This window comes from Rhodohalobacter sp. SW132 (assembly GCF_003390325.1).
In the GTDB taxonomy this organism is placed as follows: Bacteria; Bacteroidota; Rhodothermia; order Balneolales; family Balneolaceae; genus SW132.
Window position 1 is genome coordinate 115,343 of sequence record NZ_QUOK01000009.1, and the last position, 115,343, is coordinate 230,685.

The following is a 115,343-nucleotide window of genomic DNA, read 5'->3' on the forward strand; positions in this document are numbered from 1 at the left end:
TGGCGTTCCTTCAAAAATAATCCCGGTGGCGCCGGTAAACAGCGGTCCATACATAATATAGGAGTGGCCCGTGATCCAGCCCGCATCAGCCGTACACCAGTAGATATCCTCTTCTTCAACCTGGAACACGTTCCGGAACGTGTAGCTGGTGTAGACCATATATCCGCCGCAGGTGTGCAAAACGCCTTTTGGCTTGCCGGTGGAGCCGGATGTATAGAGAATAAAAAGCGGGTCTTCCGCATCCATTTCAACCGCCGTATGTTTTTTAGAGGCGTTTCGGATGAGCATATGCCACCATTCGTCACGCCCTTCCACCCAGTCGATATCGCGGTTGGTACGCTGACAAACAATTACACTTTTAACATTCGGGCAGCTTTCAAGGGCTTCATCAGAAATATCTTTCAGCGGAACGTGCTTATCGCCACGGCGAAGACCGTCGTTGGTGATCAGCATTTTGGCATCGCAATCTTGAATCCGCTCAGAAAGTGCCTGGGCTGAAAATCCTGCAAATACGATAGAATGCACCGCACCAATACGCGCACAGGCAAGTGCCGCAATAATCAGTTCCGGCGTCATTGCCATATAAATGCACACCCGATCGCCTTTTTCTACTCCTTTACTTTCCAGGACATTAGCGAAGCGGCAGACATCCTCATGAAGCTGACGGTAGGTTATGGTTCGCCGAAAACTGTCGGGGTGATTCGGCTCAAAAATGAACGCCGTTTTGTTACCAATGGTATTCAGATGGCGATCAAGCGCATTTTCGGTGATATTGAGCTTTCCGCCTTCAAACCATTTAATATCCCCTTTTTCAAATCCGCCGGAATGAACTTTGTCCCAGCTCTTTCTCCAGTAAAACGTCCCGGCTTCGTGCTCCCAGAACTTCAGGCGATCCTTTTCACTCTGTTTATACGTTTCTTTGTACTCATCAAAAGATTTAATATTCAGCCACATACGAATTCAGTTTATTTATAATTATTTCCATCATTCAGAAGACATCAAAAGCGCTTCTATGTTGATGTTTTTTAGGCGGTTTTTCAAGTCTTTTTTGATAAAAGTTTTAATACGGAGAATATGCGAATGTCAAAATCAAAAACCTCCCCCCTCTGACCACCACTGCAATGGATAAACTACTGTCAAGTCAATTTTGATTTGTCGGGTTAATGAAATACCCTCATCCGCTGACTCCACGTCACCGGATGAGTGGATAGGAGTAAGAAATTACTCTATAAGATTATGCACTGGATAATGTAAAGTCAGGACAATTCACCGGATGAAGCGAATTCATCCGGTGAATATTTACACAAACACGCCTATTAAACAGAATACCAAATTTAACTCTATATCATTCAAACGATTCCGCGGAATAATTCTGTTTGGCAAGCAGATATTGATTCATTAAATATGAAAAGTCCAGGCTACAATAAAATAGAATCGTGGTTCGATGAGCGCGAATGGAAACCGTTTTCGTGGCAGAAAAACGTGTGGGATGAGTGGCTCTCCGGGAAAAATGGTCTGCTGAATGCTCCTACCGGAAGTGGTAAAACGTTCGCACTTTTCATGCCCCAGCTGATAGAATGGATCGATCGCTACCCCGAAACGTATCAAACTAAAGAGAAAAACGGCCTGCAATTGATCTGGATAACCCCGCTGCGAGCCCTGGCCAAAGATCTTGAAAAGGCCATGCAGAAGGTTGTGGATGAGCTTGGAATTCCGTGGCGGGTTCAGCGCCGTACAGGTGATGTATCATCATCCCAAAAACAAAAGCAGAAACGCCGCATGCCTGAAGTGCTGATTACCACGCCGGAGAGCCTTCACATTCTGCTCGCTCAGAAAGGGTATTCAAAACGGTTTCAATCCCTCTCCTGCGTGGTTGTGGATGAGTGGCACGAACTGATCAGCTCGAAACGAGGAACACAGACCGAGCTTGGGCTGTCGCGACTTACCGGGATGCTGCCAGACCTAAAAATCTGGGGTGTTTCCGCCACAATCGGAAACCTGGAAGAGTCGCGCGATGTTTTGCTGGGCGTTCGGCCAGATCGCAGGGATTCTGTGATCATCCGCGCCAGGCAGGACAAAAAAATTAACGTTCACACTGTTCTGCCTGACGATGTAGAGCGCTTCCCATGGTCGGGCCACCTGGGGACCAATCTCCTGCACAAAGTTTTACCGATACTTGATAAAAGCGGCTCCACACTGATTTTCACCAATACCAGGGCACAATCGGAAATCTGGTTTCAGCAGCTTTTGGAAGCCAATCCCGACCTGGCCGGAACCATTGCGCTCCATCACGGATCGCTCGACCGGAAAATCCGGGACTGGGTTGAGGATTCTCTCCACAGCGGATTGATCAAAATTGTGGTCTGCACCTCAAGCCTCGATCTTGGCGTTGATTTCGCACCGGTGGATACCGTCATCCAAATCGGCAGTCCAAAAGGTGTGGCGCGATTTCTGCAGCGGGCCGGACGCAGCGGCCATCAGCCCGGAGCGGAAAGCACCATCTGGTTTCTTCCCACAAACGCACTGGAGCTGATTGAAGCTGCCGCTCTGAAAGATGCGGTGCACGATCAGAACATGGAGAGCCGTGACCCGATTCTAAAACCGTTTGATGTACTCATTCAATACCTGATTACACTCGCTGTTTCTGAAGGTTTTCGACCGGATGACATTTTTGAAGAGATCAAACATACATTCGCCTACCAAACGCTCAATCCTGATGAATGGAGCTGGATTCTCGATTTTATCCAGACCGGCGGACAGTCGCTCGCCCGGTATGATGAATACAACAAAGTAGAAATAGATGAGGATGGAATCTGGCGCGTATTTGACCGCAGGATTGCACGGAGGCACCGAATGAGTATCGGCACAATCGCAAGCGATTCGATGCTGCGGGTGAAATATATGAAAGGCGGAACGCTCGGGCGGGTTGAAGAGTGGTTCATCTCTCAGCTGAACAACGGAGATACATTCTGGTTTGCCGGGCGCAATCTTGAACTTGTGAAAATGAAAGATATGACCGCCTTCGTCCGGCGGGCAAAAGGTTCAAGCAGTAAAGTGCCAAGTTATATGGGCGGAAGAATGTCCCTCTCATCCAATATGAGTGAACGGCTGCGGAATAAATTGGAGGAAGCGCGCAGCGGCAATACAAATTCCATCGACCTGAAGACCATTCAGCCGATTTTTAAGATTCAGAAAGAGCGCTCTCTCCTGCCCGGCCCCGGACAGTTTCTCATCGAAAAATCGTGGTCAAAAGAGGGCTGTCACTGTTTTTTCTTTCCGTTTGAAGGACGATATGTTCATGAAGGGATGTCGGCCCTGGCAGCGTACAGAATCTCAAAAATCACTCCGATCACATTTTCCATAGCCATGAATGATTACGGGTTTGAACTTCTCAGCGATCAGGATATACCGGTTCGTGAGGCGATTCAACAAAACCTCTTCTCAGAAAAAGACCTTATCCGCGATATTATGGGGAGCCTGAACGAAGCGGAGCTGGCGAAACGGCGGTTCAGGGAAATCAGTCAGATTGCAGGATTGGTATTCCAGGGTTTCCCCGGAAATCAGAAAAAAGGAAAACATCTGCAGATGTCATCCGGACTATTTTTTGATGTCTTTGTGGAGTACGAGCCGGGAAATCTGCTGATCCGCCAGGCGTATGATGAAGTCCTAAGCCGCCAGCTTGATGAGGCCCGTTTGCGAAAAGCGCTGCAGAGAATTCAGACGCAGGAGATCATCGTACAGGATGTAGACCGGTTTTCCCCTTTTGCCTTTCCAATCTATGTGGACCGGCTTCGCGAACGGTTATCATCAGAAAAATTACTCGACAGAATTAAAAAAATGCAGAAACAGCTTGAAGCCGAATGAGTAAACTCGAGATCGAAATCAACGGACATGAATTTCAATTGCTCCCGGAGCGTGCCCTTTTCTGGCCGTCCCGGCAGACGCTGATCATTGCGGATCTGCATCTAGGAAAATCGGGACACTTCAGAAAGCATGGGATTGCCGCACCCCAACAGATCAATGAAAAAAACCTGGCTCGCCTTGATAAGCTGATCAGCCGAGTGAAGCCAAAACGTGTTTTTATCCTGGGTGATCTGTTTCACAGCAGCGCCAACAGAGAGTGGTTGCGGCTGGAGAATTGGCTTACTGATCACGCAAATCTGGATTTCCACCTGATTACAGGAAACCACGATATCCTGCACGCCTCATTCTATAAAAAGGCCGGACTCACAACACACGCCACTTATTTTGAAGGTGGATTTCGTTTTGTGCACGATATTGAAGATGTAGAAGCGGATGATTCTCACTTTACATTTTCCGGGCATATTCATCCCGGAGTGCGCCTGAAAGGGGCTGGGCGTCAATCTATACGTCTACCCTGTTATTATCAGAAAAAACACCATTTAATTCTTCCCGCATTCGGAGAATTTACAGGACTTTTTCTGTTGGCAATGAAAGATGCGGAACAGATCTATGCGATTGCAGAGAGCAGTGTATGTTCTATAAAAAAATATAATTATTAAATCATTCTAATATTTTGAGATTTTCTATTACGCCACTCATTGCACTCTACCTGATTTTGGTACTTCCCTGCGCAGGTTCAAGTCAGTCTTTTTCGGAAGATTTAATTGAGATAAATGAGCAGAGATTGCAGCTCAATCAAAGCGGAATGACCGTGCTTGGAAGCTGGGCTGCAGCAAACATTATTGCGGGCGGAGTTGGGATGACACAAACTTCCGGGCGGGTCCGCTATTTTCATGAAATGAACGTGGCGTGGAATAGCGTAAATTTAGCAATTGCGGGGATTGGATATTTCGGTTCCCGAAATGATCCTGCAGCCTATTCGTTGTCGGAAACGATCCGGGAATTCCAGAGCTTTCAAAAGCTGCTGCTATTTAATGCCGGACTAGATATTGGGTACATGGCATTTGGGGCGTGGTTGTGGGAGCGGGGAATCCGAACCGGAAGTGACCGGTCGATTGGATATGGCCGCTCGATGATACTTCAAGGCGGATACCTGTTTCTTTTCGATATTGTGCTATATGCACTCAGCAGAAATCAGAGCGGGCCGCTAATCGAATCGCTGGACCGTATTTCTCCGGCACAGAATGGCATCGGCCTGCGAATTCGCCTTTAGTTTGACATTTTTCGCTTGACGGAGTGATGCAACCGGTGAGTAAGGCGTGATTTCTTTGTTCGGACATTTGCACCAGAAATCCCGAACTTCTTGCTAACCTGTTGTGTGGTAGCATCCGGGTGTGCAAGTAAATAATTCATCAGGTCCCGATCATCAGGATCAAGCTCTTCCAGGCACTGCTCCAGGATCTGCATTCTCTCTTCATCTATTAAAGACTGCATCTGATCTGCCGGTTCTACATGATGATTATACTGTTCGTCATCTGATGTAAACCGATGCTGCGATTTCTTGTAATGTAAAAAAGTGTGTCTGGATGTAGTGATAAGGTAACTGAAAATGTATTTACTCTCATTAATTTTATCATCGCGTATCCTTTCAAATACATCAAGGAACGCCTGGTGGGCACACTCTTTGGCTTCAATTGGAGAGGCGTTCATCACAACACGCAGATAGTCTTCCAGCCTCGGCATCACTTCTTTTAAAAGTTGATTGGCAGTCTCCTCGTCTCCATCCCTGAGGGCTTCTACTAAATCTGAATAATCGACACGTTGCACGGAAGTTTCCAAATCAAATTATATATGCGTGAATAGAAAAAAATGGGAGTGCACCGAAGGACAAATGAATCACTATATCATATGAATCATTCATTAAAAAAGATATTCGATTTCCATTAATCAATTAAAAATATTAAAATAGCGCAGATCTTATAGACCATTACGTTTGAAAGACTTATAAATTATTTTGTAACAAAACTACGTTGAAATACTCTTGTTATTGAACAGCACATTATAAGTTTAATATCATCTTTATTGCTATACCCAATCATAGATCTGCGGTTAAAGATTTTTAGAGACTGCAATACGATATGGTTATTCACTTTGATCTGTATTGCTATTAAAAATAACTAACCGCAATCATTCCTGATTGATTCTATCTTTGACGGCAAAAATTGATTACTACGTTGATATTATCATTGGGTGTAAATTTTTACACCCTTGCGTAAAACACCTACGCCGTCTTAGATATTCAAATATATTATCGGCTCAAGCTAACAAACACTTAAACTACCTCTCGTTATGAAATCTCTCAAATCAATTACCTCGAAACTTTTTACAATTTCATTCGCTCTCATTTTCGCAGCAGGCTGCGCAACCGTTACCGATGCCAATATCGATCTGCCTGAAACCGAAGAAACCGTGACATCCACCAACGCTCCCGATGGCTCTTTCTGGGACAACCGCGCAGGCGACAGCATGGATCCAATCATTGACCGGCCACAAACCGGCGGCGGAATGCTCGACTAATCCAATGCAACTCACTGCGTCTCTCAATCCAACTTCACTTTCTTAAAAATTACTGATATGAAATCTCTGACAAACAAACTTCTCGCTTTCTCTTTCGCTCTCATCTTCGCAGCAGGCTGCGCAACCGTTACCGATGCCAACATCGACCTGCCTGAAACCGAAGAAACCGTGACATCCACCAACGCTCCCGACGGCTCTTTCTGGGACAACCGCGCAGGCGACAGCATGGATCCAATCATTGACCGACCCAAAACCGGCGGCGGAATGCTCGACTAATCCAATACCACTCACTGCGTCTCTCAATCCAACTTCACTTTCTTAAAAATTACTGATATGAAATCTCTGACAAACAAACTTCTCGCTTTCTCTTTCGCTCTCATCTTCGCAGCAGGCTGCGCAACCGTTACCGATGCCAACATCGACCTGCCTGAAACCGAAGAAACCGTGACATCCACCAACGCTCCCGACGGCTCTTTCTGGGACAACCGCGCAGGCGACAGCATGGATCCAATCATTGACCGACCCAAAACCGGCGGCGGAATGCTCGACTAATCCAATACCACTCACTGCGTCTCTCAACCCAACTTCACTTTCTTAAAAATTACTGATATGAAATCTCTGACAAACAAACTTCTCGCTTTCTCTTTCGCTCTCATCTTCGCAGCAGGCTGCGCAACCGTTACCGATGCCAATATCGATTTGCCTGAAACCGAAGAAACCGTGACATCCACCAACGCTCCCGATGGCTCTTTCTGGGACAACCGCGCAGGCGACAGCATGGATCCAATCATCGACCGACCCAAAACCGGCGGCGGAATGCTCGATTGATGATTATTCAGATATTACTTTTTAACTTGTAATGATTCTTCCGTGCTTATTAACTATTTTCAAATTACGGACGATAAAACTACTTAATTATAAAAGTTAAGTTTGACTTTAAGTGAGTGCCATGGCAAAAAAAGTATTCATACTGCTTATTACTTTTTTTGTATCGATTGCCACCTATTCTCCTGCACAATCTCAGATTACTGACATAGAGGTATTCGATTCCAGTCCATTCATAAATGGAGAACCTATTGAGTCTGATTTACTGTGGACTTTTGCGATTTTATTTCACTCCTCCGATAAAAACCTACAGGAATCTCTTCTTCAACGAGTAAATAATCAACAATTATTAGATGCATTAGATACCTCCTCCACCCGTAATTCCATATTGAATATTGCTTTCGAATATATGGACGAGAAGATGCTGCTTATTTACCTATTGAATGAACCTTCAGAATCTGAGAGAATTTCAAAATTTGATGAATTCTATTCAAAATATGAAGCTAATCCCCTTTTAAATGACATAAATCATTCAATTTCAAAAAACGTTAAGTTAAATCTGGATGAAGTCAAATTCTCTGATTTTCCTTCAGTTTTTTTCTATTTATTAGAATATAACCAGTTTACTGATGTCATCGGCCGCGAAATTTATTCACATATTATCGAATTTTATGAGAATGAATTTCATCAGCTTCAACTCTCTAAAATAGAAACGGAACTCTACTTATCTGCACTTTTTTACGCTTATTATAGTACTGATCAATTCGGTCCCATTGCTGATATCTTTCAAGAATTAATTGCCTTCGAAAAATTTCCTATCTCTCATTCTAAACTCAATCTCTTCTGGAGCCTTGACTATGCAATGTATAGCTTGGGCTATTTAGACAGAAGTCTTGAAGTCCAAAGAGAGTTCTCACTTCCAATCTCTGATTACTTAGGAGATGAAGGCAGCATACACGCAATCTACTCAAGCCATGGCGGATACCTCTATATGCTGGGAAAATACAGGGAAGCGCGTGAAGTGTTTGAATCTACTCTTCGAAGGTCTGACAATTTGAGCGATCAGAATTTAACACGGCTCTACAATAATCTGAGTCTTGTGTATTTCAGTACAGGAGAATCCGATAAGTATATAGAAACACAGCTTAAAGCGCTCGAGCATTCGCAATCTTACAATAATTTTGATCACCAGATCGGCATACACAGAAATCTGCATATTTTTTATAGAAAAAACCAAAATTTTGAGCTCGCAAGTACCTACATCGATCGCGCGGCTGATTTAGCCGAACAGTTAGAAAACCTTGAAGACTTGATTTCTATTCTGATATCAAAATCAGTTTTTGAATCAACATATTTGAATAATATATATGAGGCAGATCAATACCTATTAAAAGCTGAAGCCCTGCTTAATGATGATATAAATAGTAGGTTTGTTATTAGAATATTTAGTGAACGTGCTGAATTACTTCAGTCGCAAGATAGAATTGATGAAAGTATTAATTATTGGAAGGAAGTCGCTAATATTGCGTTATCTCAAAATAACACCCCCATTTATCTTGAAAGTCTTGTTTCAAGGGCAAATCTAAACTTTAAACTTGGTAATTATACAGAAACTTATGATTTACTTAAAAAATTCAGAGCTCATGATATAACTGTCGTGGACTTTTCAGTTTTGACACTCTCCCGTATTGTTCAAGCAATGCTTTATCATCAGAATGGTGAATTAACTAGGGCCAAGGATTTATTTGCTGAAACAACAGAATTGGTACTTGAACGCGCCCGCTACTCTGCAGATCTAGAAACGGGATATTGGACGGTTGAAGGGGAGTATATGCAGCTTTTTGAAACCTATGCGGATTTTCTGATTGAGCGAAATATGACCACCGAAGCTGTTCAGATGCTGGATCGAATTAAAACGATAAATGATGCTTCCATGCTTCAAAACCCGCTCATCACCTCATCCCAGCTTTCTGAGGAACAGCTCAGCAGAGATCAGCAGATTACCCGTGAAATGGAAACGCTCAGGCGAAAACTTTTTGTCGCATCAAATAACGAAAGACTTCAATTAAACAATCAGATTGAAAGGCTCCAGGCTCAAAAAAGAGAGCTGTTTCGGGACCAGCGTTCCATGCCAGTCAATCAACGGGAAATTCCAATCTGGAGCATTCAGCGGTCACTTGGCAGCGACCAGGTTATGATGCACATCACAAGCATAAACGACAGTTATTACATCAGTCAGGTCACCCGCGATGACATTGATATACGAAAAGTCAACATTGATGAGGATCTGAAATCTGTTTTTGAAACTGCGATTCAAGGGATGATATCCGGCCGAACGGATCTTAATGCCCTCTATGAAATTGGTCAGATGCTAAATATCAATGATTTATCAAAGTCCTACTCATCGCTGATTTTGATTCCGGATGGATACCTTCATCAACTCCCACCCGATGTAATCCCACTGAATAAACCTGTTTCATCACACAGCTACGGTGCAACAACATTTTTAATTGAACACATGGATGTGAGAACTCTGAATCGACTGGACGACATGCGACAGCGACGTCAGAGTATAGATTTTGAATACGATTTCACCGGGTTTGGTGTAGCTGATTTTCAAAACAGTACAACCAACCGTTCGCTGATGCCGCTTCCACAGGCGCCGGGTGAGGTTAGTAAAATTCAACACAATCTGCAGAGGTTTCCAAAACGAACAGCCTTCATAGAACATGATGCTACCCCTCAAAGATTTAAAGAGATTGCTGGAAACAGCCGAATTCTGCACATGGCCACACACAGTGAAATCTCTGAGAGTGATCCGCTTTTCTCAAGACTGCACCTGCTTCCGGATCAATTTTCGGATGATCCCGATCCCGCAAATCAAATTTTTGCATATGAATTATTCGAACTGAATCTTCAGAACGAATTGATTATGCTTAATTCATGCGAATCAGGCGGTGACCGTGCAATACAGGGCAGCGGAATTATGGGATTAAGCCGGGCACTTCATTATGCAGGTGCTCAAAGTTTGATCTTAAATGCATGGTCGGTAAACGACCAGTTTGCAGCAGATTTTGCAGAAATGTTCTATCACCACATAAATGAAGGTGAAACCAAATCAAGAGCACTCCAGCTTACTAAAATTGACTTTATTAAGAACAAAAATGCCAACCCGCACTTTTGGGGGCCATATATTCTGAACGGTAACAATGAGCCATTGATTCAAAAACGCGGAGCAAACCTTGGTAACTGGCTCATCGCACTAATTTTCATCGCAGGATTTTTCGTAGTCACAAGAACCCGAAACAGTTCACTTGCTGCCTGAATTGATTAATAAGTTCCAGAAGGCCATCAGTATATTCTTACCTTAACGGGCAATCGTTTCCCCAAATCACGGCTCTTCAATTCCGATTTATCTTCGCAGACACTTATCCATTTTAGTAGTCGAACCCAGGTTATATCGCATACCGAATAATCATTGTGACACTGCATGCCACTCTTTTCGCAATTCGATAGTCAGCTTTGAGTGTTGAGCCTCTGGAGCTATTGGAAGGAATGGGTTGAAATGGATGAGATACTAAATTGCGTAATGACTTTAAACAGAAACTTCAGGAAATGCGAACTCTTTGTCTGCGGATTTCGAGTAGTGCTTTGTAAACAGGTATTAAGTTATCTCATGAGCCATCATTTCTAAAATTCACTCAACCCGCTGCCTTCTTAATGTTCCAGGCCCAATTGAAGATTGCATAATTGATAAGAGGCGCTTAACAACAGAAGCATGTGAAGGCGAATTATCTGTTTAAAGCGGATTGATGAAACAATCATCCATAAAAAAAGGCAGCGCGGTGCTATCCGGGCTGCCTGAAGTTTAACACAGAAATTAAATCAAATTTTACCTGCTTGAAAGTGCTCTGAGATAACTTTGAGCTACACGGCTGTAGGCTCCATTCATTTCAAACGCTTTTTCAAGCATGTCTTTTGCTTCCGCAATTTGATTTACTTGGAAATATGCATTTCCGAGATACCAGTAGTTGCGCTCACGTAGCATCACGTCATCATAGTTTAAGTTTTTTGCATTTTCAAATCTTTCAATTGCTTCCGAGAATTGCCCTGAATTATAGAGTATTGAACCGGATGTGATCAACAGTTCAGCCTGTTCAATTTCAGAATTCGCTCGTTCAAGCTCATGATTGAGCAGTGAAAGTGCGGCACCAACCTCTCCGGTGTTTGCTGTTGATATCGCTCTTCTCACAACATCAGATTCAACACTTTCTGTTGCCATCCCATCCGCTGACCTGTAGTAATCCAGCTCAATGGTTGAAACCGGTTTAATCATTTCGGATGTTTCAGTACTCAGGCTAAACAGGATTGCAGATCCAATCATCAGCACAACTGCTGCTGCAGCTGAAAGCCATACACGCTGAACCGGCTCTTTTCTGACCTCTTCGGATTTCTTTTGCCGTTCTTCACCAATCTGCTTTAAACTCGCAACACTTTTCATGTAATCGAGATAATATTCATTATCAATAAGCTCCGCCCAAAGTTCATCTACTTCCTGGGGTGATAGTTTACCGTCTAAATACTCCTCAATACGGTTTTCTAATTCTATATTTCTGTTGCTCTCAATCATAGGGTTACATCGTTAAGTGTTATTATTCGGTAATCTGACAGGAGATCAGTGTGTGTGTTTATTAAAAACTACAGACTTTGTGATTGTTGTAAACATCTGCTTTTATTCTGATTATGTCTGCATACTTATTTGTTCAATATCCGACAAAAGCTAAATCTACATAAACTATTGTGAATAAACTTCAACTTTGTCTGGTATTCGGACTATATACAAGAGTATCTAACCTCCCTCTTGTTACATTAAAAAATCTTAATATTTCATGATTAAACTTAACAACCGTTCACATGGGCTGTGATTCTCTTTCCTGTGTTATCGCACCGAAGTTGCTTATGTTTATGCTCAATTTTCACGTGTTATTCGAACTTCTATTATCCAATATGTTCAACTCAATTCGCCATTCACATATGACACTCTGCACTGCTGCCTTTATTTGTCTCGTTACAATTCAGACCGGTTGCATAAACCAGGAATCAAATTCTGAAGAATTTTCGATCGAACAAAAAGCAGCACAATTACTTATGGTCGGTTTCAAGGGGTTTGAAATGTCGGATACTTCTCACGTTAAGCGCGATATCGAAGAGTATGGTGTGGGTGGCGTAATCCTGTTCGATTTTGATGTCCCGACCGGAACCCCTGAGCGTAATATTAAATCCGCTGACCAGGTGGAGCAATTAAACCGATCCCTGCAGGAGATCTCTTCCATACCTCTGCTAATAGCCGTAGACCAGGAAGGCGGACGCGTGGCGCGTTTAAAAGCTGCGCGTGGATTTCCCGCAACTGTTTCAGCTGAATATCTTGGCGATCTGAACAATCCGGACAGTACACGGGCATACACTATTGAGCAAACTGAACTGCTTGCTAATATTGGATTCAACGTAAATTTTGCGCCGGTGGTTGATCTCAATACCAACCCGGAAAATCCTGTGATTGGCCAGCTCGACCGCAGCTACAGCGCGGATCCAGACATTGTAACCACTCATGCATCCATTGTAATTGAAGAGCATCAAAACCAGAACCTGCTGCCGGTTATTAAACATTTTCCGGGTCACGGCAGCGCCTGGAACGACTCTCATGTGGGAATGGCAGATGTAACCGACACCTGGGAAGAGATCGAGCTTGAACCGTATAGAAATCTGTCCCAAACCGACTTTCGCTTTGCCGTGATGACTGCGCATGTAATGAACAGCAATCTTGACGAAGAGCTTCCTGCCACACTTTCCCGGAATGTACAAACAGGCCTGCTTCGGGACGATATCGGTTTTCGCGGAATGCTTTTTTCGGATGATATGCAGATGGACGCCATTCGCTCTTTCTATGGACTCGAGTTCTCCATCGAACATGCGCTGAACGCCGGCGTGGATATGCTGATCTTTGCCAATAACTCCGTCTATCAGCCTGACATTGTTCCTGATGCCGTAAAGATTATCGTGGACCTGGTTGAGACAGGCGCGGTTTCTGAGGAGAGGATCAACGAGGCGTATGAGCGGGTGATGGAGACCAAGCGTCAGCTCGGGCTGCTTGATTGAGAAGCAGTCAGTCATGGTATTTTTGGAAGCGACGTCTCAAAATTAAACTGCCGGGCAGAAACTAAATACATGACTGAATCCGGCGTCGAGCAAGAAAAATACCATGTCTATTCACAGTTGAATTCTCTGCCCGTATAAAAGATCCGCAATGTCTTTGTGAGACATTGCGGATCTGATTTCGAGCTTTCACAAATTAATTCCTTGTCCTCAAGAGACATGGTATTTTTGAGAGCAACGTCTCAAATTCAAACTGCCAGACAGAAACTAAATAAGCGACCGAAACGGGCACGGAGTAAGAAAAATACCATGTCTTTCTCCTGAAGTCATGCCGCACCACAATGCGGCATCTCCCAATCCTGTTCGATCTGAAGACCCAGCCATTGGCATATCACTTTCCCGTGGCAACAATGGGAGATCGCGGGTCGAAGCCCGCGGTGACTACCGGGTTGCTAACAATTCCTGCCTCAATCGCCTAAATACGGCACACCCTCCTCTATCCATGCGGGAGCGGGAATTCCTTTGAGATAATGATCCATGTACTCTTTCATCTTCACCGCGTAGTCGAGGCGGTTGGCAAACTTGCGAAGGTGGTGTGGTTCGTCGTAATAGTGCAGGAACACCGACTCTTTTCCGTTTCGCCGGAGCGCAAGGTAGAGCTCGATCGACTGGTACCACGGCACCGCCTCATCAGCATCACCGTGCTGAATCATGATAGGCGTGTTGATGCGATCAGCAAAAAAGACCGGTGAATTTTCGATGTAGGGCTTTGGATTCTCCCAGAGGCTTACGCCCAGACGGCTCTGCGTCTGCTCATACTGAAACTGACGCGCCAGCCCGGTTCCCCATCGAATACCGCTATAGGCGCTGGTCATGTTGCCAACCGGAGCTCCCGCCACCGCAGCCGCAAACATGTCCGTTTCCGTGACCATGTGGGCCGCCAGGTAACCACTCCAGGAGTGTCCGTGGAGTCCGATGGCGTCCGGATCGGCCACGCCCATCTCCACCAGTTTGTGCACGCCCGGCACGATGCTTTTTGTGGCCGAATAGCCCGGCTGGGGAATATCAAACCAGACATCAGGCATAAAAAAGACATAGCCGTCACTCACATACTGGGCGACATTAGGCCGGTGATTCGTCACAGGGTGGTTAAAATCGTGCAGCCGCTGCGAAAACCGCTCATAAAAATAGATAAACACCGGGTAGGTCTGCTCAGGATCGTAATCGTCGGGATACACCACAATGCCCTGGGTCTTTTTACCGTCCACATCCAGCCAGTCGATCAGCTCCGCATGACCCCAGTTCCACTGTTCTTTTAGGTCATCATAGAGAGTTGTCTGTTTCGAGGTATTCCGGAAACGCCAGCTGTCGCTTACCCAGAGATTGGGATAGACATCATACTTCTGCTTTGTAAACAGAACCCTGTCGCTGTTCTCAGCTTTTGCAACCAGATCAAACCTCATCTCGCCTCCAAGCAGTTCAGTCACACCGCTCCGGCCGATACGGGATTCATAAAACCCGTAATTCTTCTCCATCTCATCAAACATGGTCAACAGCAGCCGCTCGTTCCGGCTGAAGGTGTGGCGCTCCGGATCAAGATCGCGGATTCTGTAGATCCGCTGATCCTCTCTCCCCTTTCCGTCTGTGACCGACCGAACCCCATCCGCTGCTGCATCAAACTGCCAGATATCGTATTTGTCGTAGATGATTACAGATCGATCATTGTCGGTCCAGCCGGCAATTCCGTATCCGCCGGATGGCTGTGGGCGGTCGTTATCTTCATCTGCAAACGGCACATCCAGGCCTTCGGTCAGATTTCGAACCTGGCCGGTTTCACTGTTCATGATATTCCAGTCTTCGCCATCAAACCAGGCGGCAAAATCTCCGTTAGGCGAAAGTGACGCCCCAAACCGCTGCTGCGTTATAAACTGAGTTTGCCCCCCTGTCTCAAGGTCGATCAGGTAATAATCGCGGTATCGACCATCATGCGTAATCAATTGTCTGTAAGAAAGATCCGATGAGCCGATTATGTGACCAGTGTTGTGGCTCACCGAAACATAAGGGAGTTCTTTCACCGCCAGCTGAACCGATCGGCCCTCATCCAAATGATAAACGGCCGTGTAGAGATGATTTTTTCGATTGTTAAACGTCTGTTTCTCATGCGTTTTGATCAGCGGATCATCCCAGTGCCACACTTTGCCTTCAACTTCATTCAGGATGTGACCAAGATCATACATATTGTCGGCCGTGAGCGAATCACTCTTCTCTTCGCGCTCATCCAGGGCGACCATATCGGCATCTTTCACGCCATAAAAAAGGCGCTCACCATCGTAGGTCCAGGTCAGGTTGTTGCGCGATCGCAGCCGGTATCCAACCTCCACATCGTCCGGCGTCACCAGGAATTCCGGTTCACCGTCAAATGCCTGCCAGGTAACGATCGATGCATCGTTCAGGCGATTGTCGTGCGCGGTGTCGATCTCGGTGGCCGTCAATGCAAGCCGGCCTCGACTCTGATCCCACGAAAAATTATTGTAGTATGCATAGGAGTTTGCCAAGAGCTGAACCGGCTCCAGTCCTTCATCCAGATCGATCGCAAACAGCGCGTTGTTTTCACCCAGCGTATCCACCGTGGAGTAGACAAAATAGTTCGAGGTGCTGTCGATCGACATAGCGTTTACAAACGGAAGCTCAAGAGTGTCATCCGACTGCAGGTTGATCAGTTTGCGGGGCGATCCGACGTGCGGATTATCGGATTCAAAATCTTGTGGCTGTTCGAGAGACACCACCAGCCAGTTGCCGTCATTTGAAAACTCAAAACCGGTTACATTTTCAATCTCCTGACGTTCGCCGTCTGCCAGATTCAGAATAAAGAGGCTGTTTTTCGGTCCGTTGCGTCCCGCATTTTCCAGTTCCAGGAAAGGTGGTTTTACGATCGCTGCCGCAAACGCTCCGTTTGATGAGATCTGCGGTCGCTCGCCGCGCTCAATCAAATACTCCGTATCTCCATCCACCTGTTTGATGCGGACCTCGCCATCACCACGTTCCGGCCAGACGCCAAATGCAATCCAGTCGCCGTCAGCAGAAATAACCGGGTTATCGATCGATTTGAACTGCATCACATCCTCGAACGTGAACTGTTCCTGGGCTGTAGCTGTGGAGTGAAATGCAGTGGTAATAAAAATCAGGGCACACATTAAAAGTGCGGATTGTATTCGTAATCTCATAAACGGTTTGCTTACTTTTGGTTTGATGTAGAAGAAACAGAAAAAGCGATCAACCTGCTACCTGTAACCTCCAATTAAACAATCTTTCACAGATGTCCATCGCAAAAGAGTTCACCATCGAGCAGCTTATTGAAAAGTTTGAGGGTGCCAAAACGATAATTCATGAGTACGGTAGTCTCCCGCGTGAGACCGTTTTATACAAATTGAATCCGGAGACCTGGAGCTGCGTTGAGGTTTGTCAGCATTTGATTCAGTTCAATAAGCTGTACATCAACCAGATGAATTCAGCGATCGAAAAACTTAACGCAATTCCGGCAGCGCAAAACGGCCATACGTTCTCACCTAAATGGAGTGCGAGAAAGCTGGCGGGTTATATGGAGCCGCCTTATTCGTTCGGCATTAAAACCGTGAAACCGATGAAGCCGGATGGCAGTGAGTCAGATCCTGCTGAAACCATTGAACGGCTGATTGAAGTTCAGGATGAGCTGATTGAGCTTCTGAAAAGAGCCGATAGCGAAAACTGGGATCTGGATAAGATTAAGGGCCGTCATCCGCTGATTAAACTGCTGCGGCTATCACTTACAGATTTTCTCATTATTATGGATGCTCATCAGCGCAGACATATCTGGCAGATTGAGCAGATTTTGAAACGGATACCTCAGTAGGAATTCTCGCGAAGGGGAGTAGTCAGAATCTGGGGTTATTCTCGCAAAGGCGCAAAGGCGCGACGGTATATGTGTTTGTGCACGCAGGGGCGAGACGGCGCAGGGGTTTTATGTAGGGATTTTTATTCAATCTCGCATTACCTATAAATGATTACCTTGCGTCTTTGCGGCGTGGCGAGCCCACTGTTTCTGCATCAAATCTCCATTATTTCATCCCAGCGTGTTGTGTAGCGTTTGCTCAGGTGTTCCTGTTTCATTTGCCAGGATTGGTTGTTTCCCACACCTGTGCCGGCTACACTCATCGTTTGACTGCCATACCTTGCATTTACAGAATCCATGCACTCCATCAAATCGTGCTGTTTTTGTGTGTAGGCTTGTTCACTAAAGAGATTAGTCTGAATTTCCGCCTCCGGAACAATTCCGGTTAGCATCACCCACGCTTTTTTGTACTTCTTACAGGGATCAAACAGACGATTCACCACAGACACAGCGGCCATAGCAAGGGTTGTTGTATCTGCAGTTGGGTTCGGCAGAGACACATCGATTCCAAATTTGTATGGTTTTCCAGGATTTTCATATTTATTGGTCACAAGAGTTACACAGATGTTACTCGCAACGGATTTTTGGGCACGTAGTTTTTCCGCTGCCCGACTGGCGAAGAGCGTCACTGCCTCCCGCATATCGTCCACATTTTCTACCGGAGTGCCAAACGATCGTGAACTTAGTATTCCTTTCCTCGGCTCTGTTGTCTGTTCAACGGTTTGGCATGGTCTTCCGCGAAGTTCCCACACCGTTCGGAGTCCGGTTACTTTCATGGTGCTGCGAATCCATGCATCGGACTGACGGCTTAGCTGCCAGGCGGTATCAATCCCGTATTTGTGCAGAGTTTTCGAGTAATTTCTGCCAACGCCCCAGACATCATCAACCGATGTTCTCTTTAACACTTTTTCTGTTCGATGTTCGCTATCGAGTACCAGTACTCCGTTCAGAGCCGAGAACTCTTTTGCCGTTTCATTGGCTATTTTCGCCAGCGTCTTCGTTTTTGCGATTCCAACCGATACAGGAATACCGGTCCAGCGCAGCACCCGCTGACGGTTCCATTGACCATACTCGCTGAGTGAGCTCATGTATGCGGATGAAAGTTCAGCAAATGCCTCATCAATGCTGTACACTTCCAGGTTTGGCGTGCAGGTTTTAAGCGTCTCCATAACACGGCTGCTCATATCTCCGTAGAGTGCATAATTTGATGACCTGACCGCTATGTTGTGTTGTCGAATCATCGGGCGGACTTTGAATTCCGGAATCCCCATCGGTATGCCGGCTTCCTTTGCTTCGGCCGAACGTGCAATCACACAGCCATCATTATTTGATAAAATTACAACCGGACGGTTAATTAATGACGGATCAAATACCCGTTCGCAGGAGGCGTAAAAATTGTTACAATCGATCAGCGCAAAAAAGGATGGCGCAGCATTTTCCATGATTATACAGACCGGTACGTTATTGGAACAGGTTTGAGAAAGGTTTAAATGCAGGAGTGAATGATATGGGATACCACTCCCCACATCAGCTCTTCGGCCGGCCGGTCTCTGTCCAGATGAATAAACCGGTTGCCAGACAACTGAAGAGACCATCTTCGACCTCGGTTCCATAACCTGCAAACACGATGCTCACCCTCTACCCTCGCGATAACAAGCGAGTGATGTTTAAATGCCAGCGATCGGTCCACGACGAGAAGATCCCCATCAAACACCCCCAATTCTTCGTCATCTGAACCTTTCACCCGGCAAAAAAACGTAGCGGATGGATTCCGAACCACGTGCTCCTGAAGGTTTAATCGATCCTCAAGATGATCTGTTGCCGGAGATGGAAAACCGGTCTCCGTAGAACGTTTTATCTTAAGCCTGTTTTTCTGCAAGCTTCCCGGTTGTTGTGCCTGTGCAATCATAGTGATCCTCCTATATATTTATATGTAAAATATATGTGTGATGGCGGCACTTTGCAACTTATTTTACCAAATTCCGGCAAACCGGGTTATGAAAACTGCATGATGATTTCTGTAACACAATGGCCGGCAGTTTTCAACCGATCCACTGCTAAATACTTTAAGCATTCACTTTGTTTTGATGTATCTTCATCAAAATTGTTAATCGACTTTTTAGTTACTGAGAATATGTCAATCCTGCTTATTTCGAAAACAAGAAATATGGAACCTTTCAGAGATGCACTTCTGAATCACGACAACAATCTGGATGTTGAAATCTGGCCGGACATCAAATCGAAGGATCGGGTGAATTTCGCAGTTGCCTGGAACCAGCCAAAGGAGCAGTTTTCCAGCTATCCTAACCTTCAGGTAGTCTCCTCTCTCGGGGCCGGAGCGGATCACTTACTGAAAGATCCATCCATCCCAAAAGAAGTGAAACTCACTCGTCTGGTTGCTCCAAAACTCTCCGAACAGATGTGCGATTACGTTGTGATGTCTGCGCTGAATATGATACGGCAATTCGCAAGTTACACACGGCAGCAGATCCGGGCCGACTGGAAACCGCACTCACAGTATCAAAAAGAGAATTTGATGGTTGGAATCATGGGGCTGGGGGAACTTGGAACGAATGTAGCAAAGCGATTGACCGCCAACGGATTTAAAGTTTCTGGCTGGGCCAAATCAAAAAAATCCATTCCGAGTGTAATTACATACCCCGAAGATCAGCTCGATCCTTTTCTTGCGGATACAAATATCCTGGTGTGCCTGCTTCCTCTCACCGCTGAAACGGAGGGGATATTAAACCTGGACCTCTTTAAAAAGCTGGCAAATCCGGGGTTTTTAATCAATGTAGCCCGTGGTGAGCATCTTGTTGAAGAGGATCTGATATATGCCCTTGATATGAACCTGATCAAACGGTCAACACTGGACGTTTTTGAAACAGAGCCGCTGCCCGAATCGCATCCTTTCTGGAGCCGTGAGAAAATCAGCATCACACCTCATATTGCATCCGTTACCCACCCGGATGAAATTGCCGGCCTGATTCTCGATAACTACAAACGAATGCTATCCAAACAGGAATTAATAAACCAGGTTGATCGTCAGAGAGGTTATTGATCCAAGAATCGATGTTTTATATTCTATTCAGATCCCGTACGAAGAATCGGGTCGTATCTATAGAGTAATTGAATTTGATTATCTTCGTTCAGACGAATAAAACCAGGTAATATCAGAAATATTCGATGTATGAAACGATTGATTCCTATACTTATCCTTACCGCAATTTTTTTCACGGGCTGCCTGAGTCCGGTGACCGAACTTTACCCGGAGGATGAAGAGCTGCGGCCGATTGAAATGTATCTTGTGAGCCACGGCTGGCATGTGGGAATTGCCGTTGAATCTTCTGCAATTGAACACAAGTTACCTGAACATGAACGGATGCCTTCAGCACAATACCTGAAATTCGGATGGGGAGATGGGCGCTATTATACCGATAGTGATGCTGGGTTCTGGCTGTTACTCCGAGCTGCGATGCTGCCCACCCGCAGTGTGATTCACATCGTGGGAATTGATATGCCGATTGACAGATATTTTTCAGCCAGTGATGTGATTAAAATCAAAATATCGGAAGAGGGTGCCGATCATTTTGCTGAATTTGTTAGAGACCGGTTCCGGCTTGATGATGACGGAGAGGTTGTTTTTGCAGCTGACGGGCTTTATAGTAACAGCGCATTTTTTAATGCAACCGGTAGATACTATCTTCCGAAAACGTCGAATACCTGGACGGCACGCGCTCTTCGTCAAACCGGTTACCCGATCACGCCAATTTACTCCCTCACCTCCGGAAATGTAATTCAGCAGGCCAGGAAAGATGGTGAAGTTATCCAGCTGAGATGATCATCCTGTTGTCCGGCCCGGTTTTCAGCATTGTCAATCTGGAGTTATCAGCCGAGAGTTACATCTAAAACCATCATCACACAAAACCCAATAACAGTACCAAGTGTGGCCAAATCGGTATTTCCGTGGCGCTGCGATGTGGGTATCAGCTCCTCCACCACCACAAAAATCATCGCTCCGGCGGCGAAACCGAGAGCATAAGGCAAAATAGGCTGAATGAAAATAACAGCCAGTGCGCCAATGACAGCAGAAGGCGGATTCACCAATCCTGAAAGCTGTCCGTAATTAAAACTCAATCCCCTGCTAACCCCTTCGCCCCTCAACGGCATGGATACCGCCATTCCCTCGGGCAGGTTCTGAATGCTGATTCCAATAGCAAGCGCAACTGCACCGGCTACCGTGGCAGTTCCCGTTGGATCTATACCTGTAGCTGCAGCTCCGAAAAGCACACCAACAGCAAGTCCCTCGGGAATGTTATGGAGAGTAATGGCCATGACCAGCAGCGTGGCCCGGCGCCATTTTGTTTTCACGCCTTCAGCCATCTCCTTGGGCATGCCAAGGTGCAGGTGCGGAACGTATGCATCGGCTACCCGTATCGTAAACGCACCTAATAAAAAGCCCACCGTAGCAGGCAGCCATTTAACATGCCCCAAAGATTCAGACATCGACATAGATGGTTCCAGCAGTGACCAAATTGTAGCCGCTATCATTACTCCGGCAGCAAAACCCAGGGCAAAATCAAGAAATTTTACGCTGACCTCTTTTTTCATATAAACTACAGCGGCACCAATGGCAGTCGTAATCCATGCTAAGGTTCCAGCAAAAAATGCCTGCCAGACGGGACCGAGTTCATAAAACCATGTAGTTAGTAATTCCATATACTTATCGTTAAACATTTAGAATTGCAACGTTGAAAAGTACAATATTTAGGAAAGACTAAAAATTTTTTTTCTGATACCTTTACATGTATACATTATTCCCAAAGCGAATACGAACGCTTAAGTTTTGTTGTAAAATCTAATCAATCTGCCCGTGCACACTCATCGAAAAACCTTATATTTATTAGATAATTTTGTGTCCGCTCAACTACAGAAATTGAGAACTATTTAGTCATCACATTAAGCACAACAGATGCAATTGGTGCTCAACCAGGAAACCGTTTTGCAGCCATTTGTGTTGTTCCAAAAAATCAAACTTCATAAACACTTTTCTTCCTCATGCAGATTCAGTTTAATAAAGAGCCATTTGCAAACCGACACATTGGACCTTCTGATTCAGATATTAAAGAAATGCTTTCACTCTCTGAAGTAGATAGCCTGGATCAGCTGATCGGCGAAACCATTCCCAAAAAAATTCGCCTCGAAAAAGAACTGGAACTGCCGCGGGCACTTTCTGAAGATGAGTATCTCGATTCCATACGCGAAATCGCGTCTAAAAATAGTGTATTTAAATCGTTCATCGGGATGGGATATTACGAAACGGTAACGCCAAATGTGATCCTTCGAAATGTGCTTGAGAATCCAGGATGGTACACTGCCTATACACCGTACCAGGCAGAGATCGCACAGGGCCGGCTTGAAGCTTTGATCAATTTTCAAACTGCCGTTACGGATCTCACCGGCATGGAGATTGCCAACTCCTCTCTGCTTGATGAGGGAACAGCTGCAGCCGAGGCGGCATCCATGCTGCACAGCCGGCGCAAGGGCAAGAAACGAAAACAGGCGAATACATTTTTTATCAGCGATAATTGCCATCCGCAAACCATTTCGGTGCTTAAAAACCGGATGGAGCCGATCGGCATTGAACTTAAAATCGGGGATGTTAATAAACTTGATTTAACTGACCCTGAACTCTTTGGAATTCTGCTGCAGTACCCCGGCAGTGACGGAAACGTACAGGATTTCACTCCGCTTATCTCTTCTGCTCACAAAAACAGTGTATATGTTACCGTTGCGGCTGACCTGCTCAGTCTTACACTATTGAAATCACCTGGTGAAATGGGAGCTGACGTGGTGGTCGGATCAACCCAGCGATTCGGAGTACCAATGGGATATGGCGGCCCGCACGCCGCATATTTTGCAACGAAAGAGGAATTTAAACGTCAGATCCCGGGCCGGATTATCGGGGTAACGCAGGATGCTGAAGGCCATAACGCGTATCGCATGGCGCTACAGACACGCGAACAGCACATTCGCCGTGAAAAGGCAACCTCCAACATCTGCACGGCACAAGTACTGCTTGCTGTAATTTCCGGGTTTTATGCGGTCTATCACGGCCCCGACGGCCTGAAACGTATCGCGGCACGGGTTCACGGACTGGCAAAACTGGCACACGCTGGGTTATCAAAAATGGGGTTTACTTTATCACACGATTCATTTTTTGATACCATCACTGTTGAGATTGAGAATGATGAGATCGTTGAAAAAATCCGGAAAAGTGCCCTGAGCAAAAAAATGAACTTCAGGTACGAGGGTACAGAGATTGGAATATCCTTTGATGAAAATAAAACGCTTGATGACCTTCGAACCGTACATTCAATATTTGAGTCTGCTGCCGGAAAGAACAATACATTTAATGTTGATGAAGCCGCTGAACTGATCAAAGTCGATTTTCCGAAAGAGATCAGCCGGACAACAGATTTCCTGGAGCACCCTGTTTTCAACCAGTTTCACTCCGAACATGAGATGCTCCGATACCTGAAAATGCTCGAAAACCGGGATTTAGACCTCACCCACTCGATGATTTCTCTCGGGTCATGCACAATGAAACTGAACGCCACAACGGAGATGATTCCGCTTACCTGGCCGGAGTTTGGAAAAATTCATCCATTTGCGCCAAAAGAGCAGGCCATAGGTTATCAACAACTTTTTGATGAGCTGGGCAGCTGGCTCGAAGAGATTACGGGATTCCATTCCGTTTCTCTGCAGCCGAATTCCGGCGCTCAGGGAGAATATGCCGGTTTGATGGCTATCCGCGCCTATCATATTCACAACGGAGATTCACACCGGAATGTAACGATTGTCCCCTCCTCGGCTCACGGAACCAATCCTGCAAGCGCTGTGATGGCGGGCATGAATGTTGTAATCACCAAATGTGATGACCAGGGGAACATCGATCTCGATGACCTGCGTGAAAAAATCGATCAGCATAAAGAAAACCTCGCTGCACTGATGGTCACGTATCCGTCCACTCACGGTGTGTTTGAAGAAGATATCCGTGAAATTTGTGATGAGATCCATCAAAACGGCGGGCTCGTCTATATGGATGGCGCAAACATGAATGCGCAGGTCGGGCTGACCTCCCCTGCCGTAATTGGAGCTGATGTGTGCCATCTGAACCTTCACAAAACGTTTTGCATTCCGCACGGCGGCGGTGGGCCCGGTATGGGTCCGATTGGCGTGGTTGAAAAACTGGCGCCTTTTTTACCCGGTCACGATATTGTCGCAACCGGCGGAGAACATTCCATTGATGCCATTGCATCCGCTCCGTTCGGCAGTGCAAGCATCTTAACCATTTCGCACGCCTACATCCGCATGATGGGTGCAGAGGGACTGACACGGGCAACCAAAATTGCGATCCTGAATGCCAACTACCTGAAAGATCGCCTGAAAGATCACTACCCGATTTTATATACCGGAAAGGGCGGTCACTCCGCACACGAGTTCATCATCGATCTGCGGGGATTTAAGCAGTCTGCCGGCATCGAATCGGTGGATGTTGCAAAACGGCTGATGGATTACGGTTTTCATGCCCCTACGATGTCGTTCCCCGTTCCCGGCACGCTAATGATTGAGCCAACGGAGAGTGAATCAAAACCGGAGCTGGACCGATTCTGTGATGCCATGATCGGTATCCGGAATGAAATCCGTGAGATTGAAAAAGAAAATGCAGATCCCAAAAACAACGTCCTGAAAAATGCACCGCACACCATGAGAGTTGCACTTGATGAAAACTGGAACAAGCCCTACTCACGGGAAAAGGCCGTGTTCCCGATACCGGAACTCCGATTCAACAAATTCTGGCCTTCAGTAAGCCGTGTGGATGATGCTTATGGGGATCGCAACCTGATGTGTACCTGTGTACCTGTTGAAGAGTATGCCAAGGGACAGCCGATTGAATCTGTCTCTTAACCGGCCTGAATCCAGTGTGAAGGCTTTCTTCATTATGATAACCTGAGTTCAGTTATTAAATTTGAGGGATATCACAAAAACAGTTCAACAAGGGCGTTATTTAAGTTAATTCGTCAACCATTATTTTCATGCCGGACTTAGATCCGGCATCTCCAGCCTTTTGTTAATGACATTAGATCACGTTCCGAACGTTTTCGGGATGCGAGATGACGCCCTCTTTGATCTGTTTTTGCCATTTTTTAAATAGAACTCAGGTTGTTAGAATAATCTTGATTTGATATAGTGAGTCATCACGCTGCTTCAGGAATATAAAAACATTAAATACTCACTCTAAAGCCTTGGTGTCTGAAATCTTAAATAGATTTAATCATATATATACTGATTGATATCTTATAAAATTTTAACCCCTCAGACACTCAAAAAACAATACCTTGAGTCAAAGAAAATATTTGAAATTGGTATTGATATGAATAAAAAAGTAGTTATTGTAGAGGACGATCAGTTATTAGGAATTGTACTTGAGAAGATGGCAAATTCGCTGGACCTCGAGGTGCTGGATATATCGCAGACAGGCTCAGGTGCTGTTGAATCCATCCAGAAACACAATCCCGACCTCATCTTTATGGATATTCAGCTTGCGGATGATGTTAATGGAATACAGGCGATGCAGCAGATCAGAAATCACTCCAACGCGCCGGTAATCTACATTACAGGGCAATCTGACCTGAATACCCGTAAACAGGCCTCACAGGTTCAAAATTCATTTTTCATGATTAAACCTGTGAATATTCATGATTTAAAATCTGCAATCAATGGCATTGAGATGCCCACAGCATAATCAGAAAAAATTACGATAGCGATCTATTTTTTCTGATTTATTGATTTTCAGACCAGGCCGGCAGCGTCAAACTAAATTCTAACTGTGTTGCCGGCTCTTTTTCTTCACTTTTATATCGTTCTTTTCTCATCTCCTCGAGATATGTAGCTCCATCACCCCTTTCGATATCCTGGATATTAAACGAGCTTCCATGATCACCCGATGCGACGTGCACCTCGGTGGTGCATAAATTCCTGAATCGCTGAATCCAGCTTGAGGATACGGATGAATCCTGAATCCGGTCGCGTTTTATAATTGCGGTTTTCTTAGAAAGAACGCGGTTTCTGATGATCACATTTTCAGAGTCCCAGCCAATTGCGGCATCCTTATACTTTTGCCATCCCCACCAAACCGATATTACCGGAATCAGCCAAATCCAGTTTGTAAGACCAAGCGGCCAGTACAGAATTGAGGTGATCAGAGTAAGAAAAAAAGCGGACCGAATGATGTAGCGCCGAATCGCACGTTTCGGTGGCTTCAAACCCGGAGTATGCACATTATAGTGCGGAACCAGATTTTGGAGCAGGGAATGAACTTTTGAATGATGCAGCAGTGGAAATAACACAATCGAACCCGACCCTTTCTCATCCCCATATCCCGCACTGTCTATATAGATTGAGCAAAACCCGAGTGGCTGGCGAATAATACCTTCGGTTACATACAACGCCTGAATTCGTTTGTAGGGAACCGTTATTCTTTTCTTCTCAAAAATTCCCCTCGAAATCACAAGCTCATCTTCGCGAACCTCAACTTTGAAATCTCCATACATGAATAATGTACTGAAGAAGGAGATCAGCCATGCAACAACTATAAACAGCACAATAATTGCAGCAATCATAAAACCGTCGGTTTGAGAAGGCAGCATACCGAAAAGCTGTTCAAAAAGATCCGATTCACGAATAAGAGGCTCAATTTGTGAAAAAAGCGTGCCCAGTATGGAGAGTGCGATACCAAATCTTCCCGAGGTAGATGCAGCAATCAGCAGATCCTTACCAGGCAGGCCGAATGTTTGCCCTTCTTTTTCTATAGATTCCTGTGTCTCATCTTCCGTGCCATTTTCTCCGTTTTTACTCAGCAACAGCTTTATATGCTGTGCTGTTGATTGGGGAACCGCTTCAATTAAAGCAGCTCTGGATGTTGAGCCGGCGGTCTGAATATCCACTTTAACAAGGCCAAAAAGTCGTTGAATTACCCCTGAGGAGATATCAATTACCTGCACCCTGTCTCGTGTGAGATAAAGATTTTTCCGTACAAAGATACCGCGTTTAATGTGCAGCTCACCGTCCTCAACTTTAAAAAGAAACCTCCACCAGTCGAGAATCCCGATGATAACGAGAAGAGCAAAACCGCCGCCAATCCAGGTGAGAAATGGAAAACTTTCGCTTCTGGCACCCACAATCAAGAAAACGAAAATTGTGATCAGGTTTCCGCGAATCAGGCCAAATGCCCTGCTGATTGCCGCTATTGGATGCTGTCGCTGAAACTCAAACATCTTCTTCAGCCAAGCGTGCGTAGGTTGAAATTTCTTTACGGACTCTGTCGGCAATTACCTGGTCCAGGCAGGGAATCTCATGTGTGGTAGCTGCCGTGGAGATTGTAACTGATGAGAGCCCGTACCAGCGAAGAAGCGGCCCCTGCCGTGTGTCAACATGTTGTACCCGGCTCAGTGGTATCAGTGTTTCGGTACTGACAAGAACTCCTCTGAGCAGATCAATTTCATCCTGATCAATACTATAGCGCCAGTTTTTCCAGCGCAGTGGCGGAATTACAAAGACAGATAACACCCAAAATGAAAGAAAAATTACGGAGAGTGCAATCACAATCCAGAAGTGAAAGGAATTCAGCCCAAAGACGGAGTAATAAACAGCCGGAATACCAAGAAATATAGCATTTCCCGCAGCATTGCCTAATCTCCAAACTCCAATCGCCCGCGGGGATAATTTTTTAGATGATGTTTTGTCCATTTTCTATACAGTGATACGTGAGCCCTGAACTTACGAGTTGTGTTGTATAGAGAAAACAAAAAAAGCAGAGGATTTACGAATTGATGAACTCTTCGTTTGTCCGGTATTCTGTTTTGGATGATTTACGAGCCTCAAATTCATCGAGTTCTTTTTTCCATATCAGGTAATAGCCTGTACCGGAAAGAATTGTAACTACAGCTATACCCACAATAATAATTAAATTTTCCATTTCACAGAGGATTGATTTTTATTGACTTACAACTCAATAAAAAAAATACTCTGTGCGTTCCGTTTCCATAAAAAAAGCCACGACAATGCGTGGCTTTAAGAACGATAAAGATTAGAAGTCTGAATACTTCTAATTACGCATTATTCTTCTGATCCTGGATTTCAAGACGAATTTCTTGCGATAATTTCTTCAGATCCTGCAGTTGTTTTCGAGCTCTTGTTCCTGCAGCTTTGTTACCTTTGTCGTAAAACTTCTCGAGATCTACTTCCAGTTCAGATACCAGATTTTTTACATCATCAATTCTACTCATATAAACTCCACTTTAATCAGTTAGTGTTAGTTGAGGTGATCTATAACTCACCGTTAATTTTTAATAGCTGTCTTACCTGACGCTAAAACTTGCTTAAGTTAACATTCTGTGCACTAAATGCATCTTTTTTTAGTCACTTTTTAAAAAATAGGTCTTTTCAACTATTTAGGTTCTAAATTGGCTGCCAGCAGCATTTATTTCAATCCAATAAATAATAAATTACATGTTATTGTTTATAGTATACTTATGATGTTAAATATAGTTTCAAATAATTAAAACCACGATTGTAAATCCTGACGTTTATCTCTTAAAATTAAACCTCTTCATTTTCATGAGAGTCCGCAACCTGCCTTCCCCGAGCTTCATTTACGAATAAACTGACAACTATCCCCACTAAAAAGAGAGCAGCACAGAAGAGAACCGACATCTGCAGGCCGAACTGAGCCTGGAGTAATCCGAGTCCTATAATGCCGAAGACACCCGCCAATTTGTTAGAAAGCCCCCAAAACCCAAAGAACTCAGCAGACTTATGTTCGGGAGAAAAAAGTCCAACCAATGCACGGCTGGCTGACTGACTCGAGCCGAGGCTGAGCCCGGCAAGCACTCCTATATAGAGAAACATGTACTGCGCATCAATGGATGTATCGAATACGGCATTGAACCAATCGGTGATATCAGTAACACCCCAAATTCCCAGAACCGCAAAAAACCACAATAGTAAAGTGAGATTGTAGGTTAGTTTGGAACCTATTTTATCCTGGATCATGCCAAATGAAAATGCACCGGCAGCGGCCGTAATTTGCACAACAACGAACATAAGCACCCGAACCTCTTCATCCCATTGCACCACCTGGTCGCCGTAAATAAAGGCGAATGAGATGACAATATAAATACCCGCCATAGCAAAGAAAACAGAGATCAGAAAAACTGCCAGGTCCCAAAACTGTTTCACCTCATTGATTGTACGTCCGAGCCGTGCAAACCCTACAGAGATAAAAGTTTCTCCTTCGGGTAATTCTCTGCGTTTACCGGGTTCTTTTAACCATATAAAAGTGGGAATTGCCGCAAGCATAAAGAAGAGAGCTGCAAACGGTCCTACCCAGCGAATTCGGTCGAAATTCTCAGCCGTTGCATCACCGAGATATACGATCACAAATCCGGCTGATACCAGCCCGCCGATATAGCCAAGTGCCCAGCCAAAGCCGGAAATTTTACCCAGATCATTGGGTGGTCCCAGGCTCGGCAAAAATGCAGCGATGAAACTTTCGCCCGTTGCATACGCAAAATTCGACAGTATAATCAGGATCACCCCAACCACAATCATCCCGGGTTCAACAAAGTAGAGCAGCGATGTGGCAAAAATTGTTGCGATGTAGCTGAAAAAAAGAAATCTTTTTTTCATGGCAGAGTAATCCATGATTGCGCCAAAAACCGGGCCGCTCAAGACCACCATAAAATAACTTACTCCCAGCGCTATACTCCACAGCAAATTTCCCAGACGGTAATCATCTCCGGAATCCCCCACGATTACAGTGGTAAAAAGTACCGGAAATATCACTGTGATAATCAGTAGTGTATACGCCTGATTTGCAAAATCAAACATCGCCCAGCCAAAAATCTCTTTTTTGGATGCACGTGGAATATCGTCTCGGTGACGTTTCATAATCGTTTGGTTATTGGGGTTTTTTTTGATCGCTATAAATTCCGCTGTGTAGTTACGCAATTTTTTTATGTTCTAAAAAACATGTTCATATTTCTGATCTCTTCCTCCGAAACATGTGTTTATTTTAGCGTTTCTTAAATAAATGATATTAAAAGCGCTTTCAATTAAAAAGATTACGGCAAAACAGATGACATTGAGTTGCATATTGGGTATCTATTAAGCTGAATAAATATAAACCACTAATGATCTGAAAATTTTATGACCTGGAAAGAGACGATCGAACATTACGCAACAGCTTCTGATATCAGCAAACCTCTTACCGATAAAATGATAGCCCTAACAGGGTTACTTGAGAATTTCCTGGAAAACAAAGGGGTCACTCCAATGCGGGAACTATCAGCAAGCTTGCCTGAAAAAGCGGCTGAAGCGTTTGATAACAAAAATGAAGCAAACCAGGAGCTTCAGAAACGAATTTCGTCTCTTGAATTAGGTCAAATTACCGACCTTCTCAGGCTCACTACTATTTTCTTCCACCTTGTAAATTCTCTTGAGCAGCATGAAATTATCCGTATTAACAGGGAACGAGCCAAAAATATAGACCAGGAGCACCCCCGCCCGGAAAGCATCGCCGAACTGTTAAGTGGATTTAAAAAGAACGGATACAGTTACGAACAGTCTGTTGATCTCTTTCAAAAACTGGATATTCAGCCTACAATCACGGCGCATCCCACCGAAGCCCGGCGCAGAAGTATTCTGAATAAACAGGAGAATATTACATCTATGATTGGAAAAATGGATGATTCCCGTCTCACACCAAATGAAAAAGAGGGAATACTGCACCAGGTTATGAATGAAATTGCTCTTCTCATTTCAACCGATGAAGTTCGTTCAGAGCGTTTAACGGTTGAAGATGAAGTTGAAAACGGCCTCTTCTTTTTCACGAATACGATTTGGAGCACCGTCCCCCGGCTCTATGATGATATACGATTTGCATTCAACAGACAGTATGGCAAAGTGCCGGAACTGCCAATTATTTTTAAATACCGGTCGTGGATCGGAAGCGACCGTGACGGGAACCCAAATGTAACGCGCGACGTAACCTGGAAAACACTCCTGGAACACCGCAAAACGGCGCTTCGCATGTATTTGTCTGAGCTTCGTGAAACTCGACGATACCTCTCAGTTTCACAAAATTTGGTTGATGTCCCTGACTCACTTCTAAAGTCGCTTAAGAAAGATGACAAAGAAGTTCCGCTGAGCAACCGGTTCAAACGCGGGTATAAAAATGAACCTTATCGCCGGAAATTAACTCACATGATGCACCGTCTGGAAATTCTCCTGGAGGATATCAATAAAGATGAACAGGCGGTTGTAAATTCTGCATCTTTTTATACTGCAGAAGATTTTATTGCTGACCTGGATCTCATTCACACTTCCCTTAAAGAGAGCGGCCTTCGGGACGTGGCTCAATTCGGTCAGTTTAACGATCTTAGAATTAGGGCTAAAACATTTGGTTTCCACCTTGCAGCACTCGATATCAGGCAGCACAGCGAAATTCATGAACTTGCAGTTGAAGATCTGCTCACTGTTGCCCACGTCAAAAAAGGGTATACCGATCTATCGGAAGATGAAAAAATAAAGCTGCTTACAAAAGAGCTGCAGAACCCGCGTCCACTTAGCCCTGTAGATTATAAGCTGAAGAAAGATACAGAGAAGATTTTATCAGTATTCAAGCTGGTGAGAACACTCCTTGAACTGGATAAAAACTCATTTGGAAGCTACATCGTCAGTATGACCCATGATGTGAGCGACCTGCTCGAAGTTGCAATTCTTGCAAAAGAAGCCGGACTCTGGCGATGGGACGGTAAAACCGTACATAGTGATATTGATATCGTGCCTCTCTTCGAAACAATTGATGACCTCGACCGCAGCCCGGGCCTGATGGAAAAAATCCTCACCGATGAAATTTATAAGCACCAGGTTGAAGCTCGTAACGGATTCCAGGAGATAATGCTTGGGTATTCCGACAGTAATAAAGATGGCGGTTACTGGATGGCCAACTGGGCACTACAGAAAGCACAGCTCCGGTTGGGTAAGGTTCTGAAAGAACATAAAGTAGATTTCAGACTGTTTCACGGTCGCGGTGGTTCTGTTGGTCGCGGTGGTGGCCGATCAAATCGCGCCATTCTTGCCCTGCCATCCATCAGTAATAACGGTAGGATTCGGTTTACGGAACAGGGTGAAATTATCTCTTTCCGATACTCTCTGACCGATATTGCACGCCGCCATCTTGAGCAGATTGTAAATGCGGTAGCAAGAGTAACCGCCGGAGAAGGACAAAAAGCCCTGAAAGAAGGAGACGGGACGGAAAAAATAATGGATCGCATATCTGATAGTTCTATGGAGGCGTACCGAAATCTGATTGATGATCCCAAATTCTGGGATTGGTTCAAGTATATCACGCCTGTTGAGCACATCGGGAATCTTCCGATTGCCTCCCGGCCGGTTTCGCGAGGTGGTGACGGCGGACTTCAGTTTGAAAATCTTCGGGCTATTCCCTGGGTATTTGGCTGGACTCAGGTACGGTATAACGTTCCGGGATGGTTTGGCCTTGGCGCTGCACTGGAACCGATGCTCAAAGAGAATCCCGACCATATGGAAACGCTGCAGAACTGGTATGAAAACTGGAGTTTTTTCAACACAATTATCGATAATGCCCAGCGTGAAATTGCCAGAACGCACAGTCTTACAAATGGTCTCTACTCAGATAGAAGCAACGAGGGCAAACTTCATAACATCATACGAGAAGACTTTGAGAAAACACGGGAGTTGATTCTGAAGATTACCAAACAGGATGATATACTCGACAGCCGAAAAGTGATCCAGAACTCTATTAAGTTCCGGAATGTCTTCACCTATCCGCTGAATGTTATCCAGGCCGATCTTCTGAACAGATGGGAAAATGCTGAAACAGATGAGGAACTGAAGCAGCTGCGGCACGCTCTCTACCTGAGCATTAATGGAGTTGCTGCCGCGATGCAGAGTACCGGGTAATTTCATCAACACCTCGGCTCATTTGAGAAACTATTCCAGCAATCTGGAATGTAGTTTGAGGTTGTGCAAAAATGAATACCTATAAATCAGCGCTTAATTCATTTAACTCAACTTCTGAAAAATGGTGATGGTTTGGCTATAAAATACGTTTTATTTAAAACAGTAGATCGTATATAAAATGAGTGGCAGTCCCCTTTTCATGGGTATAAACCAGCCCCGTTTCGGGGCGGCGTATCTATTAGCCCATGGGAATGCGAAGCATTTCCGTGGGGTATAAGGATGCCCCATTATAAAGAGGTGCCGAAGGTGCGGCATCATTCGAATTCAGGTTGATTCGTATCCAAAGAGATCGAAAACGACTACCGAAGGCGGGGTTGGGTTGGAAGGCAGAGCAAGAAGCGTTTCTGGTAAGGATAGTTAGACTTTGTAAACCCACTTAATGCTTTTTGATTAGCCTCAGATTTTTCTAATAGACGTTAGCGAAGAATCATCAATTTTCCCGTTTCTGCAGCTCCGTGTACGACAATTCTGTACAGATACACTCCGCTTGCGAGCTGGCGCCCATCAAACTCCTGTAAATATCTCCCTTCGTTCTGCTCTCCTTCGAAAATACGGGCAACATGCTGGCCGGATATATCATAAAGATTAATTTGAACATTCGACTGTTCTGAAATTACATAGGGAATCTGTAGTGTATGTGTATAAGGATTTACCGGGTTAGGATAGCTTTGTTCAAGAGCTACAACGCGATTTTCTTCAAGTGCTTCACCCAAAACAGGCACAATAATCGGGCTGGCCTGGTTATCGGCATTGTGCGATATAATGACACTTCCTTCGTGGATATCAGCATCCTGAGGCCTGTATCGAATGGTGAAATTTGTCGTTCTTCCCGGATTGATGGAATACGTGCGTGATCCGCCAATCAGAGAAAAACCGGCTCCTTCTATTTCAATCCGGCCTCTTAACGGGTCTTCTGCATTTTCAAGATTTGTAATAGATAGAGTCATATCCCTTGCTGTCCCCACATTTGAAATACCAAAATCCAGAGTCTCTTCACTTACCGCAATCCTTGCTTCATCACCCAACAGCTGCAAACAAGCCCCGCCCAGCGGCCATCCTTTATCATCCAGCATACCGCAAAACACAGGCCCTGGAGTATGAATGGCCAGTTGACTATCAATCCGAGGCCTCATCAATGCATTATCGGTTCCGGTATAGGTTACTTGGTCGAGGTGCGAATAGGTAGAACCCTGACGAAAATCTGTGGGGGTATACAATGTTACCGGTTCTCCAAGATTAGACATATTTGAGGATTCGCCATCAAAAAATACACCGCCGCGGCTTCCTGTTAACGCATTAAAAAGAGCAGAAGATGGATTTCCGTAAACATTTTCATCAATCAGCATTACATTGTCACCATCTTCCGTAAATCGGTCGTATATCACGGGAAAGCTATCTCCGGCATTTGATGCGAATCCCCATTGAATAATCGACGAGTTTTCTGATGTCTCCCGCATACTACCTACAAACCCAATTCCGTGACCAATTTCGTGAAGAACAACCGTCGTAAAATCGATCCGGTTTGGCGGAGTATTTGCATCAGTTCCGAAGTACCAGTTCCCAAAATCTGCATTCATAGATACCTCAATATCTGAATCGAGATCGAATTGCTGGCGAAAATTATTTCCGGTCATTGCACTGGCCTGAGCTACAGCGTACCAGGTTTCATCTTCAGCACCAAATCCACCAACAAACGTTGCCGGGCTTGCCGAACCCAATACATTATCATCATCAAAAGTGCGCCAGGTAGCATTGATCACGATCGTTACATCCGACTGAAGGTGAGCTTCCCATATACTCACCGCATAATCAAAAGCAGCCATTGCATCCTGTGGCCATTCACCCGCATCAGCCGTTAAATAGTTAACAGTAATCGTAGACGCAGCCTGCAGCTGAGAATACTTTGCCACCATTTCCCCAGCACGTACAAAATGATCCGCATCAATTCCTGTATAATCTATTGTACAGATTTCATGAGAAGGCGGAGCCGGCATGGTAACAGCATTGCCGGGGTTCCAGGTTTGCGCATGAGTTTGTAGTGCAAAAAGAGAGGATAAAAACAGTAAACTTAATACGTAAATGATTCTATTCATATGAAATCTCTTCAGATGGCATGATGTGTACTTCCCTGTAAAGTACCCAATTTTTTCAATCTGCAAATCGTGTTTTGTAATTGAGTGAATGTCGGTTTTTCATCGGATGGCTTGATTCAGACTCTAAAGTCTTGTTATATAACACATTCAGTATATACCAGTTTATTTACATACAGTGCTATATACTGCATCGCCAGGGATTATTTTTTAATTCCCAATTCCTTTTGCAAGCGCAAGCAGCTGTCGCCTGAATTTCGGTGCGCCTCCATTTGCCGGATGCCTCACTGCTGCATGTTTCTCACCCAATTGTGATAAACTCTGCTCACATTTTCGTCCAACCGCAATGAGTTGGGCATTTTCAAAAATCGTGATAAATTCTTTAAGATGTCTGAGCCCGGCTTCCATTTCTGATGGCAAAGGTGTTCGATTACTGAGCAATCCTTTGTTCGGATTATACGGATGCCATGGCACAGCGTTCCAAAGTACAACTTCATACGGATCGATTCCAAGATCAGTTAAAGCGCCCCACATGATGGTTGCTGTTGGTTCTGTCATTCCTTTTTCAGCTACCGATACTTTGCTGGTTCGGGCCGGTGAAATCGTCTGAAAGACATGATTCGGATGAACACTATATTTGTTTCTCTGGTGGCCCAGAAGAATTCTTTCGGATGTCATGGCAATTCCTGTGAAATGGCCACCCTGGTATCCAAGTGCTTCAGCTATCATCAGGTATTTCGCTTTTCCAACCCGCTCCTGCAGGTAATGAGCAAGTTGTTTTCTGCGGATTGAAGGTGCATCCGGATGTTTATCGTTCTCCGGGTCCGTTTCATACCAGGGGTTAAACAGAGTGCCTGAAGGTTTTTCTTTTAAACGATCGATAAATGAAGTAATCAAAAAAAGAACTGTTTTAAATCGTGCAAGGTAATAACCCCATATCACCGGGATTTTGATTTATTTTTCACATGAGAACAGAAATAATCTGCTTACCGTTTGGAGCTTTTCTGTAATGTAATCGACAATTCTCTGCAAAACGCAAGCCTGTCTTTTCTGTTCATCAATTGTGTCTATGATCCGTTTTTGGCAATGTAATAGAGCTGCATCATCCGGAGTTCGCTGTATCCAACCGATTTATTGAGTTCTTCGTATACAGGTTTCAGCAATTCAGGCCCCACTTTATCCATAGCCTGATTTACTTCATCGACTTTACGTTGTGAGAGACCGGAAGCATCCAGGATTCCATCCTGCCTGAGATCATTTCCTTCTTCAAGAAACGTTTTAAGATGTTTTAAAATCGTGGGCATTTTCACGCCGTGTTCTTCAGCCAGGTGTTCAAGTGATTTGCCATTGTTGTAATCCTCACCGATCTGCACATGCTTCTTGGATGAAGATCTTTTTTTGGTCTTCTTTTTAATTTCCCGTTCACGCTCTTCAATATTGTTTTCCTCGCAATACTCCTTAATGACCTCTAAAAAATCACGTCCATATTTCTTCTGTTTCGCATCTCCCACACCGTAAATGCCGGTGAGGGTTTCCGATGATTGAGGAAAATAATAAGCCATCTCCATCAGTGTGGTATCAGGGAAAATCACGTACGGAGCCACATCCTGCTGTACGGCGAGATCCTTCCGCACTTTCCGAAGCTCTTCAAACAGGTTTTCATCATACCGGTTCTCCACGTCTGATGATGTTCTTGCCGCTGCGCTTCCGTCAATCGCAGTTTGCGTGCGATCCAGAACTCCGGTTACCCGTTTTTCATCCTTCAGTACTTTCCTGGCATCATCAGTCAGCAAAAGCGATCCGTATTTGGGATCTTTGGTAAGAAAATCTTTCCGAACCAGCAATCTCGACAGCTGTACCCACTGATCTTTGCTGAACTCTTCGCCAATACCATAAGTTGAGAGCTCATCATGTCCGTTCTCAAGAACTTTTTTCGCTTTTGAGCCGCGAAGAATATCGGTGATATGTGTAGCACCGAATCGCTCGTCTGTGCGTACAATACAGGATAAAAATTTCTGAGCAGCCACCGTCAGGTCTTCCATCTCATCTTTCATGGAGATGCAGTTGTCGCACATACCGCAGTCATTGCCATTATACGTTTCACCAAAATATTCCATCAGCGGAATTCGCCGGCAGTCACTCGTGGTAAGGTAGTTGATCAGGTCCTCAAGATGCTTCTTGGCAACCTCTTTCTCCTCCCCCTCTTTTTGATTGATGAAGTAGTTGATCTTCTGGCGATCGGAGTGGCTGTAGAGAAGCAGACAGTCAGAACGCAGACCGTCTCGACCCGCACGGCCAATCTGCTGGTAGTACGATTCAATATTTTGCGGCATATCGTGGTGAATCACAAATCGCACATCCGGCTTATCGATCCCCATGCCAAAGGCTACCGTGGCTACAATTATGTCGATATCGTCCCGGATAAATGCATTTTGATACGTTTCCCTCTGATGCTCGCTCAGCCCGGCGTGATACGGGCGAACCGAATGCCCCTCGTCTTTCAGATCCTGGTAGAGTTCATCGGTCTGGCGCCGGCTGAAACAGTAAATAATTCCCGACTGACCTTTTCGTGTATAGAGAAAGTCGAGAATCTGGTCTACCGGGCCGGATTTATCCACTACATTCAGGAATAGATTTTCCCTGTCGAAACTTGCCACAAATGTGGAAGCATCCCTGAACTCGAGAATTTCTTTAATATCTTCCCGCACCCGCGGCGTTGCCGTTGCCGTGAGGCCGATGCAGACCGCTTCCGGAAAGTCTTTTCGGATTTCGGCAAGCTGGCGATAATCCGGACGAAAATCGTGCCCCCATTCCGAAATACAGTGTGCTTCATCAATTGTGAAGCAGTCTACCTTCACTTGGGTGAGCAGGTGACGAATTCTGTCCGTCATCAGGGATTCCGGTGCAACATAGAGCATTTTTGCCTGGCCGCTTCTCACTTTCTGCTCGTTCAGCCGGTAGAGATCATCAGAAATTGAGCTGTTCAGAACAACGGCTGGAATGCCGTAGGATGTAAGCTGATCCACCTGATCTTTCATCAATGAAATCAGCGGAGAAACCACAATGGTGAGTCCGTCGAACAGCATGGCTGGAATCTGGTAGCAGAGTGATTTTCCTCCGCCGGTGGGCATAATAACAAGTGTGTCTTTTTTTTCCAGAACGTTTTTGATCACATTTTCCTGCAGCGGGCGGAACTGATCAAAACCAAATGTCTCTTTTAGAATACTTTTTGCCTGCGTTATCATCCGATAAAAATTACTTTAATTGAAAATTCGTGGTTTCCACTATATAAGATACCGGATATCGAACTTCCTTACAGTTTTGATTCATTTTTTTTGTGAGCAAGTGTTTTAGGCTGATTCGATTCTATTTTTGACGCGGAACCAGGTAAAACTCCTGCATCCGCCCATCGATGTACCAAACATCATCCCCATCAAAAATCGCATTCTCCTCCAGCTTCATCAGAATGGTGCGGTCCCATTCAGGCACATACACTTCTGCATTCAGCTCAATGGAGTGCGCGGTGTTGGGATAGAGCGGATAGTCTCCCCATCCCGGAACGCCATCCTGCTGATCCCACAGTCCAATCGTTGACCCGGCGCCGTGGCCGTGGTAGCCAAGGGGATGGGTGTAAATGGTTGTGTTAATTCCCTCCTCTTCAGCCTGCCGGAGCGCGGAAGACAGAATCTGATTTCCCGTTCTGCCCGTCTCGAAGTGTGAGGTCAGGATATCCTGGACGCGGTTTGCCTTTTCCAGCGCGTTGCGTAATCCTTCGGGTGCTTCAGATTCACCCTGACGCAGAATGTAGGCGTTCCGCTGCGTATCCGTGGTCAACCCAAGATACTCAATTCCAAGATCCATCCAGACAATATCGCCGGGCAGAATCACATCTGTGTCTGCAGGGCCTGAAAAATCGCCCGTGTGTTCAGGTGATTCCGAACGGTCAATCGAAACGGACGGGTGAAACCAGGTTGTCAGGTTGAGATCCCGTATCCTCTCGCGATACCACCACTGCAGATCCTCGGTTGTGGTTATACCCGGTGTGATCACCTTTTCAGAAAGCCCTTGGGCCACGATGTTGTGCGCAATTCGATTAATCTGCCGATAGACCGCCATCTCCTCCTCCGTGCGGGTCTCCAGCCAGCCGATCGCCAGGTTCTCAGCCGATACGATTCGTTCCTGCAGCTCAAAGGTGAGGCTCTCTTTCAGGTGATTGTAATCCGTATAGCTGATACCATCGGCCAGCGCGAAGTGTTCGGAAACGTTTACGCCAATCATTTCAGGATTACGCTCTGCAACAAGCTCTCCAAACCGCTTCCACTGATCGGGCTCCTCGTCCGGAAACCACTCTGTTTCAAAAAACCCGATATCATATCTTGAAACCGCAAATCGTTCGAGTTCACGGCCATCACCGGGATCGTAGAAAACAAGAATTGTTGTTCTTCTTGAAGACTGCCAGGTTGCAGGTAACATTGTCAAAAGCACCGGGTCTTCATTATATTCACGCGCCACCAGCACCCACATATCGATTCCCTCCCGGTGCATCAGTTCAGGCACAAGAGTGTCGAGACGGTTTTCGGTCCAGCGGTCCATCACTTCAGCGCGATCACGCATCGGCAGAATATCCGGTGTGATATCGGTACGGTTCTGAGCAGGTAAAATATCCACAATTGATAAAATGCCAATCGTTAGCAGAAGTATTATTTCTTTCATAACTGATGTTTCAGAAATTGATGGTTTGATTAAACAGTTTCTCAAAAACCTCTTATCTTCCGCCAATATCAGCCAATAATATTAAACTCACAATCATGACCATGGAGATTACCCGAACCAAAGAAAGCAGACTCTCTTCTATCGATTTCGAAAACCTTGAATTTGGACGGCAATTTTCCGACCACATGATTGATATGAGCTACAAAAACGGTGCATGGCAGGATCCTTCCATTGTACCGTACGCTCCCATCTCGTTTCATCCGTCGATGCACGCCCTTCACTACGGTCAGGCCGTCTTTGAAGGCATGAAAGCCTACTATGCGGATGAAGAAACCGTACACCTTTTTCGGCTTGATGATCACCACCAAAGAATCAGTGATTCTTCAGAACGGCTCTGTATTCCATCGATGGATAAAAGCTCATTTATTGAAAGCCTGGAAGAATTGATCCGGCTGGATCATCAATGGGTTCCAAAAAAACACGGCCACGCACTTTATGTGCGACCTTTTGTGTTTGCATCAGAAGAGTACATCGCGGCACGGGCGGCAAATGAATATCGATACATGGTGATTACCAGTCCGGTTGCTGCGTATTATAAAGAAGGATTCAATCCAGTCAGTCTCACAACTACGGATAATTTTGTCCGCGCTGTGAAAGGCGGAACCGGTGAGGCGAAAGCAGCCGGGAATTACGGCGGAAGTTTTCTGCCGGCTCAGCAAGCACAGAAAGATGGATATACCCAGGTGCTCTGGCTTGATGCCAAAGAGAATAAATATGTGGAGGAAGTGGGCACGATGAATATCTTCTTTTTGATAGGCAATACGCTCGTAACTCCAAAACTTGGCGGCACCGTGCTTCCCGGCATCACGCGCCGATCGGTTATCGCCCTGGCGAAAGAGTGGAATGTGGATGTAGAAGAGCGCCGGATTACCATAGATGAAGTATTCGATGCTCATAGTGATGGAAGCCTCAAGGAAGTTTTCGGCTCCGGAACCGCTGCGGTAATCTCCCCGGTCGGGCTGATCCATCACCAGGGAAAAACGCTGGAACTCGATCGCGAAAAAATCGGTCCTTTTGCCCAAAAGATGTTCGATACCATTACCGGTATCCAGTACGGCAAACTTGATGATCCGTTTGGATGGGTTCACCCAGTGAAGGTGGGGTAATTGAGAATTGGTTCTTGATAATCTATAAGGGATTATTCGGCCATAATCCTGCCTAATTTATCTCAATCACAGATACCTCTGCCGGGGCGTTGTAACGGAGCGGGGCCAGTGTAAATCCGAGGCCGCTGTTGACGTTCAGCAGCATATCATCGAGCAGCCAGTGGCCAATTACATAATCGGTTTCCATACTGGCTGCAGTAAATTTTCTAAAAAACAAGGGGATGCGGATCTGTCCCCCATGCGTGTGCCCTTTTAAAAGAACATCCGTTCCGGATTCCTGTGCGATAGTGATCAGATCATCAGGCGCCTGGTGGGAAAACAGAATGGATAGCTGCTCGCCGTTCGTTTCACTCAGAAGCTCTCTAAGCAGGCTGCGGTCAATCGATGTGCTGTAAACCTCCGTTACACCCGTAATTTTGATTGTTGTATCACCAAAATCTATCCATTGGTTCTCATCACGCAGCACATTCACGCCCTGCTCTTCGAGTGATTCTGCGATCTGATCCTGGCCGGACCAGTAATCGTGATCTCCCATCACAAAATGAACACCCAATGGCGGATTGATCGATCCGAGAGCTTCTGTCGCAATCTCCACATAATCCAATCCGGAGGAGATAAGATCACCGGTAACAAATACGATATCCGGATTCTGCTCACCTGTTCTTTGAATGTACCGATTTATCTTTTCCGGAGATGTATATCGATCGGCGTGTATTTCCGAAATGTGGGCAATTCGTAACGACCGATTTTCATCAAAATAATCCGACGGATGTTCAAACATAATCGTTTCAATTTTCACGCGGTTTGTATCGTAGATAGTTTTTGATGCTGTATAAAAAAACACGATAAATGATACTGCAAGAACGGCTAACCCGAGAATGGTTTGAAGTTGCGGGCGCCGAATTCGAAAAACCCACGTTAAAACCGCATTGATGAAGTCTGCAGCTAAAATCCAGCTCAGGAGCACTGTGTTAAAAATAAAACCAAACCAGAACAACGCGATCATCCACACCGGGTACCACTCACGGGAGAACCCTCCCGAACTTTCATTAATCAGCCAACCTGACAATGGATATGCAAATATTACCACAACTACAGTACTGAAAATCCCCCAAAATATATGGTGCTGGTAAAGCCCGGTTTGCTTTGTGTACCAATGGATTCGCAACGCATTGTAAAACATGCAGATTACGGTAATGGCAGAAATCAATAGCGTCATCCGTAACGGCCAGGGCATAAAAGGAAATTCGGTTAAAGTTGGGTTTATGATTTCAGCAAAGATAAGCTATATTCAGTGCAATTCTGCAAGTATGACAACCTTTAACTTTCTGTGAAAAAATTAATCCACCTGCGCAATCTATAGCTGATGTAATTGCGTATAATCTATCAGAATTGTGATCCTACAGTTTATCTTACAACTTTTGGGGTTTGCCCGCCAGGCTTCCGATGAAGATCGGGAGTGGATGGAAGAGGTGCAGTCCGGAAAGAAAGCTTCACTGCAAAAACTGTATGAGCGATATAAACGAATTTTATTTGGGATGATTTACAAAATCCTGAACAATCGTGAGGAGACCGAAGATCTGCTTCAGGAAATATTTGTACAGGCATGGAGGAAATCAGACCAGTATGAGCCTCAGCGTGGCAGCGTCTACAGTTTTCTGGCAACCATGGCCCGCAACAAAGCAATCGACAGAACACGTTCAAAAGCTTTCAAAAATCGAAAAAAAGATGATTATGTACTGAATGATGATGAATATTCGTTTCATTTAAGTACAGATAATCCAAACCCTGAAGAGAATTTACAGCTTACTGAACGTGCTGTTGCTGTGCGAAAAGCTTTGGCTTCATTACATAAAAAGGAGCGTGAAGTTCTCTACATCTCCTATTTTCACGGACTTTCCCAATCCGAAATAGCTGAAAAGATTGATATTCCGCTTGGAACTGTAAAGTACCGGATGAGGCAGGGGATGATTAAACTGCGTGATACGTTAGATCAGGATACGATATGAGTGAGCAGGAAACATATAACGATTTCGAATCGCTTTGCGCCGGGTACGTACTGGGTGCGCTCTCTGATGAGGAGAAGAGAACATTCGAACGCATGCTCGATAATGCCACGCCGGAACAGCTCGAAATATACCGGCAAATGGTGCGTATCAAAGATGATCTTTCACTTGCCGCCAACCCAATGGAACCATCGGATGATCTGTTTGACCGGGTCCTGGAGGAGATTTCAGTATCGGGCTCCAAATCTGTCAGCAACATGGAATCCCGGAGCGAAAACGATCCAAAATCTGCAAATGGATGGATTTTCAAAGCCGCCGCTGCCATTTTACTTGCCAGCCTTCTGGGGCTTTTGCTTTACTCCCAACAACTGTCAACCCTGATTGATGATAAGGAAGCCCGGATCTCTGAACTCCAAACAGAAGTTGAAGAGCAGAATCAGCTACTGACACTTCTCGAATCTGAACTTGAACGGAAGGAAGAACTTCTTGCGATCCTTGAATCGAGAGAGGTGAGCCTGATTTTAATGGCTGGCCTGGAAACAAACCCTGACGGGTATGGAAAAATTGTGTGGGATCCCGAAAATGAACGGGCTCTTTTACAAGTAGCGAATCTGCCTGAGCCAACTACCGAACAAGATTATCAGTTATGGCTGATTAAAGATGAGCAGGATCCGATTAGTGCAGGAATCTTTTCATTTGAACAGACAGCTACCGACCTTTTTTACAGAATCGACCGGCTTGAAGAGCGGCCTTCCGAGCAAACAAATACATTTGCAGTCACCCTTGAGCCGAGAGGTGGAATGCCGCAGCCAACCGGTGATATGTATTTATTGGGGCAGAATGAGTAGAATATTGCGGGTATAATTCTTTTCCTCAGACTGTAGACTAATCTATTTCAGATCGCGTTATACTGTTGAATGAGATAATAATCTCATCTTAATTCCCCTCGAGGGCTGTCATGATTCCCAAATGGCAGCCCTTATTTTTTGGAGCTGTATTCGTACGGCGGATCGCTGATCCGCTAACTCCTACTCACTCCAGGCCTGTACGCCCCGAACTATTCCGATTCCATTCTATACTTACTGCAATAAATTACGGTTTCGTAATAGACCAGAACATTCCCGGTTCGGCGAACCAGGCTACGTACTGCGGATCGCTGATCCGCCAATTTTAGTCACTCCAAGTCTGCACACCCAAAACTATTCCTATTTCATTCTTCACTTACTGAATTAAATAACAGATTCACGTTTGTTCATTAGATTCCCGGTTCGGCGAACCAGGTTACATTCGGCTTGAAAATTCAACCATCATTGATTTATATTGTATTCATAAAGAGAGATATGTAACAATTCCAATTCAAGAAAAATGGCATTTTATCGGAGAAACCTACCTCATCTTCAGTTTGTCGGTGCAGAGTATTTTGTAACTTTTCGATTATACGGATCCCTGCCTGGTCATATAATTATGGAGTTAAATGAGCTTAGAAAGCAACTCGGAATTTGGGATGAGAACGTCACACCTTCAGAAAACAAACAAAAAATGGATAGACTGATTCGAAATAAATTCGAGTCATATCTCGATAAATCATTGTATGGACCACAATGGCTGCGGAAAAGTTCAATTGCTGAAATTGTCGAGGAAGCGATCCATTTCAGAAATGGCAGGCTGTATGAATTATACGCCTACTCTATCATGTCGAATCACGTGCATATGGTTTTTCAACATATTGAACATAAATCAAAGATTAAAAGCACCGATCATCTGTTACTAAAAGACTTTCCAGTCACAAAAATACTCGCTGATTTGAAGAAGTTTACAGCCGGCAAATGTAATCGACGATTAGGAAGAAGAGGGCATTTTTGGCAGGCTGAAAATTTTGACCGACTGATTCGAAACAATAAAGAGCTTGAGAACTGTATCCGATACACCTTGAATAATCCGGTAAAAGCAGGATTGGTTGAATATTGGGACAACTGGCCTCACAGTTATTGCAAACCTGAGTTTTTTGACTCGATCTGAATCATATTGATTCATTTAGATTTGATTGTAAATAGCGGATCTACAACACGTACATCGGTTCGCTGAACCGTAACAAAACCTAAATCAAGCCCAATGATCACTAATTTGACCCAATCAGAATAACTCCCACTCCTTTCACAAAGTTCTTCGCATGCGCACAATTTCGAGTCGCGGATCAGCGATCCGCAGTACGTACATCGGTTCGCCGAACCGTAACAAAACCTAAATCAAGCCCAATGATCACTAATTTGACCCAATCAGAATAACTCCCACTCCTTTCACAGAGTTCTTTGCATGTGCACAGTTCAAAGTCGCGGATCGGCGATCCGCGGTACGAGGGGTCAACCTGTCGCGCCTATTACATAGTATTCTGATGAAATTCCGCTCAGACGGTTTTCCATGAATCTGTTAATATCAATATCCAGGCGGCCGAGACGCACTCCGCTGTGACCCATTTGAGTTACCAGTGTACGCGTGCCCTCCGGATTAATCATACTGACAGGCCGATCTAAAAAGGTGTGTGTATGTCCGCCGATAATCAGGTCAATTCCCCCTACTTTTCGCGCAATCGTCAGATCATCTATTCGGGAATCTGAATACTCATACCCGAGATGACTTAAACATATAATCAAATCGCAGTTATGATATCGGCGCAGGCTTGTAACCATTCCGTTTGCCCAAACTTCCACATCTCTCGATCGGACACCCCCATACAGTTTTGGGTCTACCACACCCGGCAGTTCGATTCCCAGGCCAAAGATACCAACCCTCAAACCGGCTATCGATTTTACCACAAACCTTCTAACCACACCATCCAGCGGAGTATTATGCACACTATAATTGGCTGCTAACAGAGGGAAATCAGCATTGTCAGCTGCTTCAGCTAACGCTTCTAACCCCAGGTCAAATTCATGATTCCCGACTGCCATGGCATCATACCGAATCTCACTCATCAATTTGAGATCCAGTTCACCGCCATACACATCAAACCAGGGCGTTCCCTGAAATACATCTCCCGCATCCAGAAGCAGCAAGTTTTTTTCCTGTTCTCTTATTCGGCGAATCAAATTCGCTCGCCGGGCAATTCCCCCGAGACCAGCAAATTGAGTAGCATTTTTCGGAAAGGGATCCAGCCGTGCGTGGGTATCATTCGTGTAAAGAATTGTGAGCTTGGGCTGATTACTCCCGATCGGAAGCATGGATGGAAGTGCCATCGCGCCGGCGGAGTAGGTCAATGCCGTTTTCAAGAATGTTTTTCGATCAATAATACTCACTCCCGGATCCTCCCATCGATTTCCGGTGAAAGAGTTCGTTGATTCCGAAAATAGTCAACATACAGATCGCGAATGGACAGCTCATAGTCTATTCGCTCCAGTGGATTGAGAATCGCAGTAAAATCATCTCCGCCATTGGCAACCCAGTTGCTTGTAGCCAGCCAGTATTCACCCGTTCGATCAAGTATTTCCGAGTTGACCAACACCTGCTGTGCCCTGCCATCAACAAGGCGAAAACGCATACCACTGACTGGAGCTCCGCCGCGTGCAGCGATCTGCTGACTCAGTTCATGCACCATCTCACCGGTCAGTTTCAACAGCACGAGATGATTTTCGTAGGGCATAAACTCAAGAACTTCACCAAGTGTAAGTGTTCCCTCGTTGAAATTTAGTCTGAAAGAGCTTTCTCCTATGACTGACAGGTGTATAAAACGGCGGGCCTCCCGGGCTGCCCTGAATCGAATAGCATCAGCTGCCATATTACCCAGTGCGCTTTCGGGTGAGCCAAATTCAAGAGGATAGGCCACTTCAGCGACCCTCACTCCCATTTTGTCATCGTATTCTGTTCGATATTGCTCCAGGATGGATGCTATTCGAGGATCATCTCTGTTCGCTTCCCTTTCAAGGTCAACCGGAGATTCTGAATCGTTCTCAATACTATGCTGGGTTCCCGAGCATCCGTAGATCAGTAATGAAAGCGCAAGGAGTACAAAAAATTTCTGCATTCAGTCTGTCAGCGTTGTTGTCGAAACATGTTCATCATCAGTTCAGTAAGTCCAACCAATTTTTTTTCATCGGACAGTTCCAAAACCGAACGGTTAAAGTTTCCTGTCTCTACTGATGTGGATTCTATTTTATAGGCTACCCGACCGCGGTCGAACACTTCAATCAGTAAAGGAAAACTGTTGGGATTCATGATCAGTTCGATCGGCAGTTCTGATTCAGAAAAACGGGTCCCGGCCCGGTTCCAAACATCTACCATCAATCCCCATTTTACTTTGATATCGCTCGTGAGCCAGATCGAGACAAACTGCTCATCATTGTCCCCTTTCAGTCTGAATTCGTGAACTTCGTGCCCAAGGTGAGAACGCCGGTTCCCTGTCTCTTCAACCCCGGTTTCCCAATCGAAACGATCAGCTTCATTATTGTTTCCGGACCCTGTAAACCGCTCCACCATGTTCATCAGGCTATCCAGGTCATCCTTTGAGACTTTCAGCGCTTCGTTTGTCCCTGTATTAAAAACGAAATCATTAAGGTCATTCCGGACCAGCAGTCCGTCAGATTTCAAGCCGGTCAGAACCTGAACCTCATCATTTGTAGATACAAAAATACGATTCCGGTCTGCAGTAAACGTAAAGGAGGATTGTTCAGCTTCCCGTTCTGTAAAGTTTTCGATTACAAATTGAATTTCACCCTCAAACTGCGCATGTGCGGGCTGAAACAGGCCAATGACTAAAAAAGCTGCCGATATAAAAAGAACTGAAAGATTGGTTTTCATAGATTTCAGAAGATTGGTTAAGTATCAACTCGTTAGACCTGCAAAGCGACACATTTGTTTCATGCCGTTATGGTCTCCTTTTCATCCATTTCGATGTTCACTTTGTGAATCCACCCACCGGCAACAACATCGTCGCCTTCGTAACAAACGATTGCCTGTCCGGGTGTAATTGCTTCTCTTCCGGCAGGAAAATGTACTTCAATTTCATCATCCGCCAACTGTGTTATCGTGCCGGATGCCCCTGCATCGTTGTACCGGATCTTGCCGATAATATCCATCGAACCGCCGGGAATCTTATCATACTTCACCAGATTCAGCTCTTTTGCGCGGCACGTGGTACTGATCAGATCTTCTTTTTCGCCGATTGTGATCACATTATTCACCGGGTCAATATCGGTAACATACACGGGGTACCCCAGGGCGATATCAAGGCCTCTTCTCTGCCCGATCGTGTAATAGGGATATCCTTTATGTTTGCCAACAATTTTGCCGTATTTATCAACAAAATTGCCACCTTTAACACGGTCCTCCAGACCCTCTACCCGGTCGTTTAAAAAACGGTGGTAGTTATTATCCGGTATGAAGCAGATTTCGTAGGAGTCCGGTTTATTGGCAACGTTCAGCAATCCGTAATCTTCGGCGATTTGACGAATTTCAGTCTTTCGGTATTTACCAAGCGGGAAAATGGTACGTTCCAGGTGTTTTTGCTGCACACCCCAGAGGGCATAGGATTGATCTTTATCGTGATCTTTTCCCTTAGAAATCACATATCGCTCGTTTTCTTTACGAACATTGGCGTAGTGGCCGGTAGCAATAAAATCACAGCCAAGGTTATCTGCTCTTCTAAGCAGGGCTGCCCATTTGATATGGGTATTACACAATACACACGGATTGGGTGTGCGTCCGCTTGTATACTCCTCAACGAAACGGTCGATCACCCAGTCTCCGAATTCATCCCGGATATCCACAATAAAATGTTTGAAGCCGTATTTTACGGCAATGTGGCGCGCATCATTCATTGATTCCACGGTACAACAGCCCGTTTCTTTCCCGTTATCCCCACCGCTGCGGTGGTAATCCCAGGTTTTCATGGTAATACCGATAACGTCGTATCCCTCGTTGTGCAACATCACTGCAGCAACAGAGGAATCAACGCCGCCACTCATCGCGACAAGTACGCGACCTTTAGAACTCATATCAAAAGATTTATTTTACTGATTAGCCACCCAAAATACGGATTTTCTATGTAAAACGTGTAAAGAGCATCAACGGATTAAAACGGGAAATCATATAGAGTAGTATGCTGAAAATCCTTCGGCCGATTCTGTATTTACACTTCAGGCTCACTGACTATCGCCTCAGTGCCGTTACATGTAGAGATATGGCTTCCAGTCGTCCTGAACCGTATTCATCAGGTTTTGAAAAAATGTAATATGTATTGGACGGTACGGTAAGGTTTTCAGCTGCATGTTAGCTTCATCGGGTGTGCGATTCCCTTTTTTCACGTTGCACTTATTACATGCCGTCACCAGGTTTTCCCAGGTATCTCCACCCTGCCGGCTGCGCGGCATCACATGATCAAGGGTCAGGTCTGAATGGCTGCCGCAATACTGGCACGTATTATTATCCCTTTTCATAATATTTCTCCGGGACAATACAATTCGTTTATAGGGAAGGTTGATATAGCGCCGCAGCCGGATCACCGATGGATAAGAGTAGTGATCATCGATCGTTCGGATCTTTCGATGCGGATCGTCGTGCAGAAGTTCAGCCTTTTCAAGAAACAGTAATTTCACGGAACGTTGTACGGAACAAACGCTCAAGGGCTGATAATCTTGATTGAGTACTAATACGCCGCTGTTCATCGATAGATATTTTAAACTCCGTTAGCCTGTCCGGTTTTCAACGCAGTACAGACAGCACTAATTATGTACCATTTTTTTCAAAATATCAACCAAAAAAATAGTTTATCAGTTCTTCGAGAATAACCGGGTTAATTGCAACGGCGATAATAATGGAAATAATCAGCCCAATAATAGCATATGCAGCGTCTTTTGAGATCAGAACAAAAGCCTGTTGAACCGGTCGCCCTCTCCCTTTTGCATCGGTAATACTCATGGCAATTTCCCGGCCGGCAAGCAGCCCGATAAACACCCAGGTGGTGCTCATAGGTATCACACTGATGGTTTTGAAGTAATAAAGAATGGCCGCGTATACTCCATCTATCACTGTTGCGGAGCGAACATCCGTTACGTACGATTTTTCTGTTACAATCTGCTGAATGCGATCACCACGCAGGTAAAACAGAATGCCCAGGCCAAAAAATATAAACCCTGTAAATACCAGGAATGATGAAACCCCAAGACTTCTGGGGAGATACACTGCAATATTGGCCGCATCCTGCATCAGCCATACCGCCCACAATATACCGCTGACCACCCATTGCAGCGGACGCCAAAATGCACCTGCCGGACCACTGAAAAGCCGTTTGAGAACTTTATGCAAGCCCAGCCAAATAACAATAGCCACAATAAATGCGATAAAATAACCAGACAAACTTTTGTACAGAACATCCGCTATTCCTGTTGTAGTGGCAGCAAAAGCACTCAGCAGTAGAAATGTTGTGGAGACCGGCATTTTCAGCCGTGTGAGAATCAGCAGAAAAAGGGGCGCTGCAACTTGCAAAAACTTAAATGAAACCGGGGCTTCATCGAACCCGCGTGATGTGAGCCTTTCATAGGTAACATCTCCGCTGTAAGTATACCAGCTGTAGAAAACCGTAACGATGAAAATTCCGCCGATCCATAACCAGAGCAGCCACCACTTTTTGTCAGCATTCGAAGCCAGAAACGTTCCGATTGTTTGAATACTGTCGTTTGCGATGGCAGAATATGCAGCGAAGAAAAAGCCTAACCACATGGCCACCTGCGGGGTATCGTAAAAAATCCCTGAAATGATAAAGAAAAAGCCAAGCAACAGGAGAAATCTTCTCTCTTCCCAGATCCACTCCGCAATGCTTGCCGGCAAAAGACTCATCAGTCCTCTCATGAATCTTCTCAATCCCGGCGATTTCTTATTTCCCATCTGTATACTTTTGTGCTTTATAAAGCTTACTAAAATACAATCTGAATATTAAGAGAATGTTATGAATCACCCGATATACAAGTTCAGATTTAATTTAACTGGCCGATAATTGCTTACAAAGTAACACGCATATTTTTCAAAACAGAGCTTCACTATTGACAGAAAGGTCTGTATTTTTTCATCCTGTTGTCTAACAAAAAAAATAACCCTGAACGCGCAAAAAAGCGCTACCATATTAATAGATTTATGAGTAACAAATCGTCGAGTAACCCATCGATATATAAAGAACCTGGCCCAAAGCTGGATAAAGAGTCCCCTTTTGAATCTATGATGGAGCGATTTCGTTTCGCGGCAGATCTTCTGCAGCTCGACGACGGAATGTTTCAGTACCTTGCCAGCCCTGTGAAGCAGGTTATCGTATCAATTCCTGTTGTTATGGATGACGGCAGAATTAAAGTTTTTGAAGGATTCCGGGTTATTCATGATAACGTTTTAGGCCCGTCAAAAGGCGGAATTCGATTTGCCCCGGATGTTAACCTTAATGAAGTGAAAGCTCTCGCTGCATGGATGACCTGGAAATGCGCTGTTGTGAATGTCCCCTTCGGCGGAGCAAAAGGCGGAATTCGATGTAACCCCAAAGAGCTTTCTAAAAATGAACTGGAACGCCTCACTCGGCGGTACACAGCCAATCTCCTTGAAGTTTTTGGGCCTGATCGCGATATCCCCGCCCCTGACATGAATACGGATGAGCAGGTGATGGCTTGGATTATGGACACCTACAGCATGAATTCCCTGAGAACAGAAACCGCAGTGGTAACCGGGAAACCGATCATTTTGGGAGGATCTCAGGGCAGAAAAGAGGCAACCGGCCGGGGAGTTGTTACGGTTACACTTGCAGCGCTGAGCAAGATGGGTATCATGCCAAATAAAACATCTGTAGTAGTGCAGGGCTTCGGTAATGTAGGTTCCGTTTCGGCAGAGCTGATGTACGAACAAGGCGCAAAAATAATCGCAATAAGCGATATTTCAGGCGGTTACTTTAATGCCAGTGGAATTGATATACCTGATGCGATCTCCTACATGAGTTCAAATAACCGTTCCCTTGAAGGGTACCCTGGAGCTGAAAGAATAACCAATGAAGAGCTGCTCGAACTGCAGTGTGATGTTTTGATTCCTGCAGCTAAAGAGGATCAAATCAGCCGGCATAACGCCCATAAAATTAAGGCAAAAATAGTGGCGGAAGGTGCAAATGGCCCTGTAACTGCAAATGCCGATTCAATTCTTGAAGAGAACGGCGTGATGGTTATTCCCGATATTCTTGCAAATGCCGGGGGCGTTACGGTTTCTTACTTTGAATGGGTGCAGGATCGCCAGGGATATTTCTGGACGGAAGAGCGCGTAAACCGCCGGCTCAACAGAATGATGAGAAGTGCCTTCGACAACCTGTATGGCGTTTGCGGGCAGCATAATATTACCATGCGGCAGGCAGCATACGTTTATGCAATCGACAGAGTGGCTGAAACACTGAAACTTCGCGGAATTTACGCCTGATCATTCACGTTCTGGCAGTGCACAATCTTGTGTAAATATCGCAGTAAAATTTATTATTTTGGGTAGGTACTTTTTAAAGTTCCTACCCATTTCAGCGGCTCAATTTTATAAAAATGAATAAAACGTTTCACCTGAATCTGAAATCCACTTTCCGGGAGTCGGAGAAAATACCCGATTTCGTCGACTCAATACGTGATGATTGCAGCCTTGATGAAACGTCATGCGAAACATTTAAACTTGTCCTTAGCGAAGCTGTAAGCAATGCCATTTTCCACGGGAATAAAGAGGATGAAAACAAAACGGTGGATATTACCGTGGAAGTAACCAATCATACCATCAGTGCTGATGTGATTGACCAGGGGGAAGGTTTTGATCCTGATGAAAGAAAAAACCCATTAAAAGAAGAGAACCTGCTCGATACCAGCGGCAGAGGAGTTTTTCTAATCCGGGAGCTTGCAGATCATACAGAATTCAAAAAAGAGGGACGACACCTCCATTTCCGGGTTGATTTTGAAGATAACCCATCCGGCACTGACTAACCCGCTTCATTTGATTACTGAAACAACAATTCCAGCTCACCACTCAGATTAAGCAGTGCGGTTTCCGCAACTTTTGCCTCAAATCGTGCACTCACCAGCCGGTCTTCAGCCGCGAGAAGAGTTCTCTGAGCTTCCCGAAATTCAAGTGAACTAATTGATCCCAGCCTGAAACGTTCCAGTGCGATATCGAGTGTCTCCTCGGCATTCACAAAGTTTTCTTCCTCAAGGTCCAGTAGCTCAAGGCTGTTCTGATAGGTTCTGAATGTTGCGAGAAACTGTGATTCAAGCCTTAGCTTGTCAGACTCATACGCAAGTTCCGCATTTTTACGATTGATATGCGCATTTTGCACCCGCCTGTTGGTATTGAATCCATCAAAAATGTTTATTCGTGCCGTAAGTCCAACTCTCAACCCGCGAGCTTCATTAAATCGAAAAAACCCGCCATCGTTTTCTGCTCTGTCGTAATAATATGAACTGTTAAAGGATATCTCAGGGTATCTTTCACCCCGAAGTTCTCTGATTTCATATCTTGTAATATCTTTCTGCAGCCTGGCCAGTGAAAGTTCCGCATTCTCAGCCATCAGTTTTTGATAAAGCTCTTCTTGCGACAAAAATCTGTTAAGCGATATATTCCTTGATACATCGTACTCCGTGTGGGGATCACGAGCAAGCAGCTCATTCAGCGATATTTTCGCTTCTGAGAGCCGGTTCAGTTCACGAAAACGAGCCGAACGGTCTTCATTTAAATCCGACCTTGCCTGGAGCAGATCATATTCTGAACCTGAACCGATCTCCACCTTGGCTTCTTCAATCTCAATTCGCTCCTGTGACACTTCGAGATTACTTTCCAGGTTTATTACCTGTTCACTTATTCTAACGATTTCGAAGTATTGAAGGGCAATATCTGTGATCAGATTTTCCATACTCAGGCGAAGCTCCTCATCGCTGATCTCTTCAAGAACTCCAAGCCTGTTGTACCCGGCAAACATTCTTAGGCCATCAAATAGAGTCCAGTTTAGCTCCACAGCAGCATTTGTACTTGTATTACGCGCATCCCGATTCTCCTGAACAGAGCCGTCTGCAAACTCCTGATCGCTGTCTTCCATCGTTTCAACCCGTGATGCACTTGCTCCAACTACCGGAAAAAAACCTGCATTTCCGAGTGACCTGTTATTTGATGCCTGCTCCAGCAGATTTCTCGAAATCTGAATGTTATAATTATTCTCAAGCCCCTGCTGAACGGCTTCTTCAAGCGTTAGCACATTCTGTGCAGATACCGTTTGCAGCTGTATACTAATGGATGTGATTACGGCCAACAGCAATAGCAGAATTAATCGAATCATATAGTGGCAGGTTCTAATTTATCATCAGCTTTCAGCGCTTCTTCCATGATCTCTTTTTTGGCTTGTTTATCAGTGGCAAAGTAGCTGTATATGGCGGGGATGATATAGAGGGTAAGAAAACTGCCAATCAGCAGTCCGCCAATCACGGCAATACCCATAGAAGTTCGGCTTTCTGCGCCGGCACCTAATGCCAGGGCGATGGGCAATATACCCAGTATTGTAGAAATTGTTGTCATCAGAATTGGGCGGAACCGAACTGCGGAAGCGTCCAGAATTGCATCCATGACATTCATTCCCTGCTCCTGCCGCTGATTTGCAAATTCTACAATCAGAATTCCATTTTTGGCGATCAGACCAATCAGCATGATGATACCAATCTGACTGAAGATGTTCAGTGTTTGGCCAAAATACCAGAGTGAAAGCAGCGTACCAAAAATTGCCAGAGGAACAGTAAAAAGTATGATAAATGGATCTCTGAAACTTTCGAATTGTGCGGCAAGAACCAGGTAGATCAACACTATGGCGATCATAAAAATAAACTGCAGGCTGGCTGCACTTTCAGCAAAATCTCGTGAGGGACCGGCCAGATCCGTTGTAATAGCACCGGGAAGAATCTCATCGGCAATTTCGTTCATCGCGTCGATACCGTCTCCAATGGTATATCCCGGTGTTAATCCTGCAGATATCGTCGCCGAATTAAATCGGTTAAATCTGAATAGCTGCGGCGGTGAGCTTGTTTCGGTTAGCGTAACTAAGTTATCAAGCTGAATTAAATTGCCATTATTGTTTCGAACGTAGATGGTGCGAAGGTCAACCGGTTCATTCCGGAACTGCCGCTCCATCTGTCCGATCACATCATACTGCTTGCTGTCCATGATGAAGAAACCGAACCGGTTCCCTGAAAGAGAGAGTTGCAGTGTCTGAGCGATATCACGAACAGATACACCCAGTGCTCTTGCCCTTTCTCTGTCGATATTAATCTCCAGTTCGGGCTGGTTAAATTTGAGATTTACATCAGCAAATGTAAAAGCGTCGTGTTGATTGGCCCTCTGCAGAAATTCCGGTATCACATCTTCGAGCTGCCCCAGATTTTGTGCCTGAAGTACGTATTGCACCGGTAATCCGCCACCGCGTCCGCCGATTGATTGCGGTTCAGATACAAATGTTTGTGCACCGGTAAGCCCACCCAGAAGTTCCGTGAGGTGATTTGCAATCTCGGTTTGTGTGCGGTCACGCTCACTTGGATCTACAAGCGTAACAAATCCAAAAGCAGAGTTGATGGACCCAGCCGCGCCAAAACCAGGAGATGTAACCGTATTGATGGCATGCAGTTCAGGTACATTTTCACGAACCGTTTCAATAATTTGGTCAACGTAGTTATCCATGTATTCAAAAGATGCCCCCTCAGGTGCTGTAGCTGAAATTCTCATCTGGCTTCTGTCCTCAAGAGGCGCAAGTTCCTGCGGAATATTTGCGAATAACAGAACCGTAAGTCCAATGGCAGCTGCCATGACTAAAAATGCGGTCCAGCGTAATTTCATGAACGCTACCAATGAATTTTTGTAGGCTTGATTTATCCAGACAAAAAAGGGCTCGGTCATTTCGTAAAACCTGTTTTTCTCGGCACCTTTGGATAAAATTTTAGTAGCCAGCATCGGGGTGAGTGTCAATGCCACAAACGATGAAATGATAACAGCACCTGCGATGGCAACACCAAATTCACGAAAAAGCCGGCCCGTGGTCCCACCTAAAAACAGGATCGGCATGAAAACTGAAACGAGAGAAAGGGATGTTGCTACAACCGCAAAGAAGATCTCTTTAGAACCGAGAATTCCGGCTTCAATTGGCTTGAGCCCCTGCTCCATCTTTGCATAGATATTTTCAAGAACAACAATGGCGTCATCCACTACGAGACCTATCGCAAGCACGATCGCAAGCATCGTCAGCACATTAATCGAAAATCCGGCAACATACATGATAAAAAACGTACCGATGAGTGCTATCGGGATCACAATAATCGGGATGAGAGTCGTGCGCCAGCTTCGCAGAAACAGGAAAATCACGGCAATAACCAGCGCCAGGGCGATAAATACCGTCTGCTGCACTTCGTTTACCGAATCCTGAATATATTCAGTGGTATTAAAGCCGATTGCAAGGTTGATATCATCATCCAAATCAGCTTCAATTCGCTCCAGTCTCACAAAAAATTCTTCAGCAATCTCAAGCTGATTTGTGCCTGGCTGGGGAATTGCAACCACACCAACCATGGGCACCCCATTCCTCTTAAGCACGGTTCGCATATTTTGCGCTTCAAGCTCGGCATAGCCAATGTCTCGAAAACGTACTGTGCTTCCGCCTTCATCTTTCACAATCAGGTTGCTGAACTCTTCAACAGTAGTGAGCCGCCCCATGGTTCGAACGGACAGTTCGGTGGTCATTCCTTCAATTCGTCCGCTTGGCAGCTCCACATTTTGGCCCTGCAGTGCGGTTTGAATATCCAGCGGAGTAATTCCGTAGGCCGCTAGTTTCATTGGATCCATCCACAACCGCATGGAGTATTCTTTTGCACCCCAGATTCGAATTTCGCTCACTCCGGCAATGGTTTGAAGCCGCTCTTTAAATACCCGGTCGGCGATATCGGTGAGATCCAGCAGATCCCTTCGGTCGCTGTTCACATTCAGAAAAATAATGGGAAAAGAATCGGCATCGGCTTTGCGAACAGTAGGCGGATCAGCATCGGGCGGCAGGTTTCGCTGTGCTGATGCCACGCGATCCCGAACATCATTGGCTCCGGCTTCAAGGTCCACTTCGAGATCAAACTCAACCGTAATCGTGCTTTGCCCCTCCCGGCTGACACTTGTAAGCGTACGGATTCCGGCCACCGCATTGATCGACTCTTCAAGCGGTTCGGTAATCTGGGATTCAATTACATCGGCATTCGCACCAATGTAGGATGTGGAAACGGTGACGATCGGCGGGTCGACAGAAGGATATTCTCGAACTCCCAGGTAGAAAAAAGAGATCACGCCAAATAGCACAATGACAATAGACATGACCGATGCCAGAACCGGCCTTCGGATACTCAGGGAGGATATTCGGCTCATTGCTCACTCCCCCTTCGAACTTCAGCCAGCTCGAGGTCCATCCCCTGCCTTGCCTGAAGAATTCCGGTTGTAAGTACGGTATCACCCGGTGAAACGCCTTCTATAATTTGAATTCGGTTACTCGTTCGGATTCCGGTTCGAACTCTTACCTCTTCAACTTTTCCGTTTCGGGACAGATACACTTTCTGGGCATTCAATTCGGGAACCAAAGCGATGGATGGGATAAGAATTGCATCATCAATTTCATCCAGAATAAGTTCAATATTGGCAAATGCGCCGGGAAAAAGAAGCTGACCACTATTACCGCTTAAAGCCCGGACCTGAAGAGTTCGGGTTTCGGTATTAATTCGCGGTTCTATGGCATACACTTCGCCAGCAAATGTGGAGTCGTAGCCCTGTACGTTAAACTGAATTTTATCGCCGACATCCACACGGGCCAGGTAGCGCTCCGGGATTGAAAAATCGATTTTTATCGGATCGATCTCCTGCAAGGTGGCAATTCTTGTGCCGGGACTGATATAACTTCCCGTACTGATATATTTTAAACCCACTTTCCCCGAAAATGGAGCTTTCAATTCGGTTTGATCAATTCGGGCCCCAATCAGTTCGATCTCGGAACGCAGTACATTTACTTCATTCAGCGTTGCATCGTACTCATCCTGGCTGATTCCTCCCCTCTCCAGGAGCCGGGTCTGACGCTCCTCTCGCTGTTCTGCAAGATTCAGACGATATTGAGCCCGCGACTTCTCAGCCTGCAGTTCACTGTCGTTAATTTTCAATAGCAGATCTCCCTGCTCCACTTCCCGGCCCTCTTCAAAATAAACGCCGGTTACGAGACCCGAAATCTCTGCCGTAAGATCTACGATTTCATTGGCTTCAAGCGTACCGGTTGAGAAGATTCTGTCTTCGATGGTTTCTGTTTCCATAACCACCGCTTCGGCCCTCAGCACATCGGCAGAACGTTGTTGCTGCATACCGTTTTCACCATTCTGTCCTGAAGGAGAACTGAAAAGTGGTTTTACTTTCGGATAGGCTAATGCTCCGAAAACAAGTAGAATTATTGTAATGGCGATAACGCGTTTGGTAACTTTACCCATGTAAAAAAATGAATTGCTATAAAGTCGTGAAATTCCAACGTTCTAAATTAGCATATAGTTCTGACTCATTAGAACGTGTTATGTAAAATATTGTAGTTTACCCGGATGGCTGCATACTTCATTATTCAGGAAACGAAAATTCCCCTTTCGAATTGCGGAATATTTAGATTTTTCCTTTCTGAACACCGATAGTTCATTACATAAAGAAAAGGCGGCCATGATTTCTCATAACCGCCTTCTAATTCCTGGTACTCATTTGCCCGAAAGTTATGCAAGCTGAGCGTCAAGCTGTTTCTTAATCTGGGCTTTAGGCACAGCGCCAACAATCTGATCCACTACTTCTCCGTCTTTGAAGATCAGTAGTGCAGGAATACTGCGAATTCCATATTTCACGGATGTTTCAGGGTTGTTGTCTACATTAACTTTACCAACTTTGGCCTTCCCTTCATATTCGCCCGCAATTTCATCAACAACAGGGCCAACCATCCTGCAGGGGCCGCACCATTCCGCCCAAAAATCAACCAAAACCGGCTGACTGTTACTTTCTACTTCATCTGAAAAATTATCGTCTGTAAACTCTACTGTATTACTCATTGTTATGTCCTTTTTTTAGTGTTTGATACAATATCGCAAATAATTTTGGATTATACTTATAACGATCTCCTATGCTATTTATCACGAAATGTTATGGATGGAATACCGGAGTCACTTCAGCCTACCCAGACGGCAAATGCAGACGTCAGCCTGGGACCCGAACCGGTCGAAGCAGGAGCTTCGAACTACTTTTCACTTCTGCCTTTTCACTTTTTACAACTTCAGACCTGCCAGGAATCCCGAAATACGCCGGATACTCTTGCAGGTCTTCAGATTTTACTCAAATAAAATCGTTTTGTGCCTGTAAATGAAAACTCTTTCCTCCAGCACCAGTTTCAGTGCACGGGTCAAAACCTGTTTCTCCACATCCTGTCCTGCCTGCGCCATCCCTTTGGCGGTATAGGTATGATTCACCGGCATCACATCCTGGGCGATAATCGGGCCTTCGTCAAGATCTTCGGTGACAAAATGAGCTGTCGCCCCAATAATTTTCACCCCGCGGTCATACGCCTGCTGGTACGGTGATGCACCTATAAATGCCGGCAAAAACGAGTGATGGATATTGATGATGCGATTGGGAAACTGCTTTACGAAACCGGGCGTGAAGATCCGCATATATTTTGCCAGGACCAGGTACTCCGGATCGTACGGAGCTATCGCTTCTAAAATCTTCTCTTCGTGCTGCTCGCGTGACAGATCGCCCACCGGTACATGATGAAACGGAATATTGAACGATTCGGCCAGGGATCGCAGATGATCATGATTGCTTACCACTGCCCTCACATCCGATTCCAGCTCCCCATACCGGTTCTTGAGCAGGATCTCACCCAGGCAGTGCGGCTCTTTGGTCGCCAAAATCACAAGCGGATTTTTCCGCAGAATCGCAACGCGAACGGTGGCGTTATTAGGCAATACACTGTTCAGCTCAGATTCAATCTCATCACTCCATCCGTTTCCCTCCACCATTGTGCGCATAAAAAAGGTGTTTGAATACTGATCCACAAACTCCTGGTTCGCGGTCACATTCAGATTATGCTTATAGATTACTTTGGTGATATTGTAGATCAGCCCTTTCTCATCGGGGCATTCAATCAGTATAATTCGATCCGGCATTGGTTTTTTTAGCTCTGTTCAACGTGGTTTGATGTAAGCCTCTATTATCGGGAAAGATGGGATGATTGTAAAAGGGTTATTTTTCGAATCAAGACCTCCAAGGTTTTAGAAACCTTGGAGGTCTGAGATTTCTGCCATTCTGCGGATCTGCCGCCCATAAAAAAACCTGCCGGATCACTGAAGTCCCGGCAGGTTTAGAATCTATGTAACCGCAGTGAGTGTTATGCCCGCTGCTTTTTGTCTTCTTCCACGTAGTCGCGCAGGACTTTGTGGAGGATACCGCCATTACGGAAGTAGTCGATTTCCACCGGTGTGTCGATACGATTGACCGTGTCAAACTTCACGATGGTTCCGTCGGCTTTTTTCGCTTCCACCTTCACGGTTTGTCGCGGCTTCAGGTTGTCATCAATATGGATGTTAAACTCTTCCGAGCCGTCCAGCCCGAGCGATTCGTGGCTTTCGCCATCCGCAAACTGTAGAGGCAGCACGCCCATCCCGACGAGGTTTGAGCGGTGAATTCTTTCGTATGACGTTGCAATAACCGCCTTCACACCAAGAAGAATGGTTCCTTTTGCTGCCCAGTCACGGGATGATCCGGTTCCGTACTCTTTACCTGCCAGTGCCACAAGAGGTGTACCCTCTTTTTTGTAGCGTTCGGCAGCGTCATAGATCGTGGTGATCTCCCCGGATGGGTGGTACTTGGTAAATCCGCCTTCCGTGCCCGGTGCAAGCTGATTCTTGAATCGAACATTGGCAAAGGTTCCGCGGGTCATCACGCGATCGTTTCCTCTTCGTGATCCGTAGGAGTTGAAATCGCGCACTTCAACACCGTTGTCAATCAGGTATTCGCCGGCAGGGCTGTCCGTTTTGATATTTCCTGCAGGTGAAATGTGATCGGTCGTAATGGAATCGCCCACTTTCACGAGGGTTTTGGCTCCGGTAATCGGTTTGATCGGCTCCGGATTTTCGCCCATTCCCTGGAAGAACGGCGGCTCCTGGATGTAGGTGGATTCCGGCTTCCACTCATAAAGTTCGCCTTCGCCCACGGAGATTTTATCCCACGTTTCTGATTCAAAAATATCGCCGTACATCTTATCAAACAGCTCGGGACGAATCGCTTCATCAAGAAATTCGGCGATTTCATCCGATGATGGCCAGATATCTTTCAGGTATACGTCGTTGCCATCTCCATCTTTACCGATCGGTTCTTTGTCCAGATCGATGTCAACCGTACCTGCAAGCGCGTATGCTACTACAAGCGGCGGTGATGCAAGATAGTTCGCTTTCACATAGGGGTGAATCCGTCCTTCGAAGTTCCGGTTTCCGGAAAGCACACCGGCAACAATCAGGTCGCCCTCTTTCACGGCTGTCTCAACCGCTTCTGGGAGCGGACCGGAATTTCCGATACACGTTGTACATCCGTATCCCACCAGGTTAAACCCAAGTTTATCCATATAGTCGGTCAGACCGGCTTCATTCAGGTATTCCGTAACCACACGTGAACCGGGAGCCAGCGATGTTTTCACAAACGCAGGAACTTTCATTCCTTTTTCAACAGCCTTCTTGGCGATGATTCCCGCACCCAGCATTACGCTCGGGTTGGATGTGTTGGTACAGCTTGTGATCGCCGCGATAACCACATCGCCATGCTTCATTTCAATTTCCTGACCATTTTTGAATATCCCTTTGTTGGCCAGTTTTTCCTGCGTCAGATTAAAGCCCATGGTTGGGTCATCACTGGTCAGGGATGATTCGAACGTCTTCTTCATATTCGGCAGGGTAATTCTGTCCTGCGGACGCTTTGGCCCGGCGAGGGAAGTTTCAACATCACCCAGATCCAGCTGCAGTGTTTCTGAAAACTCGGGATCAGGAGTATCGTCAGTTCTGAAAAGTCCCTGCTCTTTGGTGTATGCTTCAACCAGTTTTACAAGCTCTTCATCACGGCCGGTTCGGCGCATGTATCGCAGTGCTTCGCTGTCGATCGGAAAGAAACCCATGGTTGCTCCGTACTCGGGCGACATATTCGCAATCGTCGCGCGATCCGGCAGACTCATATTGCTCAGTCCCGGCCCATAAAACTCTACAAATTTGCTTACCACACCATGTCGGCGAAGCATTTCGGTAACAGTCAGCGTAAGGTCGGTTGCGGTGATACCTTCACGGAGTTTTCCGGTCAGCTTCACTCCCACTACTTCGGGAACGAGCATGTAGATCGGCTGCCCCAGCATCGCGGCTTCCGCTTCGATACCGCCAACGCCCCATCCGAGGATTCCGAGTCCGTTAATCATAGTAGTATGGGAGTCGGTTCCCACCAGCGTATCTGGATAGGCAACGGTCGTGCCGTCATCTTCTTTTCGTGTAAACACGCCCTTCGCCAGGTATTCAAGGTTTACCTGGTGAACAATTCCGCGGCCCGGAGGCACTACCCGGAAGTTATCAAATGCTTTTTGTCCCCATTTCAGAAATTCGTACCGCTCGTTGTTTCGCTCCATCTCACGCTCAACATTGAACATAAATGCGGCTTCCTGACCAAACATATCAACCTGAACAGAGTGATCAATCACAAGATCAACCGGAACCTGCGGGTTGATGGATTGTGGATTTCCGCCCATGCGTTTCATCGCGGATCGGAGTGCGGCGAGATCAACAACAGCCGGAACACCGGTGAAATCCTGCAGCACTACACGCGACGGCTTAAATGGAATCTCACCGCTTGGATTCTTGGCGTTATAATCTGCCAGAATTTTCACGTCATCTTCTGTTACTGTATATCCGTCATACTCCCGCAGAACGGCTTCAAGGAGAACTTTTATCGTGAAAGGCAGTTTGCTGACAGAACCATAGCCCATCTCCTCAAGTTTTTTCAAACTATATGCATGGACATTATTGTCAGCTCCGGGAATCGGAATTCTTGTTTTTAGAAGTGGATTCTTATCGGCCATTATTAAACCTCTGTTTCAGTTATTTGGTTTTAAATCTGATGTATGCGACGAAATGGCTATCTATTATCAATTGAATGTTCCACCATTCAAACCTCAATTAAAATATTATTGAGAAGAGTACACTCAAAAAGTGTGAAATCAATATGCAGCCACAGCAGCATTCTTATTTTTTAAATACTTTCGATCCTTAAAAATACAGGATTTTTGGGATAATATCTTGCACAAATCCCCTTTTCATACTCGAACTAATAATATTCATCTCTCAGATTTTACTGACTTTACTTATGATTTTTTAAATTCTGCCGAAAATCAAGTGTTCTCTGATTACACGTTTGGCCATGCCAAGATACCTGCACTATGCTTATGGGGTGCCGGATCATCATTTTTCACAACAATACAACATACCTCAGTCGTTGAACTTATTTGCTCGCGTCACACTATTGTTTTTAATCTTGCTGCTTTTCCAATCTGAATCTCACGGGCAAGTTAATGCAGATTCATTGTGGTCATTTTCCACGATTCGATCCGATACTGACGGCGACTCTGTCCTGGACTATAAAGGATATGAGGTTACGACTTCAGGTATCATCAATATCGACAGCGGATTGCTTCACGAAAGCTACCTGCAAACGTTTATTCAAAATGATTCGACAGGGATGTCCATATTCGGCATGCGGATCGACACCCCAGTGGCAGCTGGTGACAGTATTATAGTCCGTGGTACCATCGATCGATATTACGGACTGGCAGAAGTCCGGGTGGATTCATACGAGGTCTTCCCTAATGTAAGACAGCCTATCCCAAAGCCGCTGACAGACGCAGTTGAGAACCCCGCCCCCTTTATCGGTATGCTTATACAAGGTGAAGGTGTGATTACAGGCCTTGGTACGATTTTCAATGGTAAATACTTTATGCTTTCGCCGGATGAGAGTGACAGCGAGCTGATGATATATGTTTCGAACTTTCACCGGATGTATTCCGAATTTAATTTTGATGTATTGAGTGCAGGAGACAGGGTTTCGGTGAAAGGCGTAATGTCCGAACACAGTCCCGACTTCCCGGACAACCGTACCCATAAACTATTCCTCAGCACACCGGATGACTTACAGTACTTAGGTCTTCCAGTATACTATGTTCGTCTGATTTTTGGTGGCGCAGTAGTTTTCGGCTTGATTATTCTCGTTTGGGTACTGATTCTTCGCAAACGTGTTGACTCGAAAACCAAAAAAATACAGCTCTCATTAAAACAGAAAGAGTTGCTGCTGAAAGAAATTCATCACCGGGTAAAAAACAGTCTGTCCATTGTTTCCGGTTTGATTGAGATTCAAAGGTCAAGTACCGAAAACCGTGAAGCCGATTATGTGCTGCAGGACAGTCAGAACCGGATTCAGTCCATCGCCCTGATTCACGATAAACTCTATAAAACAGAATCCCTTTCGGATATCGACCTGGACCTTTACATCAAAGACCTTGTTGAGTCGATTCACGGAACGTTTACAGAGTATAATGATGCAGTTACGCTACAATTCGACCTCGATACCATCAAGCTGGATACCGATCGCGCAGTTTATTGCGGGTTACTCCTGAATGAGTTGATTGTAAATGCTTATAAATATGCATTTAACAAGAACACCCAGGGCAAGCTCTCCATTACTCTAAAAAAGCTTGATAAAAAACTACTGTTAAAAGTGAGTGATAACGGTCCGGGCCTGCCGGTAGACTTCAACCCACAAAACGAGGACAGCCTCGGTACAATGCTCATCAACTCTTTTGCCACTCAGTTGAATGCGGAGATGGAAATATCAGAAAGCCCGGGTGGCGGTACATCATTTGAGTTTCGGATTCCTTATCAAGTCAATGGCACGTAATAATAAGTCCCGGTTCGGCGAACGGGATACGTACCGCGGTTCGCCGAACCGCCACCCATAAGTACAAAAAAACATCATAATCTGCGCTTCAGAAAGTTCTCATCACTTTCATAAACACAACATTGATTCCAACCTTGCTCACGGCGTCAAGTTGCTCTCCCTTACCTTGGATGTATGCTGCCAGTTGAATTGAATGATAATCCATGGATTACTCAGGCCCGGTTCGGCGAACCGGGGTACGTACTGCGGTTCGCCGAACCGCTACCCATGAGTACAAAAAAACATCATAATCTGCACTTCAGAAAGGTCTCATCCCGCTCAAAAACACAACATTGATTCCAACCTTGTTCACGGCGTCAAGTTGCTCTCCCTTACCTTGGATGTATATTGCCAGCTGAATTGAATGATAATCCATGGATTATTCAGACCCGGCTCGGCGAGCCGGGGTACGAAGTCAAAGGTTTTCGTTTCTAACAGTTGCAATCAAAAATATTTAAGCTTATTTTTATCGACTTGTCAATTTTGCAAAACAAAAAAGAGAATCTCGTGAATACGATTAGTAACAAAACATTTACGGCAACACCGTCCACCATTGAGAAAAAATGGGTGCTCGTTGACGCTGAAGATCAGCCTCTTGGCCGGTTAAGCAGTAAAGTTGCCTCTATTTTACGCGGTAAGCACAAACCTGAGTTTACTCCTCATATGGATACAGGTGACAACGTTGTGGTTATCAACGCAGAAAAAGTGGCGCTTAGCGGAAAGAAAATGACTAATAAAGAATACTTCCGCCACACCGGTTACCCGGGCGGAGAAATCTTTACAACTGCAAGCGAAATGCTTGAAAAAGACCCTACCTCGCTGGTTCGGGTTGCAGTTAAAGGTATGCTGCCAAAAAATAAGCTTGGCAGACAAATTATGAAGAATATTCGAATTTTTGCCGGACCGGTTCATACACTTACCGCGCAAAAACCAGAAAAAATAGAGATCGACTAAACAGTTATCATGGCGAAAGAAAATTATATTGGACGAAGAAAAACTTCCACTGCACGCCTTTACATCAAGCCGGGCAGCGGTAATTTTATTGTTAATGGTCAGCCGATTGACGACTACCTGAGTACTCAGGCAAGAATCAATGTAGCCAAAATGCCACTCGACGTAACAGAACTCGAAGGTCAGTATGACTTTAAAGTTACTGTACGCGGCGGCGGTGTTACAGGTCAGGCCGGCGCAATATCTCTTGCACTTGCAAGAGCACTTGACGATCACCACGATGACGTTCACGACAAACTCAAAGAAATGAGCCTTTTGACACGTGACGATCGAATGGTTGAGCGCAAAAAGTACGGCCAGCCAAAAGCACGGAAGAAATTCCAGTTCAGTAAACGATAACAAGGTACATGGTGCAGGGCACAAGGCTCAGGTGGAAACCATTCCGTTTCTAAAAACCTGCCCTGTTCACTATTAGCAAGGTACAAGGTGCAGAATTTAAAATTCCCTGTACCCTGCACCTTGAACCCTGAGCCCTGAAATACACATACACAGCGACCTTTCGCCGAGTGTCACGCATCAGCGTGATTAGCGCATTGGGGATGACCTGTGTAGAGGACTAACTCAATACAAACATTTATATATTTATGCCTAAAGCAGCAACAGTAGAAGAACTATTAAAATCAGGTGCCCACTTCGGTCACCTTACCCGCCGATGGAATCCAAAGATGAAAGAATTCATCTTTATGCCCCGAAACGGCATCCACATCATTGATCTAAAAAAATCTCACAAATACCTGCAGGAAGCTCTCGACGAGGTTACAAAATTGGCAAGAGCAGGTAAAACCATCCTGTTTGTTGGTACAAAGAAGCAAGCACAGGAGATCGTAAAAACAGAAGCGATCCGCTGCGGCATGCCTTTCATCACACACAGATGGCTGGGTGGAATGCTTACTAACTTCAGCACGGTCCGCAAAAGCATCTCCCGAATGGAGGAGATTGAGCAGATGAAAAGCGACGGAACCTTTGAAGAGCTGACAAAAAAAGAAGGCCTGATGCTCGAACGGGAGCAGGAAAAACTTGAACAAACACTTGGCGGTATCGCAAATATGACCCGCCTGCCCGGTGCAATTTTTGTAATTGATACGATTAAGGAAAATATCGCGATGAATGAAGCTGTGAAGCTGAACATTCCGATTGTTGCCATGATCGACACTAACAGTGATCCGGACATCCCTGACCATATCATCCCTGCAAATGATGATTCTGCACGTACTCTCCAGCTTGTTACCGGCTTGATTGCCGATGCGATCATCGAAGGAAATGCTGAACGTGAAGCTCTCAAAGAAGAAGAGCTGATGGAAGAAGCTGCTCAGGAAGCACGATCTGAATCTTCAGCCGACGAATCTGATGAAGAATTGTCTGTGAAAGATGCTGCATCTCCTTCAAAACGACGTAAGCGAAGAAGACGCAAAGAAGATTCAGACTCCGATAAATCTGATCCAGAAAAAGACGCATCAGAAGAGCTTGAACCTCAGGATGCCGCCGAGAAGACGGAATCTAAGGAAAGCAGCGAGAGCGATGATTCACCTGCCGAAAGTGATGGCACTTCCAAAGAAAAAGAAACGAAATAACTTTAATAGAATTAACTTTCAAAACCGATGAGCATTAGTGCAAAAGATGTGAAATTGCTGCGCGACAAAACAGGCGCAGGCATGATGGACTGCAAAAAGGCCCTGAAAGAGTCTGACGGCGACATGGATAAGGCGATTGAATTTCTGAGAAAAAAAGGGCAGAAAGTATCTGAAAAACGCGCGGACCGTGAAGCTGACCAGGGATTAATTCTCTCTAAAATCAGCGATGATAAATCCAAAGCTGTTCTTCTTGAAATTAATTGCGAAACCGATTTCGTAGCACGAAATGAAGATTTTCAAAACCAGGCGGAAGCATTTATTGATGTCGCCTTCAACAGAGAAATCAAGACTGTAAAAGATCTCCTAAAAGAAGAACTTGATGGTGTTACCATAGAGAAGCACCTGGAATCCATGGTTGGAAAAATCGGCGAAAAAATTGAAATCAACCGCCTTGTTCTTGTCCAGACCGACGGCGCAATGGTTGATTACATTCACCCGGGCAATCAGCTTGGAGTTCTCGTTGAATTTGAAGGAGCCATTGACTCAGACGATATTGGCAAGGATGTAGCTATGCAAATTGCAGCTATGAATCCCCTTGCAGTTGTACGTGACGGAGTGGATACCTCAGTTGTTAAAAAAGAGCTTGAGATTGCCAAAGAGCAGCTGATCAACGAAGGAAAACCGGCTGAAATCGCAGAAAAAGCGGCAAAAGGTAAGCTTCGACGTTTTTACGAAGAACGCGTTCTGCTGGAGCAGAAATTTGTGAAAGACAACGGAATCTCTGTTAAAGAGTATCTGCAGCAAAACAATTCTCCGCTGGTCAAATCGTTCCATCGCCTCCAGCTTGGTGAATCGTAATTCACATTTCTGATATTTAAAGGCTGCCAATTTTGGCGGCCTTTTTTTTGACCTATAAATTTTTAAAGACATACATATCCCGTGGCAAATCAATATAAACGTATACTTTTAAAACTAAGCGGAGAAGCCCTTTTAGGAGAACAAGGGCACGGAATTGATGGCGATATTTTAAGCCTGTATGCAGATGAAATCAAATCAGTACACGAAGAAGGAATTGAAATTTCTGTAGTGATTGGCGGTGGTAATATTTTCAGAGGCGTAAAAGGTGCAACCCTTGGGATGGATCGGGTTCAGGGCGATTATATGGGTATGCTCGCCACAATGATTAATAGTATGGCACTCCAGGATGCCCTTGAAAGAAAGGGTGTGCACACAAGATTGATGAGCGCCATCCGCATGGAAGAGATTGCCGAACCCTACATCCGGAGGCGCGCTATCCGGCATCTTGAGAAAGGACGTGTTATCATATTTGGAGCCGGAACGGGGAACCCCTATTTCACAACCGATACCGCAGCCGCACTTCGTGCAATTGAAATTGAATCGGATGTGATCCTGAAAGGAACACGGGTTGACGGTATTTACGATTCTGACCCGGAAAAAAATAGTGGTGCCACTAAGTACGATATTATTTCAGGTGATAAAGTACTCGATCTTCGATTGGATGTCATGGACCTGACGGCATTTACATTATGCCGTGAAAATAAGACCCCCATTATCGTATTTGATATGAATGTACCCGATAACCTGAAAAAAGTAGTCTGTTCTGAGGAAGCGGTTGGTACGACCGTTGTTTGGGATGAGTCCGAGAATTCGTAAATTTCGGTTTGTGATTTTTTCCGCAACCAATTCACCTCTAACCACATAATTAAGGTTATATGATTCCTGAAGATCTTCAACTTATCATACAAACTGCCAAAGAGAGCATGACGGAAGCTGTTGCTTTTGCTAAGAAAGAGTTTTCGCATATCCGTGCAGGAAAAGCGAGTCCGTCGCTCCTCGATAACATCAAGGTTAACTATTTCGGGTCGCAAACACCGCTAAATCAGCTTGCCAATGTAAGCGCGCCGGAACCCCGGCTACTTACAGTTCAGCCGTACGATAAATCAATTTTAGAGGATATTGAAAAGGCGATTATGGCTGGTGGTCTCGGGCTGAATCCAAGCAATGATGGAAATACCATTCACATTCCGCTGCCGATTCTGTCTGAGGAACGCAGAAAAGAGCTTGTAAAACATGCCAAAGAGGTAGGTGAAAAAGCCCGCATCAGCATCCGAAACACCCGCAGGGATGCAAATGATGAGATTAAACAAACCGTAGAAAGCGAGTCATTACCGGAAGATAGCCGCTTTGAAGCAGAAGATGAGATTCAAACACTCACCGATTCTCACATTAAAAATGTGGATAAACTTCTTGAGAAGAAGGAAGAAGAAATTATGACGGTTTAACCCCCCCTTTTTCATTAATAAGCGGATACATATTCTGTTATCCGCTTATATTTTCGCTCACGTTCTGCCCATCAAAGATTTGCAGTAACCTCTTTCGCCCGTTTTAGATTTCTTCTGAATGTATATATCTGAACTTGAATTACATGGCTTTAAAAGTTTTGCCCACAAAACTCACGTAAAGTTCGACAGCGGCATCACCGCCATTGTCGGGCCGAATGGGTGTGGTAAATCGAATATTGTAGATGCCTTGCGCTGGGTACTGGGCGAACAGAGGCCTTCCCTGCTGCGCTCAAGCTCCATGAGTAATGTAATTTTCAACGGAACGGCCAAAAAGAAAGCGCTCGGGCTTGCCGATGTATCTCTTACTTTTGTAAACAATAAAGGCATTCTTCCATCTGAATACAGCGAGCTCACCATCACCCGAAGGCTCTATCGCTCCGGTGACAGTGAGTACCTCATCAACAATACTCCGTGCCGCCTGAAAGATATCATGGAGCTGTTTATGGATACCGGGATGAGCTCCGATGCCTATTCGGTGATTGAGCTGAAAATGGTGGAAGAGATTCTGAACGACAGAAATAACGACCGGCGCCGTTTATTTGAAGAAGCCGCCGGTGTGACGCGCTACAAAGATCAGCGAAAGCGAACCCTTCGAAAACTCGACCAAACCCTGAAGGATCTGCAGCGACTGGAGGATATCCTGGTTGAAGTGCGAAAAAAAGCGCGGTCACTCGAAATCCAGGCCGAAAAGGCAGCTAAAGCAAAAAAATATCAAAAAGAGCTTGTTCAGCTTGATAAGGGATACAACCGGCATCAGTTTCTTGCCGTTCAGGAGGAATTGAAGCCGCTTAAAGAGAGAATTGAAAACGCTGAAAAAGAGAAGCGTGAGATCTCGGAAAAGCTGAATCGTCTTGAAGAATCTGAAGAGAAAGCAGGCAACCGGCTGATTGATAAAGAGCGGGCGCAGGCCGAAGCACAACGTCGTGTGAGCCAGCTGCAGAACTCCATCAAAGAGATGGAGACAAACCTGAGGATTGTCCGTGAAAAGATTAAAAATGAACAGGGAGTTATATCGGGGCACGAAAATGATATCAAACAGACAAAAACGGACCTCGATGAACTGATTGATCTAAAACAAAACAACGAAAAGCAGTTAAACAATTTTGCCGATACCCAGGAACAGTCGGAACGCAGCCTGAAAGAATCCAAAGAAAAATTTAACGAGCTTCAGCAGCAGTATACGCAGATCCGTCACGAGTTGTATGAGCTTGAAATTGCCGTTGGGAATACAAACAAAAAACTTCGTGACCTACAGTCAGACCGCATCAAACTGGAATCGAAACTGGAGAACAGTGAAGATGACCGGATCCGGATCAACCGCGATATTGAAGATCTTGAAGACGAAATTGACAATGCGAAGGGTGAGCTGAACATCAGCACCAATAAACTGGAAAAAGTAAATCTGTCTCTCAGTGAAAAAGAGGAATACCTCCAACAGGTTACAAAAAAGCGCGAGCAGCTTGAAATAAAGCGGGAAAACCTGCGTGAAGCTATACGTTCGGAAAAAAGTAAAATGGAATCGGTAAAATCAGAAATTTCTCTGATGGAAAGCCTTTCTGAATCAAGTGAGGGACTGCCCGGTTCGGTAGCTTTTTTAATTGAAAACCATTCCGATCAATTCAATACCCTGCAGACGATTGGAAATCTGCTGCAGACGGATGAAGATAAAGCCGCCGCACTTGAAGCAGCTCTTGGGGATGCCATTCACTTCATTGTTGTAGATTCCATGCAGGATGCGGTCCGGGCTTCCGGAATTTTGAAAGAGAATAAAAAAGGACGCGCTACCTTTATTCCCCTTGCTGAACTTGCAGCTTCCTACGAAACTGCACCTGAATCGATCTTTCATCATATCCATACAGAAAATAAGTTTACCACTGTTGCTCAGCTGCTAACGGGATCCGTAATGCTGACAGACTCCATTGAAGAAGCCATTCCGCTGCCGGATCAAATAAGCAGTGCTGTAACTCCCGAGGGTGACCTCATTAATTCAAACCGTTTCTATAAAAGCGGAAGCCGGAATAAGCAAGCTGGAATCCGGCTCGGAATTAAAGATAAGCTTGATAAACTCTATACCCTTCTTGATGAGCACACCAAAACGTATGAAGACACGGAACTGCAACTTCAAAAAAATCAACAGCAATTAGAACAACTTAAGCCTGAAAATATCCGGCAATTATTAAAGGTGGCACAAAAAGAGGTTCGTAAGCTTGAACAGGAGATCAGCCGCTATCAATCGGGTATCCAGGTGTATCAAAAAAATATTAATGATCTGATCAACCGTAAAGAAAATATCTCTGAAAATGAGGATCGCGCGGCTGAACAGCTCGACAGCCTGCAGCCGGAGCAGAAGGAATTGCAGGAAAAAATAATTGAACTGACCGACCGTCAGAAAGAGAAAAAAGAATTAATGCAATCGCTGGAAGAAGAGCGTGCGATTGCACAAAATCGCTACAATGATGCCCAGTTAAAGCATCAGGATGTAAAGAACCGTGCACAAAACCTGGAAAAAGAGATTGAACGGGCTGAGCGGGGTATTGAATCGATGAAAAGCCGGCTCGAGTCGCGAAAAGAGATGATGACAGAGAGTGCCGAAAAAATTGAAAAATATAAAGATTCAATCGAACAGACGGAGCTCCAGCTTGAACGGTCGCAGCAGGAAAAACTGGTGGCGGATGAGAAACTCAGTGAAGCGGAGAAAGCCGCAGCCAAACAGCGTGGAGAAATCAAAGAAATTAATGACTCGCTGAAAGAACTTCGCCGTAAAAAAGAGGTCAACACCGAGCTGGTTCATCACCTTACGATGGCAAAGGAGAAATTTGAGATGCAGGCTCAGTCGCTATCGGACCACGTCTGGGAAACGTATGGAGTTCTGATGGATCAGCTTACAGAAGAGCTTCCGGGTGATATGTCGGCTGATGAAGCGAAAAATGAAATCAGCCGCCTCAAGCAACGTCTCAACAGAATCGGTGAGGTTAACCACCTTGCTATTGATGAATATGAGGAGGAGAAAGAACGTCTTGATTTTTATGAAGAGCAGATTGATGATCTGCAGAATGCCGAAAAAGAGATGCGCGAGACGATTGATGAGATCAATCAAACCGCAACCGAGCGATTTAATAAAACGTTTGAGCAGATCCGGGTGAATTTTCAGTCAGTCTTTCACACGCTTTTTGAAGAAGACGACAACTGCGACCTGCTGATTGAAAAGGATGTAGAGGATCCGCTTGAGGCGAAAATTGAAATCATAGCGAACCCGCGTGGAAAGCGTCCTTCGAGTATCAACCAGCTATCCGGCGGTGAAAAAACGCTGACCGCCATTGCGCTTCTATTCGCCATCTACCTGGTAAAACCGTCACCATTCTGTGTTCTTGATGAGGTTGACGCCCCGCTGGATGATGCAAATATTGAACGATTTGCATCCATGATCCGCTCATTTAGTAAAGAAACGCAGTTCATCATCATCACGCATAACAAAAAAACAATGTCGAAAGCGGAGATGATGTACGGTGTAACCATGCCCGAAACCGGTGTTAGCCGACTGGTGGGAGTTCGGCTGGATGAAGTAGCCCAGGCATAATACGAACTATTTTGAAGTAAATTCCCTGATGTTTCTATCATTCCGAAGAATGTTGGGATCGGGCAAACTGTTTATATCCCATTGCAATCGTTAAATCACAAGCTCTTATTATGGTAGTCCGAAACCTTGTTCTGTTTTCCATTTTCTTAGCTGCTCTTCTTGCACTGGTTTCATGCGCCACAACAGATTCCACTGTAATCGATTCCAATCAGGGGACAGTAACCGTCAGTTCAATCTATATTGAACAGGATGGAATGGTGCCTGCAACATTTGCCGCAGGTGCTGGCGGACTCAGTATCGAATACCCCGATGCTTGTTATAATGAAGGTATTGAAGGCGTGGTACTGATCCATCTGGATATCCGCAACGACGGCGAGCTGATCAATGCGCAAATTGAGGACGGTATTGGCAGCAGTTGTGATGAAGCGGCCATCGAAATGATTGAGGAGCAGAGCTTCAATCCTGCTATGGATATGGGTGGAGAATCCGTTACAGCACGTCATCTTGTTCAGATAACATTCAGCCAGGCTGAGTAACCTAACGATTACTCCACACCATATCTTGCCAGTTCCGCTTCTGCAGCAATAAACCCGAATGCAGGCCAGTTTCCGTCGTTGTAGATTTGCTGCCAGATCTCCAAAGCACGATCTTCGCGTCCATTTATGTAATGCCAGTTCCCGATTCCATATCCGAGGGTGGCATTCTGTAAGGCATCATCCGATGCTTCCATCAGCCGCTGGGCACTAAATTGCCCGTTGAATACCAGCAGCAGATTCAGATACGCTTCATTTTCGATCACCTCAATTTCAGGTGTGATATCTGCAATCACCTCACCGGCCCGTTCGTCATTTCCATTTCGTTTCAGGGCCATATAGTACCAGTAGAGCGTAGCGATCCGCATATCTTCAGTCAGATCCAGAGAGAGCGCATTTTCGTATGATTCAATTGCGGCCTGATAATTCGCCTGCAGATAATGTACGAGCCCCAGATGATACCACACATTTGATTTCAGTGTGCTGGTAGGCTGATTCAACTCGTTAGGCAGCCCGTCCGGCTCTACGGTATCTTCCATATTTCGCATGAGCAACGCGGCCTGTTCAAAATCCTTAATTGCGTGATTGAACATACGAAGTGTGAGATAGCGATGCCCTCTGTGGCGATACATTCTTGGATCATCAGGATGTTTAAACACTCCTTCTGTAAAAATTTCCACCGCATCACGATACTGACCAAGATAGGCTGTTCTTCTGCCGAGCCAAATCACATTGTCGGGTTCTTCCGGATCTCTGCGGTATTCCAACATCGCCTCTCTGAGGTTTTCGCTGTACTCCTCTTCAACATCCGCGGGAAGTTCAGGTGTGTAGAGCGTATCTCCAAGCAGCGAAAATGTTTGTGCACCCTGAGGCAGTGGCGGCAAATCACCTGAACCATTACAAGCAGCGAATAAAAAAGTTATAACGATGACAAAAAGGAAACCTGTTTTATCAATTTTCATAAACTGTAGTGTTTGTTTAAAGTCAATTTCGATCGGCTCAGAGAAGTTCGTAAAATACCGTTTGATGATTAATGTCGTGTCATTGATAAGGTTTTAGAAAATTAAAACTGAACATCCAGTTCTACTTCTTCTCCATCACGATTTACAATAATCGTCAGTTCATCCCCGCGGCGGAATTCACCCAAACTTTCCATATAATCGTAAATATCCTCAATTTCGATACCTCCCATTCGCACGATAACATCTCCCGCCTGCATGCCGGCTTGCTCGGCCGGTTCTCCTTCACGTACCGCTGACACACGAAACCCGGTACCTGAAAATGAATAATCGGGTGTCACTCCGAGAGTCGGGCCTTCAAAATCAAATGTGGACTCTCTCGGGTCGGTCGATTCATGGAAAGTCAGTTCATCACGGTTCATTTGGTCCAGTAATTCGATCAGGATTGACGCATGATTCATCACTTTTTCAATTCCTGCATAATTGATTTTATTCGCTGTATCGGAGGAGCGGTGATAATCTGTATGCGTTCCGGTGTGATAGTGGAGAACAGGTATACCGGCTTCGTAGAAGGATGCATGGTCACTGGCGCCGGTTCCGGCAGGAGTGCGGGTGATGTTCAGCGAATCCGAATCTATATCCTGCAGAATATCATTCCATTGTTCGGCCGTACCGGTACCGAAAATTGTCAGCTCATTACCCTCCATCCTGCCGATCATATCAAAATTGATCATGGCAAGCACATTTTCCGGTTCAATTTCCATCTGTTCAACAAAAAAACCGGATCCCAGCAACCCCATCTCCTCTCCTGAAAACGCTACAAAAATCATATCTTTATCCGGAGTATTATCAGAAAAATAACCGGCCAGCCATAAAAGTCCTGCAGTTCCAGATGCGTTATCATCTGCACCGGGATGTATCACCCGTTCATCACCGGTCTCCATAGATATCATACCTCCCCTGCCCTGAGAATCGTAATGAGCTCCAATTACGATGACTTCGTCGCTCTCTCCCCTGCCCTCAATTTTTGCAACTACATTTCGGGCGATATGATTCTCCATCTGCATCGCCTGTGGAATGGGGCCTTCCAAAACAAATTGCTGGAAATAGGTGCCTTCATCTCCGGCAGGAATTAAACCGTGCTGAAGAAACTGATCGGCAATGTAGTTTGCAGCCGTTGCCTCACCGGCTGATCCCGCCAGCCGCCCTTCCAGTTCGTCTGATGTTAGCCATTCAACGTGCTCCCGGATTGAAACATCGTGCTCACCCGACGGTGCCGGTTCACTACATCCGTAAATAATAAAAAGTATCAGGGTGATAATGCCCAATGACGATAACTGACCAGAAATATAATTCATTGCGAAATATTTAAAGATTTTTCCCTCATAAAATACACTATAAATTCTTCTTTGACAGGCATGATTTTATGTGTTTAGCCAATAAACCTGAGCCCGGCAGGGGTGACATTATTACAAGTATCACCGCAGTGGCGCGGGGTCGCTGGGAGAAGAGATTTTCGGTGTCAATGTCCCGTTTTATCTGCCTCTCACTCTTACAAGCCTCTTCGTATATATAAATAACTCGGCGCCACTGTGTCACCGCGGTTCATTTTTTCCCTGATACAAAAAAGAAATCCGCCTTGATGCCGAGCTGAATCCCTCTTACCTTTTGTGTTCAATCTTATAAGGTTGGGGGTGTCCCGATAAAAAATCGGGACTGAGATCATACCCTGTGAACCTGAACCGGATCATACCGGCGTAGGGAAACCGAGATCTGCAGCAGGAACAATTTCCGTTTCAAATGTTGTACCCCCTCCTTCAATCGAATCATAATTGATGGAGGCATCATGATTAAATATACAATTCTACTTTTCGGACTGATTTTTTCAGTCCACTCACTCCAGGCGCAAACCATAGACGGCCGTGTTTTAGACAGCTCATCCCAGGCTCCGCTTCAAGGCGCCAGTGTTATTGAAACCGGAACCACAAACGGCACATCAACCAATACAAACGGAGAGTTTTCTCTCACTCTATCTGATGAAAGCGACCAAATCACTGTTCGTTATGTTGGATATCAATCTCAAACGATCACGATCTCCGGAAATGAAGATCAACTGGAAATATTGTTGCAGCGGCAGGCTGTTTCCGGTGGCGAAGTATTTGTGAACGCCCTTCGGGTTGATGATTCCACTCCCATAGCTTACAGCAATATTTCGCGCGCTGATATTGAATCGCGAAACCTGGGGCAGGATATTCCATTTTTAGTAAAGACCTCTCCTTCGGTCGTGTCCACATCGGATGCAGGAGCAGGAATAGGTTACACCGGGCTGCGTATTCGCGGTGTAGATCCGGGACGGATAAATGTTACAATTAACGGAATTCCGGTGAATGATGCAGAATCACACGGCGTATTTTGGGTGAACATGCCGGACCTGGCTTCATCAACCCAAAATATTCAAATTCAGCGCGGTGTAGGAACATCCACACAAGGAGCCGGAGCTTTTGGCGGATCTATGAATTTGCAGACTGCTTTGATGAGGAACGAGCCCTATGGAGAGATTAACACGAGCGTGGGATCATTTGGAACGCAAAAGTTTAATGTTCAGCTCGGGTCAGGAATCATGGATAACAACTGGCAATTTGAAGGACGCTTTTCGAAAATCGACTCCGACGGTTATGTCGATCGCGCCAGCTCTGATTTGCAATCCTATTATTTTGCAGCGGCACGGCATGGTGACAGAAGCCTCTTAAAGGCTGATGTATTCTCCGGCAGTGAAGTAACCTACCAGGCATGGAACGGCGTTCCTGAACCCATTTTGGATAATGACGCCGATCAGCTGGAGCACTACATCAACACCCTGTTTTTAGACCAGGAATCGGCCGATCATTTACGGGATAACCTGGGGAATCGTCAGTTTAACGAGTTCACCTACCAAAACCAGGTGGATGATTATCAGCAAGACCACTACCAGCTCCACTACTCCTACCAGCTGACAGACAGCTGGATCGCAAACGCATCTCTCCACTACACATACGGACGTGGATATTTTGAGCAGTTTCGTCGGGATGATAATCTCAGTAGCTACAACATCAGCCCGATAGAAATTGGGGCTGAAACGATTACCCGAAGTGATTTGGTGAGACAGCGCTGGCTGGATAATCACTTTTACGGCACTGTTTTATCTACCGAATACACAGAGGATGATAGCTGGACCCTCACTCTTGGTGGCGGCTACAATGAATATGACGGCGACCATTTTGGAGAAGTTGTTTGGGCCCGATTTGCCGGCGATAGTGATCTGGGCGATCGATATTACGACAACAACGGTTTCAAAACAGATTTCAACGTATACGGTAAACTGAATTACTACCTCACGTCTGATTTGAATCTCTTTACGGATCTGCAGTATCGGGCAGTCACGTACCGGTTTTTAGGACTTCGGGTTGATGGACCGACCGGAGATATTGAAGATGTAACCCAGCGAGACAAGATCAACTTTTTTAATCCTAAAGCCGGGCTTGTGTATCGGTTTGCAGATGGACACCGGACTTTTGCTTCGTTCAGCGTAGGTGGCAAAGAACCAACCCGCCGCGACTATGTGGATTCAAGTGTTGACAGCCGCCCCGATCCCGAAATTCTATACAATTACGAAGCGGGGTACAGCGGCACGTTCAACCGGATCGACCTTGGGGTAAACCTCTACTATATGCAGTACAAAGATCAGCTTGTGCTGACCGGTGCCGTAAATGATGTTGGCGGATATGTTCGGGAAAATGTTCCTGATAGCTACCGTGCAGGAATTGAACTTGAAGCTGGGATTCGTATTTCAGATCAGTTTTTATGGAATGGAAATGCCACGTTCAGCCACAATAAAATAGATGAATATGTGCGTTTTCTTGATGATTACGATCAGGGTGGCCAGCAGACAGAAACTTTCGAAAATACGGACATCGCATTTTCACCCGGAGTGATCGCAAATTCTGTTTTCGCTCACCGTGCCGGTGGATTAACCACTGAGTGGGTCTCCCAATTTGTGGGGCAGCAGTTCCTGGATAACACGCAAACCGAGAGCCGATCGATCGATTCGTACTGGGTAAATGATCTTCGATTCAGTTACGAATTTTCAAATCTGCCTTATGTAAAAGGCGTTAACGCCACACTGCAAATCAACAATGTGCTGAATGAAAAATATGCATCCAATGGCTATACCTTTGGGTACATTTTGGGTGGTGAGCAACATTATAACTATTACTACCCACAAGCGGGAAGGAATTTCCTAACAAGTTTGCAGGTTCGGTTTTAAGACTCAGATGAACAGACATAGCAAAATCCTTGCTATTTCTTGATTTTTTTGAAAGTGAGTCTTCTCGGTTCAGCGAACCGAGTTACATAGAATCCCGGTGCTTTAGAAGCACCGGGATTTTATTATGTCAATTTCTATTTTCGCCTAAATCATAACTACCGATATTCTCTCATATAACGCAATAGAATCTTTGCGCCATTTCGTCTAATCTTTAGATCTCGACCTCATCACCGGACGGGCTGTTGGCTGATATCGTTACGGTCATGATTGTATGCTTTGATCCCGCTTCTTCCGTGGCGCGTAACACTTTCTCCAATCCGCTGAACACATCCTGTGCTGATCCGGCAAGAATTGTTTCGTAATGTGTGGGTGTAACCTCTACCCCGTGCTTTTTCATCGCCTCAATCTGCTCGTAGATCAGGTCCATATAGTTGCCGCCGCCCATGGGATAGAGCGCAAATTTGGCCGTTACGTCCTTTTTAATGGAAGAGATTGAATTATGGTTCATCGGCTTTTCATCTTTGGCCATATAGCTGTGGCCTGCCGTATCGCCCGGACATCCAACAGAAAATGTGGCGCTGTAGACCGTATGAACTCCTGTTTTGGCAATATGCAAGAATACAGCCTGGCTCACATCAAAAATATGGGGAATTCGGCCCCTTGCAATGGTACTCACTTTATCTGTTTTCATCCACACTTTTGAGCTGTCTGTAGCTTTCAATGCATCCAGAATAAGATTCGAAAACCTGTCGCTCATCGGGTAAACGGAAAAGCTGCACCCCGCAATTCGTTGTTCTTCGCTTGTATTGGCAGACATAATAAATCGGATTTAGGTTTTGACTGATAATGAAAATTCAAAGTGCTCCTGTTCAACCTCCAAACAGGAGCACTTCGAAGACGCCTCTCTAATAATCAGAACCGAATCGTGAGTTCGGCAAACAGATGTCTCGGCGGCTGGACAATATATCCCGGTGAATCAAAAGTACCGTCAAAATTTGTATCCACAGGAGCCCCGTTTGTATAATAAAGCTCATCGAATACATTATGTAATTTTATTGATGCCGAGATGTTCCGGCTGATTGTCGCATCCACTCCAAAATTTGTTATAAACGAGGAAGGAAGCGTAAGATCGTCGCGGTTTGTCAGCTCCAGGTACGCCTCCCCAATGTACCGCCCGGTGAGCGAAACGTTGAGAAAATCGTAAAACATATAGTTGATGGTACCGTTTGCAAGCCACTCCGGACTGAGGATCGACTGCCTGTCGGTGAATACCTGGCCAGAACCCCCGGGTGAAAATTCGCTGATCCGGGTTTGCATCCAAGTTGCGTTTCCGGAAAGCGACAGACGGTTCATCGGCATCCAGAGCCACTCTGCTTCAATTCCGGCCCTGTAGCTCTCATCAATATTTTCGCGAAGCTGGATAAATCCTTCCGGGATAAAATCGCCGGTTGGTGAGATTTCGTTTTCAAACTGCATGTAGAATCCATTCAGTTTTCCGGATAAACTCGCGGATCGAAACCGCACTCCCCCTTCCACGTTGTTCACATATTCAGCCCTTACCGAGCTTCTGTCACTTACAACATCCAGATTGCCCGGGTTGATGTTTGTGGCTCCCAGAATATCCTGGCGGGTCGGTTCGCGTCCGCTTCTTCCAAACGATCCGTAGATATCAAACCGGTCGGTTACAAACCAAGTTACGCCCGCTTTGGGATTTAAAAACGTCCATTGTCTTACCGGAACGTCAATCGTAGAAGCAGCTACTCCTCCATTGACCAGAAACTGTGTGTCGGGGTTTAACTCCAGCCAGACGGACCGCAGCTGCAGATCACCGTACAGTTCAACATCACCCATCCGGTAACTTGCTTTGGCAAAAGCACTGAGTTCATCTTTTTGAGATTGGTCGGAATAGAAAAGATCTGCGCTTTCCGGGTTGAAGGTCTCTTCATTCACGCGATCAAACCGATAGGCGTGTATGCCGCCAGAAAGTTCAAAACGATCTCCATCCGTATACTGCAAGGAGGAAAGCAGTCCATAGTGGTCGTTAAACAGGCTGAAAACCTGCTGTACAAATTCCCCGTCATCCCCGGGAAATCCTACGGGAAAATCTCCGCCGGCCCCGCCGTAGTAAAGGGATGATGCAAGCGAGAGCCGATCGCTAAAGCTTCGCCCGTACTGGAACTGCAGAAACTGCTGACCAAAATTATCTTCGTCATGCACGGAAATCGTATTCGCCCTCGGGTTCTCTCGAATCAACTGAATTGGAACCGGATCGTAAGCCAGCTCATTAAACGTGTATCCCGTAAAAGCAGTGACTTTGAAAATATTAGTACTTCCAAAATAACCGCCTGACAGAAAAAAAGATCTCGATTCGGTGCCAGAGTGATTTCGGTAGCCGTCTGATTCGGTCTGGGTAAAGCGGGTCTGCAGCCCAAAATTATTGATGGAACCGGTGTTAACCTCCGTACTCAGCCGATAGGAATTGAATGCGCCGCCGGTGAGTTTAACTTCACCTGACGGATCATCCATCGTGATATTTTTTGACTCAAAATTTACGGAACCTGCGTAGGATGCCGTTCCATTCGTGCTGGTTCCTACGCCGCGCTGCACCTGAACCGACTGAATACTGTTACCAAAATCGTTGAAATTTGAAAAGAAAACGCCCTGATCAATCATATCGTTGAGCGGAATTCCGTTTAGCGTCATGTTGATCCGGGTTTGATCCATTCCCCGAAGACGCATGTACCCGTAGTTGGCAAAACGTGTGCCTGAATCGGAATGCGTAAGGATAGAAGGAGTAAATCTTTCAAGAGTGTAGATGGGATCCTGCCCCACATTATCCTGTTCCAGCCGCGCTCTTTCCACGGTTGTCTGCGTAAATGGTGCGCGTTCACTCACGCGCACACCCTCCACAAAAATTTCGTCACCCCAGACTGCACCCTGCTGAAGATAAATTTCGAGCGGCTGACCGGGAGTTTCGATCTGTAAACGTGAGGGTTGATAACCTACAAACCGAACTTCAATAGCTTGCTCGGCTGTTGAGAGTAATTCAAGACGAAATTCCCCTTCGCTGTTGGTTACAGTTCCGTTCTGTGTGTGCAGCTGTGTAACGGTTGCGCCGGGTATCGGCTCACCTGAATCTGAATCGTACACGGTTCCTGTTGCCACCTGGGCTGATAATTGGGTTGCAGCCGAACATAATAGCAGTACAAAAACAGTGAGTAACTTTGTTGCTTGCATTGTAATCCTTTAAAAAATACTTAGGTTTACGGCAGGAGCAACTTGAATGACGGGCAAGTTTGAACAGGTTCTAATTCAATGAAACCCATTCGCACGGTTTCCCTTCGCCGGAATTACCCGGTTCAGGTTCATGGGGTATGATCTCAGCCCTTTAACAAGCACCCCCAACCTTAATTGGTTGAATGAAGCAATTAAACTACCGGTAAATAAAATAAGTTCAAAGTGATTCACAACATTATTGCTGCATGTTGATATTAACATTATCATAGGTATGTGTTATTACCAGACCTTATTTGAGCTCTTATGAAACGATTTCTTTCTATTTATTTTGTTATGATGATCTCACTGCTTCCTCTCCATCTGGTGGCACAAATTTCGCCGGAAGAAGTTACTGTAGATTCTACAAAAGCCATTGTACTTACCTTAACCGATGGCAGCCAGCTCCAGGGAGAAATTCTTTCGGTAACCGACACTGAACTTGAGCTGCAAAAACAGGCAGGACGTATTTTTGTTCGGCTTGATAGAATCGAGGTCATACATACTGCTGATCCCGATGCTCCACTCCGCAGATGGTTTAAGAACCCGAACACGAGCCGGCTTTTTGTATCTCCTACGGCACGCCCCCTCCAAAAAGGCCAGGGATACTATCAGAATGTCTATATTTTTATTTCCGGATTATCTTACGGTATTACGGATAACTTTTCGGTTACAGGCGGCATCAGCATGCTGCCCGGAGTACGAATTTCCAATCAGCTCTTTTTTGGTGGGGCACGGTTTGGCGGTGCTGTGAGTGAAAACCACTATTTTTCTGCAGGAGCCGTTGCCGCGACAGCCGGCGGAGCTGACTCAGCGCTCTACATCGGGTTTGGCAACTACACTTACGCACATAGCCGGGGAAGTTTTACAACCGGGATTACCACTTTCTCCGTGATGGATGATGTTGGGGCTTATTCCATACTTTTAGGAATGGATTACAGGTTCTCACAGCGAATTGCATTCGTAACTGAAAACCATGTTTTCCCGCAGGAGAGTGCAACGGTGTTGTCCTACGGTCTGCGCTTTATGGGTGAGCAGATGAGCGTTGACCTGGCATTTCTGCAACCGGGAGCGGGAATTAATGTAGGTTTCGGAATTCCTTTTCTCGATTTCGTATTCAATTTCTGATCCGGAAAACTAACGCCGGTTTCTGTTTCGATACACCCCTGTTGTCACAAGTGTGGAAATCTTCAGCCCCGGATAACGGCTTTTCGCCATTCTTGTGAACCTGAATTCTATTTAAGAGGGCATGTTGCAACAAGATTCTATTTATCGTATAATTACGATTAATGAAATCTTAATTATACCCTCCGATATGCTAACACTCAAAGAGTTAAAGAATACACTTCTGGAAACGGAACAGATCACTCTCCTTCAGCCGGACGGCACCCCGGTCCCACACCATTTTCACATTACTGAGGCGGGTTTGGCAACCAAACATTTTATAGATTGTGGCGGTACCCTTCGAAAAGATGAGTCCTTAACGATGCAGGTTTGGGTTGCAAATGATACGCATCACAGACTGACTCCCTCCACTCTGCTGAAAATCCTCGATAAAGCTGCTCCTTTACTCAACAGTGATGAAATTCCAGTAGAGATTGAATATCAATCTGAATCGAATACCATCGGGAAATACCGTCTCGGTTTTAATGGAGATGCATTTCAACTGATTCCCACCCAAACTGAGTGCCTCGCTTTGGATCAATGCGGAATGGATGTGTTGAAGAAGAAAGCCGGCCAGGTTATTTCTGCTACAGGCAACGGATGTGAACCAAACAGCGGCTGCTGCTGATTTATTTGATGATGAAATTGGAGAGGGAGCTTACAAAGCTATACTCGTGAAAGGTGCCGATTGTGAATCAACCCAAACGGGTTCAAAATTCATGGGAGATGCCACGCCAAGGCGTGGCATGACCTTAATATTATTCGTTTTTCAAAACCTCCCACTGATGCCACACAGGTATTAAATCAATCGTTTACCGGTTCAATCTGTACGGCAACTTTGGTTTCATCCCAATGGATAATCATGTCACCTGAATCTTCCGAAATATTTTCGAAGTAGATCATCATCTGCTCCATGAAATGCGACTCTTGCGCATCCACTTCTACGCGCAGCAGATCTTCACTCTCATCATATTCGGTTCCCCATGAAAGTTTATTATTGATGATGATGGTCCAGCTATCCTCGCCGGGAATGGTATAGAGTGAATAGGTTCCGGCTTCGATATGTTCTCCTTCAAACAAAACATCATCGGAAAAAGTAATCGCGGTGGATTCATTTGCGCCGGTTCTCCACACCTGGTTTAGCGGTACCAGACCACCAAAAATTGCCCGGTCTCTCACGCCTGGCCTGCCGTACGTTAAAGAGACTTCTGTCAGCCCTATAGTCTGACTCACCGCCGCATTGGGACTCGCCCAAACTCTGTCTGTTGTCCTCTCCTGAGCGTTCAGTTCAAAAACTGAAAAGAGTGCGGTACAAAGTGCAATTGATAAAACAGCCGTAATTTTCTTCATGATATTGTTTGATTAGTTTTTTTGGATTGAATTGAGTTTAATTTGCTTCCTGCAGAAGATGCGGGAAGTCTTTCTTGAATTTCGCAATTTTTGGCGCAATTACAACCGAGCAGTACCCGGCATTCGGATTGTTATTAAAATAATTTTGGTGGTAATCTTCCGCAACACTATAATTTGAGAGCGGTGTAATTTCCGTCACGATAGAATCGTCCCACAAATCAGATTTATCTGTTTTTTTGAGTGAATTCTCAGCGATCATTTTCTGATCATCATTATGGAAAAAAATAGCGGAACGATACTGCGGTCCCACATCATTGCCCTGACGGTTCAGAGTCGTAGGATCGTGTGTATGCCAGAATACTTCCAGTAATTCTTCAAAACTTATCTCTTCGGGATTGTAGGTGACCCTTGCAACTTCAGCATGACCAGTATTGCCGCGTACCACTTGTTCGTATGTTGGGTTTTGAACATGCCCACCGGCATACCCCGATTCCACTGCGATAACGCCATTCACACGCTGATAAATTGCTTCTACACACCAGAAGCATCCCGCACCAAAAGTGGCTACTTCCGTGTCATCTCCTGTCTCATCGCCATAGTTTTGTACTGTCATTGTAATACCAAAAAAGATTAGTAATAAGATCCATTTCATTGCAGAACCTATTTAGTTTGTGTTCGCTGCTATCAAACATCAGTATACAAAGAATCGTGCCATAATTGGGTTCGTTTTTTGGATGATCTATCGTCAGGCAGATAAATTTCGATTCTGCAGAAATTCTGCATAAACAAACTTCTTCATAAACAAATTAGTGTCAAGTCAATTTTGATTTTTCGGTTTAATACAATACCCTCATCCGCTGACTCCACGTCATCGGATGAGTGGGTAGGAGTAAGATATTACTCTATAAGTTTATGCACTGGATCATGTAAAGTCCGGACAATTCACCGGATGAAGCGAATTCATCCGGTGAAGATTTGCACCAATCATACCCGTCGATACATAATTGACACGACACTATAATCTCCAGTAAAGTTTGTGGGTGAAAAATTCTTATGCTTTTTATGAAGGCTCCCGGTCATGTGGCATCACCCATCCTGGTTCGGAATGTTAAACTCAGCCAGTGATATACTGTTGATTTATGCGAAGGCGGGTGATCGCGGAACAAAGTCGGCGATGACGTCTCAAAGGAGTTTGTAGCTGTTACACCTTCTGGTCTTTTCGGTTCAGCGAACCGGGTTACGTAGGAATAAGATTGTGTACCTGTTATGACTTCCGAGCTTCTCGGTTCGGCGAACCGAGGTACGTAGAAATTCTGTATAAACGTCCTATAATAAACCAGCTGCTACAAGGCTGCTTAAGATACATCAAAACGGCCATATCAGCGGTATAAAAATGGTAGCTAATACCCAGAAAAGTAAATTTAACGGTACTCCGATTTTGAAAAAGTCAATCACTTCATAACGGCCCGGACCATAAATCATAGTGTTGGTTTGATAGCCAAAGGGTGTAATCAGGCTCAGGGATGCTGCAAAGGTTACCGCATACAAAAAAGGTTCCGGTGCAACCTCCATTGTTTCCGCTGCTTTTATTGCGATAGGTGCAAGCAGTGCCGCAGAAGCGTTGTTTGACATCACAGCTGTAATAATCAGAGTAAAAAAGAAAAAACCAGACATCAGCACCGTCGGTCCAAAGCCGGCAAGCAAATCGATCATACCTCCGGCCATCAGTTCAGCGGTTCCTGTTTTATCCATAGCTGTACCCAGCGGAAGAACTCCGGCTAACAGCATTACCACTTTCCAGTTCACCGCGTCATACGCCTCATTTGTTTTCAGGCAGCCGGTTAAAACCATCAAAACGACACCGGCTATAGCGCTGATTACAATCGATGTAAATCCAAGAGCGGCAACCAGCACTACCCCGGCAATAATAGAGATTGAAATTGCGGTTTTATCTTCCCGGTGTGATAAAATATCGGGTTCTGATACCATCAGCAGTGATGGGGATGACTCAATCTCGGCAAGACGTTCTGAATTCATTGAAAGCAGAAGTGAGTCACCACCGGACAATCTCCGTTCGGCCAGGTCATCGTGTTTCAGTTCTCCTCTGTGACGAATAGCAAGCGGAACTGCACCCAGCTTTTCGTAAAAATCGAAATCACCCCAACGGGCTCCTTCAAGTGCAGATTCAGGTGCAACCACGGCTTCCACCACTGCGTCGCGTCCGTGTTCAAGATCCACATCAAACCACTCATGTTCGGGACGTAGTGTGACATCTTCCCTGTTGAGCAGCTTCTTGATTTCATCTGCATTACCCCGTATCCGAAGAATATCACCCTCCTCCAGGATAACGGTACCTCTCTGGGCTGACTGGTTGACGCTCGGCTTAAATACCCGAATGACATCAAGGTCAAGCTGGCTGGTTAACTTTTTATGATCCAGCGTTTTCCCAATCAGCTGCGAACCGGGATTGATCACGATATCCGTAAGGTACTCCTGCATATCAAACCCTTTCGTAAGATCTTCCTCTTTTCGCCGGTCCGGAATCATCTTCATCCCAAAGGTGAACAGAAACAGAAGTCCCGATGCCAAAAAAATGAGCCCCATACCAGTAAACTCAAACATCCCGATAGCGTCCATTCCTCTCTCAACAGCAATAGAACTCACCAGGATATTCGTAGATGTTCCGATGAGGGTACAAACCCCGCCAAACATACCGGCAAATGAGAGTGGAATCAACAGCTTGGACGGGCTTACACCAACACGCGATGAGATGGTCATCATCACGGGAATAAAGATTGCAACGGCTGCCGTATTATTGATGAATGCTGATATTACCCCAATAAAAATCAGCAGTGAAAGAAACCAGTAGGCGAAATTTTCCTGCATTCGGGAAGAGAAAAAATCACCGGCACTGTTTAAAATACCGGTTCGCCTGACTCCCTCACTTAAAATAAACATCGCCGCAACCGTTACCGTAGCCGGGTTACTGAATCCGGACAATCCCTCTCTTGGCGTAAGAATGCCTGTAATGAGCAGGCTAACCATTACAATAATTGCAACCAAATCGTAACTTACATAGTCGGTAACGAAAAGAATCGTCGCAGCTACAATCAGTAGAAGAACAAAGGCGATTTCGAAAGTCATCTGTCCATTTTCAGTGTTGACAATCAACACCTTAATGAAAATCTTACATGATGGAATTGCAAATTTTTATTCAAAAAAAAGCCCGTCAATCTTTAACTGACGGGCGGTAGAATAGCTTGCTTCTTTTTACCGGTTTTCGGTTAGTTCATTTTCAGTACAACCCGAAACCTCGCTTCATTATTGATCATCCGAGCGTACGCTTCTCCTGCCTGATCGAGGGAGTACGTTTCAATCATGGGTTTTGTGCCGGTCATGGCACTGAAGTTCAGTGTATCTTCCGAATCTTTTGCTGTTCCGCTTGGCCAGCCGCTGATTTGTTTTCGGCCCATGATGAGAGTCAGCGGGGAGACTTCGAACGTTTCACCAGTTGCTGCTAAAACCAACAGATTTCCCTCTACTCCAAGTCCGCCGGCTATCTCCCCGATGATTTCGGTATTTGGCGCTGTTGCAATGATCACCCTTGCTCCGCCAAGTGCCTGCAATTCTTCCACAGCATTCTGTTTTTTTGCATTGATAAAATGGTGCGCTCCCAGATTTTTCGCCAGCTTTTCTTTGTCGTCGCTTGTGGAAATCGCTGCGGTTTTGAATCCCATTTTTGCTGCGTACTGCACAGCAAGGTGCCCCAATCCACCAATTCCCTGAACGGCTACCAGGTCACCCGCCTGTGCCCCTGTATTTTTGAGCGAATTAAACGTGGTGATGCCTGCGCAAAGCAGCGGGGCGGCATCTTCTGAACGTAATTCGTCGGGAACAGCGGCAACTGCCTCTTCAGGTGCAGTCATATAATCTGCGTATCCGCCGTCATAGCTGATTCCCGCTACTTTACCATTTTCGCAGTTGATGAAATCTCCGCTGCGGCATGGGTTACAGGTAAAACAGTGACCTCCGTGCCAGCCGACTCCTACCCTGTCCCCTTTATTCCACCTCGTTACGCTTTCCCCCACTTCCTCAACAATTCCTACTACCTCATGCCCTGGAACCCTCGGGTACTCAATTCCGGGAAACAAACCATCTTTTACCATGGCATCACTATGGCAAATTCCGCAAGCCTCCACTTTTATCAATACTTCGCGACTGCCCGGTTCCGGTACAGGTATGTCTACAATCTGAAATTCTCCGCCTGCTTCTTTTATTTGTGCAGCTTTCATCATCTACTCCATGTTTTTGTTTTGGTTAGATGATAAATAACGGCAGGCGCAGGGTCATCATTCCGAAGTTCTGAAACTCCACAGCTGATTTTGGCCTCGGTAGATTCGGGATGATTTTTTAGTATTCTAAGAAGATTTTCCGGTGTCAGGTCACAATTTCATTTTGACCAAACAACAACCGGAATGAAAGCAGTCCACTGATAACGGTTGTGATTAGTGCAATCAGGAAAATTGTTGGGAGCGTAATTCCCTGATCGAGCCACCATCCCATCAGAAATGGACTTGCAGCGGTACTCACAACCATAATAGAGGAAAACAGACTGCGAACCGTTCCGATCATCCCGGTGCCAAACATTTCAGCCCAGAGTGCTGCTTTTACTGATCCGGCCATTCCAAAGGTGGCCCCCAGCAATGCCATATAAACAAAGGCTGTCCATGCGGCTGAAAAATATGCGCCAAAGAACAAGGCTATTGACATCGGCACAAGCAGAAACGGAAATGTTTTATGAGCTGTAAACCGATCAACAAGCGGACCGGTGATGAGGCCCATCGCTATGCGTGTCGCTGCAAATGCTATGAAAGCTGATGCCACAATGGCGGCTGTCCATCCCATTTGGTCAGCATAGGAAACCTGGTAAAGAAAAAGTCCGGTTGCCCAAAATGGCGGTATCAGAATAGCCGGCAGCACATAAAGAAGCTTCGGATGTTTAAATATGATTTTGTAACTCTCTTTGGTGGATGTTTCCCGTTTTCTGTCACTGTCTTTTTCCTCAACCGTATTGCTGTTTCGCACCAGGAACCAGATCAACGGCAAAAGTATGAAAAGTATCATGGCGGTGATCATTCCCCAGGTGGTACGCCAGTGGAACAGGGTAAGCAGGCCTGCAATTGCAATCGGAAAAATTGCCTCACCAAGCGGAAATCCCATACTTGAAATGCTGAGGGCTTTTCCGCGCTGGTGATCAAAAAACCGGGCCATTGTGGTTTGTGCCGTGTGACTGCTGAGCCCCTGTCCGGTCAGCCGAAGCAATACCAGGGATAGAAATAGAATTGAAACGTGCCACGAGATTGTCATCAGCAGAGCAGCGGAAAGTAATCCCATTCCAACCATCATACTGTATGTACGGAGCGGAATCCGGTCGATCCATTGCCCGAGATAGGGAAGTAAAAAGGCACTAATGAGTGTTGCTGCGGAGTAGAGTGTACCGAACGAAGCGTTTGTCAGGTCAAAGACTGTTAAAAAGTAAGGAACGAAAAGTGCGATGAGGAAGGTCTGCCCGAAGCTTGAAAAAAAAGTCAGGGAGACTGCAAAAGAGAGAAGTTTACTCTCTTTCAGCGCAAATGTGATATATGTCATTAACGTATTCTGCATTTTTGTAAACCTCAAAAATACAGCTTTTCAGAGCCAATTGAAGGTTTTTTGACTATAAAAATAGGAAAGCGCTTTTTAGCCGGATCACAGATTCAGGGGGTTGATAAAATTTATTTCACCAGGATATTGACCGGGAACTTTATTGCCCGTATATTTTGTTCAACATTAAACAATTATACATCAACATTTAATTTGCTTGATATGGCTACTGACACATTAACTAAATGGACCATCGACACTGCACACTCTGAAATCACATTCAAAGTGAAGCACCTTGTGATCTCAACCGTAACCGGAAAGTTCAAGGAGTTTGATGCGGCGATCGAAACCGACAACGAAGATTTTGAAAATGCGAAGATTACGTTTGAAGCAGCGATCAACAGCATCGATACCGGAAATGAAGACCGTGACAATCACCTGAAGTCAGATGATTTCTTCAATGCGGCTGAGCATCCCAAGCTTACATTTGTTTCCAAATCGTTCAACAGAAGCGGTGATGGAGAGTACAGACTGATTGGAGACCTTTCCATTCGCGGCACAACAAAAACCGTGGAACTGACTGCAGAATACGGCGGAACTGTTCGTGATCCTTATGGTAATACGAAAGCAGGATTTGATGTGAGCGGAAAACTGAACCGGAAAGAGTTTGGCCTGAACTGGAGCGCTGTTACCGAAGCGGGCAATCTTGTTGTATCTGATGAAGTGAAACTGAATCTGAATGTTCAGTTTACAATGAACTGATTGATATAGGGAATAACCCTCCAAGGGTTCCAAACCCTTGGAGGGTTTCCATCTATTATCTTCACACCCTCACATTCTGACCAAACAGGATAGCGTTCAGAAACAGCCGGCTGGTAGTGTGCCAGTAGCTTCTGAAATTGGGATTTTCGGAGAAGAGGATCACTTTCCCGCTTCCCTCCTGCGATACTAAGAGTGCTGCTGTTCCGCGAATTTGGTCCAGGTTGGCATCATTCACAAATCCCGCCACAAGCGGATCTTCTGTAAATTGCGCCACGGTTCCGTACGGGTTTTCACTCGGCTTCAAAAAGTTACTGCTCTGTTTGATAAAAAGCTGTCTGCGATCTTTCACGCCAAACGCAATCGGGTTGGATGGATCGATATCCGCTTCCAGGATCACACCGGGAATGGAATTGGCCCGCCGACGATCATCCCGCTCTTCATAGTTGAAACGCGATCCATCAGGGGTTAACTCCGGCGATTCGGCAATCAGGTTTTCACTCACCAGTTCCTGCTGAATGGCCCATGCGCTCGCACGGCCGCTGGTGATCAGCACTCCTCCGTTTCGAATCCAGCTCCGCAGTTCATCTGTCGTATCTTCGCTCCAGCGGCTGTAGTTTCCATCTACAAGTACAATGGTGTTGTATCGCTGCAGGTCGGCCCGTGGAAAAATATCCGTATCGATCTTGGTGATGCCAATTCCGGCATGTCTGTTCAGCAGAAACCACGCTTCGCCCGCTTCGGTTGAACGCACACCGCTGCCAAATACGATCGCCGCCTCCGGCTTGTCGACCACCTGCGCATTCCGGCTTCCGAGATCGATCCCGGAACGGCTCAGACCGGTATCCACGGCGTGAAACGTCAGATCAAACTCATCCGCGGTTGATTCAATAATTTCGAACAACTCCCTGCCCGAAATCTGCTGCTCCGCTACCGCAACGATCACTGAACCATATCCAAATTCTACTTCACCCGTGCGAGTTTGCGAAACAAACGGCTGATGTGCAGATCGTACAATCAGATCCTCATCCAGCAGCCTGTAAAGTGCTGCCGGGGCGCTGTAGTCACTCCATTGCAAAAGATATGCGTAATCGGTTTGTCCGCCCTCCACGCTGCCGGATCGCTCAGGAAGTTCCGAAACTGCTGTTCCCCAACCTCTCTGGTAGCTGCCGGATTCCACCTTTGCATACTGAATTCCATACCCCTGAACCTGCGACCACGCGGTGATATCATAAAACACACTGTCGGCAAAGCTGGTGTGTGATTCAAAAATATCGTGAACGATATGGTAATTTGGCTGGCTTGTCGGTACAACAAAACCGCTGCCCGGCCTGAACGTTTTTCCTTCCACCGTTTCTGTCTCTTCTACGGCATACACATCTACGCTGTGCGTAAGCAGAAGATTGAGAAATTTATCGGTTAGCGTAATATCACCTGAATCGCCGAAATAGTATGCACGAACCGGCTGCGATTCTGCTTTATCGACCGCAGTCCGGAAAAAGTCTTTTTGGTACTCCAGAAGCGTCTCTTTTTCGGCAACCCCGGCCCGCACGGTGGCTATACCTGTGTAGAGATGTTGTTTGATGGTGGATTCAAATGTCACATCACCGGAGACACTCTCTTGCACCAGGCCGCGGGAACTTCCAACTTCAAACGTTATGCCCACCCCACCCAGAATATCGGGATAGGTGGAGCCGTAAATGGGCGAGATGTTATCAAATACCTCTTTGGTCCAGTAAAGTGCACCAAGTTCATCCAGTGCATCGGTTTGATAACCGGAGATCAGCGGACTAAGGTACTCATAGCGGTATTCCGGGATGATCGGGTTCCAGGTTCGCTCCGGCTGCGTGGGCTCCAGGTAGTATGTACTATTGGTGCCCATCTCATGAAAATCGATCTGGATATTGGGGAACCACTGCTGGTAGAAATCAACCCGGTTTTGACTCTCCTGCTGCGTAACGGCAAACCAGTCGCGGTTCAGATCGTGCAGAAAATGGTTGCTTCGTCCATTCGGCCATCCTTCGATATGTTCGATATCATAGGGATCGGCAACAGCTGGAAAGGATTTATAGCTGTTGTGCCAGTGCGCGGCCCGGTCACGACCGTCCGGGTTTTGAGCCGGATCAAGCAGAATAACCGCCTCATCCAGAAAATGGAGCGTCTCCTCACTTTCACCTGCCACAAAATAGTAGGCGGTCAGGAGCGCTGTTTCTCCGCTGGACGATTCGTTTCCGTGTACGCTATACGCCAGTGAGATGATCGATTTGGCAGATTCCAAATCTACAATCGGAGCATCCGGATCGAGCAGCGTTAGATGCTCCTGGCGAATCTCCTCAAGGTTTTCATGATTATCGGGTGATGTAATCGTAAAGATCACCTGCGGACGAAGCTGCACCGTCTGGCCGATCTCCTGAATTGTGGCTCTGTCCGATAGCCGCGCCAGCTCTTCCAGGTACGCCACAATACGGTCGTGCCGCGTGTAGTGAGTGCCGATCGGGTATCCCAAAAACTCTTCGGGAGTGGGAATCGCTTCATTAAACTCCGTCTCATCCGGGAAGTAGTAGTCTTGCTGGGCCGTCAACGCCGGAGTGATCAGCATCACAATCAAACTGGTAAGTACGATCGGTTTGAGCAGAGTCAGAAATTTAAGTATGCCTGTAGTGATAGATTTCATTGGATTTTTTTTATTGAATCGATTTGGTTGATAATTCTTAAAAGCTGTGATTGATTGTTAAATCATGAATATAAAAGTCCCCCTTAAAAAAGGGGGATTGAGGGGGATGTTCATCAGATTTTTAAAAATACCAGATGGACACCCCTCTATATCTCCCCTTTTTAGGGGAGACTTTTTATTCCGCGGTTAACCCACAGGTATCAATCCCCGAAATTCACATTCGGGTTCGAAGTAATCTCCGAGTTGGTAATCGGGAAAAAGATGCCGGGATTCATACGTGAAGAACTCCACCGCGGCGACGTTTTCTCAAACCGGTAGAGATCGGCCAGCCTTCGTCCCTGCAGAAAGAGGTTTACCTGCCGGGAGTGCTCCAACAGTTCCCGTTCTGTGATCTGCCCGCTGTAACCGGTGAGCCCGTCCAGTGAACGAAGATTGTTGATCGCCTCCGAAAACGCCACTTCATCCTGACGCGCTCCGGCATCTTCTGCTATGATCAGATGCAGTTCACGGGCTGAAACGATGGTGTAATCAGCATACTCGCTGGCGCCGGTAAACTCCTCAATTTCACGAACAAGAAATGGCGCCGGAATCTGGTCGATCGGATCTTCCAGCGTTACACTCTCCACCCGTGTGTTATCGGATGTAGGCTGAACGTAGGTATCATCAATCCGTAGCTCCAGTCGCTCGTTCACCTGGAATGCGAGATTATTGCTGGGTGTTTCGGAGGTTACCTCAATCTGGTATCTCCAGTCGTTTGCTGATCCGATTGCAGCCAGAGCCTCTTCGGCAGCCGATACTGCATCAGCACTTTCCACAAGTGGATTCTGCGTATTGAGCTGAGGTTTCAGGTTGTTCCAAAGTGCCCTGGAGTAGAGTGCCCGCGCCCTCACGGCCAGAAGCCTGGTTTCCCAATCTGAACCCGTTGAAGCCAGCTCAAGTCCGCTTTCTGTGTACTCAATTGCCGTGTCGATCAGCACGAGGAGATTCTCCCTGCCGATCGGATGCCCCGCATCCTGCCGGTCTGAGATCACAAAGTTATCGAATGAGTCTGCGATGGTCAGATAAACGATCGCCCCGTAGAGATAACTGCGAACCAGCGGCGTGATGTTTTGAAGAGATCCGGCGTCACGAAACGCTTCAATTCGAAGAATGGCGTTGTCGGCGGTCCAGCGCGCTTCATTGATGGAGGCGTACGCACCGTCCACAAATTCGTTCAGCGGATCATAGGTTTCACCCTGATTGAGAGCCAGCCAGGCGTCCCGGGTTCCGATCCACGTCAGTTCATCCGTAACGGTTGAGTAGGGAGCCAGTAAATTTCCCAGCCCGCGGGAAAGTGTGGCTTCTGCTCCGTTTGCGATGGCCGGGGCCGCAGCCGGATTGTTCAGATCCTCTTCTATCAGGCTGTTCGGATTATCCACATCGAGTATATCGCAGGATAGCAGCCCGAAACCCGTAATCAGCACGAGTGCGAAAAAGCTTGTTTTGAGTCGTATATATCTCATTTGTATGTGATCTTTAATTCTAAAATTGTCTGCGCGGTTTGATGTTTTTGATCTATTCATATCAGATCCCCAGGTTAAACGTGAAGAGAATCCGTCGCGGAAGCGGCATGTTCCACGCATCGGTACCGAGCAGAAAGTTATTTTCGAGGTCGTTACTGCCTCCACGGCCAATTGCGTTCACTTCAGGATCCACTCCGGGATATTTGGTCCAGAGAGCCAGGTTTCTTCCCGAAACAGTGAAGGATGCTCTTCGCAGATTCAGCCGGTTCAGCAGATCGCCCGGAAGCTCATAAGTAAAACTCACTTCACGAAGACGGATAAAATCCGCCGGCTGGATCACATTCAATCCCGCAAACGGATCGAGCGCAAGCAGATCATTGATCCACTCACTCGCGGCATTAAATCTTACTTGCCCGTCATTTTGCGGATTGAAGTTTGAGTCCACACCGCCGGTCATATAATCCCTCTCGACACGCGCCGCATCCGGTGTATTCCGGCCAATTCCCGCACTTCGCTGCCTGAATCCGTCGGTCAGATTATTCACATAATAGTTACCGGCCCGGTATTCAAAAAGCGTGTAGAGTTTGAAGTTTCTGAACCGAACCGTACCACCAAAGGATCCCTGCCAGTCAGGTGTTGGTTTGCCAAGATGGTGATCGAGCGGGTCGCCGTTTCCATTTTCATCGGCCAGAAGCACAAAGTTATTCAGGTCTTCAAGACTTGCCGTTCCGGGAGTGAGGCTGTTCAGGTAGTCGAGTACCAAATCCTGTGATGCCGGCGTGCCGGGGGTGATTCCTGATGCATCGCGTCCCAGCGTCTCAAGCAGTCCGCGGGCATCGAGCGGAAGCTGACCGGAAGGCACATTCACAAGCTGGGCCCCAAAATTGGTTCCCGGTGCATATCCCTCTTTCAGAAACTGACGATACCGGGGATAACTTCCCCCAACTTTGATCGGGGCAGCGCCTCCAAGATCGGTAACCTGCTCCCATAGATAGGCTGCGTTGGTAAAGATTTCAGCCGACCAGTCTGACCTGTTCAGCACATTAAACTGCAGGCCAAGTTCGAGTCCTTTGCCTTTCAGCTCGCCGATGTTATCAAGCTGAGGCTGAAGAAATCCGCCGCTGGTAGGAAAGTTTCGCTGAACAAGAGCGTCGGTAACAGTCCGGTCCCAGTAGGTGACTTCTGCAGTGATCCGCTCATTGAACAGCCCAAAATCGAGCCCAAATTCATATTCCGTTGAGACTTCGGGACGAAGATTCGGATTTCCAAGATTTTCAGGCACAATTCCTGCACCGCTTCCGCTGGTCAGTGATGTGTAGGTTGTGAGCGCATCGAAAGCACCCGGCTGCAGACCGGACTGACCTACAGCTGCACGGACTCTCAGTGATGAGATCACATTGGAACGCTGCCAGAATGGGGCATCAGAAAATACAAATGAAAGTGACGCTTTCGGATAGAACACGGTATTAAATTCCGACCCAAAAGCACTGTGAGCATCAAACCGGCCGCCCACAGTTGCAAAAATGTAGTCATCAAAACCGAGCTGTTCCTGGATGAAAAGACCCGCCTGAGTCTCTTCAATATACTGCTCTGAGAGGTTTTGATTTGCCGCTGCTCCGGTCACGTTTAAGCCCGGACCGGGAAAGTTAACTGCCGTACCGCTTCGCACCAGGTTTTGCTGCTGATAGACCTGGAAACCACCAATCAGAGAGGATTCAAACCGTGCCCCGAGCTGATGAAGCGCTGTCGCACGCACATCAGCAGTAAGATTCAGATTTGATCGCTCTGATGTTCGGCGCGCTCCTTCGGTTTCAATGCTCGCGTAGTTGTTGATATTCCAGCCAAACGGCCTTGTCGATTCACTGAACTGGCTGGTATAACTTGCGCCGAATGTACCATCGATGGTTAGAAATTCCAGCGGACGATAATTCAAACCCACATTTGTATTGAATGCATTTACATCCTGGCTGACGGTCTGCTGCAGCCGTTCTTGTATTGTGGAGTTGTAAGATGCGCCCGACCGGTTGTCGTGGCCAACCAGTTCCGGTTTTCCGTGAATCGCGCCGGAAGTCACACCCTGCACGTTATTCCCGGTCTGAAATGTTTCAAGGCGTGAATCGGTGTACGATGTCCCAAACCGAATCTGCAGATTGTCTGTCGGGAACAGGCTGATGTTTGCTGATGTCTGAAACCGGTTCAGATTATCATTAGCCAGCGGGCCAAAACCTTCCGGGTAGGGAATATTTTCGCCGGTATGCGGCCCATCTTCACCTGTCCATCTGAAATTCACATAATACGTTACACCTTCACGTCCGCCGCTGATCGAACCGGAATACTCCTGGTTGTGTCCGGTTTCATAAAGCTGATGCACGTAATTTTCGGAAACCAGTTCATACGGATTGATTTGGCGGTTAAAGTAATAGCTCATCGTATCTGCCTGCGCCTGGGTTCGTGCAAAACCGGTATTATCCGGGAACACTTTTGGAAAGTTGATGAAGCCCTGAGACACTTTGAAATCGAACTGGGGATCGTCCACGCGTCCGTTTTTTGTGAAGACCTGAATGACGCCGTTAGACGCTTCCGTTCCGTAGAGTGTAGCAGCGGCGGCACCTTTCAGAACCTCCACGCGATCGATCGATTCGGGATTGATATCATCCAGTCGTGAAGGAGATCCGCTTCCGCCAGAGCTGACAGATCCGCCGAAACCTCCTCCTCCATCAACACGAACTCCATCAACAAAAACAATAGGCTCATTGCTTTGCGAAAGGCTTGAGGAACCGCGAATTCTGATTCTTGAGCCCTCACCCGTCACGCCACTTGAGGGAAGACCAACCATTCCGGGTACACGCCCCTGAAGAGCTTCCGAAAAGTTTTGGAGCGGCGAACTTTGCAGATCTGCGGCGCTGATCACCCCAACGGTATTTCCGAGCTTGCGAACTTCTACAGGTCCGCCCGTGCCGGTTACAACGACAGCATCAAGGTTGAGCGAACCTTGTGATAGCTCAATATGGAGTGTTAATTCGTCGCCATTTTCAATAGTGAATTCCCTGGTTATGGGACGATACCCAACAAAACGAACGAGAAGTGAATAACTGCCCGGCTCGATATTCCCAATAGAATATCTGCCATCGGCATCGGTTGCGGTTCCCCTTGAGGTACCTTCGATAAGCAGATTTACTCCGGGTATCGGCTCTTCGTCAACGGCTGAAGTTACTGTTCCTGAAACCGATCCCTGCGCAAATCCTGCGGTAGCTGCGGCAAGAATAAATCCGATTAGTGGGAGTAGTATCCTGTAAAATTTCATCTGTTTCCTGTGATGTATTTAATTGTGTTTGAGTTTTGTGCCACACATCAAACAGGAAAACAGGAGTTCAAAATAAAAACGCCCACTCACCTGAATGATGAGCGGGCGTTTTTAAATCTTAAGGTTTATACCATCTACCTGGCCGATCCACTATCATTCCAACGGTTGCAGTTCATGCAGCACATTTGCATTTGCATAGACATATGCATTTGCATCGCGCAGAACATATCACACATATTGGATTGACAGATAAATTTCATCAGGCAGTAAACCGTTTAGATTTTTAAACTTGAGTTGATGATAAAGGATCAAGTTCCAAAATCAAAAAGAAAATCGAAATCTTTAATTTAAAAGCGGTTCCAATTGACAGATGGTAGTTTTTAGCGGGGATGATGGGTGAAAATCAGGTGATTTCTGGTGGATGATAAAGCAACCTTCAAGAGTACCGAACAATGTGAGGTTGACACATATAAGCGGTAATAGTCATCGGATGAGCCCTCAACGAATGAGTAATTTTAATTTTGCACAAAGCTATTTCAGGAAAACTCATCCGATGACGACAGTAAACAAAAAAGCCACGCTAAATTAATAACGTGGCTTTTTCAAATTTATCAAGAGAATTCGGGTATCAATACCGATACATCTCCGGCTTGTAGGGCCCTTCTTTTGGAATTCCGATATATTCGGACTGCTCATCAGAGAGCTCTTCCAGTTCCACACCGATTTTTTCGAGGTGCAGACGAGCTACTTTTTCATCCAGATGTTTTGGCAGAACGTGCACGTCTACCTCAAACTCATCATTCCAGAGCGCAATTTGTGCCATCGTCTGGTTTGTAAAGCTGTTGCTCATCACAAAACTTGGGTGTCCGGTTGCATTGCCCAGGTTCATCAGGCGTCCTTGTGAGAGCAGTATCAGCTCTTTTCCATCTTCAAAACGGAACAGGTCTACCTGCGGTTTGATGTTCTCCTCTTCGGAGTTCCCTTTCAGCCATTTTACATCAATTTCGTTATCGAAGTGGCCAATATTACCGACGATCGCTTTATCTTTCATCAGCCGGAAATGCTCTTCCGTAAGGATATCTTTGTTCCCCGTTGCGGTTACAATAATATCTGCTTCCTTCACGGCGTCAATCATCTTTTTCACTTCATAACCGTCCATTGCGGCCTGGAGTGCACAGATCGGGTCGATTTCGGTTACAATCACACGGGCTCCGGCTCCGCGGAGAGATGCGGATGATCCTTTACCCACATCGCCATATCCGGCAACAACGGCTACTTTCCCGGCCATCATCACATCGGTTGCCCGGCGGATCGCATCTGCACACGACTCGCGGCAGCCATATTTATTGTCAAATTTCGATTTTGTAACCGAATCGTTCACATTGATAGCGGGAATCGTCAGCGTGCCCTTTTTCATTCTTTCATAGAGACGCAACACACCGGTTGTGGTTTCTTCAGAAATTCCGCGAATGTTTTGCGCCAGCTCGGGATATTTATCCAGAACGATGTTGGTAAGGTCACCGCCATCATCAAGAATCATATTCAGCGGTTGCCCATCTTCGAAGAAAAGCGTCTGTTCAATGCACCAGTCGTACTCCTCTTCTGTCATACCTTTCCAGGCGTAAACCGGCACACCTGTTTCGGCAATTGCAGCTGCTGCGTGATCCTGTGTGGAATAGATATTACAGGATGACCATTGCACTTCGGCTCCAAGCTCTACCAGGGTTTCAATCAGCACAGCGGTTTGAACCGTCATATGCAGACAACCGGCAATGCGGGCACCTTTCAGTGGTTTTTTCTCCCCGAACTCTTCGCGTGTTGCCATGAGGCCGGGCATCTCTGCTTCAGCCAGTCGAATCTCCTGACGGCCGAATTTGGCTTGAGTGATATCTTTTACTTTATACGGTAGTTTTTCGACTTCTTTATCCATGAATCTCGTTTAATTATTGGTCTTTAATGGTTGATTATCTGTTAACAACTGCAACTTTTGAACTTGATCGGTTTCACTTCACTTACGATCTAAATAAGCAGCATTTAAATGTTGTTATCTGTTTAAAAGAAATTTTCGATTTTTGATTTTGCTGAGTTATAATCTCCCTGTCGCCCTCGAGAACCCATCTCAATTTCAAGCAGTTCCCCATCCGGGTCAACGTACACCTTAAATGGAATTCCGGTTCCGCCGAGCTGTTCAAATACTCCATTCTGGTCGTAGAGCCATGTAAAATCGTAACCGTGCTCTTCAGCAAATGCTCTCGCCTCTTCCGGTCCTTCCGTGAGCCCGACGGTTACGGCAAGCATTTCAAATTCATCGGGAAATTCTTCCCTTAAATCCTGCATGGCCGGAAATACCTGCAGGCAGGGACCGCACCAGGATTCCCAAAAATCGATCAGTACAAGTTTACCGTGAAAATCACTTAAATCTACAGGATTACCATCCAGATCCGTAAATTCGGCATTTTGAATGGTGGCGGCATGATCCTCAAGATTCTGGGATGGAATCTGCTGCCCGGTTGTTCGCTGCTGCTGATCAGATTCCTGCGAACATCCTGCAAAAAACATCAGAAGTGCTGCAATAAGAAAGGTTAAACAATTGGATAGCTTCATATTCGAAGAGAAATTAAAATCTGGTGTTTATACTGTTTATGTTTTGTCAACAGTTTAATAAGATAACGTTTTTTTGGCGAAATGTCTTCCCGCGGCTATGTCTGTCATCGCAACAGTAAACAGCAGTGAATCGTTGCCTTTCCTTAGTAAATCGAGACGGATAGTAATTCCTAAACCAGATCATTTGTGCTATGTGATGAGTTCATCTATCTTTCTGCTTTTTAAGTGATCTACCATATGAAAACTCATTCTGATACAGATTTTATCATTATCGGCGCAGGAATTGTTGGCCTGTCCACTGCGTATAAACTATCGCTCAAATATCCGGGTTCATCCATTCTTGTACTTGAGAAAGAAGCTGATCTTGCCATGCATCAAACCGGCAGAAATTCCGGCGTGATCCACTCCGGGATCTACTATAAACCGGGATCGTACAGAGCCAGGAATTGCATCGACGGAAGACATCAGCTGGTTGATTTTTGTAAAACAAACCAGGTTGAATTTGAAATCTGCGGCAAGGTGATTGTGGCCACGGATGAGCAAGAGCTGCCCCGGCTGAAAGCAATTTACGAACGCGGTCTCGAAAATGAGATCGAAGGGATTGAGATGATTGGTGAAAAAAAACTCCATCAAATCGAACCTTACGTAAACGGAATTAGTGCAATCCATGTACCATGCGCCGGCATTGTGGATTTCAAAGGAGTTTGCCGGGCACTGGCTTCAGAAATTGAAGCACGGGGTAACCGAATTTCTTTCGGGCAGGAAGTAACCGGGGTGTTTCAGACGAACGGGGAGAGCCGGGTAGATACCAAAAACGGTTCATTTCGCTGTAAACGGCTGATCAATTGCGCCGGGCTTCAGAGCGACCTGGTGGCAAAATCCTCCGGCTTGAATCCTGATATGCAGATTGTTCCGTTCAGAGGCGAATATTACGAATTGGAACCGTTTGCCGAACACAAAGTCAAAGGGTTGATCTATCCGCTGCCCAATCCGGATTTCCCATTTCTTGGTGTTCATTTTACCAGAATGGCACTGGGCGGGGTTGAATGTGGTCCGAATGCTGTTTTCGCATTCAATCGCGAAGGGTACAATAAAACTTCGTTCAGCTTCAGGGACACCATCGAAACCGTAAATTTTCCCGGATTCTGGAAACTCGCCGGCAAACACTGGCTCCGGGGAATGGATGAGTATTATCGATCTTTTTCCAAAAAAGCTTTCCTCGAAAACCTTCAAAAACTAATACCATCGATCGGAATAGATGATATCCGCCCGGCACCTGCAGGAGTCCGCGCAATGGCGCTTCAGCCCGATGGCGAAATCCTGGATGATTTCAGATTTGAAAAGACCAAAAACCAGGTGCATGTGCTGAACGCCCCCAGCCCGGCAGCAACAGCGGGACTCTCGATTGGCGATGCTATTGTAGATGAGATATCGTTTTAGGGTCAGAGCAGTTGGTGTGATCTCTGAGTATCATCGGATGAGTATTTTAGAAAAGTCCACTCATCAAAAATTTCAATCGCTTATTCGCTGAAGACTCATCCGATGATTACCAACAGATCATTACCCTTCATTCTAACAATGAACTACCTCAGGGTAGAGCCTACGAGGTATCAACTTGGATTCCATTACTTTTTGATCGATATGGAGTTTATTCTGGAGTGTCCCCCTTTGAGAGGCTGTGAGAATGTACCCTCTCATTTGTAGGTATTCATTTTTTTAAGGTATGAAAACTTGTATTGAAGCTCCCCTCCATATCAAGTCCCTTTAGGGCGCGATAGGGAGGGGACGGGGGTGGGTCAGAAAGTCTGGGAGCTGAGAAAATGGCAGAAATCTTACTTTATTTAAGTGCATTTTCTTTGGAAAACAATTTCCTCACAGCCTCGAAGGGGTCAATGGGGGATGACCTGATGTACTTTATAACAAGAAATGGACACTTCCGAACTCAGGAAGTCATCCCCCAGCTCTCTCCGTTCGCTTCCCCCTTCCCCCGAAGGGATGCCCGTGGCGAAAGGGGGAATTTTATCCATTCAATCCCTAAGATTGCAGCTCATCCCGCTTGAGCTTGTAATACTCCTCGTAGACTTCAACAACGCTGTTAAGTTCGAACTTCTCTGCTCGCTTCCGCGCATTGGCCGACATTTCCTGATGCAGCTTCTCATCCTTTAAAATTTTCAGGGCGTATTTCCCCATCGCCTCCACATCGCCAAGTTCGCACAGATACCCCGTCTCTCCGTGAATATTTACTTCCGGCAGTCCGCCAATGTTAGAGCTGATGACAGGCACGCCGCAGCTCATCGCTTCAAGTGCGGCCAGGCCAAATGTTTCGCTGCCTGATGGAATTAAAAACAGATCCGAAATGGAGAGAACTTCTTCCACCTGTTCCTGTTTACCGAGAAACCTTACTTTATCACAAATTTTGAGCTCTCTGCACTTGTTTTCCGCCCGCTGGCGATCGGGACCATCGCCCACCATCAAAAGTTTGGCGTCCACACCGTTCGAAACCACCTGGTGGAATGTTGATACCACATCCGGCACCCGCTTCACTTCACGGAAATTCGAAACATGTGTAACCACCTTTTCGCCGTTCGGACAGAGTGCTTTTTTGAAATGATTTTTATTTGATTTCTGAAATCGCTCCAGGTCGATAAAATTCGGTATCACCTCGATATCCTTTCGGATATCAAATTTGTTATAGGTCTCTTTCTTCAGATACTCCGAAACGGCTGTTACACCATCACTCTGATTGATTGAAAAATCAACCACATCCTTATAGCTCGGATCACTCCCGATCAGCGTAATATCGGTTCCGTGGAGCGTTGTGATAATAGGCACGTGTGAGGCTTGTTCGCCCAGAATTTGCTTCGCAAGATAGGCGCTGGTAGCGTGCGGAATAGCGTAATGAACATGCAGAATATCCAGCTTCTCGTGCTTGATTAAATTTACCATTACGTTTGCAAGGGCAAGATCATATGGCGGATACTCAAACAGCGGGTAGCTGCTCAGGTCCACTTCATGAAACGTGATGTCGGTGCGAAATGAATCGAGCCTGGCCGGACGCGCATAACTCAGCACATGAAGATTATGACCTTTATTCGCTAGACCCTTCGCGAGTTCTGTTGCTACAACGCCGCTTCCGCCAAACGTTGGGTAACATACAATTCCTATATTCATAGCCCCGTCAATAAAACAATTCTGAAAAATTTACATCAGCAAGATAGGAACATAGCGCCTAATAATGTAACGGTTCCCTGTCTTCTGTTCAGATATACATAAATTGAAGCCGGTGCATTCATCAGAAGTAACGTTTTCGGAATTTCGCGTTTGGGTGAGATTCAGTGCCCTAATAATCGATTTATAGCTAATGTCTCATAGAAACACTCAGTTTCAAGTTTACTCGTACTTCTGCCTGACTCAAAACCCGTTAAAGATGCAGGTTTTCTTTTCTCTATTTCAATTTACTTCTTTTAATGTCGTCAATTATTTCGTTAGAAATGGTGATTAACCGGTCTTCAATTTGCTGCGTGAGTGATTCCAAATCATTAAAATTTGGTTTTTCAATCAATACTGTCTCAAGAATAGAATATTGAGGTTTGGTTATTCTGTCCTTATTCCACCTGGTAGTTTTGAAAAATTGCCAGTACTTATCTTGAATTGGGATAGTCTGCCCCAACAGCCATATTTCAAATTGTATTTTTTGATGGTTCAACACTAATCCTAATTTAAGTTTTCTCTCTTTTAAGAAGTCATTGGAATAATAAAAGTAGGTATAATCCATATAGCCCTGAAAAAGGCTCCCAAAAGAATAGCATTCAGAAAGGTTCTTAGATAAAGTTGTCCTGAGTCTCGTTACATACTTGACAATTCCCGTATATGCTTTCTGAATATCGCCCTTTTTAAGCTCTTCCCTGTATGAATTTATGTATTCATTTAATTTTTTCACTTTATTAAATCATTTTTAATCAATCCATAATTTTATTTTACAATCTCTCTTGAGAATTTATGCCTATCGGTGTAAATAAATAAAAAAATATGTTTGATCCGATAATCTTCCCAGTAACATTTCCCATGAACAAAATAGGGACACATATCACCCGTTGATTAGGTGAAAGTAAGCATTTCTCTTATATTTAAGATTGATCAAAATATTATCATCAAAACAATACCTGAATCGTTATGGCGGGACATTCCAAATGGGCGAATATCAAACACAAAAAGGCAAAAGAAGATGCCAAACGCGCCAAGGCTTTTACAAAGCATATTCGTGAAATTACCGTAGCTGCACGTGTTGGCGGCGGCGACCCCGATGCCAACCCACGGCTTTCACTGGCTATTGAGAATGCCAAAAAAGTCAACCTCCCAAAAGATAATATTGAACGGGCCATCAAAAAGGGAACCGGTGAGCTGGATGACGGTTCCGGCAACTACGAAGAAGTAACCTATGAAGGGTACGGCCCCGGAGGAATCGCCTATTTTATTGAAGCAACCAGCAACAACCTGAACCGGACTGTGGGTGAAATTCGTCATATTTTCACCAAACATGGCGGCAACCTGGGAACAGACGGTTCCGTTGCATATATGTTTGACCAGAAAGGCTCCATAAAAATTGAAGGATCTGATCTTGAGGATGATGAACTGATGCTGATTGCCATTGAAGCCGGGGCTGAAGATGTGATCAACCAGGGTGAATTTATTGAAGTGATTACCGCCCGTGAAGATCTGTTTGAAGTGAGCAATAACCTTGAGAATGAAGGGGTTGAAGTTGAATCCGCCAACCTGATTCGTATTCCCGCTACCGAAGTTGAAGCCGATCCCGATACGGCAAAAACCAATCTGAAGATGATGGATATGTTTGATGAAAATGATGACGTTTCTGAAATTTTCACAAATATGAAAATGGACGAACAAACGTTAGCACTCGCGGAAGATTAATCATACCATCACCTGTTTTTTTTGTCACTTGTTATATCATTCTCCATGAAAACTTTTCTAATCCTGTTTTTTTCACTCCTTTTCACGGCATCTTCGCTGAATGATGCCCGTAAAGCGAACGATGCCTTTCGCAGCGGTGATTACGAAACTGCGGTTTCACTCTACAATCAGGCCATAGAAAACAATCCCAATGACGCCCGCCTCCATTTCAACCTTGGCAGCGCACTGGCCAGGCTCGGACAGGCCGAGCAGTCTGTGCGTGCATTTGAACGGGCAAAAGAGCTGATGGATGATCCGCAGCAGCAAGCCATGGCCGATTATAACGCCGGCACGCTGCTCTCCGAATCCGAAATGTACGATGAGGCGCTCGATTTTTTCAGAAATGCCCTGCGTAAAAATCCGAATGATCCCGACACCAAGCACAACTACGAAATGTCGGTGAGAAAACAGCAGGAACAACAGGAGCAGGATCAGCAGCAAGACCAGGATGATCAATCTGATGATGACGAAGAGCAGGATCAGGATCAGCAGCAAGACCAGGATGATCAGTCCGATGATGAGCAGGATCAGGACCAGGACCAAAACGAGGATCAGGGTGACGGCTCGCCTGAAGACCAGGATCCTCGCGATCATGAACTTCCTCAGCCCGATGAAATTTCGCAAGATGAAGCTGAAAACATTTTAAACGCCCTTGAACAGCTCGAAAGAGAAATACTTGAAAACCGCAAGAAAGAAGCAGAAGATGCATCATCCTCGAGTGATAAAGACTGGTAAACAACTGCCGGCGGTTTGTGCCTTATTCTTTCTGTTGCTGCTTTCCGTTATTTATCCGGAAAACAGGGCATATGGACAGGATCTTGAACTCAGTGCAACCTTATCAGAAACAACCGTATTTACCGGCGAGCAGTTTACGCTAACGATAGAAGTTCAAAGTTCTGAAACTCACAGTATTCAGCTCCCTCAGCTGCCCGATTTTAATGGCGCCAGGGTTATCTCATCTAATCCATCCCGCAGTACAAGTATCTCAATTGTAAACGGCCGAACCAGCCGTACGACTTCCTATATTTACACGCTGATCGCCACCGAAACGGGAAATTATCGGGTTCCTTCCATTAATGTTCAGGTAGATGGAGATCAACGGCGGACCGATCCTATTCAGTTTGAGGTCGTTGAAAAAGGAAATCTCTCGGATGGCAGGTCAACCTATCCAGACATTTTCGTCAGGGTAGAACCGGATGATGAACAACCGGTTACAGGGCAGCAAATTGTAGCGAGCATTGTTCTCTATTTTAAACAGGGCATTGAAGTAACTTCTTTTCAGCCGGCATTCGGCTGGAGAACAGACGGCTTCTGGAAAGAGGAACTTCAGAATATTTCGCAGCCAAGAGCTGAATCAACCATTTTAGATGGCGTGCGTTATCGCAAGGCAACCCTGTTACGTTATGCACTCTTCCCTTCCCGCAGCGGATCACTTACACTTTCTGAATATGGCTTAACAGTTGGAATGCGTTCACAGCCAAATCGAAACGATCCGTTTGGTAGTTTTTTCGGTTCGGGAACCAACCAGAGAAGAGTAAATCTCGAATCAGATCCGGTTGAACTTGCAGTTGCAGCCCTTCCGGAACGAGAAGAATCTGTTCATGTAAATGCAGTCGGTGATTTCCAGATTAACCGTTCGGTCAGCTCTAACCACGTTGAAACCGGCGAAACCTTTGAACTGATTACTACCATTGAAGGTGAAGGAAATATACCTCTTCTTCGACGACCCGAATATAATTTACCGGATGAACTGGAGGCATTTACACCGCGGGAATCGAGTGAAGTTGAACGCCGCGGACTCACGATACGCGGGGAAAAAAGTTACACCCAGCAGCTGGTAACACGCACACCCGGAACCGTATCCATACCCGAGGAGAGGCTTGCCGTTTTTAACCCGCGCTCCCGTACTTTTAATTATATTACGCTTCCTGAAATCCGGATTGATGTTTCTCCCGCTCCAACGGTAGCCGCAACGGGCACAGGAACACAATCTGCTTCCCCGCTGCAACCGGTAACCGGACTTGCCGTGTGGCACTCATCATCATCCGGACAATTCGGCTACCTCACATCCACATGGTTCTGGACGTTCTTCGCACTTCCGTTTGTAGCACTGATCGTCGGTTGGTGGAGAAAACGGTACATCGACAAATTGATGGGCGACAGCTCCTTCAGAAGATCTGAACTAGCCGTTCAAACCGCCGAAGAACGTCTGAAACAGGCTCGGATTAGTCTTCAGGAGAATGAAAACACAAAAGAAATTTACAATAGGGTTCACAAAGCTGTGGCCGGATTTATTAGTGACAAAACTGGTCTTCCTGAAGCCGGGTTGAGTGATCATGAGCTCATCGAAGCAGTTGAAAACCGCTCTGTAAATGGACAAACCATGAAATCACTCAAATATCTGCTTGATAAATGCAACACCATAAGTTTTGCACCAGCAGGCAGTAAAAGCGATATCCATTCAGATATTGATAAAGCAGAAAACGTGATCAAAGATCTAAAACGAGCACTTTGAAACAAAAATTAGTCTTTCTTATTCCGCTGCTTCTGTTTGCCACAGAACTCTTTGCCCAGCAGAACCGCTTTGATGAAGCAACTAATCTCCTGGAAGAGCAGAGATATGCGGATGCCATCGAAAGTTACAAATCAATTGCCGATGACGGGCACGTTTCTGGTGCGCTCTGGCTCAACCTTGGAGTTGCATACGCTCACCTTGACAGCCTCGGCAAGGCGAAGTACTACCTGATGCGATCTGCTGAATTTCCGGAGACCGAATCGATGGCCAGGGAATCACTGGATGTAGTTGAAAACCGTTTCAGCCGAAGATCAGCAGTACTGCCCATGCTTCCGTGGGATCGTTTTTTTCAATGGGCCGATGAATACTTCGGTTCTGTCACACTCCTGATTCTCGGATTAATTTTATTGAATGTCGGAGCTGGATTCGTCCTTGCGGCTTGGTTCCGGCCGGGTTATAAAAAGCCTTTTAAATATTTGAGTATCACATCCGGTGCACTTGCCGCAGTATTCATGTCCGTATCTCTATATGTCGACTACCAGAATGCACGATACGAAACTGGGGTTACGATCGACCGTCAGTCATCGGTCTACAGCAGGCCCGATACGCAATCAGCCGTTGAGGCAACCGCTTACGAAGGATATACGATGCGTGTTGACCTTAGAGAAAGTGAATCTGAAGCCGGCTGGTTCTATATCCGTCTTGAAAACGGTCGCTTTGGCTGGATTGAAGAGAATGCTGTTTTAACCTATTGATCTGCTAAATCAGATCAAATTATTTGAATTTCTGAACCAGGATGGCAACATCAAAAGAATTTATTCGGGATGATTTGGCACGGATATTTCATAAATTGAGGGTCTGTATTAAAATGAATTTTTAAACCCTATTGGTTCAGGTGAACAAAAAAAATCACAAGTTTATATCAATCGTCATTGCTACCATTTCCGCGGGTATTCCTATTGCAACCGTTGATGCTCATCAATTAAATTTTACCGATCCTGTCTTCTTATTAACCTGGTGCCTTCTCGGTGTCGTTGGATCGTTTGGCACATACTTATACTTCAATCTTACCATGCGCGACATGATCGGAACGTTTATCGTTGGCTACATGCTTGCGGTAATTCTCCGTTTTGTCGGCGACATCGTGGTTAACAGCGTCGCTCACAGTAACCTCACAAATACTCTTTTTCTCGCAATCGGAGTGGGTGCAGCTGCGGGCTGGATCGGCTCAGGACTTTGGATTCTGCTTAAAAAATCGAAACGAAGGAAAAAATAATGAGAGACGTCATCCGTCCTTCTCATAATTTTTAACCACTAACGACTGTTACTCCTCTGCTGAAAATAACATGATATTTGCCCAGCTTTTGCAATATAAGCCTCAACTTTTAACGTACTGCATAAAGCTATCGGTTCTATTGATTGGAATAACCTTAGCCATTTCCCCGAAATTGAAAGGTGCCGATTCTCCGAAATTGATCCTCATTCACATGGATGCGGTTTCAATAGAAGTTATACGCGAGGAAATCCAGGCAGGTAACCTGCCAAATATTGAAACACACTTTAAGGAGCAGGGGCTTTTAGAGCGGGCAATTACCTACTATCCATCAAAGACACCGTTTATTATCTCAAATATTCGCCAGGCCATTCCAAGCAGTGAAGGTGCTCTTGTGGGATGGGAAATTCCTGGTTTTGAGGATGAACAGTCTTACAACCTGGTAGATTCATTCCTAACGATGGCATTTAGCAAACATCGCCCCGCCCGCGCAAACCTTTTTTACGGGCTCCCTTTGACAAACAAGCTGAATCGACCCGCACTCATGAATACACTCGATCTGTTTGATGATTACCCTGTGATTGAGTTTTACTGGTACGCAATTGATACTTTTGGACATTTTTATGGAAAAGAGGGATATCTGGAAAAATTATACGAATTCGATTCTGCTATCGGCGCTTACATGTCCAAACTGGATGATGACATCAATATCATTATTTATTCGGATCACGGAATGGTTTTTGGTGAGGGGATTGAAATTGAATCTCACATCAATGAATTGTTCAGCGATCAGGTTAAGACGTTTTCTTACCCATCCATTTATCTGCATGATTTATCTGAAATAGATGAAGTGGCCCAATCAATCGCACGGGAAACCGAACTCGATTTCACATTCTACCTATTGGATGAAGTAAGTGTTATTGGTTATTCAGAAGAATCTAAGCTCTATTTTGATTACCGGGATAACAGTATTCGATACCGGTTTGAAGGTGACGATCCATTCAAATATTATGAAAACGGGTATGAAGGTGAATACCTCACAGCTGATGAATGGCTGCTTTTTAGTGCAGAATTAGATTATCCCGCGACTCCCATTAAAGTATATACGTACCTGCTGAATCCAAATTCCGGCGATATCGTAACTTCATTCAACAATCAAAAATTTGCTAAAACCTTTTACAGCAGTATGGGAAACCACGGTGGTTTTTCAGCTACAGATGTACTTGTGCCGGTATTGGTCTCCGGACCTGACGTAGATTATATCGGCGATTTTGAGGTGCTTTGGCTCCAGGAACTTTTTAACGAAGTACAAGATTTTGAATTTCAGCAAAACCCAGCACGTGACAAACATTACCTGAGCAGCCGATACAATTTTCGCCGTAATCAAACTCATTTAACCGCTTCAATTTCACCGGTTTACAGAACCAACTTTGGCGCTGACCTAACCTTCGATTCGTCTGGTGAGTACTCCTTTGATACAGTTTGGGGGCGATATGACCTCTACAGATCTTATCTCACCCGGTTATGGTTTGGGGCCGGCATCGATTTCCGAAAAGAGGATACCGTTGGGGTGCTCTCATTAAAACATGAGCTCAGAATTCGCCGCTTTACCGCCCGAACTACATTGGATACGTCAGGCTTTCACCGGCTGACATTCGGCTACCGTATAACACCTCATCTTACAGCAGAGTTAAACAACTTTACGGGATTCGGATTCCGTTTTAGCCTCTGACCCGTCACTTCTTCTCTGCTATTGTAGGGGAAGTTCCTACATCAACATCAGATTACACCCTATACCTTCCCGGTTCTGAAGTTTCGAAATTGTGAATAGACAAAAACGAAAGAGTAATCGAAAATTTCAGAACCATGAACACAGTAGCAGAACTTCCCAAAAACTCCTTAACATCATCACTTTCATTTGAAGAACTTCAGGTTTTCAAAAATCTGATTCTTAAAAAAATTGCTGACGGAGAAGATGAAATTAATTTCCTTTTGGATAGCATCCATGAAATGAGAGAGAACAATAGTTCGGATCTGACCTCCAGTCAACATCATGTTGCCGATATCGGGTCACTCGAAGCAGCCATGCAGGTAAATATGCGGCTGCTTGAACGAACTCAAAAATTTATCAGGGGACTCAAAGCGGCTCTGAAGCGGATCGAAAACGGTACCTATGGAGTATGCAAGGTTACCGGCAAAATGATCGCCAGAGAACGCCTGATGGCCGCACCCCATACGCAGCACAGTATGGAAGCAAAACTCATGAGAAATAAACGACTAAACATTGGATAGAGACATGATGGAGAAGATTCAAAATAACCGAGAGAACGGCACAGCCGGAGAGTTCGAGATAGATGGACGATCACTGCAGGATCGATCGCGGCAGGAGCTGATAACGCTGGCTAAAGACTTGTCGCAGGGTTGCTTCAAAAAAGAGAGCAAACAAAGACGACAGATTCTGCAGATGATCGTAGACCGACTTGCAGAAAAACCGGGTAGTCCGCCATGAATATTTGTTAAACAGAATGGTTTGGTTCTATTGATTTAGTGGTTACTGATAGCTAAAACCCTCTGCCTGATACGCCGGGGGTTTTTTTATGCTGAAATTATGACTCCCTCACTTTTTAATGGTTTCGCGCCGTGCCGATTTCAGGCGTCCAATGATCTTCCGGTTCAAAGTGGTTGTATAATATCGCTGAGATTTCGCGCAACAGTACAAAACCTTCATTGTCGTATTCACTGCCGCGATCTTCCTGGTTTTTGGTCATTAATGCAAACAGGTAATCACCGGATGGAGCATTTACCAACAACACTTCAGATTTAGACCTCGCAACAGATCCATTTTTCGAGGCCACATTCACGTAGGGCGGAATTTGTGATAATGCCTCTCCATCCCAAAAATTCCGGCCCATAATCCGGTACATTTTCTCCGATGCTCCAGGACTGATCATCTCTCCTTTATAGATATTGAGAAGCAACCTTGCCAGTTCGCGCGGAGTGCTGTGCCCCCAGCCATACTCTTCCCAGATCTGTTCGCGGCCGGGTGTGCGTGAATTCACCTTCGTATCAGAAAACCCTTTCTGATCCATCAGATTATTGATTTCAGTTCCGGTTCCTGCTATATACTGATTCCACAAACTGGCCGTATTATTTGATGTACTCATCATAAGATGAATCAGCCGGTTCAGCTCAACGCCGGTTCCTTCTGGCAGCTGGTTGATGATATCATCACCCCACGGATCTGCATGCTCATCGCTGTATTGAAATACCTGGGTATATTCAATTTCTCCGCGTTCAATTTTGTCAAACAGACCGATCATTATCGGAATCTTTACCGTACTCGCAGTTGGGAATACCGTATCGGGATGAATTGTAAATTCAAAGCCTGAATCGAGGTGATACACGTAAAGTCCAGCATCGCCTTGAAATGCATCAATCCGTTCACGAATTTCATCTTCCGGAAAGGATTGACCCCGGTTATCCGGAGTGCAGGAAACCATTATGGAAGAAGTAATCACCATCACACTGAGAAAAAAACGCCCGGCAATTTTATAAGATTGTTTCAGTAGTTTCATAGAATGAAATGATTGAGTCTTGTATTGATTTCAGTTCGTTTGCTGGCGGATTTATGATCAATTCAGTATCGCTTCCAGTGCCTTCCTCCGAGCCGTTTGTCCGTTTCCCGCCATCCGGGGAGAAAACGATCCATCAACTGGTAAAAACGGCGACTGTGCGGCCTCTCTAGCAGGTGAGTCATTTCATGTACCACGATATACTCCAGAAACTCCGGGCTGCGTTTTGCAAGCTCCAGGTTAAGCCAAATGCGTCCCGCCTGAGTATTACAGGTTCCCCACCGGGTTTTCATTTTTTTAACACCCCAGTCGCGAACGGATACGTTCATTACCGGTTCCCATTTTTTAATCAGGGGCGGAATTTTTTGCTTGATACTTCTGCGATACCACTCTCTCATCACCGGCTCCCGAATCTCCGGGCCATATCCGTTTTTCAGATACATTCTGATTGATTTATCCTCACCCAACCGCACCATTGTGCGATTCGCCCCCTCCTCAACTTTAAGAAAATACGGATCACCCCAGATAAAGTGCGTCGATCCATTTCTAAATTCTGGTTCTTTATCCACAAGCTCAGTATCGGGATTAGAAAGGTGCTTTCTGATCCAGTTGCTGCGTTCACTCGCGAAGTTAATGATCTCCCGGTCCGGTACATGCATCGGGCTGGAAATCCGTACCCTGCCGCTCGAAGGATAGGCAACAATCCTCAGGTGCTTCACTTTTTTCCGGGTTACGGCAACCGGGATTCCGTCAATGCTGATGTTAAACTTCCGCTTTCGATTCATTCTGCAAATAGGATATCTAAAAAATCAATTTGACCGAACACTACGGAATATTTTGATCCATTTCTCTGTTTTGTTAAAAATTATCAGAACTTTAAACGCTAAATATTCTTTACCTGAATTCTTTT

General features: G+C 45.6%; 91 protein-coding genes and 2 riboswitches (1 of these 93 cut by a window edge). Of the genes, 44 read left to right on the forward strand and 47 right to left on the reverse strand.

What is annotated here, in order from left to right; translation table 11 throughout:
• On the reverse strand, positions 1-954 hold the 5' portion of the coding sequence (acs, locus tag DYD21_RS15810; protein ID WP_199535568.1) for an acetate--CoA ligase. The gene continues 945 nt to the left of window position 1, outside the view; 954 of the gene's 1,899 nt are visible here — the first part of the coding sequence; the start codon lies at positions 952-954; its stop codon lies beyond the left edge, outside the window.
• A gap of 450 nt (positions 955-1,404) precedes the next feature.
• On the opposite strand from acs, the gene DYD21_RS15815 reads away from it, so the two are divergent.
• Genes DYD21_RS15815 through DYD21_RS15825 form a run of 3 tightly spaced genes read left to right on the forward strand, consistent with a single transcriptional unit; the run spans position 1,405 to position 5,137 of the window.
• Positions 1,405-3,864: a ligase-associated DNA damage response DEXH box helicase gene (locus DYD21_RS15815; protein ID WP_116037976.1), complete on the forward strand. Its 2,460-nt coding sequence runs from the start codon at positions 1,405-1,407 to the stop codon at positions 3,862-3,864.
• Complete coding sequence (pdeM, locus tag DYD21_RS15820) at positions 3,861-4,523, forward strand: ligase-associated DNA damage response endonuclease PdeM (RefSeq protein ID WP_116037977.1); 663 nt, start codon at positions 3,861-3,863, stop codon at positions 4,521-4,523. The genes DYD21_RS15815 and pdeM overlap by 4 nt, the downstream gene beginning before the upstream one ends.
• 14 nt (positions 4,524-4,537) lie before the next feature.
• Positions 4,538-5,137, forward strand: coding sequence for a hypothetical protein (locus DYD21_RS15825; protein ID WP_116037978.1), 600 nt, complete (start codon positions 4,538-4,540; stop codon positions 5,135-5,137).
• Here the strand turns inward: DYD21_RS15825 and DYD21_RS15830 are convergent.
• Positions 5,134-5,691 (reverse strand): RNA polymerase sigma factor, encoded by a 558-nt coding sequence (locus DYD21_RS15830; protein ID WP_116037979.1) that lies wholly within the window; start codon positions 5,689-5,691, stop codon positions 5,134-5,136. The genes DYD21_RS15825 and DYD21_RS15830 overlap by 4 nt on opposite strands.
• A gap of 522 nt (positions 5,692-6,213) precedes the next feature.
• Between DYD21_RS15830 and DYD21_RS15835 the strand changes: the two genes are divergently transcribed.
• From DYD21_RS15835 to DYD21_RS15855, 5 genes are all read left to right on the forward strand, one after another.
• Positions 6,214-6,441, forward strand: coding sequence for a hypothetical protein (locus DYD21_RS15835; RefSeq protein WP_116037980.1), 228 nt, complete (start codon positions 6,214-6,216; stop codon positions 6,439-6,441).
• 57 nt (positions 6,442-6,498) lie between these two features.
• Complete coding sequence (locus DYD21_RS15840) at positions 6,499-6,717, forward strand: hypothetical protein (protein ID WP_116037981.1); 219 nt, start codon at positions 6,499-6,501, stop codon at positions 6,715-6,717.
• Positions 6,718-6,774: 57 nt separating this feature from the next.
• Positions 6,775-6,993, forward strand: a complete 219-nt coding sequence (locus DYD21_RS15845; RefSeq protein ID WP_116037981.1) for a hypothetical protein — start codon at positions 6,775-6,777, stop codon at positions 6,991-6,993.
• Positions 6,994-7,050: 57 nt separating this feature from the next.
• Positions 7,051-7,269 (forward strand): hypothetical protein, encoded by a 219-nt coding sequence (locus DYD21_RS15850; protein WP_116037981.1) that lies wholly within the window; start codon positions 7,051-7,053, stop codon positions 7,267-7,269.
• Positions 7,270-7,390: 121 nt separating this feature from the next.
• Complete coding sequence (locus tag DYD21_RS15855; RefSeq protein ID WP_116037982.1) at positions 7,391-10,591, forward strand: CHAT domain-containing protein; 3,201 nt, start codon at positions 7,391-7,393, stop codon at positions 10,589-10,591.
• Positions 10,592-11,158: 567 nt separating this feature from the next.
• On the opposite strand, the gene DYD21_RS15860 is transcribed toward DYD21_RS15855, so the two are convergent.
• Positions 11,159-11,896, reverse strand: coding sequence for a hypothetical protein (locus DYD21_RS15860; RefSeq protein ID WP_116037983.1), 738 nt, complete (start codon positions 11,894-11,896; stop codon positions 11,159-11,161).
• Positions 11,897-12,273: 377 nt separating this feature from the next.
• Here DYD21_RS15860 and DYD21_RS15865 point away from each other — a divergent pair, with 377 nt between their 5' ends.
• On the forward strand, positions 12,274-13,422 hold the full coding sequence (locus DYD21_RS15865; RefSeq protein ID WP_158607330.1) for a glycoside hydrolase family 3 protein: 1,149 nt from the start codon (positions 12,274-12,276) through the stop codon (positions 13,420-13,422).
• 464 nt (positions 13,423-13,886) lie between these two features.
• Here the strand turns inward: DYD21_RS15865 and DYD21_RS15870 are convergent, their stop codons facing one another.
• Positions 13,887-16,643 (reverse strand): prolyl oligopeptidase family serine peptidase, encoded by a 2,757-nt coding sequence (locus DYD21_RS15870; RefSeq protein WP_116037985.1) that lies wholly within the window; start codon positions 16,641-16,643, stop codon positions 13,887-13,889.
• A gap of 92 nt (positions 16,644-16,735) precedes the next feature.
• Here DYD21_RS15870 and DYD21_RS15875 point away from each other — a divergent pair, with 92 nt between their 5' ends.
• On the forward strand, positions 16,736-17,308 hold the full coding sequence (locus DYD21_RS15875) for a DinB family protein (protein WP_116037986.1): 573 nt from the start codon (positions 16,736-16,738) through the stop codon (positions 17,306-17,308).
• Positions 17,309-17,502: 194 nt separating this feature from the next.
• On the opposite strand, the gene DYD21_RS15880 is transcribed toward DYD21_RS15875, so the two are convergent.
• Together DYD21_RS15880 and DYD21_RS15885 are read right to left on the reverse strand one after the other, a co-directional pair.
• Complete coding sequence (locus DYD21_RS15880) at positions 17,503-18,789, reverse strand: Y-family DNA polymerase (RefSeq protein ID WP_116037987.1); 1,287 nt, start codon at positions 18,787-18,789, stop codon at positions 17,503-17,505.
• A gap of 44 nt (positions 18,790-18,833) precedes the next feature.
• Positions 18,834-19,256 carry a S24 family peptidase gene (locus DYD21_RS15885; RefSeq protein ID WP_116037988.1) on the reverse strand — a complete coding sequence of 141 codons (423 nt, stop codon included), beginning with the start codon at positions 19,254-19,256 and terminating at the stop codon, positions 18,834-18,836.
• Positions 19,257-19,514: 258 nt separating this feature from the next.
• Here DYD21_RS15885 and DYD21_RS15890 point away from each other — a divergent pair, with 258 nt between their 5' ends.
• Both DYD21_RS15890 and DYD21_RS15895 read left to right on the forward strand, forming a co-directional pair.
• Positions 19,515-20,408, forward strand: a complete 894-nt coding sequence (locus DYD21_RS15890; protein ID WP_233505564.1) for a glyoxylate/hydroxypyruvate reductase A — start codon at positions 19,515-19,517, stop codon at positions 20,406-20,408.
• 129 nt (positions 20,409-20,537) lie between these two features.
• Positions 20,538-21,188 (forward strand): DUF2459 domain-containing protein, encoded by a 651-nt coding sequence (locus tag DYD21_RS15895; RefSeq protein WP_116037989.1) that lies wholly within the window; start codon positions 20,538-20,540, stop codon positions 21,186-21,188.
• A 47-nt stretch (positions 21,189-21,235) separates the two neighbouring features.
• On the opposite strand, the gene DYD21_RS15900 is transcribed toward DYD21_RS15895, so the two are convergent.
• Positions 21,236-22,066 carry a ZIP family metal transporter gene (locus DYD21_RS15900; RefSeq protein WP_116038071.1) on the reverse strand — a complete coding sequence of 277 codons (831 nt, stop codon included), beginning with the start codon at positions 22,064-22,066 and terminating at the stop codon, positions 21,236-21,238.
• A 339-nt stretch (positions 22,067-22,405) separates the two neighbouring features.
• On the opposite strand from DYD21_RS15900, the gene gcvP reads away from it, so the two are divergent.
• Both gcvP and DYD21_RS15910 read left to right on the forward strand, forming a co-directional pair.
• Positions 22,406-25,318 carry an aminomethyl-transferring glycine dehydrogenase gene (gene gcvP / locus DYD21_RS15905; protein ID WP_116037990.1) on the forward strand — a complete coding sequence of 971 codons (2,913 nt, stop codon included), beginning with the start codon at positions 22,406-22,408 and terminating at the stop codon, positions 25,316-25,318.
• Between the two features lie 466 nt (positions 25,319-25,784).
• The gene (locus tag DYD21_RS15910) at positions 25,785-26,156 is read left to right on the forward strand and encodes a response regulator (RefSeq protein WP_147303616.1); all 372 of its coding nucleotides are present in this window, start codon (positions 25,785-25,787) and stop codon (positions 26,154-26,156) included.
• Between the two features lie 37 nt (positions 26,157-26,193).
• On the opposite strand, the gene DYD21_RS15915 is transcribed toward DYD21_RS15910, so the two are convergent.
• The 5 genes from DYD21_RS15915 to DYD21_RS15930 all read right to left on the reverse strand — a co-directional run bounded on the left by DYD21_RS15915 (position 26,194) and on the right by DYD21_RS15930 (position 30,361).
• Positions 26,194-27,687 (reverse strand): PH domain-containing protein, encoded by a 1,494-nt coding sequence (locus tag DYD21_RS15915; protein WP_116037992.1) that lies wholly within the window; start codon positions 27,685-27,687, stop codon positions 26,194-26,196.
• A complete protein-coding gene (locus tag DYD21_RS15920; protein WP_116037993.1) occupies positions 27,680-28,159 on the reverse strand; it encodes a PH domain-containing protein in 480 nt (159 codons plus the stop codon). The genes DYD21_RS15915 and DYD21_RS15920 overlap by 8 nt, the downstream gene beginning before the upstream one ends.
• 73 nt (positions 28,160-28,232) lie before the next feature.
• Positions 28,233-28,388: a hypothetical protein gene (locus DYD21_RS21140; protein ID WP_158607331.1), complete on the reverse strand. Its 156-nt coding sequence runs from the start codon at positions 28,386-28,388 to the stop codon at positions 28,233-28,235.
• Positions 28,389-28,521: 133 nt separating this feature from the next.
• The gene (locus DYD21_RS15925; RefSeq protein ID WP_116037994.1) at positions 28,522-28,698 is read right to left on the reverse strand and encodes a histone H1; all 177 of its coding nucleotides are present in this window, start codon (positions 28,696-28,698) and stop codon (positions 28,522-28,524) included.
• 313 nt (positions 28,699-29,011) lie between these two features.
• Positions 29,012-30,361: an MFS transporter gene (locus tag DYD21_RS15930; RefSeq protein ID WP_116038072.1), complete on the reverse strand. Its 1,350-nt coding sequence runs from the start codon at positions 30,359-30,361 to the stop codon at positions 29,012-29,014.
• Positions 30,362-30,619: 258 nt separating this feature from the next.
• On the opposite strand from DYD21_RS15930, the gene ppc reads away from it, so the two are divergent.
• Positions 30,620-33,415: a phosphoenolpyruvate carboxylase gene (gene ppc, locus DYD21_RS15935; protein ID WP_116037995.1), complete on the forward strand. Its 2,796-nt coding sequence runs from the start codon at positions 30,620-30,622 to the stop codon at positions 33,413-33,415.
• A gap of 476 nt (positions 33,416-33,891) precedes the next feature.
• On the opposite strand, the gene DYD21_RS15940 is transcribed toward ppc, so the two are convergent.
• From DYD21_RS15940 to DYD21_RS15955, 4 genes are all read right to left on the reverse strand, one after another.
• A complete protein-coding gene (locus DYD21_RS15940) occupies positions 33,892-35,568 on the reverse strand; it encodes a choice-of-anchor D domain-containing protein (protein ID WP_147303617.1) in 1,677 nt (558 codons plus the stop codon).
• Positions 35,569-35,775: 207 nt separating this feature from the next.
• Positions 35,776-36,462, reverse strand: coding sequence for a uracil-DNA glycosylase (locus tag DYD21_RS15945; protein WP_116038073.1), 687 nt, complete (start codon positions 36,460-36,462; stop codon positions 35,776-35,778).
• Positions 36,463-36,632: 170 nt separating this feature from the next.
• Positions 36,633-38,810 carry a DNA helicase RecQ gene (gene recQ / locus DYD21_RS15950; protein ID WP_116037997.1) on the reverse strand — a complete coding sequence of 726 codons (2,178 nt, stop codon included), beginning with the start codon at positions 38,808-38,810 and terminating at the stop codon, positions 36,633-36,635.
• 121 nt (positions 38,811-38,931) lie between these two features.
• Complete coding sequence (locus DYD21_RS15955; RefSeq protein ID WP_116037998.1) at positions 38,932-40,278, reverse strand: M24 family metallopeptidase; 1,347 nt, start codon at positions 40,276-40,278, stop codon at positions 38,932-38,934.
• A gap of 101 nt (positions 40,279-40,379) precedes the next feature.
• On the opposite strand from DYD21_RS15955, the gene DYD21_RS15960 reads away from it, so the two are divergent.
• Positions 40,380-41,444 carry a branched-chain amino acid aminotransferase gene (locus tag DYD21_RS15960; protein ID WP_233505565.1) on the forward strand — a complete coding sequence of 355 codons (1,065 nt, stop codon included), beginning with the start codon at positions 40,380-40,382 and terminating at the stop codon, positions 41,442-41,444.
• 52 nt (positions 41,445-41,496) lie between these two features.
• Here the strand turns inward: DYD21_RS15960 and DYD21_RS15965 are convergent, their stop codons facing one another.
• The gene (locus tag DYD21_RS15965) at positions 41,497-42,681 is read right to left on the reverse strand and encodes a metallophosphoesterase (RefSeq protein ID WP_116038000.1); all 1,185 of its coding nucleotides are present in this window, start codon (positions 42,679-42,681) and stop codon (positions 41,497-41,499) included.
• A gap of 157 nt (positions 42,682-42,838) precedes the next feature.
• Between DYD21_RS15965 and DYD21_RS15970 the strand changes: the two genes are divergently transcribed.
• From DYD21_RS15970 to DYD21_RS15980, 3 genes are all read left to right on the forward strand, one after another.
• A complete protein-coding gene (locus DYD21_RS15970; RefSeq protein WP_147303618.1) occupies positions 42,839-43,453 on the forward strand; it encodes a sigma-70 family RNA polymerase sigma factor in 615 nt (204 codons plus the stop codon).
• Positions 43,450-44,298 (forward strand): anti-sigma factor domain-containing protein, encoded by an 849-nt coding sequence (locus tag DYD21_RS15975; protein WP_116038002.1) that lies wholly within the window; start codon positions 43,450-43,452, stop codon positions 44,296-44,298. Before DYD21_RS15970 ends, DYD21_RS15975 begins: the two co-directional genes overlap by 4 nt.
• Positions 44,299-44,989: 691 nt before the next feature.
• A complete protein-coding gene (locus tag DYD21_RS15980; RefSeq protein WP_147303619.1) occupies positions 44,990-45,469 on the forward strand; it encodes a transposase in 480 nt (159 codons plus the stop codon).
• A 341-nt stretch (positions 45,470-45,810) separates the two neighbouring features.
• Here the strand turns inward: DYD21_RS15980 and DYD21_RS15985 are convergent, their stop codons facing one another.
• The 6 genes from DYD21_RS15985 to DYD21_RS16010 all read right to left on the reverse strand — a co-directional run bounded on the left by DYD21_RS15985 (position 45,811) and on the right by DYD21_RS16010 (position 51,325).
• On the reverse strand, positions 45,811-46,743 hold the full coding sequence (locus DYD21_RS15985) for a bifunctional UDP-sugar hydrolase/5'-nucleotidase (protein ID WP_116038004.1): 933 nt from the start codon (positions 46,741-46,743) through the stop codon (positions 45,811-45,813).
• A complete protein-coding gene (locus tag DYD21_RS15990; RefSeq protein ID WP_116038005.1) occupies positions 46,740-47,468 on the reverse strand; it encodes a 5'-nucleotidase C-terminal domain-containing protein in 729 nt (242 codons plus the stop codon). Before DYD21_RS15990 ends, DYD21_RS15985 begins: the two co-directional genes overlap by 4 nt.
• Before the next feature lie 8 nt (positions 47,469-47,476).
• A complete protein-coding gene (locus DYD21_RS15995; RefSeq protein ID WP_116038006.1) occupies positions 47,477-48,241 on the reverse strand; it encodes a hypothetical protein in 765 nt (254 codons plus the stop codon).
• Positions 48,242-48,300: 59 nt separating this feature from the next.
• On the reverse strand, positions 48,301-49,437 hold the full coding sequence (mnmA, locus tag DYD21_RS16000) for a tRNA 2-thiouridine(34) synthase MnmA (protein WP_116038007.1): 1,137 nt from the start codon (positions 49,435-49,437) through the stop codon (positions 48,301-48,303).
• Positions 49,438-49,608: 171 nt separating this feature from the next.
• A complete protein-coding gene (locus DYD21_RS16005; protein WP_199535569.1) occupies positions 49,609-50,037 on the reverse strand; it encodes an HNH endonuclease in 429 nt (142 codons plus the stop codon).
• 154 nt (positions 50,038-50,191) lie between these two features.
• Complete coding sequence (locus DYD21_RS16010) at positions 50,192-51,325, reverse strand: hypothetical protein (protein WP_199535570.1); 1,134 nt, start codon at positions 51,323-51,325, stop codon at positions 50,192-50,194.
• A 246-nt stretch (positions 51,326-51,571) separates the two neighbouring features.
• On the opposite strand from DYD21_RS16010, the gene DYD21_RS16015 reads away from it, so the two are divergent.
• Together DYD21_RS16015 and DYD21_RS16020 are read left to right on the forward strand one after the other, a co-directional pair.
• Positions 51,572-52,876, forward strand: a complete 1,305-nt coding sequence (locus tag DYD21_RS16015; RefSeq protein WP_116038009.1) for a Glu/Leu/Phe/Val dehydrogenase — start codon at positions 51,572-51,574, stop codon at positions 52,874-52,876.
• A gap of 113 nt (positions 52,877-52,989) precedes the next feature.
• Positions 52,990-53,415: an ATP-binding protein gene (locus DYD21_RS16020; protein ID WP_116038010.1), complete on the forward strand. Its 426-nt coding sequence runs from the start codon at positions 52,990-52,992 to the stop codon at positions 53,413-53,415.
• Between the two features lie 14 nt (positions 53,416-53,429).
• Here DYD21_RS16020 and DYD21_RS16025 read toward each other — a convergent pair whose 3' ends face one another.
• The 4 genes from DYD21_RS16025 to trxA form a co-directional block, all read right to left on the reverse strand.
• A complete protein-coding gene (locus tag DYD21_RS16025; protein WP_116038011.1) occupies positions 53,430-54,758 on the reverse strand; it encodes a TolC family protein in 1,329 nt (442 codons plus the stop codon).
• Entirely contained in the window at positions 54,755-57,862 is a 3,108-nt protein-coding gene (locus DYD21_RS16030; RefSeq protein WP_116038012.1) for an efflux RND transporter permease subunit, read from the reverse strand. Before DYD21_RS16030 ends, DYD21_RS16025 begins: the two co-directional genes overlap by 4 nt.
• Complete coding sequence (locus DYD21_RS16035) at positions 57,859-58,959, reverse strand: efflux RND transporter periplasmic adaptor subunit (RefSeq protein WP_116038013.1); 1,101 nt, start codon at positions 58,957-58,959, stop codon at positions 57,859-57,861. Before DYD21_RS16035 ends, DYD21_RS16030 begins: the two co-directional genes overlap by 4 nt.
• A gap of 267 nt (positions 58,960-59,226) precedes the next feature.
• Entirely contained in the window at positions 59,227-59,553 is a 327-nt protein-coding gene (gene trxA / locus DYD21_RS16040) for a thioredoxin (RefSeq protein WP_116038014.1), read from the reverse strand.
• A 93-nt stretch (positions 59,554-59,646) separates the two neighbouring features.
• Between trxA and DYD21_RS16045 the strand changes: the two genes are divergently transcribed.
• On the forward strand, positions 59,647-59,841 hold the full coding sequence (locus DYD21_RS16045) for a hypothetical protein (protein WP_116038015.1): 195 nt from the start codon (positions 59,647-59,649) through the stop codon (positions 59,839-59,841).
• Here DYD21_RS16045 and purU read toward each other — a convergent pair.
• Together purU and acnA are read right to left on the reverse strand one after the other, a co-directional pair.
• On the reverse strand, positions 59,830-60,666 hold the full coding sequence (purU, locus tag DYD21_RS16050) for a formyltetrahydrofolate deformylase (protein ID WP_116038016.1): 837 nt from the start codon (positions 60,664-60,666) through the stop codon (positions 59,830-59,832). The two genes, DYD21_RS16045 and purU, sit on opposite strands and share 12 nt — an antisense overlap.
• Before the next feature lie 221 nt (positions 60,667-60,887).
• Entirely contained in the window at positions 60,888-63,608 is a 2,721-nt protein-coding gene (acnA, locus tag DYD21_RS16055) for an aconitate hydratase AcnA (protein ID WP_116038017.1), read from the reverse strand.
• 413 nt (positions 63,609-64,021) lie between these two features.
• Between acnA and DYD21_RS16060 the strand changes: the two genes are divergently transcribed.
• From DYD21_RS16060 to DYD21_RS16100, 9 genes are all read left to right on the forward strand, one after another.
• Positions 64,022-65,476, forward strand: coding sequence for a sensor histidine kinase (locus DYD21_RS16060; protein ID WP_158607332.1), 1,455 nt, complete (start codon positions 64,022-64,024; stop codon positions 65,474-65,476).
• Between the two features lie 546 nt (positions 65,477-66,022).
• Positions 66,023-66,469: a 50S ribosomal protein L13 gene (rplM, locus tag DYD21_RS16065; protein WP_116038075.1), complete on the forward strand. Its 447-nt coding sequence runs from the start codon at positions 66,023-66,025 to the stop codon at positions 66,467-66,469.
• Between the two features lie 9 nt (positions 66,470-66,478).
• Positions 66,479-66,865 (forward strand): 30S ribosomal protein S9, encoded by a 387-nt coding sequence (gene rpsI / locus DYD21_RS16070; RefSeq protein ID WP_116038019.1) that lies wholly within the window; start codon positions 66,479-66,481, stop codon positions 66,863-66,865.
• 245 nt (positions 66,866-67,110) lie between these two features.
• Positions 67,111-68,097 (forward strand): 30S ribosomal protein S2, encoded by a 987-nt coding sequence (gene rpsB / locus DYD21_RS16075; RefSeq protein ID WP_116038020.1) that lies wholly within the window; start codon positions 67,111-67,113, stop codon positions 68,095-68,097.
• A gap of 27 nt (positions 68,098-68,124) precedes the next feature.
• Positions 68,125-68,955 (forward strand): translation elongation factor Ts, encoded by an 831-nt coding sequence (gene tsf, locus DYD21_RS16080; RefSeq protein WP_116038021.1) that lies wholly within the window; start codon positions 68,125-68,127, stop codon positions 68,953-68,955.
• Positions 68,956-69,036: 81 nt separating this feature from the next.
• Positions 69,037-69,771: a UMP kinase gene (pyrH, locus tag DYD21_RS16085; RefSeq protein ID WP_116038022.1), complete on the forward strand. Its 735-nt coding sequence runs from the start codon at positions 69,037-69,039 to the stop codon at positions 69,769-69,771.
• Positions 69,772-69,833: 62 nt separating this feature from the next.
• Positions 69,834-70,400, forward strand: a complete 567-nt coding sequence (gene frr, locus DYD21_RS16090) for a ribosome recycling factor (RefSeq protein WP_348636195.1) — start codon at positions 69,834-69,836, stop codon at positions 70,398-70,400.
• A gap of 118 nt (positions 70,401-70,518) precedes the next feature.
• Positions 70,519-74,037 carry a chromosome segregation protein SMC gene (smc, locus tag DYD21_RS16095; protein WP_116038024.1) on the forward strand — a complete coding sequence of 1,173 codons (3,519 nt, stop codon included), beginning with the start codon at positions 70,519-70,521 and terminating at the stop codon, positions 74,035-74,037.
• 110 nt (positions 74,038-74,147) lie between these two features.
• Entirely contained in the window at positions 74,148-74,573 is a 426-nt protein-coding gene (locus DYD21_RS16100; RefSeq protein WP_116038025.1) for an energy transducer TonB, read from the forward strand.
• Between the two features lie 8 nt (positions 74,574-74,581).
• On the opposite strand, the gene DYD21_RS16105 is transcribed toward DYD21_RS16100, so the two are convergent.
• Together DYD21_RS16105 and DYD21_RS16110 are read right to left on the reverse strand one after the other, a co-directional pair.
• Positions 74,582-75,532: a tetratricopeptide repeat protein gene (locus tag DYD21_RS16105; RefSeq protein WP_116038026.1), complete on the reverse strand. Its 951-nt coding sequence runs from the start codon at positions 75,530-75,532 to the stop codon at positions 74,582-74,584.
• Between the two features lie 101 nt (positions 75,533-75,633).
• Complete coding sequence (locus DYD21_RS16110; protein ID WP_116038027.1) at positions 75,634-76,887, reverse strand: M28 family peptidase; 1,254 nt, start codon at positions 76,885-76,887, stop codon at positions 75,634-75,636.
• A 322-nt stretch (positions 76,888-77,209) separates the two neighbouring features.
• Positions 77,210-77,310: riboswitch (TPP riboswitch) on the forward strand.
• Between the two features lie 65 nt (positions 77,311-77,375).
• Between DYD21_RS16110 and DYD21_RS16115 the strand changes: the two genes are divergently transcribed.
• Positions 77,376-79,832 carry a TonB-dependent receptor domain-containing protein gene (locus DYD21_RS16115; protein WP_116038028.1) on the forward strand — a complete coding sequence of 819 codons (2,457 nt, stop codon included), beginning with the start codon at positions 77,376-77,378 and terminating at the stop codon, positions 79,830-79,832.
• A 211-nt stretch (positions 79,833-80,043) separates the two neighbouring features.
• Here DYD21_RS16115 and DYD21_RS16120 read toward each other — a convergent pair whose 3' ends face one another.
• On the reverse strand, positions 80,044-80,649 hold the full coding sequence (locus DYD21_RS16120) for a YkoF family thiamine/hydroxymethylpyrimidine-binding protein (protein WP_116038029.1): 606 nt from the start codon (positions 80,647-80,649) through the stop codon (positions 80,044-80,046).
• A 95-nt stretch (positions 80,650-80,744) separates the two neighbouring features.
• Positions 80,745-83,069: a TonB-dependent receptor gene (locus tag DYD21_RS16125; protein WP_116038030.1), complete on the reverse strand. Its 2,325-nt coding sequence runs from the start codon at positions 83,067-83,069 to the stop codon at positions 80,745-80,747.
• Positions 83,070-83,151: 82 nt separating this feature from the next.
• Positions 83,152-83,245, reverse strand: a riboswitch (TPP riboswitch).
• Positions 83,246-83,372: 127 nt separating this feature from the next.
• On the opposite strand from DYD21_RS16125, the gene DYD21_RS16130 reads away from it, so the two are divergent.
• Positions 83,373-84,233, forward strand: coding sequence for a hypothetical protein (locus DYD21_RS16130; protein ID WP_147303620.1), 861 nt, complete (start codon positions 83,373-83,375; stop codon positions 84,231-84,233).
• 187 nt (positions 84,234-84,420) lie between these two features.
• Positions 84,421-84,897, forward strand: coding sequence for a DUF6428 family protein (locus DYD21_RS16135; protein WP_199535571.1), 477 nt, complete (start codon positions 84,421-84,423; stop codon positions 84,895-84,897).
• A 176-nt stretch (positions 84,898-85,073) separates the two neighbouring features.
• Here the strand turns inward: DYD21_RS16135 and DYD21_RS16140 are convergent, their stop codons facing one another.
• From DYD21_RS16140 to DYD21_RS16160, 5 genes are all read right to left on the reverse strand, one after another.
• A complete protein-coding gene (locus DYD21_RS16140) occupies positions 85,074-85,619 on the reverse strand; it encodes a DUF2911 domain-containing protein (RefSeq protein ID WP_116038032.1) in 546 nt (181 codons plus the stop codon).
• Positions 85,620-85,656: 37 nt separating this feature from the next.
• Positions 85,657-86,232: a peptide-methionine (S)-S-oxide reductase MsrA gene (msrA, locus tag DYD21_RS16145; RefSeq protein ID WP_233505566.1), complete on the reverse strand. Its 576-nt coding sequence runs from the start codon at positions 86,230-86,232 to the stop codon at positions 85,657-85,659.
• 752 nt (positions 86,233-86,984) lie between these two features.
• Positions 86,985-88,763: an SLC13 family permease gene (locus DYD21_RS16150; protein WP_116038034.1), complete on the reverse strand. Its 1,779-nt coding sequence runs from the start codon at positions 88,761-88,763 to the stop codon at positions 86,985-86,987.
• 140 nt (positions 88,764-88,903) lie between these two features.
• Positions 88,904-89,911, reverse strand: coding sequence for an alcohol dehydrogenase (locus DYD21_RS16155; RefSeq protein WP_116038077.1), 1,008 nt, complete (start codon positions 89,909-89,911; stop codon positions 88,904-88,906).
• A 145-nt stretch (positions 89,912-90,056) separates the two neighbouring features.
• Positions 90,057-91,283 carry a nitrate/nitrite transporter gene (locus DYD21_RS16160; protein ID WP_116038035.1) on the reverse strand — a complete coding sequence of 409 codons (1,227 nt, stop codon included), beginning with the start codon at positions 91,281-91,283 and terminating at the stop codon, positions 90,057-90,059.
• A gap of 201 nt (positions 91,284-91,484) precedes the next feature.
• Between DYD21_RS16160 and DYD21_RS16165 the strand changes: the two genes are divergently transcribed.
• On the forward strand, positions 91,485-92,024 hold the full coding sequence (locus tag DYD21_RS16165; protein ID WP_116038078.1) for a YceI family protein: 540 nt from the start codon (positions 91,485-91,487) through the stop codon (positions 92,022-92,024).
• A 61-nt stretch (positions 92,025-92,085) separates the two neighbouring features.
• On the opposite strand, the gene DYD21_RS16170 is transcribed toward DYD21_RS16165, so the two are convergent.
• The 5 genes from DYD21_RS16170 to DYD21_RS16190 all read right to left on the reverse strand — a co-directional run bounded on the left by DYD21_RS16170 (position 92,086) and on the right by DYD21_RS16190 (position 102,105).
• Entirely contained in the window at positions 92,086-94,695 is a 2,610-nt protein-coding gene (locus DYD21_RS16170; RefSeq protein ID WP_116038036.1) for a M14 family metallopeptidase, read from the reverse strand.
• Positions 94,696-94,895: 200 nt separating this feature from the next.
• A complete protein-coding gene (locus tag DYD21_RS16175) occupies positions 94,896-96,197 on the reverse strand; it encodes a hypothetical protein (RefSeq protein ID WP_147303621.1) in 1,302 nt (433 codons plus the stop codon).
• Positions 96,198-96,258: 61 nt separating this feature from the next.
• Complete coding sequence (locus DYD21_RS16180) at positions 96,259-99,501, reverse strand: SusC/RagA family TonB-linked outer membrane protein (protein ID WP_116038038.1); 3,243 nt, start codon at positions 99,499-99,501, stop codon at positions 96,259-96,261.
• 628 nt (positions 99,502-100,129) lie between these two features.
• Entirely contained in the window at positions 100,130-101,431 is a 1,302-nt protein-coding gene (gene ahcY / locus DYD21_RS16185) for an adenosylhomocysteinase (protein WP_116038039.1), read from the reverse strand.
• Between the two features lie 122 nt (positions 101,432-101,553).
• Positions 101,554-102,105 carry a TlpA family protein disulfide reductase gene (locus DYD21_RS16190; RefSeq protein ID WP_116038040.1) on the reverse strand — a complete coding sequence of 184 codons (552 nt, stop codon included), beginning with the start codon at positions 102,103-102,105 and terminating at the stop codon, positions 101,554-101,556.
• A gap of 237 nt (positions 102,106-102,342) precedes the next feature.
• Between DYD21_RS16190 and lhgO the strand changes: the two genes are divergently transcribed.
• Positions 102,343-103,545, forward strand: a complete 1,203-nt coding sequence (gene lhgO / locus DYD21_RS16195; protein WP_116038041.1) for an L-2-hydroxyglutarate oxidase — start codon at positions 102,343-102,345, stop codon at positions 103,543-103,545.
• 594 nt (positions 103,546-104,139) lie between these two features.
• On the opposite strand, the gene bshA is transcribed toward lhgO, so the two are convergent.
• Both bshA and DYD21_RS16205 read right to left on the reverse strand, forming a co-directional pair.
• Positions 104,140-105,276 (reverse strand): N-acetyl-alpha-D-glucosaminyl L-malate synthase BshA, encoded by a 1,137-nt coding sequence (gene bshA / locus DYD21_RS16200; RefSeq protein WP_116038042.1) that lies wholly within the window; start codon positions 105,274-105,276, stop codon positions 104,140-104,142.
• A 274-nt stretch (positions 105,277-105,550) separates the two neighbouring features.
• On the reverse strand, positions 105,551-106,045 hold the full coding sequence (locus DYD21_RS16205; RefSeq protein ID WP_116038043.1) for a hypothetical protein: 495 nt from the start codon (positions 106,043-106,045) through the stop codon (positions 105,551-105,553).
• 233 nt (positions 106,046-106,278) lie between these two features.
• On the opposite strand from DYD21_RS16205, the gene DYD21_RS16210 reads away from it, so the two are divergent.
• The 8 genes from DYD21_RS16210 to DYD21_RS16245 all read left to right on the forward strand — a co-directional run bounded on the left by DYD21_RS16210 (position 106,279) and on the right by DYD21_RS16245 (position 113,370).
• Positions 106,279-107,034: a YebC/PmpR family DNA-binding transcriptional regulator gene (locus DYD21_RS16210; protein WP_116038044.1), complete on the forward strand. Its 756-nt coding sequence runs from the start codon at positions 106,279-106,281 to the stop codon at positions 107,032-107,034.
• A gap of 45 nt (positions 107,035-107,079) precedes the next feature.
• On the forward strand, positions 107,080-107,808 hold the full coding sequence (locus DYD21_RS16215) for a tetratricopeptide repeat protein (RefSeq protein ID WP_147303622.1): 729 nt from the start codon (positions 107,080-107,082) through the stop codon (positions 107,806-107,808).
• Positions 107,777-109,588: a BatD family protein gene (locus DYD21_RS16220; RefSeq protein ID WP_116038046.1), complete on the forward strand. Its 1,812-nt coding sequence runs from the start codon at positions 107,777-107,779 to the stop codon at positions 109,586-109,588. Before DYD21_RS16215 ends, DYD21_RS16220 begins: the two co-directional genes overlap by 32 nt.
• On the forward strand, positions 109,585-110,343 hold the full coding sequence (locus DYD21_RS16225) for an SH3 domain-containing protein (RefSeq protein WP_116038047.1): 759 nt from the start codon (positions 109,585-109,587) through the stop codon (positions 110,341-110,343). The genes DYD21_RS16220 and DYD21_RS16225 overlap by 4 nt, the downstream gene beginning before the upstream one ends.
• A 140-nt stretch (positions 110,344-110,483) precedes the next feature.
• The gene (locus tag DYD21_RS16230; protein ID WP_147303623.1) at positions 110,484-110,864 is read left to right on the forward strand and encodes a hypothetical protein; all 381 of its coding nucleotides are present in this window, start codon (positions 110,484-110,486) and stop codon (positions 110,862-110,864) included.
• Positions 110,865-111,003: 139 nt separating this feature from the next.
• Positions 111,004-112,593, forward strand: a complete 1,590-nt coding sequence (locus DYD21_RS16235) for an alkaline phosphatase family protein (RefSeq protein WP_158607333.1) — start codon at positions 111,004-111,006, stop codon at positions 112,591-112,593.
• A gap of 134 nt (positions 112,594-112,727) precedes the next feature.
• Positions 112,728-113,153 (forward strand): TraR/DksA C4-type zinc finger protein, encoded by a 426-nt coding sequence (locus tag DYD21_RS16240; protein WP_116038050.1) that lies wholly within the window; start codon positions 112,728-112,730, stop codon positions 113,151-113,153.
• Positions 113,154-113,157: 4 nt separating this feature from the next.
• A complete protein-coding gene (locus DYD21_RS16245; RefSeq protein WP_147303624.1) occupies positions 113,158-113,370 on the forward strand; it encodes a hypothetical protein in 213 nt (70 codons plus the stop codon).
• A 115-nt stretch (positions 113,371-113,485) separates the two neighbouring features.
• Here DYD21_RS16245 and DYD21_RS16250 read toward each other — a convergent pair whose 3' ends face one another.
• Together DYD21_RS16250 and DYD21_RS16255 are read right to left on the reverse strand one after the other, a co-directional pair.
• Positions 113,486-114,436: a serine hydrolase gene (locus tag DYD21_RS16250; RefSeq protein WP_116038052.1), complete on the reverse strand. Its 951-nt coding sequence runs from the start codon at positions 114,434-114,436 to the stop codon at positions 113,486-113,488.
• A 62-nt stretch (positions 114,437-114,498) separates the two neighbouring features.
• Positions 114,499-115,218: a M48 family metallopeptidase gene (locus DYD21_RS16255; protein WP_116038053.1), complete on the reverse strand. Its 720-nt coding sequence runs from the start codon at positions 115,216-115,218 to the stop codon at positions 114,499-114,501.
• Positions 115,219-115,343 lie beyond the last annotated feature (125 nt).

What these genes read in the sequence shown, in the direction of transcription:
- DYD21_RS15815 (WP_116037976.1), top strand. Translation starts at nt 1,405, where the DNA reads ATGAAAAGTCCAGGCTACAATAAAATAGAATCGTGGTTCGATGAGCGC.
- pdeM (WP_116037977.1), top strand. Translation starts at nt 3,861, where the DNA reads ATGAGTAAACTCGAGATCGAAATCAACGGACATGAATTTCAATTGCTC.
- DYD21_RS15835 (WP_116037980.1), top strand. Translation starts at nt 6,214, where the DNA reads ATGAAATCTCTCAAATCAATTACCTCGAAACTTTTTACAATTTCATTC.
- DYD21_RS15840 (WP_116037981.1), top strand. Translation starts at nt 6,499, where the DNA reads ATGAAATCTCTGACAAACAAACTTCTCGCTTTCTCTTTCGCTCTCATC.
- DYD21_RS15845 (WP_116037981.1), top strand. Translation starts at nt 6,775, where the DNA reads ATGAAATCTCTGACAAACAAACTTCTCGCTTTCTCTTTCGCTCTCATC.
- DYD21_RS15850 (WP_116037981.1), top strand. Translation starts at nt 7,051, where the DNA reads ATGAAATCTCTGACAAACAAACTTCTCGCTTTCTCTTTCGCTCTCATC.
- DYD21_RS15855 (WP_116037982.1), top strand. Translation starts at nt 7,391, where the DNA reads ATGGCAAAAAAAGTATTCATACTGCTTATTACTTTTTTTGTATCGATT.
- DYD21_RS15860 (WP_116037983.1), bottom strand. Translation starts at nt 11,896, where the DNA reads ATGATTGAGAGCAACAGAAATATAGAATTAGAAAACCGTATTGAGGAG.
- DYD21_RS15865 (WP_158607330.1), top strand. Translation starts at nt 12,274, where the DNA reads ATGTTCAACTCAATTCGCCATTCACATATGACACTCTGCACTGCTGCC.
- DYD21_RS15870 (WP_116037985.1), bottom strand. Translation starts at nt 16,643, where the DNA reads ATGAGATTACGAATACAATCCGCACTTTTAATGTGTGCCCTGATTTTT.
- DYD21_RS15875 (WP_116037986.1), top strand. Translation starts at nt 16,736, where the DNA reads ATGTCCATCGCAAAAGAGTTCACCATCGAGCAGCTTATTGAAAAGTTT.
- DYD21_RS15880 (WP_116037987.1), bottom strand. Translation starts at nt 18,789, where the DNA reads ATGGAAAATGCTGCGCCATCCTTTTTTGCGCTGATCGATTGTAACAAT.
- DYD21_RS15885 (WP_116037988.1), bottom strand. Translation starts at nt 19,256, where the DNA reads ATGATTGCACAGGCACAACAACCGGGAAGCTTGCAGAAAAACAGGCTT.
- DYD21_RS15890 (WP_233505564.1), top strand. Translation starts at nt 19,515, where the DNA reads ATGGAACCTTTCAGAGATGCACTTCTGAATCACGACAACAATCTGGAT.
- DYD21_RS15895 (WP_116037989.1), top strand. Translation starts at nt 20,538, where the DNA reads ATGAAACGATTGATTCCTATACTTATCCTTACCGCAATTTTTTTCACG.
- DYD21_RS15900 (WP_116038071.1), bottom strand. Translation starts at nt 22,066, where the DNA reads ATGGAATTACTAACTACATGGTTTTATGAACTCGGTCCCGTCTGGCAG.
- gcvP (WP_116037990.1), top strand. Translation starts at nt 22,406, where the DNA reads ATGCAGATTCAGTTTAATAAAGAGCCATTTGCAAACCGACACATTGGA.
- DYD21_RS15910 (WP_147303616.1), top strand. Translation starts at nt 25,785, where the DNA reads ATGAATAAAAAAGTAGTTATTGTAGAGGACGATCAGTTATTAGGAATT.
- DYD21_RS15915 (WP_116037992.1), bottom strand. Translation starts at nt 27,687, where the DNA reads ATGTTTGAGTTTCAGCGACAGCATCCAATAGCGGCAATCAGCAGGGCA.
- DYD21_RS15920 (WP_116037993.1), bottom strand. Translation starts at nt 28,159, where the DNA reads ATGGACAAAACATCATCTAAAAAATTATCCCCGCGGGCGATTGGAGTT.
- DYD21_RS21140 (WP_158607331.1), bottom strand. Translation starts at nt 28,388, where the DNA reads ATGGAAAATTTAATTATTATTGTGGGTATAGCTGTAGTTACAATTCTT.
- DYD21_RS15925 (WP_116037994.1), bottom strand. Translation starts at nt 28,698, where the DNA reads ATGAGTAGAATTGATGATGTAAAAAATCTGGTATCTGAACTGGAAGTA.
- DYD21_RS15930 (WP_116038072.1), bottom strand. Translation starts at nt 30,361, where the DNA reads ATGAAACGTCACCGAGACGATATTCCACGTGCATCCAAAAAAGAGATT.
- ppc (WP_116037995.1), top strand. Translation starts at nt 30,620, where the DNA reads ATGACCTGGAAAGAGACGATCGAACATTACGCAACAGCTTCTGATATC.
- DYD21_RS15940 (WP_147303617.1), bottom strand. Translation starts at nt 35,568, where the DNA reads ATGAATAGAATCATTTACGTATTAAGTTTACTGTTTTTATCCTCTCTT.
- recQ (WP_116037997.1), bottom strand. Translation starts at nt 38,810, where the DNA reads ATGATAACGCAGGCAAAAAGTATTCTAAAAGAGACATTTGGTTTTGAT.
- DYD21_RS15955 (WP_116037998.1), bottom strand. Translation starts at nt 40,278, where the DNA reads ATGAAAGAAATAATACTTCTGCTAACGATTGGCATTTTATCAATTGTG.
- DYD21_RS15960 (WP_233505565.1), top strand. Translation starts at nt 40,380, where the DNA reads ATGGAGATTACCCGAACCAAAGAAAGCAGACTCTCTTCTATCGATTTC.
- DYD21_RS15965 (WP_116038000.1), bottom strand. Translation starts at nt 42,681, where the DNA reads ATGCCCTGGCCGTTACGGATGACGCTATTGATTTCTGCCATTACCGTA.
- DYD21_RS15975 (WP_116038002.1), top strand. Translation starts at nt 43,450, where the DNA reads ATGAGTGAGCAGGAAACATATAACGATTTCGAATCGCTTTGCGCCGGG.
- DYD21_RS15980 (WP_147303619.1), top strand. Translation starts at nt 44,990, where the DNA reads ATGGATAGACTGATTCGAAATAAATTCGAGTCATATCTCGATAAATCA.
- DYD21_RS15990 (WP_116038005.1), bottom strand. Translation starts at nt 47,468, where the DNA reads ATGCAGAAATTTTTTGTACTCCTTGCGCTTTCATTACTGATCTACGGA.
- DYD21_RS15995 (WP_116038006.1), bottom strand. Translation starts at nt 48,241, where the DNA reads ATGAAAACCAATCTTTCAGTTCTTTTTATATCGGCAGCTTTTTTAGTC.
- mnmA (WP_116038007.1), bottom strand. Translation starts at nt 49,437, where the DNA reads ATGAGTTCTAAAGGTCGCGTACTTGTCGCGATGAGTGGCGGCGTTGAT.
- DYD21_RS16010 (WP_199535570.1), bottom strand. Translation starts at nt 51,325, where the DNA reads ATGGGAAATAAGAAATCGCCGGGATTGAGAAGATTCATGAGAGGACTG.
- DYD21_RS16015 (WP_116038009.1), top strand. Translation starts at nt 51,572, where the DNA reads ATGAGTAACAAATCGTCGAGTAACCCATCGATATATAAAGAACCTGGC.
- DYD21_RS16020 (WP_116038010.1), top strand. Translation starts at nt 52,990, where the DNA reads ATGAATAAAACGTTTCACCTGAATCTGAAATCCACTTTCCGGGAGTCG.
- DYD21_RS16025 (WP_116038011.1), bottom strand. Translation starts at nt 54,758, where the DNA reads ATGATTCGATTAATTCTGCTATTGCTGTTGGCCGTAATCACATCCATT.
- DYD21_RS16030 (WP_116038012.1), bottom strand. Translation starts at nt 57,862, where the DNA reads ATGAGCCGAATATCCTCCCTGAGTATCCGAAGGCCGGTTCTGGCATCG.
- DYD21_RS16035 (WP_116038013.1), bottom strand. Translation starts at nt 58,959, where the DNA reads ATGGGTAAAGTTACCAAACGCGTTATCGCCATTACAATAATTCTACTT.
- trxA (WP_116038014.1), bottom strand. Translation starts at nt 59,553, where the DNA reads ATGAGTAATACAGTAGAGTTTACAGACGATAATTTTTCAGATGAAGTA.
- DYD21_RS16045 (WP_116038015.1), top strand. Translation starts at nt 59,647, where the DNA reads ATGGATGGAATACCGGAGTCACTTCAGCCTACCCAGACGGCAAATGCA.
- purU (WP_116038016.1), bottom strand. Translation starts at nt 60,666, where the DNA reads ATGCCGGATCGAATTATACTGATTGAATGCCCCGATGAGAAAGGGCTG.
- acnA (WP_116038017.1), bottom strand. Translation starts at nt 63,608, where the DNA reads ATGGCCGATAAGAATCCACTTCTAAAAACAAGAATTCCGATTCCCGGA.
- rpsI (WP_116038019.1), top strand. Translation starts at nt 66,479, where the DNA reads ATGGCGAAAGAAAATTATATTGGACGAAGAAAAACTTCCACTGCACGC.
- rpsB (WP_116038020.1), top strand. Translation starts at nt 67,111, where the DNA reads ATGCCTAAAGCAGCAACAGTAGAAGAACTATTAAAATCAGGTGCCCAC.
- tsf (WP_116038021.1), top strand. Translation starts at nt 68,125, where the DNA reads ATGAGCATTAGTGCAAAAGATGTGAAATTGCTGCGCGACAAAACAGGC.
- smc (WP_116038024.1), top strand. Translation starts at nt 70,519, where the DNA reads ATGTATATATCTGAACTTGAATTACATGGCTTTAAAAGTTTTGCCCAC.
- DYD21_RS16100 (WP_116038025.1), top strand. Translation starts at nt 74,148, where the DNA reads ATGGTAGTCCGAAACCTTGTTCTGTTTTCCATTTTCTTAGCTGCTCTT.
- DYD21_RS16105 (WP_116038026.1), bottom strand. Translation starts at nt 75,532, where the DNA reads ATGAAAATTGATAAAACAGGTTTCCTTTTTGTCATCGTTATAACTTTT.
- DYD21_RS16110 (WP_116038027.1), bottom strand. Translation starts at nt 76,887, where the DNA reads ATGAATTATATTTCTGGTCAGTTATCGTCATTGGGCATTATCACCCTG.
- DYD21_RS16115 (WP_116038028.1), top strand. Translation starts at nt 77,376, where the DNA reads ATGATTAAATATACAATTCTACTTTTCGGACTGATTTTTTCAGTCCAC.
- DYD21_RS16120 (WP_116038029.1), bottom strand. Translation starts at nt 80,649, where the DNA reads ATGTCTGCCAATACAAGCGAAGAACAACGAATTGCGGGGTGCAGCTTT.
- DYD21_RS16125 (WP_116038030.1), bottom strand. Translation starts at nt 83,069, where the DNA reads ATGCAAGCAACAAAGTTACTCACTGTTTTTGTACTGCTATTATGTTCG.
- DYD21_RS16130 (WP_147303620.1), top strand. Translation starts at nt 83,373, where the DNA reads ATGAAACGATTTCTTTCTATTTATTTTGTTATGATGATCTCACTGCTT.
- DYD21_RS16135 (WP_199535571.1), top strand. Translation starts at nt 84,421, where the DNA reads ATGCTAACACTCAAAGAGTTAAAGAATACACTTCTGGAAACGGAACAG.
- DYD21_RS16140 (WP_116038032.1), bottom strand. Translation starts at nt 85,619, where the DNA reads ATGAAGAAAATTACGGCTGTTTTATCAATTGCACTTTGTACCGCACTC.
- msrA (WP_233505566.1), bottom strand. Translation starts at nt 86,232, where the DNA reads ATGACAGTACAAAACTATGGCGATGAGACAGGAGATGACACGGAAGTA.
- DYD21_RS16150 (WP_116038034.1), bottom strand. Translation starts at nt 88,763, where the DNA reads ATGACTTTCGAAATCGCCTTTGTTCTTCTACTGATTGTAGCTGCGACG.
- DYD21_RS16155 (WP_116038077.1), bottom strand. Translation starts at nt 89,911, where the DNA reads ATGAAAGCTGCACAAATAAAAGAAGCAGGCGGAGAATTTCAGATTGTA.
- DYD21_RS16160 (WP_116038035.1), bottom strand. Translation starts at nt 91,283, where the DNA reads ATGCAGAATACGTTAATGACATATATCACATTTGCGCTGAAAGAGAGT.
- DYD21_RS16165 (WP_116038078.1), top strand. Translation starts at nt 91,485, where the DNA reads ATGGCTACTGACACATTAACTAAATGGACCATCGACACTGCACACTCT.
- DYD21_RS16170 (WP_116038036.1), bottom strand. Translation starts at nt 94,695, where the DNA reads ATGAAATCTATCACTACAGGCATACTTAAATTTCTGACTCTGCTCAAA.
- DYD21_RS16175 (WP_147303621.1), bottom strand. Translation starts at nt 96,197, where the DNA reads ATGAGATATATACGACTCAAAACAAGCTTTTTCGCACTCGTGCTGATT.
- DYD21_RS16180 (WP_116038038.1), bottom strand. Translation starts at nt 99,501, where the DNA reads ATGAAATTTTACAGGATACTACTCCCACTAATCGGATTTATTCTTGCC.
- ahcY (WP_116038039.1), bottom strand. Translation starts at nt 101,431, where the DNA reads ATGGATAAAGAAGTCGAAAAACTACCGTATAAAGTAAAAGATATCACT.
- DYD21_RS16190 (WP_116038040.1), bottom strand. Translation starts at nt 102,105, where the DNA reads ATGAAGCTATCCAATTGTTTAACCTTTCTTATTGCAGCACTTCTGATG.
- lhgO (WP_116038041.1), top strand. Translation starts at nt 102,343, where the DNA reads ATGAAAACTCATTCTGATACAGATTTTATCATTATCGGCGCAGGAATT.
- bshA (WP_116038042.1), bottom strand. Translation starts at nt 105,276, where the DNA reads ATGAATATAGGAATTGTATGTTACCCAACGTTTGGCGGAAGCGGCGTT.
- DYD21_RS16210 (WP_116038044.1), top strand. Translation starts at nt 106,279, where the DNA reads ATGGCGGGACATTCCAAATGGGCGAATATCAAACACAAAAAGGCAAAA.
- DYD21_RS16215 (WP_147303622.1), top strand. Translation starts at nt 107,080, where the DNA reads ATGAAAACTTTTCTAATCCTGTTTTTTTCACTCCTTTTCACGGCATCT.
- DYD21_RS16220 (WP_116038046.1), top strand. Translation starts at nt 107,777, where the DNA reads ATGCATCATCCTCGAGTGATAAAGACTGGTAAACAACTGCCGGCGGTT.
- DYD21_RS16240 (WP_116038050.1), top strand. Translation starts at nt 112,728, where the DNA reads ATGAACACAGTAGCAGAACTTCCCAAAAACTCCTTAACATCATCACTT.
- DYD21_RS16245 (WP_147303624.1), top strand. Translation starts at nt 113,158, where the DNA reads ATGATGGAGAAGATTCAAAATAACCGAGAGAACGGCACAGCCGGAGAG.
- DYD21_RS16250 (WP_116038052.1), bottom strand. Translation starts at nt 114,436, where the DNA reads ATGAAACTACTGAAACAATCTTATAAAATTGCCGGGCGTTTTTTTCTC.
- DYD21_RS16255 (WP_116038053.1), bottom strand. Translation starts at nt 115,218, where the DNA reads ATGAATCGAAAGCGGAAGTTTAACATCAGCATTGACGGAATCCCGGTT.